This is a genomic window from Stenotrophomonas sp. GD03819 (assembly GCF_029841665.1).
Taxonomy (GTDB): domain Bacteria; phylum Pseudomonadota; class Gammaproteobacteria; order Xanthomonadales; family Xanthomonadaceae; genus Stenotrophomonas; species Stenotrophomonas geniculata.
The window spans coordinates 1-90925 of record NZ_JAOCEW010000022.1 but is presented as its reverse complement, the minus strand read 5'-3'; the positions used below and the strand labels follow the sequence as shown (position 1 = coordinate 90925).

The 90925-nt window shown below is 62.9% G+C and carries 80 protein-coding genes; 21 read left to right on the top strand and 59 right to left on the bottom strand.

The genetic code is table 11. The features are described from left to right. Positions 1 to 115: 115 nt before the first annotated feature. The 4 genes from N5D45_RS14465 to mdoH are packed head-to-tail and all read right to left on the bottom strand — an operon-like array spanning position 116 to position 4540. A complete protein-coding gene (locus tag N5D45_RS14465) occupies positions 116 to 847 on the bottom strand; it encodes a LytTR family DNA-binding domain-containing protein (RefSeq protein WP_010481294.1) in 732 nt (243 codons plus the stop codon). Positions 848 to 857: 10 nt separating this feature from the next. Then, the gene (locus N5D45_RS14460; RefSeq protein WP_053443558.1) at positions 858 to 1901 is read right to left on the bottom strand and encodes a sensor histidine kinase; all 1044 of its coding nucleotides are present in this window, start codon (positions 1899 to 1901) and stop codon (positions 858 to 860) included. A gap of 3 nt (positions 1902 to 1904) precedes the next feature. Next, positions 1905 to 2564 carry an alpha/beta hydrolase gene (locus N5D45_RS14455; protein WP_279939205.1) on the bottom strand — a complete coding sequence of 220 codons (660 nt, stop codon included), beginning with the start codon at positions 2562 to 2564 and terminating at the stop codon, positions 1905 to 1907. Between the two features lie 50 nt (positions 2565 to 2614). Then, on the bottom strand, positions 2615 to 4540 hold the full coding sequence (gene mdoH / locus N5D45_RS14450) for a glucans biosynthesis glucosyltransferase MdoH (RefSeq protein WP_279939204.1): 1926 nt from the start codon (positions 4538 to 4540) through the stop codon (positions 2615 to 2617). Positions 4541 to 5036: 496 nt separating this feature from the next. Here mdoH and N5D45_RS14445 point away from each other — a divergent pair, with 496 nt between their 5' ends. After that, positions 5037 to 7082, top strand: a complete 2046-nt coding sequence (locus N5D45_RS14445; RefSeq protein ID WP_241873362.1) for a TonB-dependent receptor — start codon at positions 5037 to 5039, stop codon at positions 7080 to 7082. A 60-nt stretch (positions 7083 to 7142) separates the two neighbouring features. On the opposite strand, the gene N5D45_RS14440 is transcribed toward N5D45_RS14445, so the two are convergent. Beyond that, the gene (locus tag N5D45_RS14440; protein ID WP_167345305.1) at positions 7143 to 7313 is read right to left on the bottom strand and encodes a hypothetical protein; all 171 of its coding nucleotides are present in this window, start codon (positions 7311 to 7313) and stop codon (positions 7143 to 7145) included. Between the two features lie 213 nt (positions 7314 to 7526). Between N5D45_RS14440 and N5D45_RS14435 the strand changes: the two genes are divergently transcribed. After that, the gene (locus tag N5D45_RS14435) at positions 7527 to 7913 is read left to right on the top strand and encodes a DUF2628 domain-containing protein (protein WP_010481288.1); all 387 of its coding nucleotides are present in this window, start codon (positions 7527 to 7529) and stop codon (positions 7911 to 7913) included. A 78-nt stretch (positions 7914 to 7991) separates the two neighbouring features. On the opposite strand, the gene N5D45_RS14430 is transcribed toward N5D45_RS14435, so the two are convergent. The 3 genes from N5D45_RS14430 to N5D45_RS14420 form a co-directional block, all read right to left on the bottom strand. Continuing rightward, positions 7992 to 10523, bottom strand: coding sequence for a methyl-accepting chemotaxis protein (locus N5D45_RS14430; protein ID WP_279939203.1), 2532 nt, complete (start codon positions 10521 to 10523; stop codon positions 7992 to 7994). 209 nt (positions 10524 to 10732) lie between these two features. After that, a complete protein-coding gene (locus N5D45_RS14425) occupies positions 10733 to 11626 on the bottom strand; it encodes an NAD(P)-dependent oxidoreductase (protein ID WP_049480185.1) in 894 nt (297 codons plus the stop codon). A 98-nt stretch (positions 11627 to 11724) separates the two neighbouring features. After that, positions 11725 to 12636, bottom strand: a complete 912-nt coding sequence (locus N5D45_RS14420) for a S41 family peptidase (RefSeq protein ID WP_279939201.1) — start codon at positions 12634 to 12636, stop codon at positions 11725 to 11727. A 50-nt stretch (positions 12637 to 12686) separates the two neighbouring features. Here N5D45_RS14420 and N5D45_RS14415 point away from each other — a divergent pair, with 50 nt between their 5' ends. Then, positions 12687 to 13151 (top strand): MarR family transcriptional regulator, encoded by a 465-nt coding sequence (locus N5D45_RS14415; RefSeq protein ID WP_049452889.1) that lies wholly within the window; start codon positions 12687 to 12689, stop codon positions 13149 to 13151. Between the two features lie 5 nt (positions 13152 to 13156). Here the strand turns inward: N5D45_RS14415 and N5D45_RS14410 are convergent, their stop codons facing one another. Beyond that, entirely contained in the window at positions 13157 to 14641 is a 1485-nt protein-coding gene (locus N5D45_RS14410; RefSeq protein WP_279939199.1) for a DUF4434 domain-containing protein, read from the bottom strand. A gap of 244 nt (positions 14642 to 14885) precedes the next feature. Between N5D45_RS14410 and N5D45_RS14405 the strand changes: the two genes are divergently transcribed. Then, entirely contained in the window at positions 14886 to 15200 is a 315-nt protein-coding gene (locus N5D45_RS14405) for a KGG domain-containing protein (RefSeq protein WP_071305900.1), read from the top strand. Between the two features lie 10 nt (positions 15201 to 15210). Here N5D45_RS14405 and N5D45_RS14400 read toward each other — a convergent pair whose 3' ends face one another. Beyond that, a complete protein-coding gene (locus N5D45_RS14400) occupies positions 15211 to 16683 on the bottom strand; it encodes an MFS transporter (protein ID WP_191863068.1) in 1473 nt (490 codons plus the stop codon). Between the two features lie 126 nt (positions 16684 to 16809). Here N5D45_RS14400 and N5D45_RS14395 point away from each other — a divergent pair, with 126 nt between their 5' ends. After that, positions 16810 to 17430 carry a TetR/AcrR family transcriptional regulator gene (locus N5D45_RS14395; protein WP_279939195.1) on the top strand — a complete coding sequence of 207 codons (621 nt, stop codon included), beginning with the start codon at positions 16810 to 16812 and terminating at the stop codon, positions 17428 to 17430. A 15-nt stretch (positions 17431 to 17445) separates the two neighbouring features. Here N5D45_RS14395 and N5D45_RS14390 read toward each other — a convergent pair whose 3' ends face one another. Then, entirely contained in the window at positions 17446 to 17796 is a 351-nt protein-coding gene (locus N5D45_RS14390) for a VOC family protein (protein WP_279939193.1), read from the bottom strand. A gap of 513 nt (positions 17797 to 18309) precedes the next feature. On the opposite strand from N5D45_RS14390, the gene N5D45_RS14385 reads away from it, so the two are divergent. Continuing rightward, the gene (locus N5D45_RS14385; protein ID WP_279939192.1) at positions 18310 to 21690 is read left to right on the top strand and encodes an autotransporter domain-containing protein; all 3381 of its coding nucleotides are present in this window, start codon (positions 18310 to 18312) and stop codon (positions 21688 to 21690) included. Between the two features lie 66 nt (positions 21691 to 21756). Here N5D45_RS14385 and cml read toward each other — a convergent pair whose 3' ends face one another. Both cml and N5D45_RS14375 read right to left on the bottom strand, forming a co-directional pair. Further along, entirely contained in the window at positions 21757 to 22944 is a 1188-nt protein-coding gene (gene cml, locus N5D45_RS14380) for a CmlA/FloR family chloramphenicol efflux MFS transporter (RefSeq protein ID WP_279939191.1), read from the bottom strand. Between the two features lie 198 nt (positions 22945 to 23142). Further along, entirely contained in the window at positions 23143 to 24048 is a 906-nt protein-coding gene (locus tag N5D45_RS14375; RefSeq protein WP_279939190.1) for a LysR substrate-binding domain-containing protein, read from the bottom strand. A gap of 106 nt (positions 24049 to 24154) precedes the next feature. On the opposite strand from N5D45_RS14375, the gene N5D45_RS14370 reads away from it, so the two are divergent. After that, entirely contained in the window at positions 24155 to 25645 is a 1491-nt protein-coding gene (locus N5D45_RS14370) for an MFS transporter (RefSeq protein ID WP_279939189.1), read from the top strand. Positions 25646 to 25730: 85 nt separating this feature from the next. Here N5D45_RS14370 and N5D45_RS14365 read toward each other — a convergent pair whose 3' ends face one another. Beyond that, complete coding sequence (locus tag N5D45_RS14365) at positions 25731 to 26183, bottom strand: PA2169 family four-helix-bundle protein (RefSeq protein ID WP_010481259.1); 453 nt, start codon at positions 26181 to 26183, stop codon at positions 25731 to 25733. A 554-nt stretch (positions 26184 to 26737) separates the two neighbouring features. Between N5D45_RS14365 and N5D45_RS14360 the strand changes: the two genes are divergently transcribed. Then, positions 26738 to 29572, top strand: coding sequence for a TonB-dependent receptor (locus tag N5D45_RS14360; RefSeq protein WP_279939188.1), 2835 nt, complete (start codon positions 26738 to 26740; stop codon positions 29570 to 29572). 258 nt (positions 29573 to 29830) lie between these two features. Continuing rightward, on the top strand, positions 29831 to 30859 hold the full coding sequence (locus N5D45_RS14355) for a hypothetical protein (protein WP_279939186.1): 1029 nt from the start codon (positions 29831 to 29833) through the stop codon (positions 30857 to 30859). Positions 30860 to 30867: 8 nt separating this feature from the next. Here N5D45_RS14355 and N5D45_RS14350 read toward each other — a convergent pair whose 3' ends face one another. Beyond that, positions 30868 to 31818 carry a DMT family transporter gene (locus N5D45_RS14350; protein WP_279939185.1) on the bottom strand — a complete coding sequence of 317 codons (951 nt, stop codon included), beginning with the start codon at positions 31816 to 31818 and terminating at the stop codon, positions 30868 to 30870. A gap of 7 nt (positions 31819 to 31825) precedes the next feature. Here N5D45_RS14350 and N5D45_RS14345 point away from each other — a divergent pair, with 7 nt between their 5' ends. Then, positions 31826 to 32629, top strand: a complete 804-nt coding sequence (locus tag N5D45_RS14345; RefSeq protein WP_049436921.1) for a helix-turn-helix transcriptional regulator — start codon at positions 31826 to 31828, stop codon at positions 32627 to 32629. Between the two features lie 7 nt (positions 32630 to 32636). Here N5D45_RS14345 and N5D45_RS14340 read toward each other — a convergent pair whose 3' ends face one another. Beyond that, positions 32637 to 32990 carry a hypothetical protein gene (locus N5D45_RS14340; protein ID WP_279939184.1) on the bottom strand — a complete coding sequence of 118 codons (354 nt, stop codon included), beginning with the start codon at positions 32988 to 32990 and terminating at the stop codon, positions 32637 to 32639. Positions 32991 to 33180: 190 nt separating this feature from the next. Between N5D45_RS14340 and N5D45_RS14335 the strand changes: the two genes are divergently transcribed. Next, positions 33181 to 33849, top strand: coding sequence for a glutathione S-transferase family protein (locus tag N5D45_RS14335; RefSeq protein WP_071305906.1), 669 nt, complete (start codon positions 33181 to 33183; stop codon positions 33847 to 33849). A gap of 131 nt (positions 33850 to 33980) precedes the next feature. Continuing rightward, complete coding sequence (locus N5D45_RS14330; RefSeq protein ID WP_019336340.1) at positions 33981 to 34373, top strand: DoxX family protein; 393 nt, start codon at positions 33981 to 33983, stop codon at positions 34371 to 34373. 24 nt (positions 34374 to 34397) lie between these two features. Here N5D45_RS14330 and N5D45_RS14325 read toward each other — a convergent pair whose 3' ends face one another. From N5D45_RS14325 to N5D45_RS14305, 5 genes are all read right to left on the bottom strand, one after another. Continuing rightward, positions 34398 to 35084, bottom strand: coding sequence for a hypothetical protein (locus N5D45_RS14325; RefSeq protein WP_099559929.1), 687 nt, complete (start codon positions 35082 to 35084; stop codon positions 34398 to 34400). Then, complete coding sequence (locus tag N5D45_RS14320; protein ID WP_279939181.1) at positions 35084 to 35509, bottom strand: hypothetical protein; 426 nt, start codon at positions 35507 to 35509, stop codon at positions 35084 to 35086. The genes N5D45_RS14325 and N5D45_RS14320 overlap by 1 nt, the downstream gene beginning before the upstream one ends. A 79-nt stretch (positions 35510 to 35588) precedes the next feature. After that, entirely contained in the window at positions 35589 to 36008 is a 420-nt protein-coding gene (locus tag N5D45_RS14315; protein WP_279939180.1) for an H-NS histone family protein, read from the bottom strand. A 68-nt stretch (positions 36009 to 36076) separates the two neighbouring features. After that, positions 36077 to 36757 carry a hypothetical protein gene (locus tag N5D45_RS14310; RefSeq protein ID WP_279939179.1) on the bottom strand — a complete coding sequence of 227 codons (681 nt, stop codon included), beginning with the start codon at positions 36755 to 36757 and terminating at the stop codon, positions 36077 to 36079. 185 nt (positions 36758 to 36942) lie between these two features. Then, a complete protein-coding gene (locus N5D45_RS14305) occupies positions 36943 to 37941 on the bottom strand; it encodes a helix-turn-helix domain-containing protein (protein WP_279939178.1) in 999 nt (332 codons plus the stop codon). Positions 37942 to 38141: 200 nt separating this feature from the next. Here N5D45_RS14305 and N5D45_RS14300 point away from each other — a divergent pair, with 200 nt between their 5' ends. Beyond that, complete coding sequence (locus tag N5D45_RS14300) at positions 38142 to 38972, top strand: alpha/beta hydrolase (RefSeq protein WP_279939177.1); 831 nt, start codon at positions 38142 to 38144, stop codon at positions 38970 to 38972. Positions 38973 to 38995: 23 nt separating this feature from the next. On the opposite strand, the gene N5D45_RS14295 is transcribed toward N5D45_RS14300, so the two are convergent. After that, positions 38996 to 39643 (bottom strand): hypothetical protein, encoded by a 648-nt coding sequence (locus N5D45_RS14295; protein WP_279939176.1) that lies wholly within the window; start codon positions 39641 to 39643, stop codon positions 38996 to 38998. A 313-nt stretch (positions 39644 to 39956) separates the two neighbouring features. On the opposite strand from N5D45_RS14295, the gene umuD (N5D45_RS14290) reads away from it, so the two are divergent. The 4 genes from umuD (N5D45_RS14290) to N5D45_RS14275 all read left to right on the top strand — a co-directional run bounded on the left by umuD (N5D45_RS14290) (position 39957) and on the right by N5D45_RS14275 (position 44255). Beyond that, positions 39957 to 40400 carry a translesion error-prone DNA polymerase V autoproteolytic subunit gene (gene umuD / locus N5D45_RS14290; protein WP_279939175.1) on the top strand — a complete coding sequence of 148 codons (444 nt, stop codon included), beginning with the start codon at positions 39957 to 39959 and terminating at the stop codon, positions 40398 to 40400. 38 nt (positions 40401 to 40438) lie between these two features. Next, positions 40439 to 41740 (top strand): Y-family DNA polymerase, encoded by a 1302-nt coding sequence (locus N5D45_RS14285; RefSeq protein ID WP_197638140.1) that lies wholly within the window; start codon positions 40439 to 40441, stop codon positions 41738 to 41740. Positions 41741 to 41802: 62 nt separating this feature from the next. Next, a complete protein-coding gene (locus N5D45_RS14280; protein WP_197638139.1) occupies positions 41803 to 43251 on the top strand; it encodes a hypothetical protein in 1449 nt (482 codons plus the stop codon). A gap of 254 nt (positions 43252 to 43505) precedes the next feature. After that, positions 43506 to 44255: a MobA/MobL family protein gene (locus N5D45_RS14275; protein ID WP_100449521.1), complete on the top strand. Its 750-nt coding sequence runs from the start codon at positions 43506 to 43508 to the stop codon at positions 44253 to 44255. Between the two features lie 102 nt (positions 44256 to 44357). Here N5D45_RS14275 and N5D45_RS14270 read toward each other — a convergent pair whose 3' ends face one another. The 20 genes from N5D45_RS14270 to N5D45_RS14175 form a co-directional block, all read right to left on the bottom strand. Further along, a complete protein-coding gene (locus N5D45_RS14270) occupies positions 44358 to 45815 on the bottom strand; it encodes a YfjI family protein (RefSeq protein ID WP_164170574.1) in 1458 nt (485 codons plus the stop codon). Next, positions 45812 to 46153 (bottom strand): hypothetical protein, encoded by a 342-nt coding sequence (locus N5D45_RS14265; RefSeq protein ID WP_143599422.1) that lies wholly within the window; start codon positions 46151 to 46153, stop codon positions 45812 to 45814. Before N5D45_RS14265 ends, N5D45_RS14270 begins: the two co-directional genes overlap by 4 nt. A gap of 2 nt (positions 46154 to 46155) precedes the next feature. Continuing rightward, on the bottom strand, positions 46156 to 46461 hold the full coding sequence (locus tag N5D45_RS14260; protein ID WP_004146436.1) for an AlpA family phage regulatory protein: 306 nt from the start codon (positions 46459 to 46461) through the stop codon (positions 46156 to 46158). Between the two features lie 319 nt (positions 46462 to 46780). Beyond that, positions 46781 to 47668 (bottom strand): hydrolase or metal-binding protein, encoded by an 888-nt coding sequence (locus N5D45_RS14255; protein ID WP_164170575.1) that lies wholly within the window; start codon positions 47666 to 47668, stop codon positions 46781 to 46783. Further along, complete coding sequence (locus N5D45_RS14250) at positions 47662 to 48651, bottom strand: lambda-exonuclease family protein (RefSeq protein WP_164145917.1); 990 nt, start codon at positions 48649 to 48651, stop codon at positions 47662 to 47664. Before N5D45_RS14250 ends, N5D45_RS14255 begins: the two co-directional genes overlap by 7 nt. 122 nt (positions 48652 to 48773) lie before the next feature. Further along, the gene (locus tag N5D45_RS14245; protein WP_235646961.1) at positions 48774 to 49283 is read right to left on the bottom strand and encodes a JAB domain-containing protein; all 510 of its coding nucleotides are present in this window, start codon (positions 49281 to 49283) and stop codon (positions 48774 to 48776) included. Then, a complete protein-coding gene (locus N5D45_RS14240) occupies positions 49283 to 50239 on the bottom strand; it encodes a DUF932 domain-containing protein (RefSeq protein ID WP_164145916.1) in 957 nt (318 codons plus the stop codon). The genes N5D45_RS14245 and N5D45_RS14240 overlap by 1 nt, the downstream gene beginning before the upstream one ends. Before the next feature lie 341 nt (positions 50240 to 50580). Beyond that, the gene (gene brxL / locus N5D45_RS14235) at positions 50581 to 52689 is read right to left on the bottom strand and encodes a BREX system Lon protease-like protein BrxL (RefSeq protein ID WP_062607672.1); all 2109 of its coding nucleotides are present in this window, start codon (positions 52687 to 52689) and stop codon (positions 50581 to 50583) included. A gap of 5 nt (positions 52690 to 52694) precedes the next feature. Beyond that, positions 52695 to 55220, bottom strand: coding sequence for a PglZ domain-containing protein (locus N5D45_RS14230; RefSeq protein ID WP_062607673.1), 2526 nt, complete (start codon positions 55218 to 55220; stop codon positions 52695 to 52697). After that, the gene (locus tag N5D45_RS14225; RefSeq protein WP_062607675.1) at positions 55217 to 57025 is read right to left on the bottom strand and encodes a DUF262 domain-containing protein; all 1809 of its coding nucleotides are present in this window, start codon (positions 57023 to 57025) and stop codon (positions 55217 to 55219) included. Before N5D45_RS14225 ends, N5D45_RS14230 begins: the two co-directional genes overlap by 4 nt. Beyond that, positions 57022 to 58911 (bottom strand): hypothetical protein, encoded by a 1890-nt coding sequence (locus tag N5D45_RS14220; protein ID WP_032968946.1) that lies wholly within the window; start codon positions 58909 to 58911, stop codon positions 57022 to 57024. Before N5D45_RS14220 ends, N5D45_RS14225 begins: the two co-directional genes overlap by 4 nt. Beyond that, the gene (locus tag N5D45_RS14215; RefSeq protein WP_279939168.1) at positions 58908 to 60800 is read right to left on the bottom strand and encodes an SAM-dependent methyltransferase; all 1893 of its coding nucleotides are present in this window, start codon (positions 60798 to 60800) and stop codon (positions 58908 to 58910) included. The genes N5D45_RS14220 and N5D45_RS14215 overlap by 4 nt, the downstream gene beginning before the upstream one ends. A 3-nt stretch (positions 60801 to 60803) precedes the next feature. After that, on the bottom strand, positions 60804 to 61289 hold the full coding sequence (locus N5D45_RS14210) for a hypothetical protein (protein WP_062607680.1): 486 nt from the start codon (positions 61287 to 61289) through the stop codon (positions 60804 to 60806). After that, on the bottom strand, positions 61282 to 62613 hold the full coding sequence (locus N5D45_RS14205) for an ATP-binding protein (protein ID WP_004146423.1): 1332 nt from the start codon (positions 62611 to 62613) through the stop codon (positions 61282 to 61284). The genes N5D45_RS14210 and N5D45_RS14205 overlap by 8 nt, the downstream gene beginning before the upstream one ends. 2 nt (positions 62614 to 62615) lie before the next feature. Then, entirely contained in the window at positions 62616 to 66239 is a 3624-nt protein-coding gene (gene brxC, locus N5D45_RS14200) for a BREX system P-loop protein BrxC (RefSeq protein WP_279939167.1), read from the bottom strand. Positions 66240 to 66268: 29 nt separating this feature from the next. Continuing rightward, on the bottom strand, positions 66269 to 66844 hold the full coding sequence (locus tag N5D45_RS14195; protein WP_004146420.1) for a BREX protein BrxB domain-containing protein: 576 nt from the start codon (positions 66842 to 66844) through the stop codon (positions 66269 to 66271). Continuing rightward, the gene (locus tag N5D45_RS14190) at positions 66825 to 67613 is read right to left on the bottom strand and encodes a BrxA family protein (protein WP_062607783.1); all 789 of its coding nucleotides are present in this window, start codon (positions 67611 to 67613) and stop codon (positions 66825 to 66827) included. Before N5D45_RS14190 ends, N5D45_RS14195 begins: the two co-directional genes overlap by 20 nt. 2 nt (positions 67614 to 67615) lie before the next feature. Continuing rightward, positions 67616 to 68116: a BrxE family protein gene (locus N5D45_RS14185; RefSeq protein WP_231098242.1), complete on the bottom strand. Its 501-nt coding sequence runs from the start codon at positions 68114 to 68116 to the stop codon at positions 67616 to 67618. 62 nt (positions 68117 to 68178) lie between these two features. Continuing rightward, positions 68179 to 69093, bottom strand: coding sequence for a WYL domain-containing protein (locus tag N5D45_RS14180; RefSeq protein ID WP_062607686.1), 915 nt, complete (start codon positions 69091 to 69093; stop codon positions 68179 to 68181). Positions 69094 to 69645: 552 nt separating this feature from the next. Next, positions 69646 to 70860 carry an integrase arm-type DNA-binding domain-containing protein gene (locus N5D45_RS14175; protein WP_099490581.1) on the bottom strand — a complete coding sequence of 405 codons (1215 nt, stop codon included), beginning with the start codon at positions 70858 to 70860 and terminating at the stop codon, positions 69646 to 69648. A gap of 359 nt (positions 70861 to 71219) precedes the next feature. Here N5D45_RS14175 and N5D45_RS14170 point away from each other — a divergent pair, with 359 nt between their 5' ends. After that, entirely contained in the window at positions 71220 to 72551 is a 1332-nt protein-coding gene (locus N5D45_RS14170; RefSeq protein ID WP_279939164.1) for a hypothetical protein, read from the top strand. Between the two features lie 336 nt (positions 72552 to 72887). Here N5D45_RS14170 and N5D45_RS14165 read toward each other — a convergent pair whose 3' ends face one another. Next, complete coding sequence (locus N5D45_RS14165; RefSeq protein ID WP_279939163.1) at positions 72888 to 73901, bottom strand: hypothetical protein; 1014 nt, start codon at positions 73899 to 73901, stop codon at positions 72888 to 72890. 287 nt (positions 73902 to 74188) lie between these two features. Here N5D45_RS14165 and umuD (N5D45_RS14160) point away from each other — a divergent pair, with 287 nt between their 5' ends. Both umuD (N5D45_RS14160) and N5D45_RS14155 read left to right on the top strand, forming a co-directional pair. Then, complete coding sequence (gene umuD / locus N5D45_RS14160) at positions 74189 to 74671, top strand: translesion error-prone DNA polymerase V autoproteolytic subunit (RefSeq protein WP_279939161.1); 483 nt, start codon at positions 74189 to 74191, stop codon at positions 74669 to 74671. Beyond that, complete coding sequence (locus N5D45_RS14155; RefSeq protein WP_279939159.1) at positions 74655 to 75905, top strand: Y-family DNA polymerase; 1251 nt, start codon at positions 74655 to 74657, stop codon at positions 75903 to 75905. The genes umuD (N5D45_RS14160) and N5D45_RS14155 overlap by 17 nt, the downstream gene beginning before the upstream one ends. A gap of 69 nt (positions 75906 to 75974) precedes the next feature. Here the strand turns inward: N5D45_RS14155 and N5D45_RS14150 are convergent, their stop codons facing one another. Continuing rightward, positions 75975 to 76403 (bottom strand): hypothetical protein, encoded by a 429-nt coding sequence (locus N5D45_RS14150; protein ID WP_279939158.1) that lies wholly within the window; start codon positions 76401 to 76403, stop codon positions 75975 to 75977. A 522-nt stretch (positions 76404 to 76925) separates the two neighbouring features. Between N5D45_RS14150 and N5D45_RS14145 the strand changes: the two genes are divergently transcribed. Then, positions 76926 to 77591, top strand: a complete 666-nt coding sequence (locus N5D45_RS14145; protein WP_279939206.1) for an SOS response-associated peptidase — start codon at positions 76926 to 76928, stop codon at positions 77589 to 77591. Positions 77592 to 77620: 29 nt separating this feature from the next. On the opposite strand, the gene N5D45_RS14140 is transcribed toward N5D45_RS14145, so the two are convergent. The 15 genes from N5D45_RS14140 to N5D45_RS14070 form a co-directional block, all read right to left on the bottom strand. Further along, positions 77621 to 78475: a hypothetical protein gene (locus N5D45_RS14140; protein WP_279939157.1), complete on the bottom strand. Its 855-nt coding sequence runs from the start codon at positions 78473 to 78475 to the stop codon at positions 77621 to 77623. Positions 78476 to 78477: 2 nt separating this feature from the next. Next, complete coding sequence (locus tag N5D45_RS14135) at positions 78478 to 80355, bottom strand: GDSL-type esterase/lipase family protein (RefSeq protein WP_279939155.1); 1878 nt, start codon at positions 80353 to 80355, stop codon at positions 78478 to 78480. Positions 80356 to 80367: 12 nt separating this feature from the next. Then, positions 80368 to 80754: a hypothetical protein gene (locus N5D45_RS14130; RefSeq protein ID WP_279939154.1), complete on the bottom strand. Its 387-nt coding sequence runs from the start codon at positions 80752 to 80754 to the stop codon at positions 80368 to 80370. Then, complete coding sequence (locus N5D45_RS14125) at positions 80751 to 81401, bottom strand: hypothetical protein (RefSeq protein WP_279939153.1); 651 nt, start codon at positions 81399 to 81401, stop codon at positions 80751 to 80753. Before N5D45_RS14125 ends, N5D45_RS14130 begins: the two co-directional genes overlap by 4 nt. Further along, positions 81401 to 83923, bottom strand: coding sequence for a phage tail protein (locus N5D45_RS14120; protein WP_279939152.1), 2523 nt, complete (start codon positions 83921 to 83923; stop codon positions 81401 to 81403). The genes N5D45_RS14125 and N5D45_RS14120 overlap by 1 nt, the downstream gene beginning before the upstream one ends. Then, positions 83916 to 84245, bottom strand: a complete 330-nt coding sequence (locus N5D45_RS14115) for an NlpC/P60 family protein (RefSeq protein ID WP_279939151.1) — start codon at positions 84243 to 84245, stop codon at positions 83916 to 83918. Before N5D45_RS14115 ends, N5D45_RS14120 begins: the two co-directional genes overlap by 8 nt. Continuing rightward, the gene (locus N5D45_RS14110; RefSeq protein WP_279939150.1) at positions 84242 to 84721 is read right to left on the bottom strand and encodes a DUF1833 family protein; all 480 of its coding nucleotides are present in this window, start codon (positions 84719 to 84721) and stop codon (positions 84242 to 84244) included. The genes N5D45_RS14115 and N5D45_RS14110 overlap by 4 nt, the downstream gene beginning before the upstream one ends. After that, complete coding sequence (locus tag N5D45_RS14105) at positions 84721 to 85137, bottom strand: hypothetical protein (protein WP_279939149.1); 417 nt, start codon at positions 85135 to 85137, stop codon at positions 84721 to 84723. Before N5D45_RS14105 ends, N5D45_RS14110 begins: the two co-directional genes overlap by 1 nt. Then, entirely contained in the window at positions 85130 to 87925 is a 2796-nt protein-coding gene (locus N5D45_RS14100) for a phage tail tape measure protein (protein ID WP_279939148.1), read from the bottom strand. The genes N5D45_RS14105 and N5D45_RS14100 overlap by 8 nt, the downstream gene beginning before the upstream one ends. Next, on the bottom strand, positions 87918 to 88124 hold the full coding sequence (locus tag N5D45_RS14095) for a hypothetical protein (RefSeq protein ID WP_279939147.1): 207 nt from the start codon (positions 88122 to 88124) through the stop codon (positions 87918 to 87920). Before N5D45_RS14095 ends, N5D45_RS14100 begins: the two co-directional genes overlap by 8 nt. A gap of 29 nt (positions 88125 to 88153) precedes the next feature. Next, positions 88154 to 88624: a hypothetical protein gene (locus tag N5D45_RS14090; RefSeq protein WP_279939146.1), complete on the bottom strand. Its 471-nt coding sequence runs from the start codon at positions 88622 to 88624 to the stop codon at positions 88154 to 88156. Positions 88625 to 88627: 3 nt separating this feature from the next. Beyond that, positions 88628 to 89383 (bottom strand): hypothetical protein, encoded by a 756-nt coding sequence (locus tag N5D45_RS14085; RefSeq protein WP_279939144.1) that lies wholly within the window; start codon positions 89381 to 89383, stop codon positions 88628 to 88630. A gap of 36 nt (positions 89384 to 89419) precedes the next feature. After that, positions 89420 to 89875, bottom strand: a complete 456-nt coding sequence (locus N5D45_RS14080) for a hypothetical protein (RefSeq protein WP_279939143.1) — start codon at positions 89873 to 89875, stop codon at positions 89420 to 89422. Beyond that, the gene (locus N5D45_RS14075; RefSeq protein ID WP_279939142.1) at positions 89868 to 90182 is read right to left on the bottom strand and encodes a hypothetical protein; all 315 of its coding nucleotides are present in this window, start codon (positions 90180 to 90182) and stop codon (positions 89868 to 89870) included. Before N5D45_RS14075 ends, N5D45_RS14080 begins: the two co-directional genes overlap by 8 nt. Positions 90183 to 90196: 14 nt before the next feature. Next, positions 90197 to 90925: hypothetical protein (locus N5D45_RS14070; protein WP_279939141.1), on the bottom strand; the 729-nt coding region annotated here is incomplete at its 5' end.

The following is a 90925-nucleotide window of genomic DNA, read 5'->3' as shown; positions in this document are numbered from 1 at the left end:
CGCCCGCCCATCCCGCCTCACCCAACACGCAACAGCACAGAGCCGACAACCCGCTGTTGCAGTTGCAGTTGCTGTTGATTTCACAGCAGTCGCGGCCGCCGGCCGCGCGGAACACTCACAGATGCCGCAATTCCTGCTTCAACGTCGCCACGCAGCGGCGGCTGACTTCCAGCGGCTGCTTGCCATGGCGCAGCATCGCCTGCACCTGGCCGCCCGTGCCTCGACGCAGCTCCACCAGCTCATGGCGTGCCACCAGGCAGTTGCGATGGATGCGGATGAAGCGGCTGGCGAACTCCTCCTCCAGCGACTTCAGCGACTCCTCGATCAGGTCTTCGCCGCGTGCGTGGTGCACCACCACGTACTTCTCCTCGGCCTGCAGGTAGTGGATGTCGTCCAGCGGAATCAGGCGCAGGCTGCCGCGCAGGCGCGCGCACAGCATGCTGCGGGCCTGCTGCCCGCGGTGGTCCTGCGGCTGGCCGTCGCGGCCAGCCAGGAACGTGCGTGCGCGTGCGATCGCTGCAGCCAGGCGCTCGGCACGCACCGGCTTCATCAGGTAATCGATCGCTGCCGCTTCGAAGGCCGACAGTGCATGCGCGTCGTAGGCAGTGCAGAACACCACCGCCGGGCGTGGCTCGAAGCTGGCCAGGTGGCGGGCCGCTTCCAGCCCATCCAGCCCGGGCATGGCGATATCCAGCAGGACCAGGTCCGGCTGCAGCTCCGCGCACGCGTGCAAGGCCTGCTCGCCGTTGCCGGCCTCGGCCACCACATCCACGCCGTCCTGCGCGGCCAACAGGCTGCGCAGGCGCTCGCGCGCCAGCGGTTCGTCATCGGCGATGACTACCCTCACGATCGCTCCCTCACTGGATCGGCACTGTCACCTGGCAGGCATAGTAGCCCTCGCTCCAGCCAGCCGTCATCCGCGCGGCGCTGCCGAAGCGCCAGGCCAGCCGATGGCCGATGCTGTGCTGGGCATGGCCGGCACCGCGCGCCAGGGCCAGCCCGGGGGCCTGCGGATCGGGCGCCGGATTACGCACGCGGATCTGCAGCTCATTGCCCTCGCGCGCCAGCTGCAGCTCGATGGTCCCACCCTCGGGCAGCCGCGAGATGCCATGCAGCACGGCGTTCTCCACCAGCGGCTGCAGTACCAGGCGAGGCAGGGGAAGATCCCAGGGCAGTGGCTCGTCGCGTTGCCAGCGCACCTGCAGGCGCTCGCCCAGTCGAAGTGATTCGATCGACAGATAGCGCTCGGCCAGCTCGCATTCGTCACGCAGGGTGGAATCGCCCTCGCCCGCCCCCAGCGCGGCACGGAACAGATCGGACAGGTCCAGCACCGCCCGCTCGGCCACCACCGGGTCGCGATGCAGCAGGCTGGCGATCAGGTTCATGCTGTTGAACAGGAAATGCGGGCGGATCCGCGCCTGCAGCGCGTCGGCCTGTGCGCGTGCGTTGGCCTGTACCTGCGCGGCCCAGCGATCACTCACATAGAAGTAGCGCAGGGCCAACGCCGTGATCAGCGCCGTCGTCGCGGCGCTGCCCAGCGTGAAGCGCCAGAAGCTGATGCCGCGGGCGAAGTTGTCGCCAAGCACCGCGTACAGGGCATGCACGATGCCCGCGCAGACCACCGCGATCAGCGTCGCCAGTGCGATGGCCGAGACCGCCCCCAAGACCTGTGGCAACCTCGACAACGCGTTCCGCAGCAGGCACAGGCTGGCCGTTACGGCCAGCGCCAGCCACAGCGCGAAACCACTGGCCGACAGCAGTTCGCCCACGGTCCAGTGGCGGCTGCCATCCGGGGCCAGGGCCAGCACTACCACCACCAGTTCGGCCAGGCCGAGCATCGCCGCCAGCCGCGGCAGGCGGCACAGTTCCGGCATCCAGGGCGGGGCGCTGGCCGGTGACATGGCTCAGGCAGCGCCCAGGTGTTCCTGCAACCAGTCACCCAGCGCCTGGATCTCTTCGGCGCAGACCTGGTGGGCCATCGGGTAGCTGTGCCATTCCACCTCCAGGCCCAGCGCCTGCAGGGCCTGCGCGCTGTGTACGGCCACCGTCTGCGGAATCACCGGGTCGCTGCTGCCATGGGCCATGAACACCGGCACCTGCACCGCTCCGTCAACGCGCTTGGCGCTCTCGGCTTCCGGCAGGTAGGTGGACAGTGCGATCAGGCCAGCCAGTGGCGCGGTGCGTGACAGCGCGGCGGTCAGGATGATCGCGCCCCCCTGCGAGAAGCCGGCCAGGAAGATCTTCTCCGGCGCGATGCCGCGCTCGACCTCCCGCGCAATCAGCGCATCCAGCTGCACCACCGATTCCTGCACGCCGGCCATGTCGGCGCGCGAACGGAAATCCATGCCGACGATGTCGTACCAGCCACGCATCGGCACGCCGTTGTTGATCGTGATCGGCCGCACCGGTGCATGCGGGAACACGAAGCGCAGCGCCGGCCAATGCGGACGCACCAGCTCCGGCACGATCGGTGCGAAGTCGTGGCCGTCGGCGCCGAGGCCGTGCAGCCAGATCACCGACCACTGCGGCGAGGCGCCGGTTTCCTGTTCCACCGTTTGCAGCATGATGCGGCTCCTTCAAGTTCGAGCCGCATTATGCCGCTGCCGCGGGACGATCAGTACAGCGGCGGTTGTTCGGCGGCTTCCCGTCGCAGCTGCGCGGCGCGTACCAGCACGGTCGGCGGGATGTTCTCCTCAGGAATATCGAGCAGGCCGAGCCGATGCAGGAAGGCACCCGGGCCGCGCGAAGACGTCAGCGCCACCACCGGTACCGCCAGCACCATGCCGATCACCACCGGCGCCATCCACGCCGCCAGCGAGGGCGATACCGCCCAGGCCAGCACGCCCATGAAGGCACCGAACACGCCCAGGCCGCCGTAGCCGCGGATCAGCGCCAACCACGAGATGCCGCCATCGTCGCGCTGCTGTGCGTCCCAGCCGGAATCGCGGCCGGACAGCACTTCCGCCACGCCGCGCGACTGCACGTACATCACCACCGGTGCCATCAGTGCCGCCAATACGGTTTCCACCAGCATCGAGACGAACGCGCGCAGCGCGCCGCCACACCCGCGGCGGTCGACCGGGTCCAGCAGCATCGCCAGGTAACCCAGCACCTTGGGCAGCAGCAGCACCGCCATGGTCGCCGCGAACAGGCGCACCACCTGTTCCTCGTCCTGGGCCCGCCAGTACACGCTGGGTGACAGGTGCAGCAGGGCGTTGAAATCGATGCCTTCCTGGAACAACGGGATGGCGATGCCGATCAGCATCAGCATCGCCCACATCGGCGCGGTGAAGTAATGACCGATGCCGATCAGCATGTGCATGCGGCTGATCCAGTGCAGGCCGCGGCTGCCGACCACCTTGCCGTGCTGCAGGTTGCCCTGGCACCAGCGGCGGTCGCGCACCAGCAGATCGGTCAGCGTCGGCGGACCTTCTTCATAGCTGCCCCCCAGGTACGGCACCATGTGCGCGGCCCAGCCGCCCCGACGCATCAGCGCCGCTTCGACGAAGTCATGGCTGAGGACGTGGCCACCGAACGGCTTGCGCCCCGGCAGCGCCAGCAGCCCGGCCTGATCGGCAAAGGCGCGGGTGCGGATGATGGCGTTGTGCCCCCAGTAATTGCTCTCGGCACCATGCCACCAGGCCACACCGCGGGCGATCACCGGACCGTACACGCGGCCGCCGAACTGCTGCATGCGCGCGAACAGGGTGCGCCCACCGATCACCGACGGCAGGGTCTGGATCAGGCCGACATCGGCGTTGTGTTCCATGCCCGCGACCAGGCGCACGATGCTGTCGCCGGTCATCAGGCTGTCGGCGTCGAGGATCAGCATCTGCGGGTAGGCGCCGCCGAAGCGACGGACCCAGTCGGCGATGTTGCCGGCCTTGCGCCCGCTGTTGTCGCCACGGCGGCGGTAGAACAGCCGCGCCTGGCCATCGGTCACGCGCTCGCGCAGTTCGGCGAACACCTGCTCCTCGGCCCGTGCGATGTCTTCGCGGCGGGTATCACTGAGCACAAAGAAGTCGAACCGGTCGAGCTGGCCGGTGGCGGCCACCGACTCGTAGATCGCCTGCAGGCCGGCCAGCAGCCGGCGCGGGTCTTCGTTGTAGGTCGGCATCAGCAGCGCGGTGCGGCTGTGCACCGCCGGCAGCGGCTTGTCCGGGTCGATGCCGAGGCGGTAACCCCGGTCGAACACGGCAGTCAGGAAGCCGGCCACTGCACTGGCGAAAGACAGCGCGATCCAGGCAAACAGGCCGACAAACAGGACCAGCAGGCAGGCTTCGAGCACGCTGATGCCATTGGCCGACAGCACCCGCCACATCATCCGGGTGGCGATGGCGGTCATCGCCAGCGTGCCGCCGAAGATGTAGAACCGGCGCAGGCCGATCAGTCGCGGCGAGGTGCGGTGGCGGCGAACCTTCAGTTGGCCTTCGCGCAGGGTCTGCTCGGGCATCTGCAACGGCGATTCGGCCGGCAGCAGCGTCCAGCCGGCATCACGCCGGGACGTATCTGCTTCCGCATGGATGGTCTGCCCCCCCATTGCCGCCTACTCCGCGCAGTCGGCACGGCCGGCCATCCCGGCCGGGCTGCATGCACCAAGGTTCCCGGCGCGCTTTCCCGGCGCCCGCACTTGTCCTGGCTGCGTCGGCCTCACGCCACGCAGTCGCTGTCTGTCACTACCGGAACCCACACGATCTCCAACGGGGCGGAATCGAAAATGCGGCTCAGTCTAGGGCGCCGGATGTAAGCCGAGTGCGAAGGTCTACGCCGGGATTTATCCCCATTCAGCAAACAGCAGGCGAGTGCCGGGGCGTGGGTACGGATGTCACTTGGTCGCCCCAGGTACTGGATCGTAACAAACGCGAACGGTTATCATTTCATTAACCAGGCAGGTCACCGTCTTCCGCACGGCCGAGACCCACCCAGCTGCGCCGGTTCGAGCCGCGCGCCCAACGACCCATGGAAGGGGGGCCTGCCTGCTTGTCTGCTTGCGCCCGTTGCTTCCATCCGGTCCCCCTCATCCGATGGAAGCCGTCATGTCCCAGCTGTTCCGTTCCCGTTCCGCGCGCCTGCCGCGCACCCGCCTGGCCAGTGCCCTGGCCACCGCCTGCCTGCTGGCCCTGCCCGGCCTGGCCGCCGCCGAGGCCAGCGCCGATGCCTCCACCAAGGATCTGGATACCGTGGTGGTCACCGCCTCGGGCAACCAGCAATGGATCAAGGATGCGCCGGCCAGCATCAGCGTGATCAGCCGCGAGGACATCGAGCGCCAGCCGGTGCACGACCTGGCCACCCTGCTCAGCCGCGTGCCGGGCGTGACCGGTGGCCTCAGTGCGGTCGGCGAGCAGTCCAAGATCAAGCTGCGCGGCATGCCGTCCAATTACACGCTGGTGCTGGTGGACGGCAAGCGCATGGGCAGCTCGGCCTCGACCAACTACCGCCCCGACCTCGGCCGCCAGGATCTGAACTGGATCTCGCCCGACCAGATCGAGCGCATCGAAGTGGTGCGCGGACCGATGTCGTCGCTGTACGGCTCCGACGCCATGGGCGGCGTGATCAACATCATCACCCGGCGCATCGGCGATGACTGGAGCGGCAGCGCAACGCACAGCTATACCCGCCCCGGCGATGACAAGCGCGGTGATACCCAGCAGATCGGTGCGACCTTCTCCGGCCCGCTCGGCGAACGCTTCGGCCTGCGTATCGGTGCCAACAGCATGCGCCGCGACTCGGACCGCTCCAACGGCGGTGTCTACGGCAACGCCTACGCCGGCGAGAAGGACCGCAACGTCGACGCGCTGCTGCAGTGGAAGCTCAGCGATGCGCAGGAACTGTCGCTGGAAGCCGGCCATGGCGTGCAGCAGGCCTTCATCGATGCCTCTCTGGAGAAGCAGGACGAAGGCGCCTGGGGTGCCAGCGAACTCAAGCGCAGTTCGCTGGCGCTCAACCACGACGGCAAGTGGAGCTTCGGCAACTCGAAGATCAGTGCGTACTGGACCGAGTACAAGAACGACATCGGTGCCACAGGCCGCTCCGAAGCCACCGATACGATCATCGAGGGCAGCCTGACCACGCCCTTCACCCTGGGGGTTGAACACCAGTTCGCCGTGGGCGGCCAATGGAAGCGCCAGGAACTGACCAACACCGACACCATCGGCCGCGCGCCGATCGACTATGCCGGCAATGCCGTCAGCGGCTCCGATCTGGAAGTGGATACCTGGGCCCTGTTCGTCGAAGACGAACTGAAGCTGCACCGCACCTTGGCGCTGACCCTCGGCGCACGTCTGGATCACCATGAGAAGTTCGGCGGCCACGTCAGCCCGCGTGCCTACCTGGTCTGGCATCCGGCCGAGCAATGGACCATCCGCGGTGGCGTTTCCAAAGGCTTCCGCGCACCCAGCCTGACCGAGAATTCGGCCACCGCCGCCACCCAGTCCGGCGGCCGAGGCTGCACCTCGCTGATCCCGCTGGGCTATACCCGCGGCGGCTGCTACATGGCCGGCAACCCGGACCTGGACCCGGAAACCAGCACCAACCGCGAGATCGGCATCAGCTTCGACAACGACCTGGTCGATGCGGGCCTGACCTACTTCCATACCGACTTCAGGAACAAGATCGAGTACGCACCGCTGGGCAGGTTCAACGGCATCTGGTGGACGCGCATGAGCAACGTGCAGCGCGCACGCACCAGCGGCATGGAAGGCAACCTCAATTTCCGCTTCGGCGAGCACTGGCGCTGGCGCACCTCGGCGACCTGGATGAAGGAAGCCAAGAACCTGACCACCGGCCGCAACCTGATCGATACTCCGGAATTCTCTGGCTATTCGTCGCTGGACTGGACGCCCAGTACGGTGTTTTCCAGCAGCCTGTCGGCGCAGTACACCGGCAAGCAGACCGGCACGGCGACGACCTTCCTCAAGGCCTACACGTTGTATGACCTGACCGCGGCCTGGAACGTCAACGAGGTACTGACCCTGCGTGGCGGCGTCAGCAACCTGGCCGACAAGAAGCTGTATGCCGAAGGCTCCACCGACTACTTCGTGGCCGGGCGCAGCTACTTCATGAGCATGACCGCGCGGTTCTGACCGGCGGCGCGCGCCGCGATCGCGCTGGCAGCACGCCAGCGCGATCGGCGGTGTTGCGGATTACTCGCTTTCCAGCGCGGCCGCGGCCGCGTTCTGTGTAGCGGCCGTGCGTGCACGGTCCATCGCTACCGCCAGTTGCTGGCGTGCGAGCAGTTGTTGAGCCTGCACCACTTCAGGTGTCGGCAGGAGCACCGGTCCCGGTGCGTTTTCCGGTGTAGCAGGTGTGGTCATGCAACCTCCATGGACATCCCGCCGCCACCCGGGTTCAGCTGGGGCAGCAGCGGAACTGCGCACCCTATCCTAAAAACAAGGCGGATGGGTGACGGTGCGGCGCCCCGCCGCACCACAAGGAACAAGGCGGGCGTCACATTTTTGACGCCGAAGCTTGGATCCTGAATAGGACTTGTCCTATCATGAAAACGTTTTCCAACAGGGATGTTTCCCATGAATACCACTGACCTGTCCCAGTTCAGCCCGAAGTGGCAGTTCCGCTTCAACTTCTTCCGCCAGCACGGCGCCCCCAAGAATCCCGGCTTCAAGCAGGCCTGGAAGGCGCTGTCCTTCGGTGACCGCCTGAAGATCAACCTGAACTTCTTTGCGTTGTTCTTCGGCGCCATCTACCTGTTGATCCTGGGCATGTGGCGCAAGGCACTGGTGTTGATCGGCATCAACATCGTGCTCGCCATCATCACCATGTTCCTTCCGGACGTGGTGGGGCGCATGCTGTTCATCGCCATGAACCTGCTCGTCGCCTCCAGCACCAACTACAGCTACTACCTGGAGAAGGTGGAAGGACGCACCAGCTGGAACCCGTTTGAAGGCATGTTCTGAGCCCTCAGAACTGCGCAGGGATGCGCGGCAAGGATGCAATCGACGCCCGGCCCCCGCCGGGCGTCTTCGTTTGCGGGATCAGGCCGCGCGGCGAGCCGTGGCCACCGGCTCGGCCTGCAGGCGGAAGCGCGAGACCGCCACCGCCAGCTGCTCGGCCTGTTCTTCCATCGCACGCGCGGCGGCACTGGCTTCCTCCACCAGCGCGGCGTTCTGCTGGGTGGTCTCGTCCATCTGCACCACGGTCTGGTTGACCTGCTCGATGCCCGCCGACTGCTCGCGAGAGGCCGCCGAGATCTCGGCCATGATCTCGTTCACTCGACCGACCTGGCCGACGATTTCCTGCATGGTGCGGCCCGCGCCGTGCACCAGCTGCGCACCGGCACCGACCTGCGCCACCGAGGCGTCGATCAGCTCCTTGATCTCCTTCGCCGCACCTGCCGAGCGCTGGGCCAGCGCGCGCACTTCGCTGGCGACCACGGCGAATCCACGCCCCTGTTCGCCGGCACGCGCCGCTTCCACCGCCGCGTTCAGCGCCAGGATGTTGGTCTGGAACGCGATGCCGTCGATCACCGAAATGATCTCCGCAATGCGCTGCGACGAGGCCTCGATCTGCTCCATGGTCTGCACCACCTGGCTGACCACCTGCCCGCCTTCGCTGGCCACACCCGCTGCGGAGCCGGCCAGGGTGTTGGCCTGCAGCGCGTGGTCGGCATTCTGGCGCACCGTGGAGGTCAGCTCCTCCATCGAGGCCGCGGTCTCTTCCAGGTTCGCTGCCTGCTGCTCGGTACGGCGCGACAGGTCACTGTTGCCCGCGGCAATCTCACCCGCCGCCAGGCGGATGCTGGCCGCCGACTGCTGGATCTGGCCGACGATCTGGGTCAGCTGCTGCACGGTGCTGTTGGCATCGTCGCGCATCACCGCGAACACACCGTGGAAGTCGCCGTGCATGCGCGCGCTGAGATCGCCTGCGGCGATCGCGCGCAGCAGCGTCGACAGCTCGGCCAGGTTGTGGTCGCTGACCTGCATCATGGTGTTGAGGGTTTCCACCATGCGGCGGAAGTCGTGGTCGAAGCGCAGCGTGTCGCCGCGCACCGCGAAGTCGCCGGCGGCGGCGGCGGCGGCCAGCTGCTGGATCTGATCGTTGATCGCCGCCAGGTTGCTCTTGGTGGTGGCCATCGCAGCGGTGAACACCGCCTTCTCGCCCGGCAGCGCTTCCATGTCCACGCTCAGGTCACCGACCGCATAACGCTGCATCACGTCGACCAGACGCTGGGTGACGGCGTTGCTGGAGGCCACCAGCTGGTTGCTGTCGGCCACCATCCGGCCGTACTCGCCCGGGAACGCCGCGGCGTCCATGCGGTAGCTGATTTCGCCGGCGTCATGGCGACGCGCCATCTCCGCCTGCGCCGCCATCACCGACTGCAGCTGACCCCGCATGCCCTGCATCGCATCCAGCAGGCGGCCCACTTCGTCGTTGCTGCGTGCCGGCAGGGTGCTGTCCAGCTTGCCTGCGGCGACGTCGCCGGCCACACGCACGGCTTCGGCCAGTGGGCGGATCGCCAACCGGCGCAGCAGCACATAGACACCCACACTCAGCGTCAGCGCGGCTACCACGCCAACCAGCAGGGTCAGCCACAGCAGCTGGCGCGCCTCGGCCACGATCACCGCGTGTGGCATCACCACGCCCAGCGCGAAGCGCTGCGGCGCATCGCCCACGCGCAGCGGCACGTACACGCGCACATTGCCTGCCGCATCCGGAGTGAAGTCTTCGAACCGGCGGTCGGCGGCGATGTCGGCCAGCATGCTGCGGGTCAATGCGTCGTTGCGCGGCTTGCCGATCTCGGCGGCGTTCGCCGACGCCAGCACCACGCCGTTCGGCGAGAGCAGTTCAACGCGCCCGGCGCCCATCGGCTTCAGCGTGGCCAGGTGCTTCTGCAGCGCCGCCAGCGAGAAGTCCACGGTAAACACACCGAGGAACGTGCCGTTTTCGATGATCGGCGTGCTCAGCGTGCTCATCAGCACCTGCTGGCCGGCGATGTCGTAGGCATAAGGTTCACTGACCTTGGGCAGCTTGTCGCGGCTGGGCACCACGTACCAGTCGGCCGAGCCGTCAGCGGCTTCGGTGTAGTCGGTCATGGTCGACTGCTGTGGCTTGCCGTCATGCCAGGCCCAGTAGCTCATGTAGCGGCCACTGGCATCGTGCATCTCGGCATTGGCGAACTCGGCATCCTTGCCATCGAAGGCGTCGGCTTCCCACATGGTGCTCTTGCCCAGCCATTCTGGATGGCTGCGCAGCTGCTCGCCCAGCACGGCCGCCAGGCTGGCGCGATCAGGCGCGTCACCCCGCGCACGCTGGGCGAGCACGGCCTCGACCATGGCGTCGTTGCTTGCAAAGGCGGTGCCCAGATCCGCCGCGACCTGGCGGGCTTCGGCGGTGGCTTCGCTGGCCATGGTCTGGCGCGAGGCATCGATCAGGCTGGCGCTGGCCTGGCGGTAGATCAGGAACGCGGTCAGGCCGAAGCACAGCAGCGCGATCGCAGCGGTGCCCAGCATCAGCTTGTGGGCGATGCTGCCCGGGCGGCGGGCAGCGGCGGAACGGGGAGAATGCATGGAAGGGTCCGCAAGGCAGTTCAGGACGACCGGCACCGCGAGGGCACCGCGCAGGTGCGCGATCCGTCGCGCAGGCCACCGGCCGCCGGGACCCGCCCGGCGCAGGAAGCGCACCGGGTTAGCGGCCGCCTGCGAACGAGGTTGAGGCGCTCCGCCTGCACATTCCTGAATCTGCTCAGGGTCGGGTCAGGAACCCGCCCCGTTCCGTCCTATTCGGCAACCCGATCCTTGATCCACTGCGCCCGAGGCAACACCTCGATGCTGCCAGCCGCGTACTGCTGCAGCACGTCGTCCGGGCCGAAGCGCGGCTGCCAGCCCAGTGTGCTGCGCATCAGTGCACTGTCGTAGACGCGGTCGATGCTCAACGGCAGCGGCCAGCCGCGGCGCTCGAACTCGGCCAGCAGCAGCGGGGCGCGGCGGGCCAGCACCCGGCGGGGCTGGGTCGCCAGTTCCAGGCAATCCTCGCGCAGGAACGGTGTCGGTGCGCAGGCAATATAGCGTGCGAAGGCAGCGCCCTCATCGTGCAGCAGCGCGGCATGTGCACTGGCCACGTCGCGCGCGTCGATGCCGCGGTGCAGGCGGAACATCGCCATCCGCTCCGGTGGCTCGGGGAAGCAGCGGGCCATGCGCAGCACGCGCACGCTGAAGCCCGGTGCCGCAGCGGCTTCGGCCAACGCCTCTGCCTGCAGCTTGCTGCGATGGTAGATCGTGCGCGGCAACGGCTCGGTATCTTCATCGATCCAGCGGCATCCGCCCGCCACTACCGCATGGCCATACAGCGCCGTGGTGCTGGTCAGCACGAAGCGGCGTGCACCGGCCTCGCGGGCAGCCTGCAACAGGTGTGCGGTCGCTTCCACATTGATCTGCTGGAATACCGCATCCGGCACCAGGCCGACATGAGGTGCGTGCAGGGCGGCGGTATGGATCACCGCATCGACCCCCTGCACCGCCCGCGTCACGGCCTGACGATCGGTGACATCGGCAATGATGCGGGTGGTGGCAAATGGGCTGCGATCCAGCCCCACCACTTCGTGGGCCGCCGCCAGCGCGCCGAAGATCGCACGCCCGATCCGCCCGGAACTGCCGGTCAACAGAATCTTCATTGAGTCCATTCACTCGAAGCGCCCGGGAACTACCGGGATGCTTCGATTCTAGGCACGCTGCATGTCGTCTGCGATAGGGCGCGGTTGCAATTGTGCGTTCATTTTGGCGATGCCGATCGGGCCAGCAGCTGCCGGGCGACGAACAGCGGATCGTCACCGCCTGCCGCATCAGGCGTGACCCCGGTACGTTCCCAGTTGGTTCCGGTACGAAGGTTGATCGGCTGCCGGTCGGGAATACTGATCTGATAGCCATCCGGCAGCAGCACAGGATCATCGAACATATGTGCCGCGCCGCCACTTCGACTCCCAACGACACGTGCCCGCCCCTGCGCCTGCAGCGAGTACGCGACGAATTCGGCGGCCGAGCCGGTGCGGCGGTCGATCAGCACCACCAGCGGCCTCAGGTACAGCCCCAGGCTCGCCGGTGGCAACGGTACCGGACTGCGTTGGCCACGTTGTTGCAGTGACTGCACCTGGGTGATCTCCGCCGCCAGCAGGGTCCGCACCAGCAGGTCCGCACTGCCGTCATCACCCCCCCCGTTCTGGCGCAGATCGAGCACCAGCCCATCGGTGTCGGCCAGCAGGGTGAAGGCCGCGGCCAGCTTCGGCCGGGCCAGATCGAGCGGATAGAAGGTGCTCAGGCGCAGGTAGCCGATGTTGCCTTCCAGCACCCGCACCTCGCGCACGCCCGCACCATTGCTGCGTGCATCCGCGCGCCAGGCCATCAGCCAGTCATCCTGGCCGGCGCTGGCATCCACCCGCTCGACATGGAAGTGGCCATCGAACACGTCCAGGTCCTGGTTCAGGCGTGCGCTGAACGCCTTGGGGTCCGCGCAGCTGTCCGCATAGCGCTGCTGGGCGGACCAGCCACGCACCACCTCGGCAATGCGCGCGCCTTCGGCCACGTCCAGGTACCGCGCCTGTATCGCCGTGGCCGCCGCCTGCAGCACCGCGTCCTGGGCCGGGCAGGACGCCGCCAGCAGCGCGCCCAGCATCCACGAAACCACCATGACCGCACTCCACGTTGATGATATGTAAGTGCTTATATATCATCGCCCCCATGGATCTCCAACATGCCTCCCTGGGAACGCTGCTGCGGGCCCTGCTCGACCAGCTCGACCCGGCGGTCGAGCAGGCCTACCGCGACCTGAAGCTGGACTACCGGCCGCGCTACACCCCGGTGCTGCGCACGCTGATGGCACAGGGCCCCTGCCGCATCAAGGACCTCGCACTGGCCTGCGGGCTCAGCCATTCGGCACTCAGCCAGACGGTTTCAGCGATGGTGCGCGACGGTTGGCTGCACGCTGCGGTCGGTGAAGACAGCCGTGAGCGCATCCTGCAGTTGAGCCCGCGCGCACTGCAGGCGCTGCCGGCGCTGCAGACGCAGTGGCAGGCCACGGCTCGCGCGGCGCGCAGCCTCGATGCCGATCTTGGACAGTCGTTGGAGCAGGTGCTGCGCGACGCACTGCAGGCACTTGAGCAGCGGCCGTTCGCGCAGCGACTGCGCGACACACCCCAGCGCTGAGGCACCTACTGTTCGGCTGCCATCTCGATTTCACTGAGGAAGGTCCAGCTGCCATTGGCCAACCGCAGCTCGAGCGTGCGGCACTGCGCGGCCAGCGGCGCGGCATTGCCCAGCACGTATTCCTCTTCGGTCGAACCGCTCAGCCCGGCCTGGGTGAATGGCGCCGACAGCACGCCGATGCGGGTTGCGGCAGAGCCCGGCTCAGCGCACATCACCTCCACCGACGTCGGCGTGACGATGCCCCAGGCCAGGCGGGTCATCGTGTGCAGGCCGATCCAGTCCACCCGCCGGCGCTGGCCGAGGTCGATGGTGATGCTGACATTGCCGTGCACGCCCACCCAGCCGGCATCCATCGGGTTGCGCGGATCCCCCACCCGGCGATCGAACAGTTCATGCCCGGTGCTGTCGGGATAGTTTGCGCCCGGCGCCGTGCTGTAGCTGTAGGTGGTCTGCACCGGATCGACACTGTAGGACGCACCGAGGCCATACAACCCGCGATAGGTGTTCATCATCCGCGGCGATTCGCCATAGCCCTGGCCGGGGCCGACCACCTCGGACATGTGGTACTGGTTGAGCCAGGCAACGCGCTTGCCGGCCGAACGCGCACTCCACAACTGCTGGTTGATGCGCTGCACCGACGCGGAGCGATAGGCACCGGACAGCCCGTTGCCGGTTTCCAGGAACAAGGGGCTGCCATGGTTGAACAGTTCGATGTCGGCCCACAGGCCGCTGGCACCCAGCGCCGCCGACAGCGCCTCGTAGTACGCCTCGGTGGAATGACCCGCGCGATCCCACTGGAACAATCGGGCATGCGAGGCAGCACCGATGCCGTCCTGCCAGATCTGCACGTCCACGCCGGTGGCTGTACGGAACTGTGCAGCAGCCCGGCCCACGCTGGCCGGATCCACGCTGGATGACGCCAGGTAGGGTGCCACCATCACCGGCCGCGAGGGTGTACTGCCTTTGAGCGCCGTCACGATCGCGCGATAGAACGACGCGCGATCAATCGGCACCTGTGCCGGCTCGTCGGTGATGTACCAGCCGGCGAACGCCGGATGCGATCCGTACTGCTGGCCAAGCTGCGCCAGCGACTGCGCCGCATCCTGTGCCACGGCCGTTGCATTCTGGCCCTGCCAGAAGGTGGCGCACTGCCCCGAACTGTAGGTGGTGCCCACCACGACCTTCATGCCGCGCGCGGCTGCCGCATCGAGCACGGTGCCGAGCTTGCCGGGAAAGCCGGCAATCCATTCGAAATCCTGCACACCGCTGGCGCATCCCACGCCGGCACGGGTGGCACGCACCTGACCGAGGATGATCGTGTCGTTGCCGAGGTCCTGCAGCTCATCCAGGAACAGCGGCAATTGCGCGGCTGGCAGCTGTTCGTCGGTGGCCGAATAGCCGACGTGAACAAAGCTGCCGGACAACAGGGGGCTGGCTGCATGGACGGGGGCGATACAGGCCAGCAATGCGATCACTCCAATCCTGTTCATGTTCTACGTCCCTGTGGTGGCCAGGCGAGTGGCGTTGTCGCGCATCCTATCAACAGCGGCGGTGACCTCGGTTGAGCGAAAGCGCTTGCGGGTTGCGCCACCCGCCTGAATGGCTGCGCCATCAGCCCCGTGCGCAGGGCGCGTGAAAGCTGTGGCGAAGATGGCGACCTGGACTTAGCGTGCGATGGCCAAGCATGGATGCTGTCGTCTACGAAGGCGGCGTCCACACTGCAGGAGATTTCACATGACTGAGCAGAACCCGCGCAGCTCCAACCGGGGCTTCGCATCAATGGACCAGGACAAGCAGCGCGCGATCGCTGCCAAGGGCGGGCGTGCCGCACATGCCTCCGGCAATGCGCATGAATTCAGTCCGGCCGAAGCACGTGTCGCAGGCCGCAAGGGCGGCGAGGCGATCAGCCGCAACCGCCAGCATATGGCCACGATTGGTCGTGAAGGTGGGCACGCTCGCCACGCCAATGCGCGCCAGCAGCAACAGCAGCAACAGCAGCCACACGAGATCGAACGCACGGCAGAGGGCCCGCAACGCCAGCAGGGCTGAACGCTGCGCGTCAGGCCGGTGCGCGCTGGCGATACAGACCCAGCGCAGCAAGCAGGACCAGCGCACCGGCCACAGCCATCGCCCAGCCGAAACCACTGGCCATCGCACTGCGATACCACGCCAGTGTCTGCGGCGTGGCGTGCATCGAGCTTGGTTGCAGGATCAGTTCGCGCGCCTGTGCCACCAGCCCCCGCTGCCCGGCCGCCTGCGCGGAAACGGCGAAGTGCTGCACGGCGCGCTGGCCCATCAAGCTGCCCAGCAGCGCGATGCCCAGGCTCATGCCTGCCTGGCGTAACGCGTTCATCGTGGCTGAGGCGATACCCGCGCGCTCGACCGGCGCGCTGGCCATGACCGCCATGCCGGTTGCCGGCACTGCCAGCCCCATGCCAATGCCGAGCAGCACCAGCACAGCGCTGGCAAAAGCACGCGACGTAGCCGGTTCGAACGTGGCCATCGCGCACAGCGCTATTCCCGCCAGGGCGTAGCCCAGCACCAGCGCGGCATGCAGCCCGAGGTGGGCGACCAGACGACCGAACAACAGCGAGACGACCCCCATCAACAGGAACTGCGGAGCCAGCTGGGAGCCGGCCTGCGCAGCGCTGTGGCCCTGCGCCTGCTGGAAGAACAGCGACAGGAAGAACAGGCTGGCATAGGCAGTGAAGCCCAGCACGAACGATGCCAGGTTGAACATGCCGAAGCGGCGGTCGGCAAACAGGTCCAGCGGCAGCAATGGGCGTACAACCCGGCGTTCAACGATGCCGAACAGGATCAGTCCGGCGGCTGCGACGCCCAGCGCCAGCAGGGTCACCGGCGCCAGCAGGCCATGCTCGCCGATCGCGATCAGGCCATAGCTCAGCGCACCCAGCGCGACGATGCTGAGCAGCTGCCCGGCGGGGTCCAGTGCGGCGTGCTGCGGATGCCGCCGCTCCGGAATTCCCCAGACGCCCAGCGCCAGCGCGAGCAGGCCCAACGGCAGGTTGATCAGGAAGATGCTGGGCCATCCGGCGCGCTGCACGAGCACGCCGCCCAGCAGCGGGCCAAGCACCAGGGCCAGCGCACTGAACGCGGACCAGCCACCGATCGCACGTGCACGTTGGCGCGCATCGGGAAACGCATGGCTGAGGATCGGCATTGCGGCGGGAATCAACAATGCGCCCGCGATGCCCTGCACTGCGCGCCCGGCCACCAGGGTTCCAAGATTGCCGGCACAAGCGCACAGCAGGGACCCCAGCGTGAAGGTGGCGACGCTGAGCAGCCACATCCGCCGATGACCGTAGCGATCCCCAAGCGGCCCCGCCGACAGCATCAACGCCGACAACGCGATCGCGTAGGCGTTGATCACCCATTGCAGGCCGGCCATGTCGGTGTGCAACGCCTGCTGCAGGGTCGGCAGGGCGACGTTGACGATGCTGATGTCCAGCGAGGCGAGGAATGTGCCGAGGTAGGCGGCCAACACCAGGGCCGGACGTTGGAAACGCTGCATGTGTGGATCCCGGGGGAGGACGTGCGCGCATCGTAGCCACTGACTGACCGTCGGTCAATGACCGGCGGTCAGTCAATACCGAAGGACAGCTAGAATGGCCACCGTCGCACCCGGACCTTGCCCACCATGCAGACCCCAGCTGTCGCCAGGCCTCGCACCAAGCCTGCGGAAACCCGCCAGGAAGAACTGATGGACGCCGCGCAGGCACTGTTCCTGTCAAAGGGAGTGGACGCCACCACCATCAGCGACATCGTCGCCGCGGCTGATGTGGCCAAGGGCACCTTCTATACCTACTTCGCCTCGCGCACCGAGATCCTGCAGGCGCTGGCGCAGCGCTACACGCGGCAGTTTATGGAAGCGGTCGACCAGGCCGTGCAGCAGCACCCCCTCGGCGATGGCGTAGCACGCCTGCGCGCCTGGATCCGCGCCAACATCGAACTTTACGTGCGCACCCATGCACTGCACGACGTGGTGTACGCCAACCATCATCACCACCAGCGCGGCAACGCCGAACGCAATGCGATCCAGCAGCAGCTGCTGGGCATCCTCGAAGCGGGCAATGCCGCCGGTCTGTGGCAGCTTCCGGCGCCGCAGGTTACCGCCTCGTTGATCTACGCCGGCGTGCACGGCGCTACCGACGACCTGATCGCCACACCGGCACAGGATGCCGATGCGTTCATCGAAGCCGTGCAGGCCGATTGCCTGCGCATGGTCGGCGTGCCACCGGCCGGTGCCAAGCGGCGCTGACGAACCGTCTGTCGCTCAGGTATGGGCGAGGATGTTCAACAACCGCCCGAACGGGTCACGGACGAAGAAGCGACGCACGCCCCAGGGCTCATCGGCCGGGCCATATTCCAGCGGGATGCCGGCCGCGCGCATGCGCTTCAGTACCTGCTGCAGATTGTCCACTTCGATCGACAGATCCGGCACTGCGGTGCCGGACCCCCCTTCACTGGCAAAGCTGACCTGCGCCAGCGCGCTGCCCTCGCCGCCGTGGGTGACGATCCAGCCGTGGTCCATCACCACCGGCATGCCCAGCAGCTCGCCATAGAACACTGCGGCACGCGCAGGATCAGGCGTGGCGATGTTGGCGACGACACGTTTGACGGCCATGTGCAGCGGCTCCGATGCGATTCCCCATCCTCGCCGCTGCGTGCATGGCCTGCAAGCGGGCTGCGCTGAAACAGAAGAGCCCCGTCGGTGACGGGGCTCGTCATCAGTCCTGCATTGCCACTGCTTACACAGCGCCGCAGCGATCCATGACGCAACGATCGTATTCGTACTGGCATTCCATCGCATCACCGCCACCGGACAAACAGGCCTGGTAAGCCTTCCAACAGGGAAGATCGCATGGCGGAATCGGCCCGGCCACAGCAACCGAACCGCTGCAGGCCAAGGCGAACACGGCACCTACGATCATTTTCCTGAAAGTACGCATCGACATCACTCCTTGATAAGCCTGGTGAGCCCAGGCCGGGCCACGGTAGCGGGGTTTCCCGGAGATGGAGTGAACACGCGCGCCACGAAACATTAACCTGTTCATTAAATTTCCTTCACACCACTGGGGGTGATCGGCGCGCTGCGGGGTTAACGGCCTTGTTGTCCGTCAATCAAGGAAGTTGTCCGATGAATCACCCGCTGCACGGCCGTTCGTCCCGCTCCCGTTCTCCGATGCACAGCCGCCTCGCACTGGCGGTCACCAGCACATTGCTGCTTGCCAGCACGTTGCCCGCCATGGCCAACGACTCATTCGAGGTCTGGCAACAACAGCGCCAACTGCAGGCGGCGTGGGCACAACCGGCCACTGCGGCGATCCCGTCCGCAACCACCCCGTTGCCGATTGCAGCCCCCGCAGCGGCGGCCAGCAGCACGACGACCCTCGGCAATCCGGGCGATCCAGCCAGCTGGCGTACGGACGAATTCAATGCCGACTGGGGCCTGGCCGCGACCAACGCGGACCACGCCTATGCGCGGGGCCTGACCGGTACCGGCATCCGCCTGGGTGTGTTCGACAGCGGCACCGGCCTGGACCATCCGGAGTTCGCCGGGAAGAACCATCGCAGCCTCCGTCTGGCCGATGTGTTGGCCGATGGCAGCCTGTGCGGAAGCGAGGTACTTGCCGGCCCGGATGCCTGCTTCACCAGTGACGGCAATCAGGTCGCCATCGATTACACCCTCATTGATCCGGCCTACAGGGACCTGCTCAATCGCAACGGCTACTTCGAGGGCCCGGGCTACAACGTGCACGGCACCCACGTATCCGGAACCATCGCCGCCAACCGCGACGGCAACGGAATGCACGGCGTCGCGTTCGGGGCGGACCTCACCGTGGCCCGCCTGTTTGCCAACAGCGTGAACTACCTGACCGTCGTCGAGCGCAATGGCGGACTGTATCTGGACAGTAAATCGGTTGCCGGGCTGGGAGCCTCCGACTCGATCTTCCCGCAGCTATACGCACAGCTCAACGAACAGCACGTCCGCGCAGTCAACCACAGTTGGGGCCTGACCAACGAACCGGACACTGCCGAGAAGCTCGACTTCTATCTGTCGCATCCGGATCTTGCGGACAGCCTCGGCGCGATAGCAGAAGGCTCACGTACCCGCGGCCTGATCCAGGTATGGGCTGCGGGAAACACCGACTCGGTCAATCCCTCGCCAGAGCAGGCGCCGATCGCGGGCATGTATGCATCGATGCCACGCGAATTCACTGACGTCGAGCCGTACTGGTTGGCCGTAGTCAACGTCAACCAGGCGCTGGAGCTGAGCAATCGCTCGATGCGCTGCGGCCTGGCCGCGAACTGGTGCCTGGCCGCACCTGGTTCGAACATCAATTCGACCGTCTATGGCGAAGATTCGGTCATCGATGCCAGCCCCCGCGAGGACAATGGGAATGTGATCCTCGAGGTCTCCGGCCAGGCCCCAACGTATGCCTACGGGAACCTGAGCGGCACCTCGATGGCCGCACCGCACGTCACCGGTGCACTGGGCCTGTTGTTCGAACGCTTCCCTTATCTGGACAGCGCCCAGGTGCGCGACGTACTGCTGACCACCGCGCGCGATCTTGGCGCGCCGGGCATCGATGATGTCTATGGCTGGGGCCTGATGGACCTGCGCAAGGCCATCGAAGGCTACGGCTCGCTGCGCGTGGATACCAACGTGGTGATGAACCAGAAGGCCGGTGGCCTGAAGGTCTGGGAAGGCGATGCCTGGGACGACTGGACCAACGACATCGGTGGCCCCGGCAAGCTGACCAAGTCCGGCATTGGCTGGCTGCGCCTGAGCGGTGACAACACTTTCAACGGCGCGGTACTGCAGGACGGTACGCTGGAATTGAATGGCGCCAACACGCTCACGTCTGCGGTCGAGGTCCAGGGTGGCCAGTTCCTGCTCAATGGCAGCCTGGTCTCCACCGCGCTGAACACCACCGGGGGCGTGAGCACGGTCAGCAGCAGCGGCCTGCTGAAGGACAGCAACCTGACCGTCAACGGTGGCGTGGTGTCCTTCAACGGCACGCAGACCGGCGGCACCACCACGGTCGGTGCCAACGGCCTGCTGAAGGGTGTCGGTACGCTCGGCAGCACCCACGTCGACGGCATCATCGCGCCCGGCAATTCGATCGGCACGCTGACCATCAACGGCAACTACGTACAGGGTGCAACCGGCGTCTATGCTGCCGAACTTGCTCCGGGCGGGCGCAGTGACCAGCTGCACGTGACCGGCACCGCCACCCTCGGCGGCACCCTGATCGCACTGCCGGAGCCGGGTACCTACTACCTCGGCGAGCAGTTCAATTTCATCCGCGCCGACGGCGGTGTCAGCGGCCAGTTCGCGAAAACCGACTTCAGCGCGTTCTCGCCGTTCCTGCAGTTCAGCCTGGCTTACGGTGCCAATGGCACCCGCATCGACGTGGTCCGTGGTGCGTCGCTCGCCAGTGCCGCCGCCACGCCGAACCAGCGTGCGGCCGCGGCGGTGGCCGATGGACTGGCGATCAACCAGGGCCTGCCCAAGCCGCTGACCCAACTGTTCCCGCAACAGGTCGGTGGCGTGCTCGATGGCCTCAGCGGCGAGCTGCATCCGGCCACGGCACTGGCCCTGGTCGAGGGCAGCCGCCATGTGCGCGATGCCGCACTGTCACGCCGTGCCGGTGCAGCCGCACCGGGATCCGATACGGGTGATGCCACCGGTGCCTGGGTGCAGGCGCTGGGCGGCAACAGCAAGCTGGATGGCAACAGCAACACCGCGCGCACTGACGCCAACAGCAATGGCCTGCTGGTCGGCATCGACCGCGAGTTCGGTGGCTGGCAGATCGGCGTGCTGGCCGGTACCGGCCGCACCGACGTGAAGCAGCAGGAGCGTCGTGCCAAGTCGAAGATCGACAACACGCACTTCGGCGCCTACGCCAGCCACACCTGGGGCGGGTTCGGCCTGCGCGGTGGCGTGGCATGGAGCCGCAATGAAGTGAAGAGCACGCGTGATGTTGCCTTCGCAGGCTTCAGCGACAGCCTGAGCGCGCGCTACAACGCACATACACGCCAGGCCTTCATCGAAGCGGGCTACCGGTTCGGCAATGCGGAAGGTGGGCTGGAGCCGTACCTGCAGGTCGCCCGCGTGGAAGTGGACCTGAAGCAGATCAACGAGCGTGGCGGCGCGGCGGCACTGCACGGCAAGGTGGACGACACCGGCACCACCATCGCCACCGCTGGTCTCCGCTTCGACAAGGGTCTGAAGGCATCGTTCCAGCAGGACAGCTGGTTGCACCTGCGTGGCGGTGTCGGCTACCGCCGTGCCTCCGGCGACCGCAGCCAGGTGGCCAACCTCGCCTTCGCCAACAGCAGCACCACGTTCGCGGTCGAGGGTGCTCCGATTGCCGACAACGCCGTCGTGGCCGAGCTGGGCCTGGCGGCGTGGCTGACCCCGCGGCAGCAGCTGGAGCTGGGCTACAGCGGTCAGTTCGGCAGTGAAAGCCGCGACCATGGCGCCACTGCACGCTGGTCCGTCCGCTTCTAAACACGTGTTCTCTTGACGGGTTGGGGCGGCCTCGCGGTCGCCCCTTTTTTTGCCCGCCATCCAGCGCTATGTGCGGTGCCGCAGCGCGGCGGTACCTGCCAGGCTGGCAAGTGGCAGCAGCAACCCGTAGGCCACCAGCGGCCACACGGTATCGCCGGGCAGCACCAGGGTAACCAGCGTGCCGATGCCTGCCACGATCAGGCTCTGCATCGCGTAGTACAGAGCCACCGCCGTACCCGACGCATCGGCGAAATCACGCAGCGCGCCGCTTGCGGCCACCGAAACCACCATCACCAGCCCCACCGCGATGCCCCACATGGGCAGCACCACCGCGATGAACGAGGGGGGCCACGCTGCGGCCAACGCCATCAGCAGCACCCCGGCCACCATCACCCACAGGCCGCGCAGGAAGGTACCGCGCACGTTCCAGCGGGCAATGCACACGTGCGCCATCCGCGCCGTGACGATCATCACCAGCGCCACCGTGGCGAAGGCAAGGCTGAACGACAGGGGCGAGTACTGCATGCGCCCGACCAGCAGCCGGGGCGCGACCGAGAAGAACACAAAGAACGTGCCCATGCCCGCACTGAAGCCCAGCGTGTAGACCCAGAACGCGCCGCTGCCGAGAATGCGTCGTACCGCCGGTCGCGACGCGTCATGGCACCGCGGGCGGGTTTCCTGCCAATGCCGTACCGCGCGCATGCCGGCGATCATGCCCAGTGCGCCGAGCAGAACGAAGATCGCGCGCCAGCCAACCGCGCCTGCCAGCAGTGCGCCGAGGATCGGTCCCAGTGCCGGCACGAAGGCCAGCATCGAGGCGAACAGCCCATACAGCGACGCACCTTCGGGTGTATCGGCATACACGTCACGGACCGTGGCAAAGGTCGCCACCAATGCCGCCGACGCCCCCACCGCCTGTACGGTTCGCCAGGCCAGGAATGCTGCGCCGCTGCTGGACATGGCCAGCGCAAACGACGAAAGCGCGAACAGCAACGCCCCCAGCAACAGGACCGGCCGCCGCCCGATGCGGTCGGACAACGGGCCGAACAGCAACTGGCCCAGGCCGAGCACCAGCAGGTAGATGCTCAACGTCAGCTGCACCACCGTCGGTGATGTCTGCAGTGCCCGCGGCATCACCGGCACCACAGGAAGATAGATATCCATGGCCAGCGAGGCCAGGAGGTCGAACGGCGCCATCAGCACAATGGCCGATGGCAGCGGGTGGGCCCAACGCGGGGCCTGTCGATTGAACATGGGGAGTCTCCGCCCAGAGTGAATCCGGCGGTGATCCATCCACTTCGCGTGCATCGCAGGGATGATCACCGCAACAACGTCTGCATCGTTGTTGCGGCTCAGCGAACTGTCTGCGGACCGTTCCCGTTGTTCATGATGTCCATCGAATGCAAATGCAGGTGGCGCAAGTGTAGCAATCGTCCACCTGCCGCGCGTCGCTCAGGCCAGGGGCAACATGTCGATGCGCCGGCACGGCGTCTCCTTCACCTGCTCGATCAGCCGTCGCACCACAGGCGAGGTCTCCGCCCGCCGGTACTGCACAGCGATGGTCGAGACGATGGTGGGGCCGGCCAGTGGCAGATAGATCATTCCGGGCAGCACCAGCGTGCGTTGCAGTACCGATGGCACGATCGCCACCGAACCAACGCCGACCGACACCTCGGCCAACACCGCCGCCAGATACCCGGGCTGGGAACGGATACGTGGAATGAATCCGCCGCGGCGCCCGACTTCCATTGCGCCCACCGGCTGCTCCGGCATGACGAAGCTTTCCCGGGCCAATGACGCCGGCTGTACCGGCGCGCGGGCCTGCGCCAGCGGATGGGTTTCCGGCAGGGCCACGCAGAACTGGTCTTCGACCAGGGTGTGTTCGCCGAAACTGTCGGGTACATCCATCGGAGGCCGGCAGAACACCACATCCACCCGGCCTTCCTGCAGCAGCTGCGGGAGCTCGCCCATCGGCCATTCGCTCACCTGCAGTTCCACGCCCGGGTAGCGGCTGCGGAACCGGCTGAGCTGATCCTGCAACGCACCGGCATACAGCGCCGAGCCGACGTAGCCGATCTCGATCTTGCCGATCTCACCCCGCCCGGCGCGCCGGCCCAGGGTTTCGGCCTGTTCGAACCGGCGCAGCACATCGCGGGCTTCCGCCAGGAACACCTCGCCTGCGGAGGTCAGCAGCACTTCGCGTCGGCCGCGGTCGAACAGGCGCGTGCCGAGGCGACGCTCGATGTCCTGGATCTGCACGCTCAGCGTGGGAGTGGCGATCCCCAGCCGCAGGGCCGCGCGACCGAAGTGCAGTTCCTCGGCCAAGGTGACGAAGTACTCCAGGTGACGGCGTTCCATGGGCGGCATTTCGTTAGGTTCAAGCTAACGTAACCAGAAAACACCGAGAATGAAACAAACACCGATCATTGCTGGAATGGCGGTCCTCCCTTCCTGCGAGTGACCGGTGCCGCCCTCCCCTCCCTCTTCGCCTGCACGGCACACGCTGCCTGACGCGATCCTGCTGGTGGCCTCGCTGGGCTGCACGATGACCGTGCTGGAGACCAATGCCGTCGCGGTCGCACTGCCCAGCATCGCGCGTGACCTTCACGCCGGATTCGCCGATATCGAGTGGGTGATCAGTGCCTACATCCTGTCCTTTACCTCACTGCTGCTGCCGGCCGGTGCTGTCGCCGATCGCTACGGCCGCCGCCGGGTGCTGCTGATCGGCATCAGCCTGTTCGCCCTCACTTCTCTGCTCTGTGCACTGGCGCCCGGTGCCACCCTGCTCTACCTGGCGCGGGCACTGCAGGGCATCGGTGCTGCTTTCCTGCTGGCGCCCTCGCTGTCGATCATCGGCCACACCTACCACCAGGGGGCCGCCAAAGACACTGCATGGGCGTTCTGGGGCACAGCCATGGGCGTGATGATGGTGCTCTCGCCACTGATCGGCGGCCTGCTGTCCGCGCTCTGGGGCTGGCGCGCGGTGTTCATTGCGATCCTGCCGTTCCTGGGCCTGCTCGGCTACGGCACGCTGCGCTGGATACCCGAGTCGTCCGACAGCGCGGTCCGCCCGCTCGACCCGCCCGGCATCATCACCTTCAGCGTTGCCATCTTCGGCATCGTGTTCTTCCTGGTCGAAGGACTGGCACAAGGATGGTCATCGGCGCCGGCGCTGGGCGGGCTGGGCCTGGCCATCATCATGGCCGCCGCCTTCGTCCTCGTTGAACGGGCACGGTCACATCCCATGGTCGATCTCGGGCTGCTGGCCAGTCCACGTTTCGTCGGCGCACTCATTGCCATGGTCGGCTATTCGGTCAGCGCACAGGTGATGGCGTCGATGCTGCCGCAGTACCTGCAGAACGGCATCGGCCTGGGCGTACTGGCTGCGGGTGCCGGCATGCTCCCGTTCGCTGCGGCGACGCTGCTGTTTCCCAGCGTGGGCCGCCGGCTCGGTCGCCATCTGAACAGTCCGGCGGTGCTGGCGATCGGGCTGTCGATCACTGCTGCGGGCAATGCCGTGGCCGGACTGGCCGCGTGGCAGCATCTGCCGTGGCTGGCATTCGTCGCAATGGTGGTGATCGGTGCCGGTGGCGGCATCCTCAATGGCGAGACATCCAAAGCCATCATCGGCGCGGCACCGCGCGAGCGGGCCGGCATGGCCTCCGGCATCAGCGCGACCACGCGCTTTGTCGGCATCCTGCTCGGATTCACCGTGCTGTCCAGCGCCTTGAGCCTGGGCATCCGCAACGCACTGTCGGCTGTGGGTCCCGCGCGCGATGTACTGTCGATGGCCGATGCGATCGCTACCGGCAACTTCACCGGTGCGCGCAACATGGCCTTCGCACAGGCGATCTACAGCCACGGATTTGCCAGTGCACTGTGGACGTCGGCCATTGCCGCGCTGCTGGCCAGCCTTGCGGTGTTGCTGCTGGGCCGTAGTCCCGCACAGCGATGACGCTGGAGCGCGGATTACGGAGTTGGCCGGGGCAGCCACGCTGCCCCGACCGTGGCGGCCCCGGGGAGAAGGCCGCCGATGATCGTCAGGCCGCCTTCATGGCGTGCTTGCGCGCCCGCATCACGTTGTGGCATTCCTGCACTTCGGGCAGCAGCTGGGTGACTTCCTGGCGCACGGCCGGCGGCAGTTCGTTGTCCTTCAGCACGTCCTTGAACGCGCCAAGCAGCCGGTCTTCCGACTCTTCCAGCTCGGCCACATAACCATAGTTGGTGTCGCCGAATGCAGCGCGCACCTTGCCGTAGAACTGCTGCATCGACCCGACCATGGTGCCGTGCTCGGCGGGCTTGCCGCCGCTGGCGGCAACCGAACTGCTCAACGCGGCGACGATGCGGCCCTTGACGCCGGCAATGCGGGTAAACAGGGCCGACAGTTCGGCATCCTTCACCTTGGTCGCAGCTTCTTCGTAGAACGACTTTCCGTCCCGGGCAATCTCGATCAGGTCGTTGAGGCGATGTTCGATGGTGGACTGGGTGCTCATGGAATCGCTCCTGTGTGCTCGATGGTCTATGGAGAATGACAGCGCGAGTGCGTTGCCTTCGGGATCACTGTGGAGGTTTGAATGTGCCGGTTGGGTGAGTACGAATTGATGCATGCATCACCACCCTCAACGCGTCCTGACTCCTTCATCCCATCGCATTTCCGCGTTCACGGCACCTGAGCAGAACGCCCAAGATTCACCAGGGCGCGATGACGATGATCAGCGCCACCAGCAGTGCGATGGCAAGCACCAGCAACAGCACATGCCACTGCTTCCACGTGGGTTTTGGTTTACCGGGGGTATTCATTGGATGTCTCCTGGAGTCTGTCATCGGCCCGCAGCCAGACTGAAGCAGGGCACCCCCGGTGCGCGTCGCGGTTTCGTGCATGGCTTGTGCATGAACACTGTATCCAGCGCGCGACGATAACGCGTCCATAACGTAATCGAGTTGTAAACGGAATGTTAGGTTCCTTCCGATTCCGCACAGCGGAGTTTCAGATCGGTTTCCACGCAGCTATGCGGAAACCCATTCAACTGGATTTGGAGAGAGCCAAATGCATTACAAGTACACCCTGCTTTCCCTGGCAGTGGGCACGGCCCTGGCCGCCGCCTGGTCACCGGCCGCGCATGCGCAGGATGACGGCGACAAGACGCCGAAGAACCTCGATCGCATCCAGGTTACCGGCTCTGCCATCCGCAGCGTGGATATCGAAACGCAGCAGCCGATCATCGCCATCACCCGCACGATGATCGAGCAGCAGGGCTTCACCACGATCGCCGACCTGCTGCAGAACCTGACGTCTACGGGCGCGCCGGCGATCTCCCGCGCACGCGCATTGTCGTCCGGTGAAAATGTCGGCGGCTACTACGTCGACATCCGTAATCTGGGCGCCACGCGCACGCTGGTGCTGGTCAATGGCAAGCGCCTCGGTGCGACCACCAGCGGCCTGCAGGATCTCAGCCAGATTCCGATGAGCGCGGTGGAACGCATCGATGTCCTGAAGGACGGCGCCTCCTCGCTGTACGGTTCGGATGCGATCGCTGGCGTGGTCAACATCATCACCCGCAAGAACTACGAAGGGCTGGAAGTGTCCATGCAGCACGGGCAGTTCAGCCAGGGCGATGGCAAGGACAGCACGTTCTCGCTGGTGACCGGCGCCCGTGGAGAACGTGGCGGATACACCCTCGCACTGGAATACCAGAAGTCGGATCCGGTATTTGCCCGCGACCGCGAGTTCTCCAGGTACGGCGGCGCCGGCCCCAATTACCCGGGCGCGGACTGGAGCAACATCAGCCAGAACGGTTCGTGGTGCGACCCGGCGCTCTACAAGTGCAACACCGGTGACGCGGTGTTCAAGACGCTCAACCGTGGCGGCGACCCGAAGAATTCGAACGACTACCACCCGATCACGCCGGCCGAGTTCGCCAACGGCAACGACCAGATGCACCTGCAGACCGGCATCGAGCGTCGCTCGCTGTTCCTCAGCACGGACTACGCGCTGAGCGACCAGATCAAGTTCGCCGCCGACATCGGCTACAACGAGCGCACCACCGACCAGCAGATCGCGGGCTACCCGTACCAGTCGACCAAGTTCGGCACGCCCCTGGACGCAGCCAGCGTATTCAATCCGCTCGACCACAGCATCGCGTTCAATCGCCGCCTGTGGGAAGTGCCGCGCACGACCGAAAGCAAGCTGAAGTCGCTGCGCATTGCACCAAGCCTGTCCGGCTACTTCGAACTGGGCGCCAAGACGTACGACTGGGAAGTCGGTGCGCTGTTCAACCGCAATGAAGTCACAAAAACAGGCCGTGGCGACATGAGCCTGATCGCTTCCCGGCAGGCATTGGGGCCCTCCTACCTCGATGCCAACGGTGTGGCCCGGTGTGGCACGGCGGCATCGCCGGTCACGGGCTGCCTGGCCTGGAATCCTTTGCTGCCATACGGTGTCGCGGGGGCTGGCTCTCTCTCCGATCCCGAACTGCAGCGCTTCTTGTTCCCGACGTTCAACGATACCGGCATCACCAAGACCCGCAGCTATTTCGCCAATATCTCCGGGCCAGTGATCGAACTGCCTGCCGGTGACCTGTCCGTCGCTCTGGGTTACCAATACCGCAAGGAAGAAGGCCGCTTCGTGCCCGACGCCTTTGCCCAGTCGCGCCAGAGCACGGCGCTGGGCGCATCCACCACCTCGGGTGAGTACAGCCTCAATGAGTTCTTCGCCGAAGTGAACGTGCCGGTGCTGCGTGACCTGCCGTTCGCCAAGGAACTGACCGTGAACCTGGCCACGCGCTATTCCGACTACAGCAATTTCGGCAATACCACCAATTCCAAGGCCAGCTTCGCCTGGCGCCCGATCGAGGAATTGATGATCCGCGGCACCTTCGCCGAAGGCTTCCGCGCACCGAGCATCTCCGACCTGTATGGTGGAATGGGGACCAGCTTCGAAACCTATGTCGATCCCTGCGGCACCGGCGCCACCAACAGCGTCAACGGCAACGCTGCCTGCAACGCTGCCGGCGTCCCGCTGGGCTACCAGCAGCTGAACCAGAGCCTGAAGCCCTGTGCCAGCTATCCGTGTGCCACGCCCGACGAATTCACCACCGGCTCCAACGCGAAGCTGCGACCGGAAGAGTCCAAGAGCAAGACCGTGGGCGTGGTCTGGAGCCCGCGCTGGGTCGATGGCCTGGACATCAACCTCGACTGGTACAGCTACAAGATCACCAACATGATCATCGAGGACAGCGTCGACCGCATCCTGCGTGACTGCTACGTGCTGGGCAATTCCTCGCGCTGTGGCAGCATCAAGCGCGCTGGCGATGGCCACATCACCAGCATGTTCTACGGCCTGGCCAACCTGGGCTCGATGGAAACCGAAGGCTGGGACCTGGGCATCCACTACCGCCTGCCCGAGTTCTCGTTCGGCCGCTTCACCATCGACCTGCAGAACAGCTATGTCTCCAAGTACGACGAGGAGAACCAGAACTCGGCCGGCGACACCATCATGATGGGCCGGATCGGCCGGCCGGGCATCTTCCGCCTGCGCTCGAACCTGGGTGTGAACTGGCAGCTTGGCAACTTCAGCACGCAGTACACGGTGCGCTACTACTCCGGCATGGCCGAAAGCTGCGTGCCGAACCGACCGTGCTCGCTGCCCGATCGCTACGCCTACGGAGAACCGGATGCCCTGCGCAAGGTGGGCTCCAATGCCTTCCATGACATCCAGGTCAGCTACAAGCTGCCGTGGGACGGTACCGTGGCGCTGGGTTCGAACAACGTGTTCAACCACCAGGGCCCGATCATGTTCTCCAAGCCGTCCAGCTCCTTCCCCTACTACGGCGGCTTCGATATCGGCCGCACCGTGTACGTGAAGTACTCCCAGCGATTCTGACGGGCATGTCCGTGCTCGTGGCCGGCGGAAGGGGAGTCCGCCGGCCACGATGCACACCACCTCCACCCAATCTCCATCGTTTTTCGACGGAATCTCCAAGGTTCCCGGCAACACTTGATGTCATGACGGCTAAGGAGCAGGACCGCATGGATCGCCACGCGCCCCGACGCTGCACACCCGTCTCCAGGTTCACCACTGAATGTGGCGATGTGGCCGGGTTCCGACCCTCCGGACGTGCCGCCGCAAGGGAAGTACGAGATGACGACGGCAGTTCGCACCGGCCTGACCGACCTGGTCGCTGACGCGCAGCGGTACCTGCGCAGGATTCTCCCCGGGCTGGCCTCGGCAGTGCATCCACTTGCTTCATTGCACGCCATTCCCCACGCAATGGCATCGCGCTACCACCTCGCCGGACTGATGCTGTACGGGGAAACCCCCGCCATGCTCGCCGTGGCCCGCGAGCCCGGCGAATCCAGCACCCGTGTGATCCAGGATGTACGCTGCCTGCGCTCTGCTGCGAATGCACTGGTGCTGTACGTCTCGCCCTATCTCACGCCGACCCAGCGCCGCTTCCTGGTCGAGAACCACATCGACTTCGTCGTCCCACACACCCAGTTGTTCGCGCCCAGCCTGGCCATTGAGTTCCGCGACGACCCTGATCATGAGAAGAAGGCCATCTCGCTGCTGCCTTCGGCGCAGGCCGTGCTGATCCACGTGCTGCTGAGCGGCCAGTCGCGCTGGTGGTCGCCGCGCGAGATCAGTGCTGCCGCCGGCTACACCTCGATGACGGCGTCGCGCCTGTCTGCCGAACTGGTTGGTCGCGGCTTGGTTGAACGCTCCACCGGTGGCCGCGAGCGCTTCCTGAAGCTGGCCGGCAACCGCGATGAGGTCTGGGCCAGGGCGCAGCCGTTCCTGCGTTCCCCCATCCTGAAGGAAGTGGATGTCTGCTGGGGCCCGACCGCCGAGGCGCTCCGCGATGCCGGGCACCCGGCGCCAACGGCGGGCCTCGATGCGCTTGCTGACACGTCAGCGCCCGCGATCGGCGGCACCCGCGCGCTGCACATCGATGCGTGGCGGTTGCTGGGTGCACTTCCCATGCCCGGCCCGGACTGCGTCCAGAGCGCACGGCTGCAGATCTGGGCCTATCCGCCGGCATTCACCAGCATCGGCGATGTGGTTGACCCGCTTTCGCTGTATCTCAGCCTGCAGGGCAAACGCGGCCATGATGCAGAGGCGCTGGAACAGCGGGTGGAACAGGCGCTGAGCGGGGACACATACCCCGCATGACCGAAGCCCTACGCGGGCTGCTCGCTCGGCACCGCAGCGGCGCGCCTGGCGCTGTACTCGGCGAATACCACGCCGGACACCGCCAGCAGGCCACCGCCCAGTACCCAGCCACTGAGCGATTCGCCCAGCAGCAGCACGGCCAGCGCGGCGGTCACGATCGGCACCAGGTTGAAGAAGCCAGAGACGCGCGCAGCGCCCAGACGTGAAAGTCCGGTCATCCAGGTCAGCGGCGCCAGGATCGAGGCACAGACCGCCGCGAAGCCGATGCAACCGACGGCGGTCAGATTGCTCACCCCGGTACCGACCAGCAACTGCAGTGGCAGCAGGATCAGCGAGGCCGCCGTGGCCTGCAGGAACAGCGACTCCAGCACCGACAGCGGAATCTTCCAGCGCTGCATCAGCACGTTGTAGGCAGCGAAGGCCAATGCGCCGATCAGCATGATCGCGTCTCCGCGGTTCAGGCCCTGCGCCGCCAACCGTGCCAGGTCGCCCTGCGATACCACCGCCACCACGCCGGCGGTGGAGATCACCGCGCCAACAATGGAAGTACCACGCACCGGATGGCCCATGAACACGCGTGACAACGCCAGCGCGATCAACGGAATCAGCGCCTGGATCACCCCCATGTTGGTGGCCGAGGTGAAGTGCGCCGCATAGTAGGCCAGGCACTGGTACATCACCCCACCCAGGCAGCCCAGCACCAGGAAGCGCCCGAGGTTGGCGCGCACGGTCGGCAGATTGCCGCGCAGCCGCGGCAGCGCGAATGGCAGCAGGACCACCGCCGCGACAAGCCAGCGGAAGAAGCCGATATCGATGGGACCGACCGAGCCCGAAGCAAGCTTGGTCACGATGGTGTTCGCGCCCCACAGCAGGCAGGCGAGGATCGGGAAGAGATAGTTCACGCGTGCAGGTGTACGTGGGGGAATGGCCAGCGTACGCTTGGCGTATATTGAGGACATCCCGAAAATGCGCCACCCCGACCCCGGCTTGCGGCAATCGATGGAGCCGATCCCCACCTTCCGCCAGCTGCCCGGCCCGATCTACTTCCGGCAGGGCGCGATGGAGCCCACGGACTGGGGCACGCACAGCCATCCGTGGGGTCAGTTCAACTTCGTCGCGCAGGGGGTGATGGAGATGAAGATCGACGGCGAGTGGATGGTGTCGCCGCCGCACTACGCGATCTGGATTCCACCAGGAATGGCGCACTATTCACGCAACCGCTCGCAGCTGGCCTACCGCTCGGCCTATCTGTCGGCGGCGCTTTCACGCCGGCTGCCCACGCGTTGCAGTGCGCTGGAAGTCAGCCCGCTGCTGCGCGAACTGCTGCATGAACTGGCACGACAGGGCGTGACCGATCCGCAGACACCGGTCCAGCGGCGCATGGCCGCCGTGGTGATCGACCAGATCGTCAATGCCGCTGTGCTGCCCAGTTTCCTGCCGATCGCCAGCAGCGATGCCTTGAAGCAGGTGATGGCGTACATGGAGAAACACCTGTCGGCGGCCGAATCGGTTGCCGAGATCGCGCGGCGGCACCACATGAGCGTGCGCAAGCTGGAGCGCCTGGCACGCAGCGAACTGGGCATGTCGCTGGGCGACTGGCGTGGGCGGGTGAAGTTCGTGCGCGCCACCGAGGCGCTGTGTACACGCCGGCCGATCAGCCGGATCGCCGAAGAGCTGGGCTATTCGGGCGTCAGCGCCTTCGCCGAGATGTTCAAGCGGCACGCGCAGTGCACGCCGGATCAGTACAGGAAGCTGCATCGGGCGGGGTGAGCGCGGCCTAGAGAGCGACCAGCAGGTCCACATGCAGCCCCGGCAGGAACAAGGCGGCCAGAACGCTGGCCAACAGGATCAGCAGGACCTTCGCCGTCAAGGGGCGACGGCGCGGATTGCTGAAGTACAGGTGCAGATCGCGCAGTTCATCTTCCAGCTCCTTCCGCACGCCTGCGCTCTGTGCACCGGGTTCGAGCAGCTGTCGCTCAAGCGCCTTCAGGCGCTTCATCTGTTCACGCGGCGGTGTAGCCCGCAGGATCAGCTGATTGAGCTCCTGGAGCCGGTGCGCCTGCGGCATCAGCGCTGCCACGAGATCATCCGGCGGAAGCCGTGAGACCCGTCGCTGGGCGTCCGCATCCATCTCAGCCTGCAGCACATCGCGTTGCCGCTGCAGTTCGGCCAGGGAGGTGCGGCGCTGCCACATGAGGAGGCACAGGATTGACGGGTGGCGGGCAGTGTATCGCCCGGCGCCCCGGGAAGGGTGTCGATTTCCCGTCCCATCGTTCGTCGGAGAAGGAAAGGCGGGTCTTTCAGCCTGCAGGAGTGCCCCGATGTGCCCGATCCTCACCGCCTTCGCCACTTCTCCCGACCGCGGCCAGGGCCTGGCCCGTGACATGCGCGTACGCTGGGCGCTGGAGGAACTGGCCGTGCCCTATGACGTGCAGCTGCTCAGCTTTGCCGAGCTGAAGCAGCCCGTCCACCTGGCGCGCAACCCCTTCGGGCAGATCCCCACGTGGCAGGATGGCGACCAGGTCCTGTTCGAATCCGGCGCAATCGTCCTGCACCTGGCCGAACAGCATGCCGGCCTGCTCCCCGCTGATCCGGACGCACGCATGCGCGCGATCATGTGGGTTTTCGCTGCGTTGAACACGGTGGAACCGCCCATCGTCGAACGCTCGATGGCCTGGGTGCTGGAACGCGAACTACCTTGGTATTCACAGCGGCTGGTGATGCTGGACGAGCGCGTGCGGATGCGTCTCTCGCAGCTGTCTGCGTGGTTGGGCACGGCGGCGTGGCTGGATGGCGACTTCAGCGTGGGCGACCTGATGATGGTCTCGGTGCTGCTGCGCCTGAAGAGCAGCGGCCTCCTCGACGAATACCCGAAGGTGGCTGCCTATGTGGGCCGTGCAACGCAACGCCCCGCCTACCAGCGTGCGTTTGCCGCGCAGCTGCAGGTGTTCCTGCAAAGCACAGACGCGCCATCACCAAAGGATGACTGAGGCAGCCTCCTTCGGCATTCGAAGGTCCCCGGCCGCGCGGGAAACCGGAAGGCAGCCGTGTGGTGTATACACGGGCTTCACTGCCTGTGGGCTCCGATCGCGGGGGTCGGGCACCCCTCAAGGACTTCACTGTGAGCACTTCCTCGCACTCGCTTGCTTTCCTGCTTGCGCGCATCCTGCTGATGGCACTGTTCCTGGTCTCCGGCCTGGGCAAGCTTGGCGACCTCAGTGGTACCCAGGGCTACATGGAAGCAATGGGAGTGCCCGGCATCCTGCTGTGGCCGACCATCGCCTTCGAGATCGGCAGCGGCCTGTGCATCCTGCTCGGTTTCCAGACCCGGCTGGTATCGATCGTCCTGGTGGGCTTCAGCCTGGTCACCGCCTTCATCTTCCACCACAACTTCGGCGACCAGACCCAGCAGATCATGTTCCTGAAGAATCTGGGCCTGGCCGGTGGCTTCCTGTTGCTGGCCTGCACTGGAGCCGGGCGCTACAGCATCGACGGCCGGGGACGCGGCGCATAGGTACCGGCCAGCAGGCTCGCCACGCTAGCGACGGAGCTCCGCCTCCGGCGCCAGCGTGTGGACCACCTTGCCCTGCGCATCGAGGAACTCGATTGCCCCGTAGCCCTCCGGCGTGACGGTCAACCGCAGTCGCGGCCGATCCGCCTTGTCATTCAGTGCAATGGCCGGCGTTCCATCGGCGCCGACCACCAGGCCGATGCGGGTCGGCGCCTGCACACCGGGAATCAACGCATTCCCGAGCGCGGGTTCGCGTATCAGCTTCGGTGCCTGGTTGATCGAGAAGCTCACTTGGCCATCGGGAGACACCCGCCATCCGATCGCATCCATCGCCGGATGATCCAGCGCCAGCACCGCCATGCCGCCGTCGACATCGGCGGTGCCGAAACCACCGCGCTCGCTGCCCTTGTCGTCGTACAGCACCATGCCGGCCACGTTGAAGGCGCGTTTGTACTGGATGCCATCGATGATCGGCGCCGGCGTCTTCCCGGACAACGTCATGCGGATCACGCCCTGGTCATCGACGATATCGATGCGACGCGCGGTGATGCGCTCGCTGTCGGGCGTCCCGATCCGCGTCTGCGGAGCCTTGTCCACGATCAGGCGCTGCAGGGTTTCCACCGAAGGCCGCTTGGGCGCTCCAGCATCTTCGGCCGCACGCGCCGGAATGCTGTGGAATGCAATCAGCAGGACCAGCGTGCAGGCAGGGCGCATCATGCGGCCTCCAGAACGGCGTGCACCGGGCGCCGGCAGGCGGCCTGCACCAGCATCAGCTGTGCCACCAGGATCAGCATCGCGCAGCCGGACAGCAGCCATGGGTCGATGTACCACTGGGCATTGAAGCTGAATTCGCCGGCGGAGATTCGCTTCCAGCCGTTGAAGTGCTGCATCGCCGCAACCACGAACGCGAAACCACCCATCGCGTTCGAAAGCCACGGAACGACGATGCCACCCGGCCGTGCAGACATCATCAGTAGACCCAGCACGCCGATGACGGTGCGCTGCACGCGGCAGTAAGGGCAGACATAGGCCAGCCCACTCCATTCCACCGACCAGGCCAACAGGCTGATCAGCACCGCTGCCGCCCCCGCGACGTACAGGACCCTCGGCGCGATCGCCGTGCTGCCGTTATGTGCCATTGCGTGCTTCCCTCCAGTGCGGACCCATGCAGGGTAGCGTGAAGCGGACACGGGCGCGGCAGGCGTCGCCCTGCGGGCCTCAGTCCTTCTTGAACACGGTGCGCTGGCCGATCGGGCTTCCCTTGCGGGCGGTTGGACGGGCCAGTCCGGGAATCAGGAAATCCGTCACCTTGTGGCCCTTCTGGACCTTGGCGGCCAGCCAGCGCGGCATGCGCCCGCGGCCAGACCAGGTCAGGCGCTTGTATTCCGGATCGCGATACTTGGCAGCGACCTTGCCGGCTTTGCGGCGGCTGGATTTCCGTGGCGTTGCGGGTTCTTCGACGGACGCATCGCCAAAGAGTTCTTCGAGCGTATAGCCCGCTTCGGCGGCCGCCGCCTTCAGCATGCGGCGCACCGTACTGGCCGGACGACGGCTGGAAATGAGCTGCCTGCGCTGTTCAGCGGCAACCACCAAGGCGCCCAGCTCCCGCAGGCTGAGCGATTCGATATCGATAGTCATGCCGGGAAAGGTCCACTCCGGCAGGGTGGTCTGTCAAGAGCAATGAGCGCGCGGGTGGCGAGCCGCCATTATCGTGTCAGGTCCTTCAGCAGCTGATTCATGTGTGTTGACCAGTGCGTTGCAGACGCAACTTCATCGAGTAGTTTGTTGCGCAACTCAATCAGGTGCATTGGAAGATCCATTACTGGAATCCTGAGATCCTCCTGTAGGAGTTCTTCCGAAAATGCGCCAGCCTGTTCATTCCACAACAGGATGGTCTCGCGCGCCTGCTCGATTTTCTCATCATACGTGTGAGATGCCTTCATCCAGATTCGCGCTATCAGCACACCCTCTGGCCCATGTTCCCGAAAGAAATCTGAAAATGCTTCCATCTCGTCGCGAGCAGCCTTGTTCGCACGCTTGGCTTCATCAATCCAGCTCGCAATATCTTTTTCCAGACACTTTCCAAGTGCGAAACGTGTAGTGGCAGTTGAAATGCCAAGCGCCACCTCCTGAAAGTGCCGGGAACTGACAAGGGACACAAGGAAAAGGGATCGGCTACGCGCTCGAGATCTCATCTCGACCGCGAAAACAGACGCAGCGACCGTCGCGACGGCCCCCCAGACGGTGGCTAGTAATTCGGCGGTCTTTTCTGGAAATACGCTTGCGAATGAGGGATAAGCTGCACGCAGGGACGGAATGGATAGAACGAAAACAAGGCCTCCAATCAGAACCATGGCCAGGAACTTCTCTCCAAGTGATGTCTTCATCAGATCATTCCGTTGCTGACTGAAAGAGATACTACGATCAATCCATCCGGAATTCACCATTCATGCACGACCGATGGTCACGCACTCGATCCAGGTGATTGAGATCGGGGACGACAGCACTCAAAAGGCAGGCTCTGGAGGCCAGCAAGCCTTCAGAGCCCGAATTGCATCAACACTGGCGTGGCTCAGCGTTGCCCGCCCCGCCTGATCCGGAAGTGATCGCGATACGCGGACGGTGACATGCCGACAACGCTCTGGAATGCCTTGCGGAATGAAGCCGCGTCGTCATAACCCAGGCGCGAGGCCACCTGTGCGATGGGAAGATCGCCGAGCTGCAGCGCATCCTTGGCCTTGGCCATCCTGGCCTGGCGGATGTAATCGGCGGGATTGCATTCCGTGGCCTTCTGGAAGCGCCGGATGAATGTTCGTTCGGTCAAATGGGCACGTTGGGCAAGCCCGGCCACGGTGTGGCGCAGCCCAGGTTCTGCAAGGATCAGATGCTGGGTCGCCAGGATGGCGGCATCATCGTGATCGAGCCGGGGCAGGAATCCCTGCAAGGGACGTTGGTCCTGCCGGATGCCGTCACTGAGCATGAACCGGGCCGTGGCCAGCATGACACTGGGGCCCATGACGCGATCGACGATCAGCAGGCCGAGATCATTCCACGCGAGAATCGCCCCGGAGGTAATGACGTCACCGTCATCGATGACGACATTCTCGGTCGTCACCTGGACATCGGGATGCGCGCTGGCGAGCAGCCCTGCAAAGGCCCAGTGGGTGGTAACCCGCCGTCGCGCAAGCAGGCCGGTCTGGGCGAGCACGAACGCCCCTGCGCAGACCGAGCACATGATTGCGCCACCGGCATGGAGTTCCTTGAGCCACTGCGTCTCACGCGGCATCGCCGACATCCGCTCGGGCATCGCGACGCTGGGCGGCGAGATCACGAACGCAGGGGCGTTCACCTGGCCTGGATCGCTGTCCCAGCAACATTCCATTTGCGCCGACACCGGGTCCAGCTGCCAATGCGTTACCCGCAGGGAACACCGCCGGTCATCGTCGTGGGGATACGCCGCCCACTCATTTGCAATCCGGAACAGATCCGTCAGGCCATGGATCGCCGCCATCTGGCAATCCGGATAGATCAGCAGGGCCACTTCGACCCGCTTGTCAGTTTCGATACCCATGAATGTCACCTCCGCCAATTTCAATTGATGCAGCGCTTCCTAGAATGGATTCGGACGGAGTGATGGCCGCCTCAGGATAGAAGGAAATGCCGCCCTGGGGCCACTTCTGCAACACGCACTGACAGCGTCCTTCCTCCTGCACCGATGCAAGGTTGCCGGTACGCAGGACGCCCCCAACCCCAACTGCGAGGAACCCGGAAATGGCTACGGTTACTACGAAAGACGGCGTCGAAATCTTCTACAAGGACTGGGGCCCGCGCGACGCCAAGGTCATTCATTTCCATCATGGCTGGCCCCTCAGCGCCGACGACTGGGACGCGCAGATGCTGTTCTTCGTCAACAAGGGATATCGCGTGGTCGCGCATGATCGCCGCGGCCACGGCCGCTCCAGCCAGGTGTGGGACGGGCATGACATGGACCACTATGCCGACGATGTTGCCGCCGTGGTCGAGAAGCTGGGCACCCAGGGTGCCATGCATGTGGGCCATTCCACCGGCGGCGGCCAGGTGGTGCGCTACATCGCTCGCCACGGCGAGAAGAACGTGTCCAAAGCGGTGCTGATCAGCTCGGTGCCGCCGCTGATGGTCAAGACCGCGGCAAACCCGCAGGGCACGCCCAAGGAGGTCTTCGACGATTTCCAGGCGCAGCTGGCGGCCAACCGCGCGCAGTTCTACCACGACGTGCCCGCAGGTCCCTTCTACGGCTACAACCGGCCCGGCGCGCAGCCTTCAGATGCGGTGATCTGGAACTGGTGGCGGCAGGGCATGCAGGGTTCGGCCAAGGCGCACTACGATGGCATCGTGGCGTTCTCCCAGACCGACTTCACCGAAGACCTGAAGGGCATTTCCATCCCTGTGCTGGTGATCCATGGCGACGATGACCAGGTGGTCCCGTATGCCGACTCCGGCGTCCTTTCCGCGAAGCTGGTAAAGAACGGCACGCTGATCACCTACGAGGGTGCACCGCACGGTATTCCGACCACGCATGCCGACCGGATCAACGCCGACCTTCTGGCGTTCCTGGAAAGCTGATCGTGAAGGATCCGGGAAGTGCCTCAGGCACTTCCCGGACCATCCGGCAGGCGGATTCCATTTGCGGCAACGAATGCACGCGACGCATTCCAATAGGCCTGTGGTGGCGTATGCAGCTCCGGCTGCGACCAGTAGTCATCGAGGTGCAGCGCACCCATCACGCCGCCCCATGCAGCACGCGCATCGTGGACGCGCATCCGCCAACGATGATGCGGCGGAAAGTAGGCGTAGTGTTCGAGCGCCTGCTGCTGCGCCTGCTCTTCAGCAATGCCTGCCTGATGGACCAGCGTCCACGCATGCATATGGCGGGCGTGGGCAAGCGCACCGAGATACTCATTCTCATCCAGCAAGGGAACCGACTCACCGCGAGCCAGGCACAACGCATCCGACTCGGTGTCGTACGCCAGCGACGGCTGCGCCAGTTCCGGGTTCTGGTGCCAGTACCCTTCACCCAACACGTGCAGCATCGCCCAGTGCCAGGGCTCGTCGTGGAAGATCAGTGCATGCTCGTACTCGCAGCCGGGGGCCTGGTCGGGATAGCGTTGGCGTGCCTGTTCGATTGCCAGCGCTTCAGGAACCTGGCCGTAGCGCACCAGGCACCAGGCGAACAGATGCCGGCTGTCTTCGATTTCAGTGGCGAAGTCTTCCACCGGGGCGTGGGTGCCGGGCATGTTTGATCCTTGCGTTCGGACCAGATGTTGCCCTAAAGGGCAAACGCGCGGGGAGGAGGAGACCGGCAGTCGATCATACGAACTGGGTTGGTGGCCCACCAGCAACCACATACAAGCTACAACTATTTGTAATGTATGGATTTTCAAGCACAGCGAAGCATCAAAGACTCACTAATTGACTCACTTTCCACTGGCTCGTACCAGACGACTCTGGACAGCGCCAGACAGCGCTCAGCAGAAATGATGGGAGGTAGTAGTATTACTAACAACCATCTGATCAAGACCCAGCCCTCGGCTGCGGCCTACAAAGCTCATGCCTCTCGTCACTCCGATAGTCATATCTCTCCAGAACTCGCTGCCATCCCTGCCATTGCCGGTGCTTGCCTCCACTGCCGCCTGCGGCTTTCCCAGCCCTGCTGAAGACTTCTTCCGAGAAGAGGATCGCCTGGATCTCAATGCCAAGCTGGTACCCAACCCACCAGCAACGTTCCTGGTACAGGCCGACTGCGGCGGATCGATGGCCGATTTCGGGATCCACGACGGCGATCTCTTGGTTGTCGATCGTTCGATCAGCCCACGGCCTGAGCACACTGTCGTGGCTCTGTGGGAGGGCGGCTTCGTCTGCAAGAAGCTCTACATACGTAACAACTGCATGGTCCTGGCCAGCGGTAGCGGATATCCATCCATCGTCGTGCCAGAGGATGTCGAGCTGGAAATCTGGGGGGTGGTGCGCTGTTCCATCACCCAGCACCTCTGATCTCAGCTCCTGATACATGAGCCCCGTACCGTGCCCGCATGCGCTACGGACTTATCGACGGCAACACCTTCTATGTCTCATGCGAGCGGGTCTTCGACCCCAAGCTGCGAGGCAAGCCCACTGTTGTGCTTGGCAATGGCGATGGATGCTGTATCGCCCTGTCGCCAGAGGCCAAGGCCTTGGGATTGAAGATGGGTATGCCCATCTTCCAGGTCCCCAAGGACATCAGAAAACAGGTCCTCGTCAGGTCAGCCAACTTCGCGCTGTACGGGGATCTGTCAGCCAGGATTGTGACGATCCTGCAGGATCTCTTCCCCAGGGTGGAGATCTATTCAATCGATGAAAATTTCGTCGACCTGGAAGGCCTCAAAGACCCTGTTGCGGCCTGCATTGAGGCACGCGAACGTATCCTGCAATGGGTGGGCATTCCCTGCTGCGCTGGCCTGGGTGCCACACGCACCCTGGCCAAGGCAGGCAACAAGCTCGCCAAGGACCAGTCCAAGCGTGCCGTCCATGCGGGCTCCTTGGCCGTCTTCCATGCCACCGCACAGAACGTCAACGCTCTGGCCGTCGAGGATGTGTGGGGAGTGGGCAGGCGCTACGCCGAACGCCTGGCAGCCGAAGGGGTAAGAACTGCTGCAGATTTGGCCGCACTCCCCACCGACCATGTTCGTGCGCACTATGGGGTAGTTCTGGCCCGCACCCAAATGGAGCTGCGGGGAATTCCCTGCAGCGATCTGGAACTAGAAGAACCCGAACGCCAGCAACTGGTGGTCAGCCGTACTTTTGGTCGTGACGTGACCGACCCGATGGAGGCCCTGGCCACGTTCTGCAGCGTGGCCTGCGAGAAGTTACGCAAGCGAGGCCAAGCGGCAGGTGCACTGTGGGTCTGGCTGGACGGCAACCCCTTCAAGGGCGATTCGTTCCATGCCAGCAGAGCCGCACCTTTCCCCTTTCCTACGCAGGACACAGGGGAAGTCCTACGGACAGTGCGACGCCTGGCCAAGTCGATAATGGATCAGGCAGACCGTGGCCAAGGCATCCAGGCCTATAAACGTGGAGGTGTGGGTCTGACCAACTTGGTACAGGCTGAAGCCCGTCAGGCAGACCTCTTCGTTGGCCCTAACGAGAAAGCCGAACGCACCATGGCCGTGCTGGACCAGATCAATGCGAAGTTCGGCAGAGGCACTGTGGGAGTAGGCAACGTGGGCTGGCGGGTTGGTGGAGCCAGACTTGGAGAGCAGTCCAACGTGACTATCAACGCTCAATGGCGACCCATATTGCATTCGTTGTCGCCCAGCTATACAACGAAGTGGGGCGACCTTCTGCAGGTGCGCTGACAAGGATCGGCGAAATAGCGATCATCAAACACTAGACACAACCAAAAGGATGGTGGTTGAAAATGGAAAACAGCAACATCGAATCAGGGAAGTACAAGCCGCGCTTTGACTTCGAAAAAGATCAAAAAACAGATCCGCCTGAGACTGGAAGTATCAGCGAGCTTTTGGAAGAGCTCAACTATGAGATAGCGCATGCATCAGATGGCAGCAAAGCCAAACACTCTAATGCTTCAGGGAAAACAATAACCCGCAAGGAGCTTAAAGGAGTCATTGACTTCATAAACTCCACATTGGGACAAGAGATTCCTACTGGGAACTGTACACTTCCACTCTCCACCCTAAAAACAATCAAGCTCCTCTACAGCAAGAACGACTCCAGCGACACCCAGCTGCTTCAAAGAATCTCGAAACCAGGTACCATTAAGGCCACCTTCGAGCACTGGACAGAACGCAACTCTCCAAGAAACGAAAAAACCATCAAAGCAGCATCGCATCTCATGTCCACACTTGAGCTTGAGATAGACGAGGAAAGACGAAAGCACATACACACCAACAGGCTCACGCCTTCGAAACTTCTTGAATACTACGCCAGGCAAATAAAGGAACTTATTGACCCCATCTACACAGCTTTCGCCGGCGATGATGAAGCCATAGCAAGCGCTTTTATGTTTGGCGCACATCAAATAGAAAGCTATCAACCCTCATCACTCCTGACCAGCAAAGAAGCCGCCCCCATCCACGAAAGACTATACATCTATTTGATAACCCTTCCATTCTTGCACTTCGTTGGCGAGTATCAACGAATTATCGAATCAGAAAACGAAGCGTTAAGTAAATACAAGATAGAGCCACTCTTCGCTCACGCCCTCTCCTCACCGTCAGAGAGCGATGACCTATTGCGACCTGTCACATCACTCGCAACTATTCACTCTTTCCTGAAAACCCATGCAAAGGAGCTGGCACGTCTGGTTCACCAAGCCACTGGTGAAGAATTTAGATCCAGCGAAATCCCAAACATAGCTGACGAAACGCAGAAGGTTCTGCATGCCTATGTCTTCCACGAATGGCACAGAACAGATCCCGAGGCCGTCAATATCTCAATGGCAGACTGCATCGCAGCCATATCAGCCATAAAGATACAAAAGAAGATAAAAACGAAGTACACGCCCTACTGGAAAGGGCAGATCTCTAGTGAAAAAACGGTATCTCGTCTACTGAGCCACCTGGATCCATCAAGAGACATCGGAGAGCTGTATGAAGAGGATTACATTCCGCAAGGCGCAATGATTACTCTCTATCATCGATACTGCATCGTCTTCTCATTACTATTCGGACGCAACAACCGAATGGAAGCATTCATGAAATTTCAGCTCGCCTACCTGAAACACATGACCATAGCTCATTCTCACTTCGATCTCGTAGCAGGCAACGAATACGAGACAAAGATCAACATGTTTTGCGAAGACTTGATTCAGTACATTGAAGATCAAGCCACTTCGCATGCAATGTAATTTTTAACTTGCATCACCCTTATACATATGTAGAAACTCACTCACGTCCTTCGAAGTAACAACACGAAGAACGAAAGGCATCGAAGGGAATAGAATCAAATAGAACTTACGATAGATTACAGGCAGGGTATGGTACGCGCACTTACCCTTTCTATCTAATCACAACAATCTTCGATCATGAGTATCTACCGGTAGCCGACAAGAATCACTCTTGTCGGCTTTTTTATTCTCCTTAGAGAAAGGGTGATACAGCAATGGCAAGCTTCCATTACAGCATCAAAAGTGGAAAGAAAGGCAGCGCACGCAGGCACGCCAACTATATCGATCGTAAAGGATCTCATAGTGACAAGAAGGACCTTATCCAAACAGGACATGGGAACATGCCCGAATGGGCAGGAGATGATCCGAAACGGTTCTGGAGCGTTGCTGACAAGCATGAGCGTGCCAACGGAGCAGTGTACCGAGAACACGAAATCACTCTTCCGAGTGAGCTCAGTACTGAACAGCAGGTCGAACTTGCCGACCGGCTTGCAAAGAATCTCGCAGGGATCAAACCCTACCAGTACGCGCTCCATGCACCTGAAGGAAAACTCGGTGGGGATCCGAACCCGCACATCCATCTGATGTGCTCGGACAGACTGCCTGATGGCATCCCCCGTACACCTGAACAGACCTTCGCCCGCTACAACGCCAAGAATCCTTCCGCAGGCGGATGCCGCAAGGATAGTGGCGGAAAGAGCCCAATGGAGTTGAAGCAGCAGGTGACTGCACAGCGAAAACTTGTAGCGGACACCCAGAATCAGTTCCTTGAAGAAAACGGTTATTCAACCCGCGTAGACCACCGCAGCTTGCGTGATCAAGGCATTGCCAGGTCCCCTGAGCGCCACCTCGGCCAACGCTTCGTCAAGGAGATGGCAGACGCCGAGAAGTCGCAGTATGCTCAATGTCGTAAAGCCGTGAAGGCAGCTTCAGCAGTTAAAAATCTGGGAGAGGTAAGTGCCTAACCCATCGATTCTGCGACAAAGTCGCAGAATCGCAATGGCACCTACTAAACACAGCAGAAAAGCCCCGGCCTATCGCCGGGGCCCTCTTGGCATCAAGGCCGCTTACAGCGTCCTCCGGTCAAAGTAGTGATTCATCAAGCGCAGATACGCCCTCTTGTCCCGGTACCCACTGCAGATCTGGATTGCCCCCTGGGCTTGAAGAAGCGAGATAGCTGCATTCAGCCTTGCTCGGTCACGTACAGGCCCACAGCGCAGAACTTGGTTCTTGGGTGCGCATGTATCGGAATAACGCCCCTGCCACCACCTTGTGGCGAGATAGCTCTCCAATGCTTGAGCATCAATCTGATCTTGAGCCAGCGCAAACGCGGGCGAGAACAGATGCTTGTACTCCTCAACATGCCACCGAACGATGTCGAAGGCACGATTGATCGTATCGAGGGTGATGTCACCACCCTCTGCACTGAAGTACTGCATCGACGCTGCGAGTCGAGCAACGATCTCCATGATCTTTGCCGCGAAGTCATTGATATCACTCAAGTACTCCCCGTCGCGCAGCAAAGACTCAGTTTCTGATGCCAGTGCTACCCAGCGTGCCCTGGCATCGATGGAGAAGGACACCACTTCACGAGTAATGACTCCCGAAGCTGACAGCTCCTTGTACTTGTACAACAGCTCAGAGATCCGATCATGGAATGCCGGCAAATGCTCCCAAACCGGCTCCACGTCTTCGATCCGCCGATAACCCATCATGGAGCGAGGCCACGCAACCAGGTAGCGTGCCCAGTGTCCACTCCCCTTTGCGACAGAGCCTCGCCTATTGAGGAACTGCCTGAGTGGTTCGTACTGGGTCATGATGCTCACCGACACTCGCGGATTCATCGCAATCAGATGCTCGTTATCCGCACGGTCTAACGGCATCATTCCTGGCGAATCCCAGAGACGATTGAGCAGGCCCACATTCGCCATTGCCTCGCTCTTGAACAGCATATGACCTTCGTCAGTCGTGATGGCGATGGACTCACCATCACCCTGAACGGCCTCCATGATGGCCTTGGCCGTGATGTCCTGCCTCAGGAAGCAACGCAGGCGGGGCTGCAGAGGTTTCTTTTCTGAAAACCCCTTCAGCTGTGCCTCGAGTGCTTCGACAGACTTGCCAGCAGCAACTGCTTTACTGATCGCGCTCCTCAGCCCCTTCATCTTGGCCGTCCAGAGTCCATAGTCGATCTCATAAGCCTCAGTCTGCTGCTTGAACGCAGCCATCGCCTTCGTGTCTGCATCGCGGAAAGGCGCCTGCAGCAGCTCGAACACCGTGGACTTGCGCTCACCAGACTCAGCCACAAGCATCAAGTTCTGGGTTACAGGCTTGATCTGTCCGGTCGGCAACTTGACATCAATCAGACCTTGGCACGCCATCGAAATGGCATTGATAAGACCCATGCCAACCATGGCGTCGGGAACTTGAACGTTGCGAAGGAGCTCAAGGCCTGCCTCACGAGCAACATGGTGAAAGGTTTCCAGGGGATATTTGGGGGCATAACGCTGCCAATTGGTTGTCATCATGCATCCTCCTCTGTCGAGCCAACCGCGGTCTGTTCTTCAACCTCAACCAACAGATGGCCACAGCTCTGGCACCGAGCAGCATCGCCCTCCGCATGGCGACGAAAACGCTCCTCCTTGAGCAGCTTGCGGAACTGAATCAGGTTCAGATCATGCTTGTACGCAGCATTGAACTGCTCTACCAAGATCTTCTTGCGCATCTTCTTTGCGATGTGCTGTTCCAGGATCGGATAGGCCTGCCTGAAGTCCTGCTCCAGCTTGCCCCTCCCCTTGGTCGACTGTTCACTCAAAGCGTGCGTGAGCGCGTCAAGCGGCGAAGAGTGGACTGCAAAATTAGCCATCATCACTTCTCCTCCTTCGCACGACGGAACTTCACTGCACGGCCTTCTACCCATGCCATTGCCTCATGCGTCCAGTAGAACTTCGGGGACAGTTCGCTGTCATAGAGCGGAATGCCCTTCGGGAAGTCCGGATCGGTCTTCATCAGCTCGTATGCCTTGCTCCTGCTGACGCGGAGCAGCTTGATCAGCTCCTTCAGACGCAGCGTCGGACTATCCGGCCAACCTGCTTTCCCAGCACTGTTGTTCTCTTCGGCCAAAGTCATGCTTTTGTCTACGCCCTGGCGCAGACTGGACGTCATGTGCTTCATTTGTTGATTCCTTCGTTGTGTTGAACGTTTCAGGAAGGAATCCGGCCGGTTTCCTATCGAAGGTGATTGGCCTCCGACGTGATCAGTGTCGATATGCTGCTGTTGGGGGTACAGGGAAAAAAAATCCAGGTTTTTTCCAGGGACGCGCACAACCGACCAGATCAAAGAAAAATCAAACACTTACATACCAGGGAGCTTTCGCTCCCTGGCATGTCTCGTCCTCTGCGCCCACAAACCGGTCCGTTCCATCCGATGTCCGCTCAGGACCTGAACTGCCTCTTGTTCGTACCTGATACAGATCCGTACCGGTACTGCTCCCCTACGACACCAACCGAGACGCTTGCGCTTCCAGCCTATCCTTGAGACTTTCCTTCGCAGGAGCCTGTGCAACCTCGCCATGCCCTGACGGATAAAACTCCTCGACCACAGCCGGCACGTCCTCATCCAAGTCCTCGAAGGCCCCGTTAGCGAAGCCCTGTCTCGCCGCCTCATCCAGGGCCGCTTGGTCGATGCCCGCTGCAGCTCTTGTTGCGTGTCGCTCAACCGCCTCTGCGACAGCCTGTTCGAGCGTCAGCCCGCTCCGAACCACCAGATCGACGTAGTAGATCGCTGATCGGTAGCTCATCGTCGTGGACTTGCCCCGCAGTTTCAGCTCGAGCGGCAGACAAGACAGCCTTCCGCCGGACACTGCACTGAGATAGTGCAGCCGTGCTGCCAGTGTGCGGATGGTGTTGTAGGAGGTGGTGCGCAGAACAAAGCTGCCCATCGCATCCCCCTCCCCGTCCCCAATGACCACATTCAAGCGGGCATAGGCTTTGCAGCCCCCACTGGCAAACTGGCACGCATCCGGACCAGGACAAGGCAACGTCTCCATGCCTTCAGGGCCAGCTCGCCGGCAGGTGTCTCCATTGCCTACACACAGCGGTCTTCCGTTCTCGCGATTGAACAGCGAGTAGTCAGCCCGCAGGTTCAGTGTTGGGTCGTCGAAGAGCAGGCGCACTGGAATGGACCTCAGCTTGTTACCGTCCGATGCCTGCCGCAATTCCTCATCCAACGGGTGCAACACCCAGCCCTCCCTGTTCTGCACTTGGCTGGTAAGGGTGAACTGATCATCCTTTTCGGGTAGTCGCTTGCCATTACGCTCCACTACCCGGCCAATGGAAATACGCCCAATCACGGGCGGCGTTATTGCCAGTCCCTTCAGCATGATTTGACCTCTTTGATCGTGGTGTTGATCCGGAAACGGCGCGAACCCGGACGGACGACCGTGCAGGCGGCAGCGATCTCCGGGTACTCGGCTGCAAGCCGCTTGGTGTCCAGGGACGTGCCATCCTTGCTGCGGCGGTAAATCACCTCCCCCAGCGAGCCAAACCTGGCAACGGAAGCGTCGCCCATGGCTTGCTGCAGCGTTTGTTTCAGCAGTTCTGCCTGCTGTTCTTGCCCTGCTACTGCCTCGTTGAGAGACACCAGGTTGGAGAACGTCTCGACCAGCGCCTCGTCCTGGCTGAAGTCGACAACCGTGTCTTTGCCCGGATACAGGCTCCGAAGCGCCCGAGCCGCCGATTCCGAGCCATCAGCCGGAGGTTCGATGTCATTGATGACGTGCTCCCAGAACCGGGCCTCCAATACCACCAAGCGGCTGATGATCTCTTCGTCTCGCTCAATACGGTGGATCCTTAGCGCCTGGCCACACAGCAGCACTGCCACATCTGCCGCCTGCTTCCCCGTCACTGCCAACTGATGCTGTACCTGCAGCTGCACGTACTCGGGAACCCCGTCTTTCCACAGCCGAGAGCCGAACTCCCCTGCTGTCTTGCACTCAAGAATTTGGACCGCCGGGGAACCAATTACCTCTCGATCGAGGTTGGCCAGCATGTGCGGAAAGGTCGGGTGCTGCAGAACGGCGTTGACCCGGCGTACCCGGTTCCCCGTGCGCTCCTGGTAGGCCGTGGCCACCATGGGTTCGAGCAGGGTTCCCCAGTAGCGGGGATCCTCTTGTCCAGGGGGGATCTCTTCCATCGGCTTGCGCCCCGTCTTCTCCTGCCACAGCTCCAGCTGGCTCTTGTAGGGGTTCAACCCGACGGCGGTGGCAGCATCCGAACTACCGATGCCGCCATTGCGGACCTCCAGCCACTGCTGGCGATCCAGTGAACGCGTATCAACCAAACGCAACGCGGTGTGCTTGCTCATTGGCAATCTCCGGAATAGAAAAGGCCGCCTTGATGGGCGGCCTTGGTCAGATCTTTCATTTCAAGCTATCGATGTGGGCAAGATGGATGGACGAAGCGACAGCACTGCTCGCTGCAGGTCTGTCAGACCATGCCTTGAGAGGCCATCGAGACCACCTCATGGCTGGTGACAACGAAATGGTCCAACAGCCTCACGTCCACGGTGTCCAAGGCAGCCTTCAGCCGCGCCGTGACTGCCCGATCTGACGCAGAGGGCTGCAAGCTACCGCTTGGATGGTTGTGAGCCATGAGTACCGCCGATGCATTGTGGGCAAGTGCCCTCTGAACCACGATCCGAGGATGGACCTCGGCTGCATCGATCGTCCCTGAGAAAAGCCGCTCAACTGCGATGAGCTGGAACCGCGTGTTGAGAAAGGCAACCTCGAAATGCTCGCGGTCTTCGCCTCCCAGACGTAGCCGGAAGAACAATGCACCCTGGGTTGCTCCTCCCAGCACCTCCCCTGGCAACGATGCCCGTTTCTGCAGGATCTGCAGCGCCCTCGCAATCGTCCTGTCCTCACGTACCCGGATCCTGCTCTCCTCCTCATCGGATCCGGCCCTTGATGTGGTCATGTGATAGGCCTGCGCTTCCATCAGGCCACCAACTTCATCACTTCATCCCACGCGCGCTGCTTGAGCTGAGCTCCAGCACCGAACCATGCCGCATCACGGCGGTGATCATCGCTACGGGCTCGTCGATGGTGGTCAACGTACTCCGTGACGCTGTTGAGTACGCCCCAGGCCGTTGCACGGCTGGAAGGCAAAAACGCGCCTTTACCGCCGCCCTCATACAGGGCACGGACACTGGCCAGCGCCTGTTCGTTGACGACCTCAGCGGTGCTGCCCTGGCCTTGGTAGGTAAGCACCCGTCGCAACAGACCATCGACCGTATCGGGGTCAACTGGACGGTCGCAGAGGGCTTTCATGCGAGCCACGAAGCTGTCCCATGTCGAGACGGTGATCCCCAACTGCCGCTTCACGGCATCCGGGTCGAACTGACTGCGGTGCGGGACCTTGATGGCTCCGCTGCTGTCTCCCAGAGCGATCTGTAAGGTGTTGTTGCACACCACCCGCACCGAGGTGAACTGCGCCGTCGTGGCCAACGTGCCGTCACAAGCGGTGGCCAACAAAAGATAGCCATCCACCCTGTCACGCCCCTTCAGCGAAGTGCTCTGGCCCGTCCGAGCCATGGCCCAGAACTTCTTGCCGCCCTTGAGTACACCCGCCGTCTCCAGTTCAAAGCCACTGTGCTGCGTCAGATCACGGTAGAACTCCAGGATCTCTCCCGGCTGGACCACCTTGAACCGCTTGGAGACGACTGCCAACGGCTCCCTGGTATCGGAGCGATAGAGCACTTTCTGCTCCGGGAAGGAGTGGATGGCACCGATGGCATTGCTACCCGTGATGAAGCGGACCTCGGAGTCCTCGATCTGCCAATCCATGCCTGCCTGACGCTTCCAGACCTCAATGGGCTGTTGCTGTTCAAGCTTATTGCCCAGACCGTGCCACGGCTTAGCACCGGCATAGGCCATTGTTTCAACCAGATGCATCGTATTTTCCTCGCTTCTTACGGCACAAACGCACAAGGCCCGGACGATGCCGGGCCTTGTGCGTATGCCAATGCAGAATCAATTAAAAGGGTCGATGTCTTCACTGCCCGAAGACAGAGCACATCGAGCAACCGCAGCGATGATGGATGCTGCGACGACCAAAACACAGTACAGACAATCGGATCTTTCTTTCATACAGCCATATCCAAAGCAGATGCATCATCGCGGAGCATCTACACGCGAAGCCAGCAACCGCCAGCCTCATCAAAATGATATGTGCTTGAAATTTTTTACAATCATATTAATAAAATTAAACTGAATTTCCTTTATGGAAAATTAGGTTAAATATTTATTCCAGTCCTGAATATATCAACCTTGGTCTCAAGACATTTACGCAAACTGAGATCATTTACGCCTACCTCGAACCACCCTCCGGGCTTTTGGAAGAAGTCCAACCCCCGGCCAATCTTGATCACCCAGCCGTTGTCGATACGAATCTCTCGGTCGTGCATGTTCGGGTTCAACTTCACTTCCAGCTCGACATCCAATTCCAGCAGGCTCTGCTTCAACTCATCGAGCTTCTCAGCGATGTCGGCCAACTGGGTCTTATCGTCGTAGCCGGTGATCAGGCTGATCTTCTTCACGGTTCCAGCCTTCAGCACCGTTTCGCAGAAGCGCACGAAATTCTGAATCTGGTGTTGCAGGCGAATGTACGGATCTTCGATCACGACAGACTTCGCGCCCTGCAGGTAGGGGCCGAGAATCGACTCATAGCTGTACCCGGTGTCGCCATAGAGGATGGTGAAGTGCCGTTCCTTGAGCTCGATCGGTGACGGCCCAACCGCAATCGAAGCGGGGGCCGGTGATACCGGGGTCGGGCCCACTGGAGTCTCCTGTGCAGCAGGTGCCGCTTGTGCGGCGGGTTGCACTTCGACTGCCTCAGTCGGCTGCCCATCCGCCTGATTCAAACGACGGCGCGCAGGCTCTTGAGTTGCGGGCGCATCCTTCGATTCCGGGCAGAAAACCACCACTTCCTCGCCACTGGCCTTGAAGTAGGACAGGTTGATGCGCGCGAACTCGTCGTCCGGCTTGCGCTTGTTCATCTGCTCCTTGACGCGGCGGCGGCACTCGGTGGCATAGGCTACGTATTCCTCAAACTCCTCGTCCGTGGGTGGCCCATTTGGATGCAGCACCTTCAAGAATGCACAGACGGTCTTCTTGATACCTTTCTCGTCGCGCCCCTCGATTGATTTACCGAGCCGAATGCGCTTGCTCACTTCCTCATACCGATTCGTGTGCTTGAACTGGTAGTGGAAGGCCTCGGCCAAATAATCGGTGATGAATCCGTAGTTGCTCGTCAGGAACTCGCTACTGTTCTTCGGCATTTCCCAGCCTGGTATGTACGCGGCGAAGCGGTCCATCACAGCCAAGTCGAGCTCTGGCGGCAACGGCTGGAAAAGATCGTGCTCGTTGGAGTTCACCACCTGCTGCACGGACACGTCGATGTTGCCAACGAAGCTCAAACTGGCATCAGCAATAACCTCAGCCCCGCGCGAAAAGCGCCCGTTGGCCATGAAGTCCTTCATGATCTGGATGGTGTCCGGATCGCGCACTTTGATCCCGCCAACCTCGTCAAAGGCAACCGTGTCCCAGAAGCCAACCAAGCCCACCTTGCGGCGCGCGTTGTTGTAGAACAGCGTTGCCTTGGTCGCTTGGCCGCCCGAGATCAAGGTAGCGTAGGGCGAGAATTCACTGAAGAAATAGGACTTGCCGGTGCCGCGTGGTCCCAGCTCGATGTAGTTGTAGTTGGGCTCAACCAGCGCAGCCAACCTGGCGATGAAGTGCATCTGCACGCGCTTCGAGAGCTTGCTGGGTTCCAGTCCCACAGAGCGTAACACCGCCGCGAGCCACTCATCACGCGTGAATGCCCCGCGCCCCTCTGCATAACGGTCGAAGTCAAAACGAGTCAGCTGGATCGGGCGCAGATCCTCAATGGAAAACGCATAGTCGTCTTCATCTATGTCGTTGTGCGCCAGGGTCACCTCCGCCCAAATGCCACCTTCCAGCAACCTGTCGTTGTCGCGGTAGAATTTTTCACCAATCGCGATGCGTTGCGAGTTGAAGTTCTCCAGCGATGCCCAGTGGCGCTTTTCTTTTTCGACGTAACGGACATGGACCTTGTCGATGAAGCGATGCTTGCCCTTGGTGGCGACCTTGGACTGCGCGGCGTTGGCCTCGTCCGGCCTAACGTAGTTCTCCTGCAGTGACGACAGCACGGCCTCCATGCCAGCATCCATCTCTGCCTGGTCATTGCTGGCGCAATACTTGGCAAGGAGGAACTCCAGGACGAACGTCGGGACGTTGGTGCCTTTTTTGATTCGATGCAGCAGGTCTTTGCGAAGCACCTTGCCGTCGAATGTGGCGTTTAGTTTTTGGTCGAGTTCGTCCATAGGGCTCATTCCGTATAGTCGGTTTCAAGCGCCAGATTGCTGTAGGCAGCCAGAGTCGTTGGGTTCAGCGCTTTGACCGAGAACTTGCCTCTGAACTCATCATCCATTCGCAGCGCAATCTGCTTGCGCTGGCCTGGCATCAGGGTCACAGTTCTGGTCGCGGGGTTCACATCGCCACCTGGGCGCGGCTCTCCCACCACATTGCCCTTGCTGTCTTGCGCTTCCAGCAAGATCTCCACGCTCATGTCTTGCGAGAACATGTCGTCGGCCACCAGTATCACTTCGATGACCGGCAATCGCGTAGTTATTCGTTTGGCGCCGTTCTTGTAGCTCAACTCCACCACCGCCTTGCGCAGTTCCGCATGAGCAGCGGTATCCAACCTGGCCACCAACACCGGCACAACGGCCTCGGCCAGGGATGCTCCGCCGTGAAAATACAGGTGCCCTGAGCGATAAGGCGCCATGCTGCGCGGTAGTGCCACTTGGGTGAAATCACCGCGAATGCCGACCTTCTCTGCACTGACAACCAAGCTGTGACCATCCGCTGTGCCGTCGCCCAGCATCATGCGGTCATGGGCATTCACCGGCCACTTGCCTTGCGGTTTCACGCATACATCGCCAGCTTCTGCTTGCGCGTTCAGGAAGAAGCCGTGGTCGGTGACGATGACCGCCTCTTTGAAGCCCATGCCACGCAGCTTATGCAGTGCCACGCGGATCAGCTTCAGCGTGCCAGGGATCAGCCCGAGCGTTGTCTCGGGGTTGCTTTCCAGTTGGCTGTCGATTTCCGTGGAGCGCAGCACCAGCAGGTCGACGGTTTCGGCAATCTTTGGCTTACCGCGAACAAAGTCGTTCAGCGGCATTTCCGCGAAGCGGTCGCCATACAGCTTGGCCAGCACACCCATGCGTTGCGGGACATTGCTCACCGGCGCGCCCGCCAGCTTGGGCACCAGGGAATCGTTCTCCAGTGATAGGGTCAGCCCCGTGCGTGCGCCAGGCAGCAAGCTCGCCATGCCCACCAGGGTGATGGTCGGAAGCTGCGCATAGGCCGCTTGCAGTTCGACGGGACCGTCTTCCGCCAGCAGCTTTTCGAGGGCCACGCCCAACTCGTAACGCAGGGCGTCCACCATCAGGTAGGCCACTTTGCGTCCGCTTTCCTTGAGTCGATCAGCCACCAGCCGATCAAAGGCATCGGCATTGGCCAGGCGCCCAGTGGGTGGCCAACCGGCGGACTCAACGTGCTTCACAAACACGCCCTGAACCTTCTCTGCCAAACGGCGATAACGCGCCCGAGCTTGGCTGATCACTTCATGCATCAAGCCATGCGGGTCGAGGAAGTCGCCCGCCGCTTGTTCGAACTCGCGCTGCAGACGATCTGCTTCACGCAGGCTGCCCAGGTAGAAGTCGATCAGCTCCGCTTGCGAGCGGGCGTGATCCGGTAGCTGGCGCTCAAAATCGTCGCAGGCCTCAACCAGGCTCAAGCCAGACCGCACCAGCTCCCACTGGGCCTGGCTTTCGCCCTTGCCGAGCCATACCGAACTCTTGTGGCGGGTCAGCACACGGCGCGTGGCATCGGTGTCACCGCTGATAATGCCCTTGATCGCAGTGCGCAGGAAGGTCCGCTCTTCGAAGGGGAAGGTGTCGCGCTCGCCCAGGTCTTCAATCGCACCGCACAGATCGGTCAGGTTGAGCTCCGCCTCGGTGGTCTCGGCGCGCTCGATGTATATCGCGCGTGACTTCGGGTCGCTGCGCAGACGGTCGCACACATCCTCGACGATGGGTTTGGCTTCCATCGGTGCGTGCGGCACCCCCTTCAAGGTGTCCGGCAATGCCACCGGCAAATCAAACACGAACTCGCTGAACAGCACGTAGCGCCACAGCTCATCCGCCAGGGCGGACCAGGTCTTGCCGCGCGTTTTCACGCTCAGGCCCAGAGTGGCTCGGAGGAAATCACGCGCCTCTTGCACCCAGCCTTCCTGCCCCTTGAGCGCCTCGGATTGACTGGCACTCGGGGCCAGCAATGCGGCCAGAATCTCGCGGCCGGACTCCACCCGCAGAGTGGCTCGCAACTGGGGCCAACTCACACCGCCGCCAATGGCGTCAATCACCGCATACTGCGGTCGTGGTTCGCGCACAAATAGGCTTCGAATTTCTGTCGCGTAATCTGGCTTAGCACGCAGGCACAGGCTCAGGTACTCGTCGCCATCGTCTTGCGGGAACACCGCGCCGCATTCTGCGTACAGCGCGAATGGATCAGCTTGCTTTTGCTCGTCTGTCTCTGGCCGCTTGGAGGGAACATAGATCAACACACCTTCCAAGGGCGCCTTGGGCTGTCCTACATCGCGCAGCGCCAGCAGCGCTGCCTCGCGGCTTTCGATGCTGCTTTCAGACGCATCTACCACCCGCACCTTGTCAGCCGCCAAGTCGAAACACAGCTCGCGGTAGCGCTTGTCGGCGTCATACACCACCAAGGCGCCAGCTTGCTTCAGACGCGGCCGCAGTACGCTTTCTCGAATGAATTCTGCAATCGTCATTTGTCACCCCGCAGGCTCAGGATGGACATCACCTCCTTGAGCATCTTGTCTGTTCGCGCCGTAATGGCGGCCTCGTTCCAATCATCTCGGCTGGCCAAGTCGGCATTCAGGTACAAGCCGTTGCGGTAGCCAATGAAATCACCCTGATCGTTCTTGCGATCGCGCTTCTTCAAGAATTCCATCGTGCCGAGCTTGGAGTTGTAGCCACTCAGGGTCAGGTTGCCGAGCTGGTGCGCACAGCGCTCGCGAATGGCAGCCGCAGTGCCTTTCTGGTTCCCTTCGAGCATCGTCACCCAGCCCGGCCCCAAGTTTTCGGTCTTCGGCAGGATGTGTTCGACGGTAAAAACGGGGCGATCATTGGCGTCATGCACCCACAGGTCGCGTTTGTTTTCACGGGTTTGGTGTGTCTCTTCCAGCTTGCAGAGCATGAACCGCGTGGCGTCGTAATTCTCCAGGTACACATCGCCCTTGAGGCGCGACTCGCAAACATCCTGCGGGGCTGCCCGTCCCAGCAACCAATTACTGCTCTGCTGGATGAAGCCGTCCAGCGCCGTGATCTCGCAACTGCGAATCTGCGTCAGCAGGTGGCTGACCAGTTCCATGAACATCGGGTCGAGTTCACGGGTCGGCGGCATATCGGTGAGGTTCCGCCAAAAGAACCACTTGGTGAGCAAAGCGGCCAAGCGGCTCAATGCGTCGCCCTCATTCCACTTCTGGCTCTGCGCGACCTGGCTGGCCCACAACAAGAATGCGTAAGCCGGCGCGGCTCCTAGGCGCTGCAGGTCTTGCAAGGCCGCTGCGGCAGCGTCGCCCCATTCCGCGCGTGCAACCATGGGATTGAGCAGCGCCGAGTAGGTTTTGCCCTTGGCCTGAAGCGCACCGAACAGCCAGACCGGTCGCTTGCGCAGCAGGGTGTCGTAGATGGTGATCAGGTTCGAGCGCGTGGCGCGGGTACAACCTTTGACCTCGACCCGCTTGAGGTACTTGAACATGTTGTAAAGCTGGCGCAGGAAGCGCTCCTGCACCGCCGGGTCGGGCAACAGGTCGATCAGGTCTTTCCACTCGTCAAATGCCCGGTCGATGCCATAGTCCGGACGCTTGTCCAACTCGGCCAGCAGGTTGTTCTTGATGATGTCGATGGCCGAGAGCGGGATACCCCGGTTGTTAATCGACTCGAACAACATGAATGCGTCGGAATGGCTGCGCACCTCGATCTTGACCAGCATGGCCGCTTTGAGCTTTTCCAGCAGGGCCAGTGCGCTGTCCTGGCTCAGCCCTTCCAGTCGCTCACAGAAGTAGCGGTAGGCGCGCGCAATGCGGCGGTTTCCGAAATTGCTCAAGCCCTTCGGCGCTTTCACCTGCTTGGGAAACAGATCGCTCAGCACCTTCTGGAAATCTGTCTTGTTCTGCGCTTGCTCGCTGGGCTCCAGACGCCACTGGCCAGAAGTGCGGACGAAGATGCGGCTTTCCAGGTTGTCCAGCTCCACCAGCAGACGGCGATCCGGATTCGGAATGGCATTCAGCTTGTCGTAGAACGCACAGAACAACAGGCTGATGGTGGTAAACCGCTGCTGGCCGTCGATCAGCTCAAGTCGGCCACCGGCCATGCCATCTTGCTGGGTGTTCACGCAGATGATGGAGCCCAGAAAGTGCCCACTTGGCGACTCCTCCAGGTCGTTGAACAGCGCGTCCCAGTTCTTGCCGCCCCATACATACTCGCGTTGGTACTTGGGAATGAAGAACGACGTGGTCCCATCGGGGCTGAAGTAGAAGCTGACCGGCAGCGCTTTGACGTCCTGAATCATTCATCGCCTCCGGTCTTCTTTCTGCCGCGCGTCTTCTTCGGCGCTACCTCGGGCTCGATGTACAAATCCTCCAGGCCATGCGCGATGGCGAGCGACTTGTCGGTCTTGCACTTCTCGCGAACGCGCTCGGGCCAGTAGTTCATGGCGAGCATCGCCCAGTCGTAGTCGCCTTTTTCCAGCTTGGCCCAGGTGTCTTTGAGCACCTTCTGCCAGGGCTTGTGGCGGAACAGCGGCCACAGCGGCGCGGCGCTGATCTGCACGCCATCATCGTGATTGGGCTTGTAGGTTGGCGCGAGCTTGAGCAGGGTGTCACGTAGCTCGATCAACTCCAGCTCGAAAGCTTGCAACGTCTCGAACTGCTTTTCGTCGTCACGGGTCCGAGCAGAACCCTTGTTGCGCAGAGCCGTCACGTCAGCGCCGACTTGTTTGAGCTTGGGTTCGACGAAGTCGTTGATCGCCGTATACAGTGTCTGGCTGCTGAGGCTGGGGTAATAAACCCACAGCGTGTAGCTGCCAGATGCGGTGGACAGCGGCCAGTAGATAGGCGCTTTGCGGCGGCTCTTGGTGTAGCGCTGCAGGTGGAAAGCAAAGAAATCCCGTTGCAGCCAGCGACGCACGTCTTCCGGCACCGCGATATCCACGCGAGCCAATACCTCCTCCACCAGACGCGCGAGGTCATGCGGGTGCCCTTGGTCGTCCACCAGGATGCCTTCGTGCACATGGAAGGGCGCGGCCCCGCCCGGCAGCATGCCTGGGCTCTTGGCAGGCAGTGGCTCGAAGGGTTCTGGCTCGGCAGGTGCGGCGCGCTCGCCGATGGCCAAGCGCCAGTCGAAACGGCCAAATGCCACGCCGACAGTCCAACTTAACAGGCCCGCCGTGTGGTCGCCCGGCGCTACGCGGTCTTCGTCGTCGGCCTCCTCGTCGAGGAGTTCGTCCGCTGCGCTCGCCGCCCCCTGGCTGGCCTGTACGGCGGTGCGGTCGGTATCGGAAAAGCCATAGAGGTCGAAGGCGATGGCGTCGATCTCAGCCTGAATGCGGGCAAGCTCTGCTTCAATAGCGGGAGGGTCGTAATCGCCCAGGCGAGAGCGCAGCGCGGCAGGCAGCGCAAACGCATGAGAGGTCTCTTCGATGGTGTCCAATGTGCGCTTGAGGGACCAGGCGCGGCACGACAATCTTGCCAGCTGAGATGATTGTGCATCTCCAATCGAGGGCCAGGGAAGCAACTGCAAAATACCGACGATAAACTCGGGGAACCCAAAGCGACCTAGAGCAACCTTAAAGAGATAATCAAAGGCTTGACTATTAAATAACGCCAGCGCTATCAATTCATCTCCCTCTGGGAAGAATGCGCAGTATCCACGGGCTGAAAAGCTACTTGCGCTCGCCAGTGCTTGAGGTGAAAAGCTTCGCGATCGCAGCGGCCACGTCAACCCCTTGCGACCGAAATACTCATTACCGTCAAGCCGTGTGCCAGCGATCGCCTTTGTTTGATAGCCAGCCCGCAACTCGCCCCCTTCATCCACCCATTTCAGGAGGAGCTGTTGGTCCGCATAGTAAGGTGAATGACTGCCGCCTTTTGCAAACGGCAACCACCCATCAGGGTTCATAGATTCCCACCATGCCCGCAGGAAACGATCGTCGTTTCCAGTCGTAAGCCCGTGTTTTACAAACCGGCCATCACACTCAAATCTGTCAAATTGGCTGAACTTTTCACGTACCTCTCCGCTCACCCAATAAGCGAATGGCGAGCCCGGTACTGCCCGGAACGATTCCGGCGCCACCTGAAATGACCGCGCATCACTCTGTCCTGTACGCAAGGCGCTGCAACTGGCCAGCAAATTAGTGGCTTTATCTTTATCCGCTAGCAGGCGTAGAAAGATTGTCATGCCTGTTTCTCCAATACATAGGCAGCAGCCTCGACCATTGCATCGTCCATTACTCCAAGCCCAAGGTCGGCCATCACTTCGGGGCGGGCAACGCCCAGCACCACATCCTCCCGCCACTTCTGAAAACTAGAGAGGAAGAAGCAAGTGCGCGATGTAATGGCGCCAATGCGCCCTCCAGAGCGCAGCAGTTCCAGGCCACGCTCGACCATGATGGCCAGCAGGTCGTTCTTGCTGCGCGGGTAGGCTTTGGCGAGCTGGTTCTTTGTGTTGGCAGCCAGTGCGCCAAAAGGCGGATTCATCACCACGACATCGAACACTTCACGGCATAGATCGATGAGCCGGAGACCTTGCAATGCGTCCTGTGCAAAAAGCCGCCCTTGGTAGGTGGATTTCGCCGCCTGGGCAAACTCGGTCAGCGCCTCACGCAGGCGCGCCTCCGCTTGCTGCCAGTTCTCTTGCTCCTGCGCAGCAAACAGGCCGGTGCCTTTGCCGACATAGACCTGGCGAATCAAGTTCGGCAGTTCGCGCTCGACCTGGAGCAGCACACCCAGCTCCGGCAGGCCCTTGAGCAGTTGCAGCGTCTTCTCGAATAGCTCGGCGTCGCGCTGATCGAGGTTGGCCGCAAACTGCTGGCGCAACTCACGCTCTGCCGGCGGCGCAATGGCGGCCACCACATGGCCCCGCCCGATCAGCGGGCGGTCTTTGGCCTTCACTCCTGCGTCGTGCCAAGCACGTTGCGCCCGCAGCCACAGCGCCAGCGAGGCGATCTGCGCGGCGCGCGGGTCGATGTCCACGCCATAGATATTGTGCTCGATGATCAGGCGCGGCACGTCGCACAGGAATGCCGCTTCGTCCTCATAGGTCTGGCTCAGTGGTTTGAGCGCAGCCTGGGGCTGGGTCGAGACTTCCAGCGAGCCCGGCCCGTGCTGTTGTTCCCAGGCCCAGGCCTCGCGATAGATCTCGGCAAAGAGATCGAAGGCATACAGGCCGAAGTGCATGGAGCCGCAGGCCGGGTCCAGCAGTTTGAGGGTGCGCGGGTCGCGCAGCTTGGTGGCTGCTTGAAGCGTTTCGTCGGGCTTGACCAGCAGGTACTGGCAGCGCTCCCGAAGGCCGGTGACCCCACCGGTCGCGTTGAACCAGAGACGCCCGAGGGTGTTGTCCACCAGAAACTCCACCACGTAGCGCGGAGTAAAGAACTGGTTGCGCACGGCCAATTCGCGGCTGTTGCGCGGCGCCTGGCTGGCATCGCGCATGGCTTTGCGCTCTTCTTTGGAGTTGAAGTACTGGTAGATCCAGCCGATGGTTTCGTCCTCGCTCCACAGTGGGGCGATGTCGGCATCGTTGATCAGGTTCAGCACTTGCAGCAGTGCCGCCTCGCGCGGGAACAGGCGGCCCTGCGGTGAGTAGCGGTCGAACAGGCCCGGCAGGTCTTGCGCGAGTTCATCAAACACACTGAACAGGTACACACGGTAGGCATCGCCGGTTTCACCCAGGCCGGTGCCGGCCAGTCGCGCATAGAGCTGAAAGCCCTTGGCCTGGAAGCCGTTGCCCACCGACTCGATCAGCAGCCCCCGCGCTTCCGCCATGCGCAGCGCTGCCAGGCGGTTGAGCACGGTAAAGGCCTGCTCGCGCACGATGCGATCCAGCCCCTGCATGGCGTTCATGTCGCCGCTGGCTGTGTAGTGCGCCAGGGTGTCGCGCAGGATGCGGGCAGTTTCGCGCTGCGCGTCGTTTATATGGCGCAGGCTGGCTAGCTCCGCCACGGTGCCCGCGTTGGGGTCCATGCCGTAGTCGTTCTGCAGCTGGCGGGTGAATTCCTCTTCCAGCACGCGGCGCGCGTCGTTGACGAAGCGCTGGAGGCGGTTTCTTGTTGTTAGGTCGAAGGCCATGGATTAGCGCGCTCCAGTATCGTAGGCGGCGAGATCTCGATCCAGCGACCAAATCAACACACGCGACATGGCATGGCGGTCGCGAGTTTGCTCCCATTCTTTGATGATGGAGAGGTCACTGAGGCTGACGCCTTCACGAGTTTGACGGTCTGACTTATTGCGTTGCGCATAGCCAGGGAAATCGCCAAGCCAGCGTAGAAAGACTTCGCTATCGGGAAAATAAGTTGTTCTAAAGGGCGCCTTGTTATTGAACGCCTGTGTAACTTGCTCGACGAGTGACTGAGCAAACTGGCGACGCAGACGGCCATCGGCCAGGTCGGCAATATGATCACCAGTCTCCCAAATGGTAGCCATTGGCAAAAGGAAATAATCGCCTTGCTCAACCCGGACTACAAATTCGTCCAAGATGTTGCCTCGATCTTGATTGAAGCCTGGCACGTCCAAAACATTCAGATACACCGACGTATCCAGCAAGACGATGTCACTCATTGCTGGCTCCCGAACGCATCTTGGCCAGCCAATCCAGCGCACGCTGTTTGCGTGCATCACCCGTTGGGTGATACTTGACGAAGCGCTCCAACGCACCAGAGGTCATCAGGTGGCCCAGGGTGCCTTGAGCTATCAGTTCTGGATAGTCAGGAACATCGGCCAGGCGCACCAGGCGGCTGGCGCCGTCTTCAGGGTGGCGATAGCAAAAAACCACATCAGGTACAGCACTGTCCGGCAACGCATCCAGCATGGCTGGATTGTGGGTAGAGAGCAGTACGCGCAGGTTGCGCTGGCTAGCGATGTTTTGAATTTGTTGCAGCAGGTGGTGAGCCCGGCTGGGGTGTACGCCATTGTCGATTTCTTCGATCACCACCAGACTGCCTTCCGGGGCTGACAACATCGCAGCGGCAATAGCCAGAACGCGCAAGGTGCCATCGGAGAGCAAAGAAGCATCTCGCTGATCTGTCCTGCCACCAAAGGTCTCGGTGAGCTGAACCATCACGCCACCGCGCGGCTCCTCTAGGAAGGACAGGCCGGCGATATCTTGCTCGGGCAAGCTCTGAATGAAACTTAGAATGGCGACACGGTTGCTGGCATGAGGCTCATTCTGAGCTTGTTCCTCACGCCCCCACAGATTGAATAACACCGCCGAGACGTTGCGGCCGTTGCCTTGCAAGTCTTTGTCAGAGGGAAACGCATACTCACGCATTTGTGCTGGCACGGGATCGAGAAAAAGAATGGCAGCAAGCAATTGCTCCAAGTCTTTAGTAATCGGAGGAATTCGCTCTCGCGATGTTTTGTGCGCCGCGTCGAAAGTAGCTGGGCTCGTTAGCTGCGTGAATATTGCCGCTTGGTCAGTGCACGTCACACGTGGCTTTCTGCCGCCTTTTGCGAAGTTGTTGTACGCCACTCTGGCGTCAGTGCCCTGGCCATTTGAGGGTTGATCCATTGTGTACAGCGGCACAGAAGCACCTGTGTGAGTCAGGGTTTCCTCTGTGATATGCAGACCATCCGTGCGGCGGCCAATTCGCATACTGAGCTGATTCCACTCGGTGGCATTCGTATACGCGCCCAAACCAAAGGACTCGCCACGGTGATAAGCCAAATCCTCAAGCTTACCGCGCACGACTTGATCACCGCTTTGCACAGCAAACCGGATAGCCGAAAGTTTTTGCCCTTGAGCCAGCCAGGACAAGAGTCGCAAGCATTCGATGACATTGCTCTTACCTGAGGCATTAGCACCGATCAGTACCGTCAGTGCAGACAGCGGTAATGTTGCCTGTCGGTAGCTTTTGAAGTCTTCCAAAGTGATGGCCGTGAGCATGGTCACTCTCCTTTGAGCGCAAATGACACTTCGATCTCGGCATACAGCGCGAGCTGAGCCTTGATCTCGTGGAGCTGTTGAATCAGCGCGTCGATGTCTGCCGCAGAGGTCATCTTCACCGGCACGGCAATTGACTTGGTGAGCTTGACCGGTCCTTTTCCGCCGGTCTTGGCGCGCTCTTCTTCCATGCGCTGGCGAAGCCGTTCCTGACCCTGGCGTTGAATGAAGCGCTTAAGGTCTTCGAGAGTGCTGTTGATGTCGTAGTCGCGGGCCAGTAGCTTCTTGAGTCCGGCCAGATCCTGTGTAGCAGCCAGGGCGAGTCCGTCCAGCCGGTTCACGGCGTTGCCGCGCTCCTCCTGGGTGAGCTCTTCCCACTCGGGGATGCGCTGCAGATCCTCGACACCTTCCTTCAAACGCAGTTTTTGCTGGTCGGAGAGCGTGATGACCGCATCGCGCACGCGGCCCTTCAGATGGGTGAGCTGCGAATTGAAGTCGGCGGTGTGTTTGTAGAAGTCTTCTTTGCCCAGGCGCTCTGACTGGGTTCCCAGATCTTCGGCAAGTTCGCGGCGCAGCTCCCCTGGCACACCGGTATCCGGCAATGCCTCGATGTCGCGGCGATGAGCTTGCAAATCACGTAGGGTGGCGTCGAGCCCGTTGTCGAGCACCCGCTTCACTTCGAGGGCCCACTTGAGATTGTCGTAAATGGCGGAGGTTTCGGCACCCAGGCGCTGCGGGGCGTCGGAGGCATCGGTGAACAGGACATCGGCAATGTCCTGGTTCAAAGTACGGATGCGTTCGCTACCCGCCAGCCCAAGGCCGCTGAGCTTTTCAGCCAAGGAGCCGTAATCGTGCTGGAAGCGCGGGAAGTGCTTGGCCGCCGCCTTGCTGATCTCTTGCTCAAGCGGGATCACCATGTCACCGACCAGTTCAGTGAGCCGCTCTGCCGCCCGACCGAGCATTTCGATGGACGGGCGCTCGTCGCGCAGGGCCACGCCGATCTGCTTGAAGGAGTTGTTGGTCTTCAGGGCATCGATGGCCTGTTGCCCAGCGGCCGTGACTTCGCGTCCCGAGACCTTGAGCTTGATCTCTCCAGCCATAAGCATGGCCGCGACTATGTACCGCGTGGTGTCCGGCGACCACCCGAACGGGGCGCTGCTGAAGTCGTCGAGCAGGCGCTTGCCATCGACCGTGCCGCGCTTGTCGATGTAGTCGCGGATGCTGATCATCGCTTTATGGTCGGTTTTGAACGAGGCACGACCGGCCACGGTTTGCACCAAACCGAGCGGGTCCAGTGCACTGCTGATGGCTGCGGGGTTGGCGACTTTCAGGAACTTCTCGGCGGTGTCGGTTCCGGCGCGTACTGGGGCTTCGACATAGCGGTCGAAGACTTGGTCGGCCACATCGGAGAGCAGCTTCTTGGCGGCCTCCAACAGATCAGCATCCAGCGCCGATACCGCCGTAGCCTGGCCCCGGAAGACAAACGAGCCCGCTTGCAGGGTTTGCTTGATCTTGCTCTGCAGTTGGGTCGCTAGCTTGGCGGCGCGGTCGAGCTGGCCGGTGCAGTAGTCCTTGACCTCTTGGTCGGGCTCGTTGCGGTGCAGTTCGGCGATGCGCTGGCAGCGATAGATTTCGTTTGCCAGATCGTCGAGTTCGGAATTGGCGCGAGCCAAGAGCCCGATGACATTCCGGCCCGCGCGGCTGCGGGAGTCATCCAGCATCCGGTTCTTGGCGGTCTCGTAGTCGCTGGCAGGCACCAACTCGACAACGGTCTGGATGGTGCTCTGATCACCGGCCAGACTGGTGATGGCGCTGCCGGCCTGGACCTTCAGGCCCGTTGCGACGGCCATCGTGCCGTGGAGGGTGACACGGGGCAGCGGATCGAAGGTCTCACGCAGTGCATCGTTGAAGATGCGTTTCACGTCGACAGTGCGCAGTGCAATGGCGCCGCGCTCCTGTTCGATATCTCGCAGCTTCTCGCTGAGGAATACCAGGCTGCCATCCTTTTCGCCCAGCGGCACATGCACGTCGCCCAGCATTTCTTCAACGGCCTTCTTGACCGTGTCGAGCTGCGAAGCTGCTGTGACGGAGGGATGCATCAGGCTGGCGACGTTCTGCACTGACACCGGCAGGTTGCCCAGAATCTGCAGCACGGCGACGGACTTGGCGATGTCCTGATGGAGCTGCGAATCCGGGAAGCGAATCTGGACCTTGCCAACCGCTTGATGAATAGACGTGAAGGCGCGGCGGATATCCTTTTCCAGCTCGTCGTACAGGGTGACCGTGGTGGCGAGCCAGCCCACGGGCTGATCGGCCATGGCCTTGGAGCCGCCTTCACCCTTGAGGACATCCTGGATCACCTTGATCGCAGAGCGCAGGCCGATACCGCCAGTGGACTTGGCCAGTGCACCCAGCAGGTGCAGCAGGATGTCGAAGTGAGCCGGCAGGAATGGGTAGAGATTGGTGAAGCTCTCTTTGCTGAAGTCCGCGTCGTAATACTTGGCGTCTTGCAGCTTGGTGTTGTGCCGCAGCGCCTGGCCGTGGGCTTCGAACAGCTTGCCCAGCTCAGTCTCGCCAGCCGGTGATTTGCCGAGCAGACGTCGGTAGCAGATCTCTTTGATGTCGCTCGATTCCAGGTCGATCTGAATCGGAAAGCGGTCTTTCAGCTTATAGAGCTTGTCCGAGTTCAGCGCTGCGCGAGGATCGTCCTCAGTAAGGGTCTGCTGCGCAGTGGAGATGATCCAGGCCTTGCCATCGCCCAGCCTCTTGAGGTTCTTGGCCAGACCATCGAGGTTTAGGATCAGGTTGTCGCGCGAGGCTACGTACTGCCCAACTTCGTCGACGATGAAGATGATGTTCTGCTTGCCGCTCTTCTCGCGGACGATGTCGATCATCTCTTGCACGCGCTGGTCTTCGAACTGGAAGAAGCCTTCGGTGCTGGACGAGAATGACTTGGCCTCCGGGAAGAGTGCCGGGTACATCTCATGGGCGATCTTCGGGATCAAGCCATCGATGGCCAGTGGGTTGTTCTGCACGCGAGCCCAGGTGGCACCTGGTAGCGCCTGGGCGATGCGCTCATGGAGTTCGGGCGTGCGGCCGTCCTTCTCGACCATACGCTCAAAAGCGGCAACCTTCAGGTTGCGCGAGTAGCCGGCCCACTGCAGCACCTTGAAGTAGAGGACGGTGGAGACGTCTTCCATGGTGGCGCCGGCGAGCATTTCACTGGCCAGGTCCAGCATGACCACGGCGGCCGGGAAGCGCTGCGCCACGGTGCTGAGGAGAGCCTTGGTCTGCGGCTTGTGCAGGCGGTCCTGCAGGTATTTGATGAACGGAGTGCCGTCGATGGTGCGCTGATCATCAAACGCCAAGCCGAGGTACTTGGTAAACGAGCTCTTACCGGAGCCGTAAAAGCCCGAGACCCAAACGCCCACCTCATTCTCGCCACCGGACTCCATCGCGAGCTGCATGCGATCGAGGAGCTTGCGAAACTGCTCCTCAATGCTCTCGGTGACCACGTACTCGGAGATCTCAGCCTTGAGGCGGCCTTCTTGCGAGGCGCCATAGGTGATGACCTTCTCGATGGTCCGGTAGATGTCCTTGCTTGGGTCGAAGAGTGAGCGAATGGTCATATGGTTTGTCCCAGGGTTCTTTTGTCTGTTCAGCCGCCGACGTGAACGGAGCGGTAATTGCCGTCTTCCGGGTAGAAGCCGAGAAACTTCAGGCGTGTCTTGCCGGTTCGCACGCCGGGGTACAGAAAAATCGTCGGCACGTGAAACTTGCCCTGGAGCTGGCTTTCGATGGCGCCGATGCGCATAAACGGATGCAGTGCCTCAAGATCCGTTACCAACAGCAGCGCGTTCTGCTGGCCTTCGAGCGGCTGCAGGGCATCCTCCAGCCGCTTCAGCAGGCCGTTATCCGCCGTCAGGATGTCCGCCAGCGCCTTGTTGGTACGTGGCCAATCCAAGGGCGCTGACTTGTCCTCCATCACGCACAGCGACCAGAACGGGTCGTCTTTCAGTAGGGCCCAGATCTGTTCAGCGATGGAGAACGTGTGCACATCCCAGCCTTCCTGGTGCAGCTTGGCCACCCAAGCGGGCGTTTGCCGCTTCACCTCGAGGATTTGTTCTGGCGGGAAGACGAGGTAATAGATCGGTTCGAAGCTCGCATGACCGAGCTCACGCCCGTGGCGGATGCGCTCGCGCAACTCGTCGAAATCAGCTTTGAGTGAGGACATCGCAGAGCGCCTCCATGTCTTGTTGTTTCCAGCTGATGCGAATCACGTCGCCAGCAGCCTGGACGATGAGCAACCCCTTCAGCGAGAGCCGTTTGATTTCCTCCAGCACGTCTTCGCGCGCCAGGCCAAACAGCTGCCAGTCTTCGTGGGTCAGCAGAGCGTTGTCACCGACGCCGGAAAAGTGCAGTTCGTAGGCCAAGTAAGCGGCCACGGCTGGCGAAATACGGAACGGCAGGATGCGACGGCTTGAGCGCAGTCCACGTTCGAGCATTCCGTAGTCGGCGCAGCATCCGGTCAGATAGGCGGAGACACGCCGCACAGTGGTTTCCGACCAGCGTTTGATGGTCTTGCCGTCATCGATGCCGCGCTCGACAAAGGTCCGCGCGTCGTCATTGGTGATCAGGGTATATCCACCGGCGTACCGAGCCCAGTAAACGTGGCGCACGAAGTCGCCAAGGATCGGGTTGGCCCGACTCGTAAAAACGAGCATGAGCTGCGTCAGGTCAGCCGTGGATATCGTTGCGGACAGCCGCTTGAGATGTGCTGCTGGTGCACCACCTGCCACGAGATAGCGTGGAGCGAAGCATTCGACGACGATGTTGCGAAGTCGGCGCGCGGTAACGGTGGGGAATCGACCCGATTCCAGTGCGACCTGATGCAACTGGTTCGCCGACATGCCAGGCGACCACAGGTCGAGCAGCGTCTTGGTTTCGTTGACGAGCCCAAGGCCTGCTTGCAACTGAGTCGTGTAGGGCGTGTTGTCGGCCACGATCACCCCACCAGATACGGATAAGTTCTGGCGTTCTGTGTGAACGCCGATAGATAGGCCGCAGCGATAGCCTTCAGTGTGTCGGTGGAATCGAGATCCTTGATGCCCCCGACCGCCGTTGGACCCACGCTGGAAGTGCCGCCCGTGGCAGCCAATCGCTTCAACGCATCAAGCGCAGCCTCTTTGCTTTGTGGCGCCTGGCTGGCGAGTTCTTCTCCCACGCTACTTTGCACGGTCGCGTGCAGGTCTTGCTCGACCTCTTCGGGCAACCTGAACAGGTGGTAGCTACCCACGCTCAAATGCTCGTCGTGCAATCGTCTGGCTGCTTCCAGCACACCGTGGTACTGAGCGAGGCGAGACGTTTTCGAGAAGACCGGCTCCAGGAAGAGCTTGCTTGATGCCTCATAGAACGCCGTTGGCCACCAGGCGTACTGAGCACGCTCGCCAAGGAAGCCGACAAGCATCCTCATCTGCAGCAATGTCGGTAAGTAGGATTCTTTCATCTCAATTCTCGTCATTCGTTTGTTCTACCGACGCGACCGGCGCCGGCAGTGGTAGCCATTGTTCAGTCACATTCCGCTCCTGCTCGGGCCGCATCCAAGGGCGCATACCCTGGTGCCAGCACGGCGTTCTTGACGCCGTACAAGGCCAAGTGGTCCTTCAGCCATAGTCTGTACTCCGGCCCACGAAGGCTGTGGTCTGCGGAGCAGTCGACGCTCCACTTGCGCAGGATGTAGCCGGCAGTCGCTGCCCGAAGCTTCATCTTCACCATGCCGCCAGTCATGCCGTAATCCATCTCCGCGATCTCGGGACGCGGTTGATTGGGGTGCGGCACCAACTCCAGTTCCACGATCCTGGTCCACTGGATGTCCTGATCACTCATCTCGTGGGGCGCCACTAGCTGCGCCTTAAGCGCCACGGGGCACTTGATCCGGTTAATGACGAAATCCCGGAATTCCTGCGATTTGCGGTCGAAGGCGCGGACGAGCCAGCGCAAGCCGTTGTCGATCAACGCGAACGGGACGATCTCCCGCTCGGTGCGACCACTGGAGATGGAGTGGTACTCGATGCCGAGCGGACACGCCTGGTGAATCGCCCGAGTCACGCTCGCCAGCACATCCAGATCCATATGCGTGAGCCGTGACGGGCTCTCGCTGGCCACCCACGCCTTGAGCCGCATCGGCTCGCCATCGCCAAAACTCCGGGTCAGCCACGACAGGACCCGCTCCGGAGGGAAGTCGAAGATGGGGTGAAAGTCCGGCCCCAGGACGTAGGATTTACCCCGAGTGTCGTAGTCGATGTTGCCCGGGGCCAACTCCTTGTACAGCGCCAGATCCCTGGATGCGGCGGCGGACTGGATGCCAAACCGCGTGACCAAGTCCTGACGACGTATCTCCCCGATGAAGCGCACGCGCAACTCCACGAACGCGAGCCGGTCGCGTTGTGGCTGGGTTAGATCTGCAAGCTGTTCGTTCGACATCCGTGCGTTACCGGGAAAGATCACTCATCCGGGTCAGTAATTCCTTGTACGAGTTCTAGGGGAAAGCCTGCGGTCTGCCGGCAACCACCCAAACACTACCATCATGATCACACAAGGGCTGCATTTTGATAACCACCCCAGTTCGAGGCAGCCCATCCACCTGCAGATCTCTGCAGAGCGGCCATCAGGATGCTACGGCACCAAGATCAACACCATAGCCAGCTGCTGCCGATGGCCCTGATCGCAACTGGGAGTCGCAAGCCTGTCTGAAAACCAATGCGCTGATTCAAGACGCTTTGCCGCACCGATCCAGCGCACTCGTATGCCGTCGACATATGTGCCGAGAGGGCCATGCCCTGCCCGTCTACTCCCATCGCATGCACTGCTCTAACCAGAGGGGCCGATGCGCGCCACTTGCAGGCGCCCCGATGTCCAAAATGGTCCAGCCGCAGCCAGCTGCCTGCGGCATACCGGATGGCATACCAGTCAGCCCAGATATGAAAAAAGCCATTGATATCAATGGCTTTTTTCAAGCACCTGACGAACTAGCGGTTATGCGCGCTTAGCGAGAAACGGGGAAACCTTGGGCTGTTCTTCGCGCAGGCGATCCAGATAGTCCGACCAAGCCTGCATCATCTTCCGACGCTCGGGCAGATGGGTGGCACGGTTGTAGGCCCGACCGAGGGGATCCTTTACGGCATGCGCCAACTGATGCTCGATGTAGTCAGGGCGATACCCAAGCACCTCATCCAGTACGGTTCGCGCCATCGCACGAAATCCATGCCCAACCATGGTGTCCGAATCAAAGCCCAGGTTGCGCAAGGCCGCATTGAGCGTGTTCTCACTCATTGGCTTATGGGCAGTACGGACACTAGGGAAGACGAACTCACTGCGCTTGGTGTAGGGGTAGAGGCCCTGCAAGACATCCACCGCCTGTCTGGAAAGCGGGACGATGTGCGAAGTCTTTGTCTTACTGGTCACATACCGCCACTCGGCAGCCACAAGATCGATGTCAGCCCATTTGGCCTGCCGCAGCTCTCCTGGGCGCACGAACAGCATTGGAGCCAGCTTGAGGGCAGCCTGCGTCACAAAGGCCCCCTGGTAGCCCCAGAGAGCGCGCAAGAGCTCACCGATTGCAGCAGGCTCGGTCACACTGGCGAAGTGCTTGGTCTTTGGTTGCTCCAACGCACCTGTGAGGTCCTGTGCGGGATTTCGATCAGCTCGCCCCGTGGCAATGGCATAGCGGAAGATCCTGCCGGCATGCGCCCTTGCCCTGTGTGCCGTCTCAACGACCCCTCGCTGTTCAAGCTTCCTAAGCGCCGCCAAAAGGATGGGCGCACTAACGTCACCGATAGGCAAGTCAGCCAGACCTGCCAGGTCCTTCTCGATCAACCTTCGCTCCCGCAAGACAGATCCAGGAGACAGCCCTTCCTTCGTCCGCTTGGCCAATAGCTCAAGGCCAATGGCACTGAAAGTGTTGGCAGACCGCTCCCCCTGCACTGCTCTCTCGATCCTGGCCATCTGTGCGGGGTTTGCACCGCTGCGCAACTGAGTACGTAGACGATCCCGCTCGGCTCGGGCAGCCTGCAGGGGCATCGAAGGGTACTCACCTAGAGTGACGATGCTTGCCTTGCCCAGGTGGCGGTAGCGGTAACGCCAGACCTTAGCGCCTGATGGACGAACTTCGATGCACAAGCCATTGGCGTCAGCCACCCTGAAGGGACTTTCCCTGGGCTTGAGTGCGCGCAACTTGGTGTCAGTCAGCATGTGAGTCAAGATCCTGTGAGTCACCCAGGGCCACACAGCCCGATGACACACACACTGACTCACTTTTTTAGTGGATGCAACCGGATGACGACAGACACAGGCGGACATCCTACCGTCGTGAAAGCCAAGATATACGTGGATAAATAGACTCTTTCGGACACTCGCGGATGTCTATGTGGTGGGCCCACCAGGATTCGAACCTGGAACCAAGGGATTATGAGGCCTCTACAGGGCTTCCACGACCTTCCATGAGCGGCCCCGTTTTAAGCTAAGTGGTTGATTTTCTCAGGATGTGAGACCACCTGTGCCCATCATCGTCCACCACTTTCCACGGACAAACGGTCACCGAGCGGTCACCAATGGGCGCGATGAAGGGAATGCTTACAGCGAAGGGACTGGCCGCCTTGCCGGTCGGCGAATGGGCCTCCGATCCGGCCCCGCGTGGCACCGGCTGTCTGGACGTGCGCAAGCTGGCTGGTGGGCACCTGCGGTTCTACTACCGGTACACGAAGGCCAACGGGCAACGCGACCGCCTGCTGATCGGCACGGGCTTGGCACTGACGGCAGCGCGCGAGGCAGCGGCGGAATTGTCCCGCCGGTACCAGGCCGGCGAGCGGGATCTGCGCGACTCGATGACCGCCGAAGCTGCGGCAGCGGAGCGCGCGAAGGAAGAGGCGCTGGCCGAATCGATGCGCCGATCAGGCGCCACTCTCGGTGCCCTGATGCTGGCCTATGCCCAGAGCCTGAAGGACGCCGGAAAGGTGTCTGCCGACGCCACCCGAGCGTCCATCAAGCGCCACATCGAGAAGCCGTGGCCAGCCCTGTGGGCGCGCCCAGCATCCGAGCTGGAACTGGACGACCTGATCCCGATCCTGTCGCGCCTGGTGCGCGGCAAGAAGATGCGCGAGGGTGGCAAGGTCAGGTCGTACCTTCGCGCAGCCTACGCGGCAGCGATCGCGGCAAAACAGGACGCCGCCGCCCCTGACGCGCTGCGTGCGCTCAACGTGTCCAGGAACCCAGCGCGCGACTTGGCCACGCTCGACAGCGGGCAGCCGCGCGACCGGGTTCTTTCGGTCGCGGAGCTTCGGGCCTACTGGCGCAGGATCGAGGTTATCCCCGGGCGACCCGGCGCGCTCCTGCGCTTCCACCTGCTGACCGGCGGCCAACGCATCGCTCAGATGATCCGGCTGCAATGGTCAGATCACGACCACGACGCCGACACCGATACCGGCTCCGTCCGCCTGCTCGACATCAAGGGCCGGCGGCGCCTGCCGCGCGTGCACCTGGTGCCGCTGCTCCCCCGCATGGCCACGGATCTCGAAACGTTACGCGGCGACGGTGAAGGTCCGCACCTGTTCTCGCTTACCGCCGGTAAGAAGGCGGCCAGCTATGACGAGTTCCGGGGCATCATGGACCCGGTAGTGGCCAGCATGGTTGCCGCTGGGGAACTGGCATCGCCGTTCACGCCAGGCGACCTGCGCCGCACAGTGGAAACGCGGCTCGCGGCGCTGGGCCTGTCCGAGGAAGTTCGTGGCCACCTGCAGTCCCACGGCCTGAGCGGTGTCCAGAAGCGGCACTACAACTTCTTCGAGTACGACGCGGAGAAGCGCGCTGCCGTTGAGGCGCTGCTTGAACTGCTCACCGGCGCGGGCGCCACCGTGCTGCAGATCCGCAAGGGCTCGGGCCGCTAGAACGGCAGGTCATCCGGCAGGTCCAAGCCTGCCAGACGGCTGGCGGCGCGCTGATGCCCACTGGCCGCCTGCCGGAGCCGTTGTGCGCTACGCTGCCGGCGCGCTCGGGACCGCCAGCTCCCCGAGGTATCCCGTTCGAGATCCGATGCCTGCTGCAGCTTGGCCGCAGCCTGGGCCTCCAGTGATGCCTGACTACTTCCACGATAGGTCATCATCAGAGCTTGGCACCACGCTGTCGCGCAGAACGCGACGGTCCAACAACCTCCCCCACTCAACCGCCAGCGGGCAGAAAAAAGGGCCCCGGAGGGGCCCTTATTCGGTCATCGACCGTGGATACTACTCAGCACCAGGCTCTGATGCGTCGGCTGGCACACCACTTCCCGCCTGCGCTCCATTGCGTCCTGGGCGAACTCGAACGCGCGTACCACCTGCCCCTGGATTCCCGGCGTCCACTGGCTCTCCACGGCTCGGTTCGGAGCTTGGGGCTGCGCTTGGGTCTGCGTCTGCAGCTGGAATGTCGGATTCATGGGACGTACCTTCGTGGGAATTGGGAAGAACCGGGAAATCGATGAATCGGGGTTGCTGGTGCTCGCTGGGGTATTGCAACATCCCCCAAGCAAACTGAACGAGAGCGTTTTCCGCAGCGGTCAGCGGGGACACCCTCTTGAAGAGGTTCGAAGCTTCTTTTCGGTCAATGACGAAGCTATGAGACGGGTAGTCATTGATCAGTGATTTTAAGGCGTCATCCTTAAGGTTCTGCGAATAGCTATCCAGCCGCCCGCCGTACTCAAAGGCGATTCGAGTAGCACGCTGGAGCTCTCCGAGCCGCAGGGGATCCACCTGGTTCAGGAGCGGCGCAGCCATGGCAGCACCAATGTGGGCAGCCATTTCCGCAGCCAGCTTGGTCGATAGCCCCATCCGCCTGGCTTCGCCCAGCATCTGGTGGTACCCCCACCGCACATGCTGTCCTACGACACCAAGGGCTTCTGTGATGTCCAGCCCAGAACTGCGCTCCTGCAGCTCGGTTCCCTTGAACACCTGGACGTCGAGAGGGCCCAACTCGCCCCGGTCGCCAATACCGAGCTCATTGGCAGCAATCGCGATCAAGGTGCCGGCACTCTTGCACCAGCTCGGGACTGCTACCCGGAGCCCATCCTTGTAATGATGACGGAGACAGCGAGCGATGCGGTATCCACCGTCCGGGTCGCCACCGAAGGTGCTCAGAACGACAGTAGCCCGCGGCTTGAGCGGCCGGCTCGCAAGCAAGTCGCTGAGCTGTGAGTGCAGCTCCCGCGTGATCGGGCTTGCGATAACAATGTAGTCGCGCCCCGGATCTTCGCCCGAAAGCATGTCCAAAACCTCTGCGTACGTTGACACCCTTCCCCCTATGAACGCCGTCCTGGCCGGCGAATCTTACACCGCGTTCCACACTTTCCAGATATCCCCCCCGTCTCACGCCCTGAGAAATTCTGAACGAGATTCCATCCATTAAGGATTGGGAGGCCTCCACTAGAGGTCATGCAACTGGCGTGCCACGCGGGAAGCGCCAAATTTATGCCTCACCTCCACGAGTTAGTAATTGTACTAATATGCGTGCCGTCTCGACTCGTGAGACAAGCCGCTCCCAGAGTACGCCTATGCAGTCCCTCCCCCTTCCCCACACCTTGGCGCAGCCCATCGGCCCGGCGCTGATCGACGGCCCGGCGCAGTTCGTGCCCCTGGCAGCAGCGCGCGCGCGGCTGGGCTTCCCGTCGCCAGCCGACGACTTCATGGATGAAGCGATCGACCTGCACCGCCTGCTGGTGCGCAACCCGGCCGCCACGTTCCTGTACCGGGCCGATGGCTGGTCCATGAGCGGCGCCGGCGTCAGCGATGGGGACATCTTGGTGGTGGACCGGTCGGTCACGCCACTGGCCGGGGATCTGGTCATTGCCATCTGGGATGGGAACCAGCCTACGTGCAAGGTGCTGCAGCTGTTCGAGAGCCACATGGAGCTGCATTCGGCCAACCCAGACTTCCCGCCGATCGTGCTCGAGCAGCCCACCGAGGTGGAGGTGTTCGCCGTTGTGGGCGTGGTTCGCCAAGTGAAGCGCCGAGGCCCGTATGTTCGGGCTCGTTGACGGGAACAACTTCTACGCCAGCTGCGAGCGCGTGTTCCAGCCGGCGCTGCGCGGCGTGCCGCTGGTGGTGCTGAGCAACAACGATGGCTGCGCGATCGCGCGATCGGCCGAGGCCAAGGCCCTGGGCATCAAGATGGGCCAGCCGGCCCATGAGCTGAAGCACCTGGTGCGTCGCCACGGTTTGCAGATGCGCTCGGCCAACTTCGGCCTGTACGGCGACATGAGCGCCCGCGTCGTGGCCATCTTGCGAGAAGCCGCGCCGCGGGTGGAGGTCTACAGCATCGATGAGAGCTTCATCGATCTGGAGGGTGTGCGGGACCGCGAGCGGTTCGCCCGGGATCTGCGGCAACGTGTGCACCGATGGACCGGCATTCCCAACTGCATCGGCATCGGGCCCACGAAGACGCTGGCCAAGCTGGCCAACAAGGTGGCCAAGAGCGCCGACGGCGTGATCGACCTCGGGGACGCAGACTACCGGAACTCGGTGCTGCGCACCTTCCCGGTTGGGGATTTGTGGGGCGTTGGCCGCCGGCTGGCACCGCGGCTGGAAGCCATGGGCATCAGCACCGCGGCCGCTCTACGCGATGCGCCGGCGGACGACATCCTGGCCACCTTCGGGGTGACGCTCGCGCGCACCCAACGCGAGCTGCAGGGGCACCCCTGCATGGAGCTGGAAGAGGTGGAGCCGGACCGGCAGCAGATCATGGTCAGCCGATCGTTCGCTGACCGAGTCGAGGATCACGAAGCCGTTGCCCAAGCGCTGGCCACCTTCGCCGTGCGCGCCTGCGAGAAGCTGCGTGCCCGGGGCCTGGTCACCGCCGGTGTGTGGGTGTTCGCCCATTCCGACGCGTTCCGGCCGGAGCTGCGGCAGCACAACGCCAGCAGGACCGTGGGCCTGCCCGCGTCGACCGCAGACACCACCGTGGTGCTGGGCGTCGTGCGCAAGCTACTGCGCGGGCTGCTCCGCGACGGCATTGGATACAAGAAGGCCGGCGTGGCGCTGCTCGACTTGGCCCGGCCGGATGAGCTGCAGGCGGATCTGTTCGGGCCGACGGTGGTTGGCAACGAGAGGCTGATGGCCACCATGGACCGAATCAACCAGAAGTTCGGGCGCGGCACGGCCGGCCTTGGCGCATCGGGTTGGCAGGCGCGGCCAGCGTGGGGCATGCGGCAGCACATGCTCTCGCCGAACTACACGACCTCCGTGCACGAGATCCCGCCGGCGCGATGCTGATGCACGGGCGGCAGGCACTCGTCTGGGTTCAAGCCTACGGCCGCCAGAAGGCGGCCGCAGGGGTGTGGATCAGGCCGGGTCGTCCAGGTGATCCAGCACGCTCTCCTTCCACTTCAGCTGCTGCACGTCCGTGCCAGCGAGCTGCTTCTTGTGGACCTGCAGCAGCACGCTGAAGGCCTTTCCGGCCTCAGTCGGGCACCACTGGCCATCGCGCTTCTCCTGAAGGCCATGATCCTTCAGCAGGCGGTTGAAGCGCTGAGCTGAGATGCCGAGCCGACGTCCCAGCTCGGTAGGCGTGAAGAACCGGACCCCATCCGCGAAGATGGCTACCGGCGCCGCCAGCAGCCATTCCTCCGGCAGATCATGGGACGCCGAATTGCTGACGATGGTTGCTATGCCTACAGGTGCCTGAAAGGCAGAGTCGGCGGCGTGAAGGGAAGCGCGTTTCACGGCCTTACCTGCCGTGAATACAGCGTTTTTACCGATGTAATTGCTCATTTGTTCATTGCTCGAGTTGAGCAGAATGTGAACTTGAGCCGGTTGACGTTCGCCAGCAAAACGCTATGATCGCCAACAGCAATTAGTCATTGCCTAATTTAGGAAATGCCTGAATTGCTCTCTGTGAATCGTTGGTAGCGATTCGTAGAGCAGCCGCGGTGCACAACTGCGGTTCTGGTAATAAGCGGCTCGAGGGATTCTTTCCAGGGAACCTCGGGCCGTTTTCTTTTTGCCACCCCCAGCTCTTGCAATTGGTGCGCTTGCGTGTCTGGAGGCGACGGCCAAAAGATAGTGGGGGTGATGGGGGCCGTCAACGCCAAATGTAGTGAAATTTGGTAATCCCTTGCAGCGCAAGGGTCATGCAATCGGCGCCGCGACTAGGCGGTCTTGACCTGCTTGTAAAGGCTGCGCAGTCAAGCCCGAGAAAGTTCATTTTTGCCGGCAAAGCTTGAGTGAGCCTCGTTCGCGGGTTCCAGACCCCGTGCACACCGGACCCACATGGCCTCGAGTTACGATCAAGCCATGTGCGGCCGCTTCGTCCAGCTCCCCGTTATCGACTTCGGCCTGCCCGACCTGGCGGACCTCGCCCCGGGCTTTGCCGAGATCCAGCCCAGTTTCAACCTGGCCCCTACCCAGCGCGCCGCAATCATTCTCGACCGCGGCGAAGGTCGGCAGGTCACCCGGATGGCCTGGGGCCTCCTGCCCTTCTGGGCCAAGGCGAAGGGCCTGCAGGGTTCAACCATCAACGCACGCATCGAGACAGTGGCCACCAAACCGGCCTTCCGCACCGCGTTCAAGAAGCGCCGCTGCGTGGTCCCCATGGCCGGCTACTACGAGTGGTCGGAAAACCCGGAGGACGGCGGAAAAGACCCGTGGTTCATCTACGCAGGCGGGCCGCTGCTGGCGGCCGGCCTGTGGGAAGACGCCAGCCCGCTCCTGCCCGATGGAAACTTGGGCACCTTCACCATCATCACCGGCGACAGCAGCGGCGTGTCGGCGGACATCCACGATCGCATGCCTGTGTGGCTGCAGGCCGGCCAGATCGATGACTGGATGGCCGCAAGCTCCGAAGATGCCATGGCCCTGCTTCTGGCCAGCGAGCCCCCGGCCATGGAGGCCTATCGCGTCGATCGCGCAGTCAATACGCCGCGTAACAACACAGAGCGGCTATTGCAGCCGCTCGGTTGATCAGATCTTATTCTTCCCGGCGCCAGTGTCTATCGGAACGCGCTGCCAGAGATGCTTCGAGCGTAGTCCTCATCCAACACCGCCGCAGCATCGCGCTGGCTCACATCGAGGTTCTCGAACATCCCTCGATAGATGATGTGGCTAGTTGTCTTGGCAGTACTCGACGAAATTGAAGCGCGGCCGAACAAGATCTGGTTGTCGGCCAGGTTCGCGGTGTTGTTAGCACCTCTCGCGACCGTCTTCGACACGCTCTTCGTCGCGCTACGGATTCGGCCGAAAAACCCATCTGCTGTGCGCCAAGCGGCAATCTGCGCAACCTCACCCAGCGGCACTTCCGCAGGGTTGAACGTGATTTGAGCGAAGTTCTGACCAACTGCAGTCTGGCGCCGGATCCAGATCTGCGGACCTGCAGTCGTCGCGACGAACGCCATCTGGAGCAGCTGCTCTTCCGTAGCCTGCGCCTGGAACGCGGCATCGCCCACGAAAATGTGCATCGGCCCATTGCCTTCCAGCCACTCGGCGAGCGTGGGCACCTTGACGTAGGCACAGAGCAGGAAGTTCTGGTTGCTCCCCAGCGAAGCCAGGGGATTGCCAGGCATGACCACGCCGTTGGGTGACGCGTTCACCCCATGGAAGTCCAACCCCTTCCCGTCGTAGCCAATCGCAGCTCCGGTACTGACAGCTACTCGACCATACGCGCCACCGATCGCGAGATCGTTGACCAGATCACCGTTGCTCGGGGGCCCTTGGCGCGGGAAGCACCACCGATTGGACAGGTCGAACACATGCGCGCCGCCGTTCGCACCGTACAGAAAATCGTCGCGCTCCAGCAGCGGCAAAGATTCGTCCGATGAAAGCACATCAGTCGTGATTACAAGCGTCATTGCTATTGGCTCCAGGCGGTAAGACGCAGCATGATTTCTGAAAGGATGCAGCCGCCGCGCTCGGTCAGGTGATGCGGATCAGCCAGGTTGATGTAGTTGCGGGCACTGCCGTCATAGGCCGCCGTGGTTTCGCCGTAGAACGGCTGGAGATCCACGTGGACACAGCGCTTCGCCGCAGCGACCTTGCGAAGCTCGTAGGCCTGTTGCTTCTGAGTCACCGTAGCGGTGCCGAGATTCTGCGGCGGGGAAACCAACGCAATGTCCGCCCAAGGCGATGCTGACCGAATACGATCAATCAGCGTAGCTGCGTAATCCGCGTAGGCCGCGGCGGAGTAGTTGTAGGCGTCGTTCGGACCGAACAGGACCACCACCAGGTTTGAGCCCAGCGGCGAGAAGCCTGCGGCCCACTGCGCAAGGTCCTGGGATACCCACTCGGAGAGCCGAGACCCGCCTGCACCGAGCTTGTTGATTCTGACGCCCAGAGCCGCAGTGTCCCTCACGTCGAATCCATAAATCGTGCAGTTCCCCGACACCACTTCGACGTTCATCGCCCACACCCCTGCAGGCGGCGTTCCCAACTGCACATACTGGGTGCCAACACCGTCTAAGTTGATCGTCGTCCACGAACCAGAATCGTACCTGTATCGCATCACGCCGCCGGTGCCGCCGAGGTAGCACATGCGCACGCTATCGCCCTTGCCACCGGTGATTGTGAACCGCTCCAGAGCAGCGCTGGATGTCGCGGAAACAAGGCCAGGCCCGGGCGTTGTGCGGTTCGCAATGACCCATCCGACTGTGCGGCTCAGTGTCCCGGCGAGGGTGTCAGGACCGCCCCGCTCGACCGGCATGAAACCCACGCCGGCATTCCCGAACTGAGCCTTGAGCTGCAGGCTGTATCGCTCCAGCCAGTAGCTCCGGTTGTCACCCCATGAATCAGTGATCGTGGAGATGACCAATTGGCTTCCCGCGATGCCAGCACGCAGCGCCTGGACAAGGCGCCTGGTCTCGCTCAGGGTATGCCCGTTGTAGATCGGATCTGCAGGAAGTCCGTCAGCCCGAATAGTCGGACTCAGACGGTCCGAAAGGCTTGCGGTGGTGCCACGGGCCTGAGCCACTTCAGCAGGCGTATCGCTGCCCTGCCCCTTCCCATAGTTGACGACCGTGCCGTCGGCGAGCACTCGCCGCACCACGCGGCCGTTTCGCGTCCGAACGATCTCGAGATCATCCCCGAACTCGTCGGTCATCTCGATAGAGCCGGCCCCCAGCGGCAACCTCCCGTCTACCGACAGGGCCAGTTTGACATCCAGTGCACCGTCACTTCCGCGGAAACGACCCAGACGGCGGCGCCGACTCGGATCTGCAGCATCAGGAACCGCGAACGTGAGGTAGTCCCCGGTCTGATAGCTCTGGTCAAAGATGTCCAGAACGCCAGTGGCCACGACCTCATCCAAGTCGGCCTTGTTTGCCTTCGAGGCCAGGGTGTTCGCGGAAAGGAACTCCCACCCGGTGGCAGATGTATTGCGCCGAACAAACCTGCCCGCATTAGGCACGATCTGATTTCCCGGCTTGATCGGATCAACGTGAGATCCAGCGTCATTCTCGGGTGAAATCTCAGCAGCAGATCCAACCGGAGCGCTGAGACCGGGTTCAGATGTGATCAGTCGCGACCACGATGATTCCGCGATCGCCCCAACCTGCTGGCCATCTCTCAGTGCATCCAATTCGCTGCGAACGAGATCAGATGGCGGCATGTCCGCAATTTTGAAGTTGGACAGCGCCCGGCTCGGGCTCGACACACCAACGACGGTGTCTAGCCGACCTGGTGCACGAAGGGGCAAATCTGCACCTGGAACAATATCGCGGCCATCAAGTGTGCTCATAGGCTTCCCCCTTTACAGAACCGCGGACGCATCTACCGCCCCGGTGTTGATGTTGGCCAGCTGCAGCGCCTGGCGAATGCTCACGTCCAGCAGAACCTGCGCAGACCAGGCAACCAGCTCCGGCGGCTCGCCCAGCAGGGCCAGCAGGACGTCCCTGGCCACCTCATCAGCCTTGCCCGGCCTCGGATCGGTGTGCTGGAACTCCCGTGCGATCGGCAACCCATCAGCGCCGACCACGGGCGCTCCCTCGGCGGTCACGGCGCGCGCCTGACCACGGAACAGGATCTGTCCGCCGAGCAGCGTGCGCGTGCACACCACAGCCACCAGCTCTCCGGTATCCAACTCGACCGCCGTCTCGCCCTCGGCGACCGGCAAGCCCTCTCTCTTCACATAGCTCATAGCGGAACTTCCTCAAACGCAGGATTTCTGGAACCGCCACTGCCGCCGCCGCCACCGATTCCGCCGCCACCGCTGCCAGAGGAACCTGCGGCCGGGAAGGTGATCTGGAGGGAGCTGATTGCCACGTTGCCGTTGGCGTTGGCTGTCTCCACGATGTTCGTGGTCAGCATCAACTGCCGGCTGCCACCGGCCAGCTGCGGATCGACGTAGTAGAGGTACACGGTGACTTTCTGCCCGGCAGTGCCGGTCAGGGTGGCGCTGCTGGCGGCGTAGGAGACCTGGACAGAACCGATGATCAACGTTCCGGCCGTCACGCTGATGGTGGCCACCGAGGCGCCTGCAGCGTCGCTGGAGGCGGCAAAGGTCACCGATGTGGTCATGTCCCACATCGACTGCTGATTGCCGATGTTCGGCAGCGCCGCAGCGCCCACCCGGTTGGTATCCGGCACGTCGACCGCGACATCTACCCAGGCCGATGCGCGGCCGTTGGTGCCGACCGAGCGCATCTGCAGTTCGTAGGGCGTGCCGCGCTGCAGCTCGCGCACAACAAACACCGCACCCGCCACCTGGCTGCGGTACTGCCAGGCAGCGTCAGGGGCGCCGACCGCGCGGAAGCGCAGTTCGTACGAGGCGATTGGAACCGACATTACAGCGCCTCCGTCACTGTGGCGTAGCCATGCCGCGGCGCTGTGCCGATGCGGACCACTGCGGTGGGAATGCCCGCGTCGTCCACCTCATCGTTGACCGGCGACGACACCGCGACGGTCACCTGCGGCACCGCCGGCAGGCCATAGTTGCGGCCACTCACCTCGCTGATGATCTCCGCCGGCGGGTTCTTCCAGTAGGGATCAACACGGGCGTCGTAAGCCACGGCGGTGAAGGACGCCGACAGGTCTTCCGAATACCTCACCCCGGTGATGATCAGCGTGGTCATCTCGACCCCACGCTCGCCCAGCACCACCCGATCGCCGGCGGCCGTACCGGCCGGCCTGCTCTCCAGATAGAACGTGTCGGTGAAGGCGCTGTGCGGCCTGCAGTTCACCTTGCGCTTGCCGCCGTTCGCTGTGCGCGTCTGGATCCCGTACAGCTTGGCCGGATCGCTGTAGATCTCCGTGTCGAGCTTCAGGGTGGCGCCATCGACCCCGTCGGGGGTTCCGGTGGTCAAACTGACCACTCGCCCCCAGCCCGTGCCCCACTCGGCCACGTCGTGGGCAACGTCCACCACATCCCCTCGGACGATGCCCAGCCCGGAGATGTCGGTGGTGAAGCTGTAGACGGTGTTGCGGTAGAGGCCCTGCGCCAAGTGATACCGCGCCAGGCGCCACGCCTGCTGCGGCAGCATGGCCTGCTCCAGCTGGAACGTCTCGAACAGCGTTGCAGCCGGCTCGGTCGAGGCCTGGCCACGAGCATCGAGGCCGCGGTAGCTGTAACCATCTTGGACAACAATGATCTCGTCATCCTGCCAGTCCGCCTGCGGATTCTTGAACTGCACCCGCAGCGCGTGGGGCACCTTGATGAACTGCCGGGTGGCGCTGAATTCCTTGATGTCCAAGGGGGACAGCTCCGCCGTCGCTTCGCTGACGTTCCGGTCGAACACCACGCAGTAGCGCCCGTCCCGGTTGCCGATGTCGCCGAGGGCGGTTCCCAGCACCTTGCTCAGCAGGTCCCGCGCGGTCAGCTGGGCATCCACCACCATTCGGCACTCCAGCTCGTTGGCATCGCAGAACGCAGCGAAGTCGGCGAAGGAGTTGAGGTCGATGCGCGACGCCGGCACGTGCTCGGCCAGCGCCGGGCTCTGTGTCATCAGCCAGTAGGCCACCCACGCCGGATTGCGCGACATCTCATTCGCCCAGCTGTTCGAGCTGCGTCGGTATACCGGGATGTGTGGCTGGGCCAGCACACTGAACGACTGCAGCGTCCCCGAAAGCTGGTCGGTGCCCTTCACCCGCACGTTGAGCTTCAGGGTGCCGGTCGTGCTGGGGTTGGTGTAGCGGATGCTGCGGAAGGAGGTCCAGATCGCCCCGTCTGCCCACGTCCGGTTGGTCTGGTTCTTCCGCGCCACCCGCGTGACCCGCACTTCGTACTGGCCAGTGGCTACGTCCCAGGCGATGCCGGAGGCAAAGGGGTCGCGGGTCTGGTCCCAGGTGAGGAACAGACCCGGGCCCGGTGCCGTGGTCGGGTACTCGCTCGCCCCCGGCGTCCAGCTGCTGACCAGCTTCGACAGCCGCGGTGTCGGTGGCGGCAGCCAGGCAGTCGTGCCTACCGCACGGTACTCCACCCGCCACAGCACCCACATGGGCCAGCCCTTGTCCAGCGAGTCGCCGAACACCTTCAGGCCGTTGGAGAACAGCAGGTCCAGGCTGATGGCGTCCACCCCGGGAGCGGTGGTGCGCGTGACCTGGTCGCCCTCGCTGTTCATCGTCGCGCTGACGGCCTGCTCATCAATGTCGTTGGTATAGAGCTTGGCCGGCGCCGAGCCCGGCCAGTTCAGCTCCCACCAGAACGCGTTGAAGCTCTCCACCGGGGTGTCACCGATGCGCATGTCGGACACGGTGATGACGCCGAATCCCAGATCGAACATGCAGCACTGGTAGGCGGTGTAGCCGACCACGTCGGTATAGGGCATGGCCGCATGGGGCGGGAACAGGCGGTGCTCACCCAGCACCAGCGGAATGACCCCGTACGGGTTGATCTGGTTGGAGTTGCCGGTCAGCGCGTTCCACGCCTTCTGCGCCTCAGATCCGCCGCCGGCGGCGGTCGGTACAGAGACGAGCGAGTTCACCGCCAGCGACGCGGCGAGGGTGATACCGGATGCGATCGCGTTGCCGGCGGCAGCGCTCCAACCTGCGCCCTTTGCCAGCGCGGCACCCCAGCCTGGTGCGAAGTACGCCACAACGATCATCGCCACAGCAGCCAGGATCTGCCGCGCACCGCCCTTGGCAAGGCCCTGCCGCAGCACATCGACACGCACGCCGGCTTTGGGCTTCAGCCGTGCCCACGCCTCGCGCGGCACCTGGTATCCACCCACGCGCACCACGATGTCGGCGGAGATCTCCGCGCCGCCGGCGGCGGCCTTGAGCATCTGCAGCAGCGTCTGCCCGGGCTGGGCGTAGACCACGCCTGGCGCATCGAACTCGTGCCCCCGCAGGTGCAGCGGAACATCATTCATCTTTCTTCCCCATGTATCGATAGAAGCCACCGATGCGCGCCTCCCACATAGGGGAGCCAAGACGCTCAATGCGACTGGTGCGGCCCAGCTCCACGTGCAGGAAATCGCCGCTGCCCATGCACACGCCGACGTGCCACGGCCTGCCTGCGCTGTTAAACACGACCACGTCGAAGCGCTCCGGCATCTCGACCTCGGCCCAGCCAGTGGCATCGGCCGGTGCCGACACATCGGGCATGGGGATGCCCTGCTCGGCCAGCACCATGCGGGCGAACTCCCGGCAGAACTTGTCGCCCTTGTACGGGATGCCGATCCACTTCCTCATACGAACAGCCCGGGTGAATTGGACGGCGTGTAGGTCTGTGCGGGCACGCCTTGGTTGAGGAAGTCTTCCTGGTAGCCGATCTGCACACCCAGCTCCATGATGTCGAAGTCCACCTGCAGCACGGAGAAGTTGAACGGCCCCATCTCCACCACGCTGGGCTGGCTCGCCAGCACGGCTTCCAGCCGCACCTGCGGGCGCGGCCCCTGCAGCGCCTTGATTTGCCTGGTGATGTCGCGATCAACGTTGTCGATGCGCAGAGAGACGTTCGGCGTCGCGTCGTCCGTGTCGTCAGGGAACGATGCTTCGAACGGGTACGGCTGCCAGACGGTACTTCCCCGTGCCACGGGCTCGGTGTTGTTGACGATCCGGATCGTCTCCAGATCCGGATGGGTGATGGTGAGAAGGCACAGCCAGGTTTCGGCCGTATCCTCCGCCAGAATCGATCTGGCGGCAGCGGCTGAGAGGACGCGTGGCATCAGGTTGTCGGCCAGTTGTTGGTGTCGTGGATGTCGAGCAGGAACTGCCCCTCAACGCTGGCGACGATCAGCAGGCTCAGTTCCGCCCGCCACATGTCCTGCCATTTGACGTAGCTCGGTCGCGCCGTGAACTTGTAGATAGCCCGGCTCTGCCCCGCGCCAGACCAGCGCCAGTCCCACCAGTAGAAAGGGAGCACACGGCGGGCGCTGATGTTGTAGAAGTCCAGCAACGTTTTCAGCTGCGCCGGCTCCAGGTAGAGCCGGCACTTGAACGCTTCGAGAGAGCTGGTCCGGACCGGGCGCGTCTTCGTCCCCGCCCCCATGGTTGATCGCATGACGTCCTCACCGTGCGGCGCGAACTCCAGGCTCTCGTTCTCCGGGTCTGGGATGCTCGATGGCATGTAGAGATCAACCACCTCGATTCCCCCTGTAGGTGAGCCCGTATCGGGTGCGGAAGTCGTTGTCGAACGATCCACCTCGAATCTCGCCACGCATCAGCTCGCGCAGGGAGGCCCGGATATCGAGGTCGCCGGAAGAACCAACCTCTGCCTGGACGCCATTGGAGTCGCTCTTCACACCGTCGATGTAGACGTTTACGTCTCCTCGAGCCATTGCCGCTGCAGCAGCGCGCGGCGAACCCACCACGCCACCATTCGCATACCCGCGCAGGCCAAGGCGCATCGCCTCCACGATTCCAACGCCACCCGCGCGCGCGATGTCGGCCTGTGACCAGACCACCTCGCCCGCATGCACGATGCCGCGCGGGTCGTGCTTGGCACCGTCGCCGGTGTATCCGCCGTCTGCCTTGCCGTTCCGCTGAAGGCGCTGGAACAGGTCGTTGTTGATGGACGAGGTGCCCTGGGTGACAGCGGAATTGCCGGCGGTGTTGATTGAGCTGGACTGCGCCGAGAAGGAGCCGCTGATCCAGTTGCCGATGCCCACGATTGCCTGCTTGATCTGGATCCGGGCCAGGTCGGCCAGCACCGACTTCGTCAGGTCCGAGAAGCTCAGCTTGCCGGTTTCGGTAAACCGCACCCAGGCATCCTCGAACCCACCGATGACGGTAGTGACCGTGTCGCCCATCTGCTGGGCGTAGTTCCCTGCTTCCTGCTGGTAGTTGGCCCATGCCGCGCTGGCGCCGGCCAACCAGTCGCCCTCTGCCAGGCGCAGATCCTCGTAGCCGTCCTTGATCAGCTGCAGGCGGTCGAGGGTCTTGGCCATCAATGTGGCCCGTTCAGCCTCAAACGTCTCCTGATCCACCTGGCCCGCATTCAACTGCAGCTGAAGCTCGCGGAGCTTGTCGGCCTGGTCTGCGTATGCGTCGTTGATGCGCTGCTGGATTTCGTACTCACGATCACCCATGCCCACTCGCTGGGCTTGGGTGGCGAGCTGACGCTGCAGCACCTGATTGCTCGCGTCCAGTGCGTTCGCGTAGGCGGCGATGACGTTGGTCCTCGCCCGCATCGCCGCCGCCTCTTCCGTCGAGAGAACCTGCAGCGCGCTGGCACCCTCAGTTCGAATCTTCGTCAGCCGCGCTTCGATCTCACCGATCTGGCGATTTACACCGATGGCTTCCTTGCCAGCGACAGACTGCCGTTGGAGGTAGGCCAGCTGCTGTTCCAGCGACTTTGCCTGTGCATCCGTGTTCCTTTGCACCAGTTCACGCATGCGGCTGTAGTACTCAGCCGCAGTAATCTCACGAGCCGAGAACTGTGCGCGCAGCAGCTGCGTGCTGGCGGTGATTTGGGCCTGTTCAGCCACCAGGTCGTCTTTGTAACCTTGCAGCCCAGCTGCGCGCGTTGCAGATCCAGTGCCGCCGCCAGTTTTCTTCTTCTCGGCATACTTCTTCTCGATAGCAGCGACAGCTGCAGCGCGCCGCTCCTCGATCTTCTTCACATCTTCGATCAAGCCAGCGGCTTCGGCCTGGCGTCGGACCTTCTCCGCCTCACCATTGATCCGAGAGATCTCGTCCTTCTTCTTCTGCTCTTTGCTCGCCTGAGACTCGGCGATGGCATCGGCACGCTGCAGGAAATCTACGCTTGCGTCCTCTGCGGCTTTCACCTCGGCGTCCTTACGCTCCTTGATCAGGTCGGTGGCCAGCGCCTTGATCTTGTCCGACCGGTCCTTGATCGACTTCTCCATAGCAGCCAGGGCGATGGGATTCCTCGCCAGCGGCAGGCCGCGCTGATCACCGGATGCCAGGGCGTTCAGCTTTGCCAGCTCGCGCTGATTCTCCGCCAGAAGGTGCTGCATCTGCGCCGCGGCCGGCCCGAGGCCAACGCTCGCCTGCATCGCGGACCATGCACGGGTGGCTTCCACCCACAGATCCTTGAAACCACTGATCACCGGGTTCTGGCTGGCACGAACCTTTGCCAGAGCCATCACCGTTTCATCGGAAGCAGCGCGGGTGATCACCGTCACCGCATCCTGGTTGCGGCCCTGCTCCTGCAACGCCTTGACCTGCTCGTACAGAGCCACGGTCATGAAGTTGACCTGCTCGTTGAGCTTCTCCGCGCCCTTGACCGGATCCTCTGCCAGCTTCGCGTAGAGGGCGATGGTATCTTCCAGCGCCTTCCCGCTGACCTCCCTCATGGCCACAGCCGCGTTGGCCACGGCCTGCAGGTTCTGCGCGGCGATCTTGCCGTTGGACCCGACCGCCTGCGCCGCTTCGGCGCCCGCACCGGCGGACACCTGCAGCGCATCACTGGTCTTCCTGGCCATATCGACCAGCGTCAGCGTCGTCGCTGCCGCCTCATTGCGAGACAGCACCAGGGCCTTCGTGTAGGCCTGCGCCTGCTGCTCTGCGTCGTACCACGCGAACACCACCAGGCCGACGGCCGCAGCGGCAACCGTGTATGGGTTGACCATGTCCAGCAGTGCCGTCGAGACGCCTTTCAGCGCCGGCGCCACGCCGCCAAAGCTGTCCTTGATCTGGCCGCCCTGCTGCACCAGCACGGTGAAGAACGGCATGCCGCCCTGCAGGCTGGTGAAGATGTCGGTGAACTGCGCAGGCAGCTGCCGCATCGCCTGCGCGGTCTGGCCGGCCGAGATACCCAGATCACTGATGTTGTTCTTCGTCGGCAGCGGGCGAGCAGCCTCGGTGCGCACCTCGCGCAGCTGGCGGGTGAGCAGGCCCAGGCCCTGCCGGATGTCGGCCAGGTCCGCACTGATACGGACGCGCAGATTCGCTGAAGGCTCAGCCATGGGTCATGGTTCCTTGTTTCTGCGGCGCAGGGGCCTTTCCGCTCAGTTCGGCCTGGTACGCCTGCCATTCGCTCTGGTCGGCCCACATCGCCGTTCGGATGGCGTTGGCTGTGTGTGCAAGGCGCGCACGCTCGCGCTCGCGCTCGTCGTGGGCTGCAGCGGCGGTGAAGCCCCTGATCTGCGCCAGGGTGTACGTCATGACCTCGGCCCGGCTGTGGCCGCGGGCGATCAGGTACTGGGCGAGGTCGGCGAGGCCGAGCTCTCTTCCGCCGGCGGCTTGGCCTGCATCAGCAGGTTCCGCAGGCGATGGGCGAAAAAATCCCGGTTCAGGCCCACCACGGCCGACAGCAGGTCCGCGATCTCGTCCAGGGTGCCGCCGCCGACCCATGCCGCCTTCAGGCTCAGCGCCTCATCCAAGCCCGCTCCCGGGATCCACTCCGATTCGGGACAGATGGCCACAGCCAGTGCCGAGGCAAGCTCGGCACTGTCCTGCTCCAGCAGGTCCAGCAGGATCGCGCCGGTTGCGCCGGCCGGCGCATCATCGACAGCGCCGACCATCATCGCCACGCGGCCGATGATGGTGCGGCTGGCCGTGATGAACGGGCCGATCTGCTGCAGGCGGAGGGGCGTTACACGCACGGCCTCGCCACGGAATGGCACCGTGATCGACGGCGGGGTAATCACGTCCAGATCCGCCATGGCTTACTTCTCCTGCTGCCAGTAGAAGTAGGCCGACTTGTCCGAGCCGGTGGCCTTAGCGGCGTCCTTCACGAGCTTGCCCGGCACGCTGCCGGCGCCGTACTCGTTGCCGATCAGGCCCATGCTCTCGATGACGCCGCCGGACACTTTGTGCGCCACCATGCGCACCAGCCTGCCGCCACGGGCCTCGTTGGCGCCGTAGAACTGCATCTCGTAGAACTCCTGCGGGTTGACAGCGGCCTCGACGTGGCCCAGGTCGGCGTTTTTGTAGGTCACCTTGACGTTGGGCGTTCCCGCCGACGACGGCGCTGCGATGACCGAATCGGCCGGGATGAAGAGCATGCCGCGCTCGAGGCGGTAGTCCTTGTCCTTCACGTACGTGGCGGTACCGGTGGCTGGCGTGACGCCGGTGATTTCGCTCGCCAAGCGCGACAGCGGCGAGAAGCGACCGGGCGTCGCCACCACGAGCTCGTCGGTGACGGTGCCAGCAGCGATGGTGGTGGCCTTGCCACGCGTTGCGCGCGCGAAGTTCTCGGGGTTGAAGTCGTGGAAGGTGTAGTTGAGGTTGTAGCCGGTGACGCGATCGACGCTGTTGGCCGTGCCGCCGCCCGGGTTCTGGCTGTCGGCCAGCTCGAGGGTGGTGGTCTGGGGCGCGACGGTGTAGGCGGAAACGTTGCCGACCTCGAGGAAGGGTTCGTTGCTATTCCACTTGCGAATCAGGACGATGCCGCTGCCCAGGTAGCTGTAATCTTCGGCCATGGTGGCTCTCCAGTTGGGTTGCCGCTGTGCGGCGGGTTATTTCTTGGGGATGTGGGACTGGTAGGTGAGCAGCACGCCCACCCAGCCGGCGCTGGCCTTCTCCGGCATCAGGGGCTCCATGCCGACGTACACCGGCACAGAGATGCCGTCAGGGAAGTTCCGGGCCACCTCGCGGTTGTCCAAGGCCGCCTCGATGTCGGTCACCAGGTCGTCCAGCGCCTGCTGGTACGCATCGGTGTTGGAGGGAACCTTGGCGATGACGCTGACCGTGGTCAGGCGGTGCGTTTGAACCTTCGACGGGCTCTCCGCCCGCTGCTGCTTCTCGATCACGGCCGTCAGCACGACTTGGGTGTCCTGGTCACCCGGTGCGGGTTCCAGCGTCCAGCCGGCGCCGGCGTTGGTCAGGTAGCCGTTGTCTGTACTGATCAGCTGCAGCGTCTTTCCCATGGCCAGCAGCAGCTGCTTCCGTGGGCTGGGGGTGCGGTCAGACATCGGCCACCTCCCACACCGCGGTCGACTCGTCGCCGCGGACCTTCTCCACCAGCTTCAGCTGTCGACCGGTGCCGTCGATGCGCACCACGCCGCCCGCGCGAGGGGTAACCTCGGCCAGCTGCAGCGTGACCTTGATGATTTTGGTCGCAACAGGTGCCACGTCGTCCGGTGTGAACGGCTCGACTGTCTCGTCAAGCAGCACCGTGCACGGCACTTCATCCGTGCTGGCCGATCCCTTGTAGTGGGCAGCATCGGCGACACCGGCTGCACGGAAGGCCCCGAACGCGGCTGCGTCGAAGGCCTGCATGAAAGCTCTCTGGTTCAAGGCAGCGGCCTCGCGGTCTCCATGGCCTTCTCCAGCTCGCGCTTCAGGAAGAACGGCATCAGCCGCTTCCAGGTGTCCTCGGCCATGCCGAAGATGTCGTAGCGCGGCGTGTAGGCGGCCGTGGTGGTGAAGATAAAGATGGATCGGACACCGGATCCGCGTCCGATCCGCTCATAGATGCCCGGGCGCAGCACGCCGCGGCGCTTGGTGATCACGAAGTACTCGCCATCACGGTTGTTGCGTTTGCCCCGCCGCCGCTTCCGGCTGACGCTGGTCTCGTTCTGGTAGCCGTCCCGCTGGGCGCCCAGCTGGGACAGGATCTTGGTGACCTGGCCGGCCGGCACGTTGCCGAACTGGTTTGCCTGGGCGCCGCGGCCCATCACCGCAAACTGCGTCGGCGACAGCAGACCTCGGCTCTGCAGCAACCGCTCGAACCCCTTCCGGCGACGCTGACCACCATCCACCTCGGCCAGCAGGTACTTGGCCGGCGGCGTGCCCTTGAAGGCCTCGTCGCGGATGAAGATCTCGGCGTACGGCTGGCCCTTGGTGGCCTTGCGGTACATGGCCGCGTTGACCGTGAGCGGCGTCGGGCGGTCGAACACCTTCGGTGCCTGGCGCTTCCAGCGCTCGCGGATCTCGTAGGCCACCTTGTTGGCGGCTTGCGCCGCGGCGTATGGAAGCTGGGACTGCTCCAGCTCGGTCAGCTGCCGCCCGAGCGCGTTGTC

Bases quoted from the DNA above. Each gene is read 5' to 3' on its own strand.
- N5D45_RS14335 (WP_071305906.1), top strand. From the start codon at position 33,181: ATGTGCCCGATCCTCACCGCCTTCGCCACTTCTCCCGACCGCGGCCAG.
- N5D45_RS14110 (WP_279939150.1), bottom strand. From the start codon at position 84,721: ATGCCACGCGTCCTCTCAGCCGCTGCCGCCAGATCGATTCTGGCGGAG.
- N5D45_RS14320 (WP_279939181.1), bottom strand. From the start codon at position 35,509: ATGGCACATAACGGCAGCACGGCGATCGCGCCGAGGGTCCTGTACGTC.
- N5D45_RS14130 (WP_279939154.1), bottom strand. From the start codon at position 80,754: ATGAGCTATGTGAAGAGAGAGGGCTTGCCGGTCGCCGAGGGCGAGACG.
- N5D45_RS14230 (WP_062607673.1), bottom strand. From the start codon at position 55,220: ATGACGATTGCAGAATTCATTCGAGAAAGCGTACTGCGGCCGCGTCTG.
- N5D45_RS14125 (WP_279939153.1), bottom strand. From the start codon at position 81,401: ATGTCGGTTCCAATCGCCTCGTACGAACTGCGCTTCCGCGCGGTCGGC.
- N5D45_RS14410 (WP_279939199.1), bottom strand. From the start codon at position 14,641: ATGAACAGGATTGGAGTGATCGCATTGCTGGCCTGTATCGCCCCCGTC.
- N5D45_RS14115 (WP_279939151.1), bottom strand. From the start codon at position 84,245: ATGAGGAAGTGGATCGGCATCCCGTACAAGGGCGACAAGTTCTGCCGG.
- N5D45_RS14085 (WP_279939144.1), bottom strand. From the start codon at position 89,383: ATGGCCGAAGATTACAGCTACCTGGGCAGCGGCATCGTCCTGATTCGC.
- N5D45_RS14205 (WP_004146423.1), bottom strand. From the start codon at position 62,613: ATGCTCACGGCCATCACTTTGGAAGACTTCAAAAGCTACCGACAGGCA.
- N5D45_RS14425 (WP_049480185.1), bottom strand. From the start codon at position 11,626: ATGAAGATTCTGTTGACCGGCAGTTCCGGGCGGATCGGGCGTGCGATC.
- N5D45_RS14095 (WP_279939147.1), bottom strand. From the start codon at position 88,124: ATGACGTACACCCTGGCGCAGATCAGGGGCTTCACCGCCGCTGCAGCC.
- N5D45_RS14345 (WP_049436921.1), top strand. From the start codon at position 31,826: ATGCGCCACCCCGACCCCGGCTTGCGGCAATCGATGGAGCCGATCCCC.
- N5D45_RS14090 (WP_279939146.1), bottom strand. From the start codon at position 88,624: ATGGCGGATCTGGACGTGATTACCCCGCCGTCGATCACGGTGCCATTC.
- mdoH (WP_279939204.1), bottom strand. From the start codon at position 4,540: ATGGGGGGGCAGACCATCCATGCGGAAGCAGATACGTCCCGGCGTGAT.
- N5D45_RS14385 (WP_279939192.1), top strand. From the start codon at position 18,310: ATGAATCACCCGCTGCACGGCCGTTCGTCCCGCTCCCGTTCTCCGATG.
- N5D45_RS14455 (WP_279939205.1), bottom strand. From the start codon at position 2,564: ATGCTGCAAACGGTGGAACAGGAAACCGGCGCCTCGCCGCAGTGGTCG.
- N5D45_RS14280 (WP_197638139.1), top strand. From the start codon at position 41,803: ATGGAAAACAGCAACATCGAATCAGGGAAGTACAAGCCGCGCTTTGAC.
- brxC (WP_279939167.1), bottom strand. From the start codon at position 66,239: ATGACCATTCGCTCACTCTTCGACCCAAGCAAGGACATCTACCGGACC.
- N5D45_RS14375 (WP_279939190.1), bottom strand. From the start codon at position 24,048: ATGGAACGCCGTCACCTGGAGTACTTCGTCACCTTGGCCGAGGAACTG.
- umuD (WP_279939161.1), top strand. From the start codon at position 74,189: ATGCAGTCCCTCCCCCTTCCCCACACCTTGGCGCAGCCCATCGGCCCG.
- N5D45_RS14310 (WP_279939179.1), bottom strand. From the start codon at position 36,757: ATGAAGACATCACTTGGAGAGAAGTTCCTGGCCATGGTTCTGATTGGA.
- N5D45_RS14300 (WP_279939177.1), top strand. From the start codon at position 38,142: ATGGCTACGGTTACTACGAAAGACGGCGTCGAAATCTTCTACAAGGAC.
- N5D45_RS14145 (WP_279939206.1), top strand. From the start codon at position 76,926: ATGTGCGGCCGCTTCGTCCAGCTCCCCGTTATCGACTTCGGCCTGCCC.
- N5D45_RS14225 (WP_062607675.1), bottom strand. From the start codon at position 57,025: ATGATTCAGGACGTCAAAGCGCTGCCGGTCAGCTTCTACTTCAGCCCC.
- N5D45_RS14435 (WP_010481288.1), top strand. From the start codon at position 7,527: ATGAATACCACTGACCTGTCCCAGTTCAGCCCGAAGTGGCAGTTCCGC.
- N5D45_RS14175 (WP_099490581.1), bottom strand. From the start codon at position 70,860: ATGCTGACTGACACCAAGTTGCGCGCACTCAAGCCCAGGGAAAGTCCC.
- N5D45_RS14285 (WP_197638140.1), top strand. From the start codon at position 40,439: ATGCGCTACGGACTTATCGACGGCAACACCTTCTATGTCTCATGCGAG.
- N5D45_RS14255 (WP_164170575.1), bottom strand. From the start codon at position 47,668: ATGCTGAAGGGACTGGCAATAACGCCGCCCGTGATTGGGCGTATTTCC.
- N5D45_RS14400 (WP_191863068.1), bottom strand. From the start codon at position 16,683: ATGCAGCGTTTCCAACGTCCGGCCCTGGTGTTGGCCGCCTACCTCGGC.
- N5D45_RS14075 (WP_279939142.1), bottom strand. From the start codon at position 90,182: ATGCAGGCCTTCGACGCAGCCGCGTTCGGGGCCTTCCGTGCAGCCGGT.
- N5D45_RS14325 (WP_099559929.1), bottom strand. From the start codon at position 35,084: ATGCGCCCTGCCTGCACGCTGGTCCTGCTGATTGCATTCCACAGCATT.
- N5D45_RS14100 (WP_279939148.1), bottom strand. From the start codon at position 87,925: ATGGCTGAGCCTTCAGCGAATCTGCGCGTCCGTATCAGTGCGGACCTG.
- N5D45_RS14165 (WP_279939163.1), bottom strand. From the start codon at position 73,901: ATGCTTTCGGGCGAAGATCCGGGGCGCGACTACATTGTTATCGCAAGC.
- N5D45_RS14445 (WP_241873362.1), top strand. From the start codon at position 5,037: ATGTCCCAGCTGTTCCGTTCCCGTTCCGCGCGCCTGCCGCGCACCCGC.
- N5D45_RS14245 (WP_235646961.1), bottom strand. From the start codon at position 49,283: ATGGAAGCGCAGGCCTATCACATGACCACATCAAGGGCCGGATCCGAT.
- N5D45_RS14430 (WP_279939203.1), bottom strand. From the start codon at position 10,523: ATGCATTCTCCCCGTTCCGCCGCTGCCCGCCGCCCGGGCAGCATCGCC.
- N5D45_RS14195 (WP_004146420.1), bottom strand. From the start codon at position 66,844: ATGTCCTCACTCAAAGCTGATTTCGACGAGTTGCGCGAGCGCATCCGC.
- N5D45_RS14340 (WP_279939184.1), bottom strand. From the start codon at position 32,990: ATGGATGCGGACGCCCAGCGACGGGTCTCACGGCTTCCGCCGGATGAT.
- N5D45_RS14185 (WP_231098242.1), bottom strand. From the start codon at position 68,116: ATGAAAGAATCCTACTTACCGACATTGCTGCAGATGAGGATGCTTGTC.
- N5D45_RS14270 (WP_164170574.1), bottom strand. From the start codon at position 45,815: ATGATGACAACCAATTGGCAGCGTTATGCCCCCAAATATCCCCTGGAA.
- N5D45_RS14420 (WP_279939201.1), bottom strand. From the start codon at position 12,636: ATGGTGGTTTCGTGGATGCTGGGCGCGCTGCTGGCGGCGTCCTGCCCG.
- umuD (WP_279939175.1), top strand. From the start codon at position 39,957: ATGCCTCTCGTCACTCCGATAGTCATATCTCTCCAGAACTCGCTGCCA.
- N5D45_RS14240 (WP_164145916.1), bottom strand. From the start codon at position 50,239: ATGCATCTGGTTGAAACAATGGCCTATGCCGGTGCTAAGCCGTGGCAC.
- N5D45_RS14135 (WP_279939155.1), bottom strand. From the start codon at position 80,355: ATGAGCACACTTGATGGCCGCGATATTGTTCCAGGTGCAGATTTGCCC.
- N5D45_RS14460 (WP_053443558.1), bottom strand. From the start codon at position 1,901: ATGTCACCGGCCAGCGCCCCGCCCTGGATGCCGGAACTGTGCCGCCTG.
- N5D45_RS14180 (WP_062607686.1), bottom strand. From the start codon at position 69,093: ATGTCGAACGAACAGCTTGCAGATCTAACCCAGCCACAACGCGACCGG.
- N5D45_RS14390 (WP_279939193.1), bottom strand. From the start codon at position 17,796: ATGGCCGTCAAACGTGTCGTCGCCAACATCGCCACGCCTGATCCTGCG.
- N5D45_RS14120 (WP_279939152.1), bottom strand. From the start codon at position 83,923: ATGAATGATGTTCCGCTGCACCTGCGGGGGCACGAGTTCGATGCGCCA.
- N5D45_RS14260 (WP_004146436.1), bottom strand. From the start codon at position 46,461: ATGAAGCACATGACGTCCAGTCTGCGCCAGGGCGTAGACAAAAGCATG.
- N5D45_RS14360 (WP_279939188.1), top strand. From the start codon at position 26,738: ATGCATTACAAGTACACCCTGCTTTCCCTGGCAGTGGGCACGGCCCTG.
- N5D45_RS14365 (WP_010481259.1), bottom strand. From the start codon at position 26,183: ATGAGCACCCAGTCCACCATCGAACATCGCCTCAACGACCTGATCGAG.
- N5D45_RS14150 (WP_279939158.1), bottom strand. From the start codon at position 76,403: ATGAGCAATTACATCGGTAAAAACGCTGTATTCACGGCAGGTAAGGCC.
- N5D45_RS14265 (WP_143599422.1), bottom strand. From the start codon at position 46,153: ATGGCTAATTTTGCAGTCCACTCTTCGCCGCTTGACGCGCTCACGCAC.
- N5D45_RS14405 (WP_071305900.1), top strand. From the start codon at position 14,886: ATGACTGAGCAGAACCCGCGCAGCTCCAACCGGGGCTTCGCATCAATG.
- N5D45_RS14315 (WP_279939180.1), bottom strand. From the start codon at position 36,008: ATGACTATCGATATCGAATCGCTCAGCCTGCGGGAGCTGGGCGCCTTG.
- N5D45_RS14415 (WP_049452889.1), top strand. From the start codon at position 12,687: ATGGATCTCCAACATGCCTCCCTGGGAACGCTGCTGCGGGCCCTGCTC.
- N5D45_RS14170 (WP_279939164.1), top strand. From the start codon at position 71,220: ATGGGCGCGATGAAGGGAATGCTTACAGCGAAGGGACTGGCCGCCTTG.
- N5D45_RS14250 (WP_164145917.1), bottom strand. From the start codon at position 48,651: ATGAGCAAGCACACCGCGTTGCGTTTGGTTGATACGCGTTCACTGGAT.
- brxL (WP_062607672.1), bottom strand. From the start codon at position 52,689: ATGGACGAACTCGACCAAAAACTAAACGCCACATTCGACGGCAAGGTG.
- N5D45_RS14140 (WP_279939157.1), bottom strand. From the start codon at position 78,475: ATGACGCTTGTAATCACGACTGATGTGCTTTCATCGGACGAATCTTTG.
- N5D45_RS14295 (WP_279939176.1), bottom strand. From the start codon at position 39,643: ATGCCCGGCACCCACGCCCCGGTGGAAGACTTCGCCACTGAAATCGAA.
- N5D45_RS14395 (WP_279939195.1), top strand. From the start codon at position 16,810: ATGCAGACCCCAGCTGTCGCCAGGCCTCGCACCAAGCCTGCGGAAACC.
- N5D45_RS14210 (WP_062607680.1), bottom strand. From the start codon at position 61,289: ATGAGTGACATCGTCTTGCTGGATACGTCGGTGTATCTGAATGTTTTG.
- N5D45_RS14215 (WP_279939168.1), bottom strand. From the start codon at position 60,800: ATGGCCTTCGACCTAACAACAAGAAACCGCCTCCAGCGCTTCGTCAAC.
- N5D45_RS14275 (WP_100449521.1), top strand. From the start codon at position 43,506: ATGGCAAGCTTCCATTACAGCATCAAAAGTGGAAAGAAAGGCAGCGCA.
- N5D45_RS14350 (WP_279939185.1), bottom strand. From the start codon at position 31,818: ATGTCCTCAATATACGCCAAGCGTACGCTGGCCATTCCCCCACGTACA.
- N5D45_RS14155 (WP_279939159.1), top strand. From the start codon at position 74,655: ATGTTCGGGCTCGTTGACGGGAACAACTTCTACGCCAGCTGCGAGCGC.
- N5D45_RS14305 (WP_279939178.1), bottom strand. From the start codon at position 37,941: ATGGGTATCGAAACTGACAAGCGGGTCGAAGTGGCCCTGCTGATCTAT.
- cml (WP_279939191.1), bottom strand. From the start codon at position 22,944: ATGTTCAATCGACAGGCCCCGCGTTGGGCCCACCCGCTGCCATCGGCC.
- N5D45_RS14080 (WP_279939143.1), bottom strand. From the start codon at position 89,875: ATGTCTGACCGCACCCCCAGCCCACGGAAGCAGCTGCTGCTGGCCATG.
- N5D45_RS14440 (WP_167345305.1), bottom strand. From the start codon at position 7,313: ATGACCACACCTGCTACACCGGAAAACGCACCGGGACCGGTGCTCCTG.
- N5D45_RS14220 (WP_032968946.1), bottom strand. From the start codon at position 58,911: ATGACAATCTTTCTACGCCTGCTAGCGGATAAAGATAAAGCCACTAAT.
- N5D45_RS14355 (WP_279939186.1), top strand. From the start codon at position 29,831: ATGACGACGGCAGTTCGCACCGGCCTGACCGACCTGGTCGCTGACGCG.